Below are 115343 nucleotides of genomic sequence, written 5' to 3'. Positions count from 1 at the left end.
CTGATCGCCGATTTGGTGGCAGGGGTGGCGCCTAACACAGACCTATCCCCTTTTTCGCCTCAGCGGTTCTAAAGCGGTGGCAAAATTACGAAATGGGGGGGCTTCGATGTGGCCTTCTCGCGCACGCGCGCTTTCGATTGGTTCCGCAACGTAAACTTTATTTGACCTGTCCCGTATCAAGGTGGCACCTTTGCGTTGGTGTATTTACGTGGGGTTTTTTTCTAGATTTGGTTTTAACATCACCCCGGAGTGAGCTAGAGAAAAACATATGACTGGATATGTACTTGAAATAACTGATTTTTGGAGGCTTTCCTTCGAAGATAAAATATTTCAGATTAAAGCGCCCAGAGCCCGTGCTTTGATCACCTTTTTGGCTTTGACCACCGGTGGTATGCGCAGCCGCGAGTATCTGGCGCAGCTTTTGTGGCCAGATGTTCCGGCCACAAAAGCGCGGGCGTCTTTGCGTCAGTTGATGCTGGTTTTGAAGCAGGACCTGCAAGATGCAGATCTTCTTCAGCAATCGCGCAATGACATCAGTCTGGATCAAAGCAGGATTTCCACAGACGTTGATGTGCTGATCGGGCGGTTGGAGGGCGGAGAGCACAACGAACATACTTTGGCACAGGTCGGTGCGTTGCCGCATGCGTTGGCAGATATTGAAGACATCAGTGAGGACTTGTCCGTTTGGCTCAGGGCACAGCGGGAGCGCATCGTCGCGCGTGTCGCGACTTGCTTGCAAACGCAGTATTCTGACAGGGCCTTGCCCGCGCGGATGCGCAACAGATTGGCGAAAGCTGCCCAGGAACTGGACCCCTTTGACGAAGACGCAGTGCGCGTTGTTATGGCGTCGCATACTGAACTGAACAATTCCGTCGCGGCCCTACGTGTTTATGGCGATTTTTTCGACATGCTGGATAGGGAACTGGGCGCGGAGCCATCCGTTGAAACGCAGGATCTGGCTGTATCAATAAAACTGGCCAAAGATAAAAACCCTGTCAGCGTGATGCCGGCCGTGTCTGACGAAGTTTCGGTGGCGGTTTTGCCTTTTGATGCGGCGGGAACTGATTTGCCCGAGCATATCATCATCGGTCTCATGGATCATGTGACATGCCAGCTTGCTGGGCTTCGCGCCCCGGCGGTTATTTCCAGCAATTCAACACGCAGGTTTTTGCGCCAGCACCCTGAACCGCGGGAAATCGGGCGTGTGTTGCAGGCCACATATGCTGTGACGGGCGCAATCAGAACGGATGGTGAAAAGGCCGTCATTTCGGTGCAACTTGCAAAGACGTCTGACAATCGGGTGGTCTGGGCCAACCGGCACGTCTGCGCTTTGGATGATCTGTACGACGTGAATATTCCGATTGCGGCTGAAATTGTTCAGGTTGTTTCACCCTCTATCAACTCGGCTGAATTGACGCGCACAGTGGCCACTCCGCTGACTGAACTGGAACCGTATCATTTGTTGCTGCGCGCCAAAGATCTGATTTTTCAACTGTCATGGCCGGAATTTGAACGGGCAGGAGTCCTGTTGAAACATGCCACCACCCAAAGCCCGTATTTTGCGCCCGCCCATGCGCTGATGGCTGAGTGGTTTGCGATTGCGATTTGGCAAGGTTGGTCGCGCACCCCTCAAGACGATCAGGAGGCTCTGGAAGGACATCTGCAAAAGGCCATTTCGCTTTCGCCGGGCGACGGACGGGCACTGGCGCTTTGGGGACACAGCCAGCTTGTGATGCACCGCCGGTACGGCAAGGCAGAACAAGCTTTTGAAACAGCGTTGCAACTTGGGCCGAATGACGCGGAAACGCTGATATGGACCGTGCCGAATTTTGCCTTTCTCGGGCAGCCAGAGCGCGGTGTTGCGATCGGTGAGAAGGCGATGAAGCTGTCTCCTTTGGACCCATTCGTTTTTCGCAACGAACATTTCTTAAGTGTTGCGTGCTACGGGATCGGTGATTTTGAACGGGCGGCGGCTTTGGGGCAGTCATCCTACGAACGTGTGCCCAACTACGCCTCAAATATGCGCACAACCATTGCGGCATTGGTTGCGGTGGGCCGGTTAAATGACGCCCGTTACCTTGCATCCCAACATGCTGAAGTAGAACAGGGTTTCTCGGTCTCCGAATTCTTCAAACGTGCAGCCTTCCGGTCAGAAGACACGCGCAGGCAGTTTTGCGATCGACTGTTAAGCGCAGGTATGCCCCTTGACGCAGCTTTGACGCAAGACTGACGCGGTATGGTTAACGTCGTCGTGGGTTTGGGGAGAACTTCGATGACGATAAAAGGCGCAGGGCACGGCGGCACCCACGGTGGCACGCATGGTGGTACACACGGCGGTACGCATGGCGGAACCCACGGGGGAACGCATGGCGGCACCCACATCGCGATGGGGCCGGGATCTGGCACCGTCATTCCCGCGAACATGCCCTTGCCGTCCAGTGCTGCAAACGCTGAAACCAGCATTGTAAGAGGTCTGTCTTTCGGCGACCAGAATTGCCATCCGGACCTGTGGGTGATTGCCAAATACAACGAAATTTTCGCGGTTTTGTCGCCTGACGATGACAGGTTTGGTGCCGCTTTGACCAGCATCACGCCTGCGTCTGACGAAGACAACTGGTCGAAAATTCTGGACCGCAAAAACGCGCTGCAGGATTACTTTTCAGAGACGGCTGATCAATCGGGTAACTTTGATCACTATTACCACAATGTACTGTCGATCAACACGCGCAGCCACCCCAACACCGCCCGTCTGATTGCGTTGGGCATGTCTGTGGCGGGGGTGATCGGGCTGTATTGGAAGATGAAATTCAACCGCCCGCGCCCTGCACAGATGATGCCCGGACTGTTTCCGCTACTGCCAACACCCGCGCATCCGACGTTTCCAAGCAACCACGCCACGCAAAGCCACACTGTGACGGCCCTTTTGAAACACGCCCTGACGGGGGCCGCCGAAACAGCCTATGCGCGGCGCCTTGATGAACTGGCAAAGCGTGTCAGTGAAAACCGTGAGCGGGCAGGGCTGCATGTGGCGGATGACACGGCTGGCGGTATCGCATTGGCCCAAGTGGTCACGGAACGGCTGCTAGAGGTTGGATTTGTCAAAGACGAATTGATCCCCGGCTGTCGCGCTGAATTGCAGATTTGATGGCGCTGATGGCTGAAGCTGTTTACGGGGCATGTACCCCGCCGGGATGGACCCTAGAGGGGGCGCGTGAAATGCCGCACGCCCAAACAGCTGCCGTGCTACCGCAAAGCCGGATCAACTTGCTGGATGATGTGATGTCCCATGCAGACTGGCCGCTGGGCGATCAGGCTGGTCGCGGCACATGCAATGCCTTTGCAGTTGTCGCCGCGGAAGAACTGTACCGCATGCGCCAATCCAAGACGCAAACTATGCAGCTGTTTTCGCAAGAGCATTTTTATTCTGCCATTCGCCAATGTACTTTCGAAAAAATCGGGATGCAGGTCACCGACGATGTAAAGCGGGCCCAAAACACCCAAGGACTGACATTTCTGGCGCAAGCCAAACAAGCGTTGATTGAATTCGGGCTGTGCCAAGACACATTGATGCCGACGTTTGAAACGGATGATCCGGCGTTCTTTATGCAAGAGATCCCGGACGCAGTGGCCAAGGACGCTGCCAGTCGCCGGTTGGATGCGGATGCCTTGGAACATAACATCATCGACGTGCGCACAGGTGCTGCACCGCCGCAAAATCTGACATGGGTGAAGGCTTTGCGATCAAACATCGTGACGTTGTTTAAAGACAAACTGGCGCATGGCATTCCGGTGGTCGCGTCTTTTGCGATTTTGGACAAAGGCAGTTGGTTCAGTAACACGGCGGAACAATGGGGCAAGGTACGCTATTGCCTGAAGGAAGATTTGCAAGTGTCGGGTCGGCCAGACGGTCAGCCAGATGGGCACACAGTTTGTATCGTGGGATATGAACCGCCGGCTGATGGAGACACCCAAAGCGGAGGCTGGTTCCATTTTCGCAACAGTCATGGCGATGGGTTTGCAAGATACTTTGACGACAATCCTTTTGAACCGGGGGCGTTGGGCAAAGGGTACGGTTACATCTCTGCAAAGGACGTGAACGTCTATTGTTGGGAGTACATATTTCGGAAGTGATCTGGCTTTCCAGAAGGGGTGGGGGTGTTTGTTGTGTTTGGGTCGTTCTTGTTGAATGACAGTGTTTAAAAGTGACTTCCTTCTTAGACTTTCCGAAATGAAGGGCGTCTGGCGGTTATCGTCAGGCGCCCTTCGCATTCGCGGCGGCTGGCGCGTACGTGTGGTGCGTGTGCGATGATCGGGCTGCGCTATAGTTTTCATTTATTCTTTGCCAATTGCACGGTAAAGCACGTCCAGACCTTTGCCCCGTTGTGAAAGAACACTTATGAATATGCTCAAGATCGTCGCAGTGCCCATGCACAAGGAAGGCCGCAAATTCGTGGCGATTTTTGCGATTGTGACCGCCCTTTTGGGGCTTGTCTGGATGCCGTTGTTTTGGCTGGGTGTTGGGGCAACAATTTGGTGTTACTACTTTTTCCGCGACCCGGTCCGCGTGATCCCGCAACAAGAGGGTCTGGTTGTATCCCCCGCAGACGGCGTTGTGTCCTTGATCGAAGACGTGTTGCCAACCCCTGATATGGAGCTTGGCTCAGAGCCGTTGACGCGTGTGTCGGTGTTTATGAATGTGTTCAACTGCCATGTGAACCGTGCGCCGATTGCAGGGAAAGTGGCCGCAATTACCTATCACCACGGCAAATTCCTGAACGCGTCCTTGGACAAGGCCAGTGAACACAACGAACGCAACAGCGTCACCCTTGAGGCCGCTGACGGCACACGCATTGGTGTGGTGCAGATTGCGGGCCTGATCGCGCGACGCATTGTGTGCTTTGTGCAAACGGGGGACACATTGGGGGCAGGTCACCGCTTTGGCTTGATCCGTTTTGGCAGCCGGTTGGACATTTACCTTCCCAAAGGCGTCAATCCGATGGTGTGCGTCGGCCAAACGGCTGTTGCGGGCGAAACTATTTTGGCTGATTTAAAGGATCCCGACATCCAACGCCACGGGACCTACGAATGAACGAGCCCCAGCGCCTCAAGCTGCGCCATATCGTGCCCAGCCTGGTCACGGTCTTTGCGATCTGTGCCGGTCTGACCAGTCTGCGCATGAGCATTGAAGGCAATATTGAATTTGCGTTGTACTTTATCCTTCTGGCGGTCTTTCTGGATGCCGCGGATGGGAAATTGGCGCGTTTTCTGGACACTGCAAGCCCGTTTGGCGCGGAATTGGACACATTGGCCGATTTTTTTAACTTCGGCATCGTGCCCGGTGTCTTGATCTACAACACGCTGTACATTGGCACAGATCACGCCAATCTGGGTTGGCTTGCAACGATGGTTCTGGCGGTGTGTTGCGGGCTGCGTTTGGCGCGATTTAATCTATCCACCAAAGCTGCGGATGTCGCGTTGAAAAAGGACGATCATTTCGTGGGGGTGCCTGCACCTGCCTTGGCGTGTTTGGCGTTGATGCCTGTGTTCATGTATCTTCACGGCTGGGACAAAACGGACTTTCCGTTGTTGCGGGCGGCCTACATCATCGGGGTCGGTATGTTGGCCGTCAGCACGATCCCTACGTTTTCCATCAAACACGCCAGCATCAAACGGGCGCATCTGCCGTTTGCTGTGATAGGGGCCGTTGTATTGGTGGTATGCTTGATGGTGTATCCGTGGCCAACGCTGATCCTGGCAAATTCGCTGTACTTGCTGTCTCTGCCACTGCCATATCTGGTACAGCTGCGCCAAAATAATACGCCATCTGATTGAAAAAGAACGCCCCGTTATCGGGACGCCCTTTGTGTCGTGACATCGGCCTGTCTTACTCAGGGCAGTTGTCGCCAACCCATGCCGAGAAGCTTTTGATTTGCTCTTCAGGGAAGTATGGACCACCCGCGGGCATTTCCGGAAATCCTGATGGAAAATCGCTCATCATTTTCTCTTCCAGAATTTTAACCAAGCCCGACGTTTCGGGTGTCCCGCACGTCACAAGACGCACCCCGAATACCTCTTTGGATTTGAAATCAGTGTAGCTTAGGCCATCCCAGAATTTGCCGTGAGGGGCGCCGTTGATGCCGATCCCGTTGAGTTTCACATAGGAATTGAGCATTTCAAGCACGTCCGCATAGGATTTGATAGCGATGAAATCAATGATGCCGATGTTCGATCCGACCACTTCGGGGGCGGTGAACGGGCTGTTCTTGATAAGGAAGTTGAAATCCGACCCATTCAATTGCGCCACGCCGTGGCAGCCCAAACATCCACCCATGTTCACTTTGCCGGTGTCATGTACCACCGTGTTTTGCATGTCGATCTGGTTTGCAGCTTTGCCGCCTCGAAAGTTTTGCAGCTCTTCGTTGGATTCAATCACGATATTGGACAGAAGATAGGTCGAGATGTCCTCTTGATTGGTGCTGTCTTTGATCGCGCTGTAGTCAACGGGGTGGGCTTGGACGCCAACCAATTGGTAGTTGGCCCAAACGGTCCCTGCCAATCCGGTTTGCGCCACGCTGTTCATGGCCTTGACGGCGTTGGGGATAGGGTTGTCGCGGTCTGAAATAATGACCTTGGCCCCTGCAACGTCGCCTGCACCGCGTCCGTTCTGGGTGATTTCATCAATGTAGCCGATGCCCGATGCGATGTTGTCTTTGTGCTCAAAAGTAGCAAAGACATAGGTAGGGAAGTTGGCCGTTTTGTGGATGATGTGCAATCCGATCAAACCGTAGGTGTCTGTGAACCACTTGTTTACTTTGTCAGCTTTCGTCGCGCCGACAGCCTGATAGCGAATGACCTTGTTGGTGTAATAGGCGCCGCTGGCTGTTTCATCCGCGTTCAGCTTGCGCCATGCGGCCTTGATTTCGATATTGCCTTCGGCGCCTCCCATAACGCCGCACGGCAAGGACACGATGCCAGCAGGCGCTTTGCCACAGGTGCCGCCATATGCCGTCAATGCGTCAGCCGTTTTGGTTGCCGCCACCATCGTGTCGCGCGTTTCTGTGTCATACAGCTTGGTCGACAGCACATAGTTGAAACCGGCCTCGTTCATTTTTGCTTCATAAACGATGCGATTTTCATCGACGAAGCCATCGGGGGCGTTGGGATCGCTGGGGTTGGCGGACACATGGGCAAACATCTCGTCGACATTCAGCTCATTGTCTTCGTCCAGATTGTTCCACAAGGTTGCGTCCATGCCGGGGGCGCCGCCACCAAAGGTCGTGCTGTCCAAGGCAAAGCCTGTGTATTTGTAGGATGGTTTGGCTGTTACATCGGCTTTGCCACCTGATTGCACAGGGGTCTTATCGCCGGGGAACATTTCGACGCGGTGCCAGTAGGTTTCCCAAACCCGCGCATCCGCGGCGTCGCCAATGGACGCCCCGGCCAGCGGCTTGCCGCGATGGTTGGGGTCTGCCGGATAGTTCAACGCGGCAAACTCGCGCCATGCGAAATGTGCAAGATCATAAAGAACCACGTCAGGGTAGGGCGTCTTGCTGGATGTCAGATCAGTCGGCACTTCGGGGCTTGGGACAAATTTACGCGTTTGCAAAGACCACGCCTGACCTGAAAAGTTTCCGCACGGTGTCATAAACGACCCACCGCCTTCGCCTGTGGCAAAGTCATAGCGGTTGCCCTCAAGGCAAGTGTTCGAGGCTTCGGACGCTTTGGTTTGCAAATAGACGAAGTCACCTGTGAAAGGTTTGATCTTCCACAGCTGGGTGTCAGCACCGGTGCAATCCGCCATATAAGCACGCCCGCCTGCGGGGCCGTCAGGAAAATTGCCCTGATCAAGACATTTGTTGTCGGCCTCCAGAAACTGGGTTTTCATTGTGTAGTAGCCGTTTCCGGCGCTTTCAAACGCCCAAAACTGGCCGCTGACCCATTGACAATTGTCCAGAAAGGCAGCCCCCATCAACGTAGATTGCGCGGAAACCCTGTTGCCTTCCAGGCATCTGTTGTTGGGTTCCTGAAAGAGTGTTTGAAGCCGGTAGTAGCCATCAAAAGGCTGCGCGAAAAGCAGCGTCGGGGCACTTAACCCCAACGTCATCAAAGCGCCCAAAAGCGCTGGTTTGGAAAAAGACATTTTGCACCTGTTGCTCATAAAAATGGTTGAATTCGCGACCTAAAAAATATTGGTCACAGTCAGAAAAATGTGGTTCAGTCAAATAGACGCTGTAACCTTAGCACGAATTTTTCGGCGCGTTCAGATTTTTTTCTGCTCTGGTTGATCGGCATTCCGGGGCACGGGCCCGCAGCTTTGACGATGCTTCAGGCTGATATCGCAATTGATCCGTGCCATATCAGTCGGTTCACCGATGACCATTTCCGCCAGATGCTGACCCGCCAGATGGCCGATTTCGCCTGCGGGCAGCCGTACCGTTGTAAGAGACGGATGCATATCTTCAGAGCCGCGAAAATCTCCGATCCCGACGATGGACACATCACGGGGCACCTGTAAGCCCATCGCATGTGCTGCATAAATGCTGGCCACTGCTAGCACGTCGTTGCCACACAAAAGGGCTGTTGGGCGGGGTGTGGTTTTCAGCATCAACGACACGCTGCGTTTGGTCTCTGACAGGCTGTAGGGGCTTTGGATGTGCCAATCGGGGTTCGCTGTGAATCCACCATCCGTTTTTTGCAAAACGGACATCGCCCCCTCAAAGCGGGCGCTGGCGCGGTCATTTCCCGACAAGGGGGGGAACACCAACCCTATGTCGCGATGCCCGTATTCCAACACGCATTGCGCCGCCATTTCCCCGGCCTTCCGGTTGTCTGCGCCAACGCAAGGTAACCGCGATGTGGCATCATAGTTCCAAATCGAAATGGCGGGTGTGTTGTTGCTGTCCAACAGTTGATATGTGGCTTCCGAGTGGTCCTGACCGATCAAGGCGATGCCATCGACACGGTGTTCCAGAAATTTCCGAACCGCTGCATATTCGCGTTCCAGATCGTAATCATGCGGTGCCACGAGAATGGAGAAGCCTTGGGTTTCTACCGATTTTGCAAAGGCTTGCATCAGCTCCGAGAAAATTGCGTGGTCAATGGTGGGTACAATCAAACCGATCGTACCGCTGCGGATCCCGTGCATGGTCTGGGCCGCGCGGTTGCGGATGTAGCCCAGTTTGCGCACCGCATTGTCGATTTTTTTGCGAGTCGCCGGTTTTAGTTTTTCGGGATGGTTGAAGCTACGCGAGACGGTCGAGATGGATACTTTTGCAGCCTTTGCAACTGCAAAAATATCGACTTTTTCATTATTTTTATCAGACATTTAACCCTCAATTCCCACCCAAAAATGAAAACATTTGCAATACTATTTTCATTCTCTACTGTTGAAAAGCTAGAAGTTTCTGCTTGGGAGGGCGGATGGAATTTTTACTACATTTCGGGGAGGTGTTTACGCCATTCAATTTCGGCCTGCTGGTGCTGGGCACCGTGTTCGGGTTGATCTTTGGGGCCACGCCTGGCCTGTCCCCGACGATGACCGTGGCGCTTGCCATTCCGTTCACCTTCAAGCTTGAACCAACCGCTGGGCTGATTTTGCTTGGTGCGCTTTACACATCAACTGTCGCAGGGGGGGCCGTCAGCGCCATCTTGCTGCGTATTCCGGGTGCGCCTGCCAATATCGCCACGACGTTGGACGGCAACGCAATGGCTGCGAAAGGCGAAGGGGCGAAAGCGTTACAGCTGTCGTTTCTGGCGTCACTTGTCGGCGGCTTGTTTGGCGTTTTCCTTTTAATAACACTGACAAAACCTTTGTCTGAATGGGCGCTTATCTTTGGTCCGTCCGAATTGTTCTGGTTGGCGATCTTGGGGGTCACAATCATTGGGTCTTTGGACAGCAAATCACTGGTCAAAGGTTTGTTGTCAGGCTGTATTGGCATGTGGCTGGCCACCATTGGCTTTGACGACATGTTGGGTGCGCAACGCTTTGTGTTTCACCCATCCTTGGGCGGCGGCATCAACATTATCGCGGCCCTTATCGGTCTGTTTGCAATCCCGCAGGTGATTACGATGCTTGCAGGCGGGCGCATTGATACCGCAGCCCAAGTGATACAAGTGCAAAAGCACAAAATCACGGATGCGATGCGCGAATTGGTGAAACGCAGCCGTGCGGCGACAATTGGCACATTTGTGGGTTCTGTGATTGGGCTTATCCCCGGTGTCGGTGGCCAGATTGCGGGTCTTGTCGCCTATGACCAATCCAAGAAATTTTCGTCCGAGAAGGACAAATTCGGAACCGGCCACTCAGAAGGCGTGATCGCCGCAGAGGCTGCGAACAACGCGATGGTTGGCCCGTCTTTGGTGCCACTTCTGACGCTTTCTATCCCGGGATCGCCGACAGCCGCTGTCTTGTTGGGTGGCTTGCTGATCCATGGGATTTTCCCGGGGCCGGATTTGTTTGTGAACCACGCAGACGTCGCTTGGACCTTCATCAATTCAATGCTGATTGGCCAGATTTTGATGTGTGTGCTTGGGCTTTTGGTGGCGGGCGTTGCCGCCAAAGTGGCGCAGGTGCCCAAACACGTTATGGCCGCTATCGTTCTGGCGCTGGCCGTTTACGGCAGCTATTCCGTGCAGACCAGCATGGGCGATGTTTACGTCATGGCGACGCTGGGTGTGATGATGTTCTTTCTGGAACGCTTTGGCTTTTCGGCGGCCCCTTTGGTTTTGGGTCTGATCCTTGGCCCCATCGCTGAGGAAAACTTTGCGACCGGCGCAATGATCGCCAATGCGACAGACGGTTTGGCGCCTTACTTCCTGACCGGTCGATTGAACATCATTTTGATCGCGCTGGTCATTGCCTCAATTGCTTACTCAGGGTGGATGGAACTGCGGTCGCGCCGCTACACCTCCAAAGAGGAGATCATCGGATGAGCGACGTCAGCCTGCCACGTCTTCAACATATCATCGGGTCCGGCGTGGTCGCCGCCGTCGGGGTGTGGGTGACCTACATCAGCTTTACGCAACAACCGTCCGAGGCGTTCCTGTTTCCGCGATTGATTGCGACGGTGTTCGTGATTTTGGCGATTTGGACTTTTGCTAAGGCCTGTCTAGGGTGGACCAAAGTTGGCAGCGGTATATCCATGCCGCAAATCACAAATCTGGTGCCGGGGCTTTTGGTGGCTTTGGTCTACATCTTTTGGGCGGCGAAGGGGCTGGGTTTTTATACAGCCACCGCAGTCGCCTTTTTCGTTTTGCTCAGCCTCTACGATCCGGCACCACATACGGCGCTGAAATCATGGTTGAAACGCATGATCATCACAGCTTGTTTTATGGCGGTGATGTACGGACTCTTCGCGTTGCTTTTGAAAGTTTACACACCGCGAGAGATTTTGTTCTGACCTGCAAGAATAGCAGGCAGAATTAACCTTTAGGGAGGAAGAACTATGAAAAAACTACTAGCAGGTGCAGCGATTGCACTTATGGGTATGTCAGGTGTCGCAGCTGCGGACGGTCATGCCAACTATCCAGAGCGTCCCATCATGATGATGGTCAGCTATGGCGCTGGCGGCGCGACAGATTTCCAAGCACGGATTGTCACAATGACAGCGGGTAACGAAGACGCGCTGGGCATGCCTATTGCGATCCTGAACAAGCCGGGCGCCGGTGGCCGCGTGGGCTGGAACTGGCTTGCAACGCAAGCCGAGGCCGATGGCTATACGCTGGGCGCCTACAACATCCCGCACTTCGTGGCACAGTCCATCAAGGGCGGTGTGCAGTACAGCGCAGACACATTTGAACCGATTGCCAACTGGGGCGCAGACCCAGCCGTTTTGGTTGTTGGCGCAGACAGCGAATTCAACACGTTGCAAGACGTTGTGGATTTCACCAAAGCCAACCCCGGCAAGCTGACGACATCGGGCGCGGGCCTTTTCGTGGGCCACCACATCGCCGCGTTGCAGATGGAAAAAGCAGGCGACATGAAGATGGCCTACATCCCCACCAAAGGTGGCGGTGCTGCGGCGATGAAGGCTGTGATTGCGGGTGACGTGATGGCTGGCATCAACAACTTGTCGGATGCGTTCCGCGCGGCACAAGCAGGCTCTGTCAAAATTCTTGCGGTTGCTGATCTTGAGCGCAACGAATTTCTGCCAGACGTTCCAACGATGATGGAAAGCGGCTTGGACGTAGACAACTCGTCCGTGAACTTCCGCGGTGTGATGGTGCCAAAAGGCACACCACAAGGCATCATCGACAAGCTGGCTGCAACAGTGCCTGCAATGTTCGAAAACAAGCGTGTGGCTGGCAAAATGAAAGCCGGTGGTAGCCCGATGCACATCATGACACGCGACGAAGTGTTGGCCATGTGGGCCGCACGTGAAGAAACCCTCAAAGAGCTGCTTGCAGGTCTTTAAAACTCTACGCATGAGGTGGCGGGGCGGTACACGGCCTGCCACACCCAGAAAAGGAACATGACATGACCGCCCAGGACGATTTGATGCAAGTAGATGCCATTGTGGCACGTGCCCGTGTGGCGCAAGCCAAATATGAAGCATCCGGCAGTCAGGACATCTACGACCGCGCGGCGAAAGCAGCTGCTTGGGCTATAATGGAACCCACGCGCAACAAAACCCTGGCAGAGATGGCTGTGCAGACCACAGGCCTTGGCAATGTTCCCGATAAGATTATCAAAAACCACCGCAAGACGTTGGGGTTGATGCGCGATCTTGAAGTGGCAAAAACCTTCGGCGTGGTCTCAGACGATCCCGCGACAGGCATTACGGAAATTGCGCGCCCCAAAGGCGTTATCGGGGCTGTCGTGCCCTCGACGAACCCGGCGGCAACCCCTGCCAACAACATCATCAATGCGCTGAAATGCGGCAATGCGATTGTGCTGTCTCCTTCGCCCAAAGGGGTCCCAAGCTGCGAAACATTGATCGGATACATCTACGAAGAATTCGATAAATTCGGTCTGGATCATGATCTGGTTCAGATGGTGCCTGCACCGGGGTCAAAGGAAAAAACCCAACGCTTGCTGGAAATCACCGACACCATCGTTGTGACCGGAAGTCAGAACAACGTCAAACGCGCCTATACCTCTGGGACACCGGCGTTGGCGGTCGGCGCAGGCAATGTCACGGTGATCGTGGACGAAACGGCCGATTTGGCAGAGGCTGCGGCAAAGATTACGGCGTCTAAAACCTTCGACAATGCCACGTCCTGTTCATCCGAGAATGCAATTGTTGTCGTTGATGCGATTTTTGAGGCCTTCATGACCGAGCTTGCAAAGTCGGGGGGCATCCATGTGCAGGACGATGCGCCCATTATCGAAAAGCTTTGGCCAAACGGGCACCTGAACCCCGCGATCATGGCGCAAGATGCCGACAAGATGCTGGCCGCATTCGGGATCACGGATGCGCCGGCGCATACCGAATTTCTGGCTGTTGAAACCACTGGTATTGGTAAAGGGCACCCGTTGTCCGGCGAAAAATTAAGCCGCGTGGCTGCTTTGTACCGTGCCACGGATTTTGAGGATGCTGTCACCAAAACAGCCGCTGTTCAGGATCATTTGGGGGCAGGTCATTCCGTGGGACTGCATTCCACACGCGATGACCGTGCCGTGACGTTGGCCCATGCCATCCCCACAAGCCGCGTGATTGTGAACCAAGCACATTGTTTTGCAACTGGGGGGGCGTTCAACAACGGAATGCCGTTTTCATTGTCTATGGGATGCGGGTCTTGGGGGGGCAATTCCATTGACGACAACGTGCATTGGAAACACTTCATGCAAACAACCAAAATCGTGCGCGAAATTCCAGCGCGAGAACCTGCAGTCGAAGACATATTTTCGGACTATTGGGATGCGGTTGGTAAATGATTTTGCGCAAGGATACCCCGCCTGAAGGCACGTTACGTGACTGGCTGGACGCGCGATGCGATAGTGATGACATCGCTTATGTGTTTACCGACGGGGCCAGTCCGCTGACGTGGCGTGATTTGTGCCGGCAAGCGCGTCGCGTGGCTTTGGCGATCACCGCTGCCGGCACCGCAAAAGGGGAAAGCGTTGCAGTGATGCAGCCCAATGGTCGTGAAGGTGTCTTGGCATTCTTTGGGGCTGTGTACGGCGGATTTCGCGCCACCATGATAAATCTTGCCGCGGGTCATGATGCGATTTCCTATGCATTGACCCATTGCGATGCCAAGCTGGCACTTGTCCATAACACGGCTGTGGAATTGTTTGCCGAGACGAAGCCGGACGGGCTTGAAGCTTTGACGGTTGACCGTGCGGACAGCGGGGCGAAATTGCACGATATTGGTCCCCAAGATCATGCGTTGTTGATGTATACCTCTGGAACCACAGGGCGCCCCAAAGGGGTTGTGCACACCCACGCCAGCCTTTTGGCGGGGGGATGGACGACGGCTGTGGCACACGCGTTGACGGCGCAAGACCGTGCTTTGTGTGTGCTGCCGATTTATCACATCAACGGGTTATGCGTCACGATGATCGGGCCACTTGTGTCTGGTGGATCGGTGGCGATGGCGCCGCGGTTTTCGGCTGGGCGCTTCTGGGATCAGGTGCGCGATACCAAGGCCAACTGGTTCTCTGTTGTGCCTACAATCATTTCGCACTTGTTACACGGTGAAAGTGATCCCGACGCGGACACAAAAGGGCGTCTGCGGTTTGGGCGGTCTGCGTCATCTGCGTTGGCACCCGACGTGCAAACTGCCTTTGAGACGCGTTTTGATGTGCCTATTGTCGAGACAATGGGGCTTACCGAAACAGCAGCGCAAATATTGTCCAATCCATTGCCCCCTGGCACACGCAAGATCGGGTCGCCCGGTCTGGCCTATGGGAACGCAGTTGACGTGTTTGCCAGCGATATGACGCCATGCGCCCCCGACGTTGAGGGAGAGATCGTGGTGCGCGGGCCAAATGTGATGTTGGAATACCTCAAAAATCCGGACGCCACCAAAGCCACCTTTGCAGGTCAGTGGCTGCGCACCGGGGATTTGGGCCGTAAAGACGCGGACGGATACCTGTTTGTGACGGGCAGGCTAAAGGAACTGATCATCAAGGGCGGCGAAAACATAGCGCCCCGCGAAATTGACGAAGCGCTTTATGCACATGGCGATGTGATAGAGGCCGCGGCCTTTGCCCGACCCTGCAAGACCTACGGTGAGCGGGTGGAAGCGGCTGTGCGTGTGCGTGACGGGTCAGGGTTGTCCGACGGACAACTGATTGCTTTATGCGTGGAGCGTGTCGGCAAATTCAAAGCACCTGATTACATCCACTTTTTGCCCGAGTTGCCGAAGGGGCCATCGGGGAAAATCCAGCGTCTCAAGTTGCTGGACATGACGGAAGCGACTGGCTGAGGTTCGCTTTTGTCGGTTTGGGGACTTGTTGTACGCGTTGGTCAACGACACAATTTTGGGAACGATCACATTTCCAAGGACAGCCCATGTCGCAAGACCCCTTGTTGCAGCCCTATCAGTTAAAACATCTCACCCTTAAAAACCGGATCATGACCACCAGTCACGAACCGGCATACCCTGAAGACGGCATGCCCAAAGAACGCTACGCCGCCTATCATGCGGAACGCGCAAAGGCGGGTGTGGCTTTGGCGATGACGGCAGGTTCGGCGGCGGTGTCAAAAGACAGCCCACCGGTGTTCAACAACGTGCTGGCCTACAAAGATGAAGTTGTGCCATGGATCAGGCAGTTGACAGATCGATGTCACGAACATGGCTGTGCGGTGATGATCCAACTGACCCATTTGGGCCGCCGCACGACGTGGAACAAAGGCGATTGGTTGCCGTCAATTTCATCGTCAAAGCACCGCGAACCTGCCCATCGCGCGTTTCCCAAGTTGGTCGAAGACTGGGACATCGCCCGCGTCATTTCCGATTTTGCGGACGCTGCGGAACGTATGAAAGCCGGTGGCATGGATGGGATTGAACTGCAGGTCTATGGCCACTTGCTGGACCAGTTTTGGTCGCCGCTGACCAATGATCTGGACGGACCATATGGCGGGCAAACTTTGGAAAGCCGCATGCGGTTTCCGTTGGACGTGCTGGACGCTATCCGTAAACGCGTTGGTGATGATTTTATCATCGGTGCACGCTATACCGCAGACGAGGCACAAGCCGGTGGGATAACCGCCCAAGAAGGGTTGCAAATCTCGAAAATCCTGGCGGACACAGGGCAAATGGATTTCTTGAATGTCATTAAAGGGCGCATTCATACGGACCCGGCCATGACAGATGTTATTCCTGTTCAAGGCATGCCATCCGCGCCGCATCTGGATTTTGCCGGTGCCGTCCGCAAGGAAACCGGAATGCCGACGTTTCATGCCGCGCGTATTCCCGATGTCGCCACAGCGCGCCATGCCATTGATGCAGGCCTGTTGGATATGGTGGGTATGACCCGCGCCCACATGGCGGACCCGCATATTGTGCAAAAAATCACCGAAGGTCGCGAGGACGACATTCGACCTTGCGTGGGCGCGACCTATTGCTTGGACCGGATTTATCAAGCAGGCGAAGCGTTGTGCATTCACAATCCGGCGACAGGGCGCGAGCTGACGATGCCGCATGTGATTGCCAAGGCAGACAAAAGCAAGAAAGTGGTCGTTGTAGGTGCGGGGCCGGGCGGCTTAGAGGCGGCCCGCGTGGCGGCAGAACGCGGTCACGAAGTTGTCGTCTTTGAAGCGCAACCAGAGCCGGGTGGTCAGATCCGACTGACCGCACAAAGCCCGCGCAGACGCGAGATGATCGGCATCATTGACTGGCGCATGGCGCAATGCGCTGCGCGTGACGTTGTGTTTCATTTCAACACATGGGCAGAGGCTGCGGATGTGCAGGCCCAGAACCCGGACCTTGTTGTCGTTGCAACCGGCGGGTTGCCAAATCTCGAACTGTTGGAACAAGGCAAAGAAGCTGCGCATGTGGTGTCCGCTTGGGATATCATTTCGGGCGACGTAAAGCCCGCCGCATCGGTGCTGATCTATGACGAAAGCGGAGACCATTCCGGTCTGCAAGCCGCGGAAATTGCGGCCATGGCTGGATCGCACGTCGAAGTCATGACACCCGACCGCAGCATCGCCCCAGAAGTTATGGCGATGAACCTGGTGCCGTATATGCGCAGTCTACAAGACAAGGATGTGACATTCACTGTCGCGCAACGTTTGCTGCAGGTGGCGCGGGTCGGCAATCGTTTGGATGCGACCATCGGAACGGATTACAGCGACTTAAAAACGGTCAAACACTACGACCAAGTGGTGGTGAATTACGGAACCCTGCCACTGGATGACGTATATTACGATTTGAAACCGCTTAGCGTGAACTTGGGCGAAGTTGATCAAAGTGCTTTGATCGCAGGGCGCCCGCAAGCGGTTTTGCGCAACACTGAAGGGCAATTTCAACTGTTCCGCATCGGTGATGCTGTCAGTGCACGCAACACCCACGCGGCAATTTATGACGCGCTCAGGTTGATGAAAGACCTCTGATTTAAGGGGAAAGCCTGTTTTGCGGAACTCTAGGTTGAGATGGGCGTCGTAAACTGGCCTAAATCCAAAATCCCATTGAAACCTCTAGGTACGACTGCAATGATTGACCCAGCTGCGTTGATTTACACGGCTTACGACTTGGGCGATCATTGTAATGTTTTTTTATATAAATAGATTATGTCTCATGCCTGAGACAGGGGTATTGAATGCGCAGGTTGCGTCGACGGGACCGAAATCGGTGACCTTGAAAGACATCAGGATGGCACGAAAGGGGCGGGCGTTGAACCATGCCCTGGCCCTTTTGGATGCGCTTTCCGAAGACGATGTCCACAACGCCAGCCCCATGGTCATGCGGGCACAAATCCTACGCATGATGATGTCCCTGACAGATGCCAAAGCAGTCCTAAGCAAGCATGTTCAAACCCACAGCGACGATCGGCAGGCGCGGCAGTTGTTGATAGAAACGGCGCGGGTACTGGGTGATTTCGACGACGCAAACGCGCTGTTGGTGGACGACAGCAGCAGCGACATGGCAATCGCCAAGATCAAGCTTACTTTGGCGCAAGGGGATGTTGCCAAAGCGCTGCGGTTGTCGCAATCCGCCTATGCAACATGGCCGCAGGATCGCGGAATTTTGACAGTGCACTGCGATGTGCTGGCGAAAAACCTGCGCCATAAAGAAGCTGCATCGCTTTTGGATGCGGTCCTTCAAAATGAACCTGAAGATCATGTTTTCCTTGTGCAGCGTGCCCAGCTTGCGGTGTCCGTAAATGATCTGAACACGGCCAACACATTGCTGCAACGCAGTTTGCCTACGCTGCAGGCCTTGCAAATTCAATTGAATCTGGATGCATTGTCCGGGCGCCCGAACAGCGCCGCGTATGCGCGGATCAATGCGCGTATGGGGCAACTTTTGTCGGGTGAGGACGATGGCGCATCGTCGTTCCAGACGCATTTGGATCTTGGTGATCTACTATACATCAAAGAGGACTGGCGCGGTGCATTGCGCCAGTTCAAACTGGCTGATGCCAATGCCGGTCAAAATCGTATGCGATCCATGAAGATTGCGCGGTGTTACTACAAACTGTTGGATTTCAGAGCCTGTCGTGCTGCGCTGACCCGTGTTTTGGAACAAGTGCCCAATTCGCTGGACGCTTTGTCGTTACGTGCGACGATCGACACGATCGAAGGGCGAAGCGCTGAAAGCATTTCTACGCTCGAACATTTGTTCGGACTGCAATCCGCCCGAAAAATGGCTTTCGGGGTTAAACTTATGCGCAGCTATATGCGCATCGAAAAGCTGGACCAGGCGCACCGTGTTCAGGCCGAATTGGTTGGGCTGGGCAAAACACAGTTTGAACCGGAACTGGTTGAGACGCTGCTGCAATTCGGCGCTGCCAATGATGCGTTTGAAGTGTGTATGCCATGGGCGCAAAACGCCTTTGAAAGCGGTGTGCATCTGGATCTGTTTCGCACAGTCGAAACCATGACGAAGCGTAGTTTTGGCTGCCCGGAACAGAACGCACACACGTTGCCGGTTCTGCAAAAGGGCGACCCGTCCGATATTCAGTCTATGGCAGCTATCGGCGCACGCCTTGACCAAAAGGCCAGTGGATTGCCGGTACCACTGGCTGTGAACGCGGCATGGGCGGTATCCGATCATACCGACATGGGTTTTCGCACGTGGCAACGTCTTGCGCGTATGGCGACAGCGAACACGCGGCGGGTGTCTCATATTGCGCCGCGGGCGCAGGACATCGCGGAATTTACAGATTTTCCTGATCGATCGGCTTTGGGCGTTCATAGCCAGACCACAGCGCCTTTGATCTTGATGTCCAGTCATGGTGGGCCGTCGGTGTCATGTGCGCTCGACGAGGGCCTCTTGGCGGGGCGTGAATTGGCCTATTTGCGCACCCATGCAGTGGATGATCGCCAAAAGGATAGGCTGATCACTGTTGGATATAACCCGCAAAACGCGGCGAAGGCTTTGGTGCAGGCGCTGGCTGCTGGAAAAACCATCAGCATGGCGGTGGATTCCCCTACGTTGTGGCAAAGCGGCGGGCGCAGCGGCAAGGGGGCTACGGGCACGGTGTTTGACGTTCCTGTCACGATTTCGACCACGCCCTTAAAGCTTGCACATGCGTTTGGTGTTCCGATGATCTGGGTGCAACCGTTGTGGCGTGACGGCCGGATCACATTCGAGATTGAAGAGATGGACGTCCCCCCAAAGGATATGCCGTTTCAGGACGCGGCCAATATCTGGGCGGCTGACTACTTGGCGCGTGTGACGCGGGTTATGTGCAGTGGGCCTGAAAATCAGGATCTGAGTGCGCCGATGTGGCAACATCTTGTGTACAATGGACTGGGTCAAAAGCGTGTCTGACACAACCCGCGACCCATCCTTGGCGGACATGTTGCGCGACCGTTTATTGGACCGCAAAAATCAGACAATCATGACGTTTTTGCACCGCTCGGGAGGCATGCAAGCCACCGAAATAAGTGGGCAGGCGCTGCTTGAGGCTGCGGAACAACAGGCACGGATCTGGCGCAAGTCGTTTGGACCGGGTCGCTATGTTTTGGCCTTGGCGATGCCACATGGCTTGGGGTTTGTAACGGCTGTACTTGCGGGACTTCTTGAGGGCATCATTGTATCCGCGATGCCACCCGCCAAAGCAGGTGATCCGCGTCTGCCGCATATTGTGCGCGATTGCGGAGCACGAGCCGTGATCACTCAGACGAAAAGCGCGGCTGGATTACTGCGCAGCCTTACGGACAATGATGTGGTTCAATGCCCAATCTATAACGCTGACGGGACCCTCTTGGCAGCGTCTGATGTGCCTTCGCTGGATGTTTCCGTGGCGCCCTCTACCGTACTGCTGCAATATACATCCGGCTCGACACACATGCCCAAAGGTGTGGAAATGAGTGGCGCAAACATTATCGCCAATGCGGCCCTTGTGGCGCAAACATGGGGGTTGGGGCGCGATACCGTCGTGGTGAATTGGATGCCACACTACCATGACATGGGGCTTATGGGATGTTTGCTGTACCCGATCCTTTTTGGTGGATCGAGCGTTCAACTCAGCCCGTTTGATGTCATTCGCAAACCGTTGACGTGGCTGCAGGCTGTGCAGGATTTCAAGGGTACGATCACGGGGGGGCCTGCGTTTATCTATGCCGAATGCCTGAAACGGATTGCGCCAGAAGACTGTGCGGCATTGGACCTTTCTTCGTTGAAGCAAGCCTTTTGTGGTGCAGAACCTGTGCCTGCCGATTTGTTGCCCGCCTTTCAAGACCGTTTTGAGGCATATGGATTGCCGAAAGGTGCAAGCTTTGCCTGCTACGGGATGGCGGAAAACGCATTGTTTGTCGCTGGGGCGCAACCTGATCATGATGCGCCGCACGACAACACGTTGGCGCCTTGTCGCCTGACGCCGCAGACCCGCCATTGCATTGGTATCATGTCAGACGACGGGCAGCTTTGTCGTGATGGCGTTGAAGGCGAGATTTGGGTGCATGGGCCAAGCTGCACTGGCGGTTATCTGAATGCGCCGCAGGAAACGGCTGATCGTTTTGTGACCAAAGATGCCAAAACGTGGTTGCGCACCGGAGATCTGGGCGTGATCGAGGGAGATGACCTGTTTGTGACGGGGCGTTTGAAAGACATGCTGATTGTGCACGGACGCAATGTGGCCGCCACCGAAGTTGAGTGGTTGGCAGCGTCCATGGACGGGCGTCTGAACAAACTGGCCGCTGCGGCCTTTGCGCCAGACCCATCTGTTCCCAGCGACGCGGCATTGCTGATCGAAGTGACCGAAAAGGCGCGTGATTTTGACGGCGCAGACACAGTGCGCCGCGCCATCACACGTGCGGTGCGCGGCGCCTTCGGGGTTCAGCTAAAAGACATTCGCTTTTTGCCGCGCGGCACTTTAGAAAAAACCAGCAGCGGCAAAGTTCGACGCAGAATATGTGCCAGAACCTACCAACAAGGCGAAATGCACGCAGGCCTTGGCCCAAAGTCGACACCAGAGACACCATGACCCGAAGCTTGAACAAATTGCCCACGCTGACATTTTCCGACCCGCAGGATGTGGACCGGATTTTACGTGGTAAAGACTTTTCGATTTTTGCGTTGCAGGGATATCTGGAACAGATCGAAGCGGCATCGGGTCATGATTTGTCCGCCGTCCGTCGTTTTGCACAGCATTCGTTGATTTACCAAAATGACGAAACACATCTGCAATCGCGGCGTATGATCGCCTCTGTCTTTTCTGAAAAAGCGCTGGAAGCTTGGGTGCCCATGATGGACGCCGCGATTGCGGTGCGATTGGATGCCTTGGCACAGGTTCAAGATGCAGACCTGATGCGCGATTTTGTGGACCCTCTGTTTTGCGATGTGATTTTGCCAATCATCGGATTTGATCCGCATCCCAAAGGTCAGACCGAAATGCTGAACGCGGTCGCGGACCTGCGCAAGTTCACCGAAAAATTTCTAAGTCTGCGCGAATTGCGACAAATGAATGCCTGGTTGAATGACACAGGGCTTGTTGCACCCAACATGGACGCACCTGCAGATGGCCCTGCCACCTTGTCCAGCCACGTGGCCGCCGCCTTGGGTGATGTGCCGGACAAGAAAAACATGGTGCGTGACACTGGCCTAAGCTTGTTTGTGGCGGCCCATTCGGCGGGTTTGGGGCTTGGGTTTGCAGCATGGGGCCTGTTGATGCATGGGCAAGGGGAATGGCAAGACGCAGGCCAGCAGGACTGGCCAGACCGCAAACTGGAACAGGTGCTGAGTGTCTATTTGTCGACGCGTTTCGTAGGCCGCGTGTCCGATGCCGACGGCGATGTGGGCGGGTGTCCTGTCCATCAGAACCAACACATCAGCCTTGATATGCAGGCCAGCAATCTAGCGTTGCGCAAAGACTGGTTGTCGCAAGACCGCCCGAACGGGGTGCGTAGCCCGACGCAAGCCTTCGGGGCCGGGCGGCACAAATGCCCCGGTGAAGCTTTTGCACGGTTGTTCATCTTGCGGGCTTTGCCAGCACTGAGCCGCCGTTTTCCCGATATGATCTTGCACAAAGACCGCTGCAGTTTTCTGGTGTCGCCAATGTTGCAAGGGCCACGCGCGCTGCCGTGCACCCCCATGCCGCTGTGTGAAAAGCCGGCGGCCAAGCTGTGGAACGTCAAAGACCACACGACCGCTCGCGCCATTATCACGGATGACAAAGGTTTTGCGCCGCCGCAAATGGAAGCCCACTTGCAGGCATTGCACGACAAAAGTGGGCGTGACCTAAGCCCGGTTATTCATATCGCCAAAAACGCGATGTTTTTTATGTCAGGCCCGCGTCACGCTGCGGCCCGCAAATCTGTCATGCAGATTCTTGGCCAAAACCGACTGCGCGTTTGGCATGGGCTTATTGATGATCGCATTCAGATGGCGTTGGACGCTTTGCAAACCTCAAGCGCCCCCGATCTGGTCGAAGACTTTGCAAATCCTGTCTTTCGGGCCATCACCAAGCCGATTTTGGGGTTGCATCCTTCCGATCTGGACCGCTTTGACACACTGGCGCCTGTCTTGCAGGACGTGCTTGAGCCTTTGTTGCCTATGCGCCAGATTTTGCAGCTGCAAGAGGTGTTTGCGGAGACCATGGCGCTGGTCAGCACCGGCCACGCGCGCACCGAGGATGCCCCAACAGGGGCCGTTTCCTTGCAAGACCACCTGCAGCAAAATCCCCCCGAAGGATACGACGATGCAGATATTGCGGCGTTGGTTTTGGTCTTGTACGGGGCCAGTTTCAACCTAAGCCATACTTTGGGCAATGCGCTGCATTGGATCCTGAGCTTGCCGTGGGATCTGCGACAGGATGTGGCGGACCCGGCTTGGACAAACACGCGGATCGAAGAAATCATGTCCACCTGCGGATCACCCAAATTTATCTACCGGCATGCGCGAAACACCCAGCAGGTTGACGGGTTGGCGTTCAATGCAAAGGACACAGCCTGCATCCACTTGAACGCCGTGAACAGGGGCAAAACAACGGGGCATTTGTCTTTTGGTCACGGGCTGCACCATTGTGTTGGTGCGTCTTTGTCGCGCTTGTTGCTCAGGCGGGCAATTCCTGCCGTTTTTGCACGTTTTCCCGACATTCGATTGACGTCTCAAGGGCATCGCTATTTTGATATGTCCCAAACTGTTGCAATGCAGTCCTTAAAGTGCGATTTGTAGGTCCGTATTTATTTAATGATTTTATAGGCTTACAATTCTACTATTGATTGAGAAACCCAATGTCCGATCCTAACCTGACGCATTACTTGCGTGAACAAATAGCCAAACGCATCGATCTTCCGCTTGAAGATGTCCGCGAAGAGTCGGTTTTGATCGACATCGGACTGGAAAGCATAGACGCCGTTTTGTTGTGCGGTGACGTGGAGGACGAATTCGACGTTGAAATTGATCCGTCCATGATTTTCGAACATGATACTTTGGGTGCTTTTGCGACTGCGGTATTGGCGCTGAAAGCGGCCAAATGACCACGTGGTATCTGGGCCTGTCCACCACTGGACATGACCCGGCGTTGGCGCTTGTCGACGAACGCGGAACTTTGGTTTTTGCAGAAGCAACCGAACGCTATATGCAAGACAAGCGCGCTTGGGGTGTGGCTGCAGATCATCCTGCGCATCTGGCGCAAGCCTTAAAGGCTGTCGGTGCGGATCCAAAAAAAGACAAGCTGGTGGTTGCCAGTACATGGCAAACCCAGAAGGTGGATCTGCCACCTGATATGGTCGATCTGATGATGCCAGCAGACCATGCCTTATGGCTATGGCATGTGCACCAAAACGCGCAATCCGCGATGGGGGCTGGCGTGATGCGGCAGGGGTTTGCGAACGGGCAGATGCCGGACATCAAACGCTTTGAGCACCATTTGTGCCACGCTGTTGCCGCCTGCCACCAAACGCCGCATGACGACGCGGTGTGTCTGGTAATTGACGGTGAAGGCGAAGCCGGGGCTGCTGCGGTTTACGACATGACCGATCGACAGATCAAACGCCGGTGGCGGTCTTGGGGGCCCGGGTCATTGGGTGCATTCTATTCCAAATTGACGCTGTTGGCGGGCTTTGATTGGCGCCTGGGCGAAGAATGGAAGCTGATGGGGCTTGCGGCCTTCGGCACGCCGGTTCCCGCTTTGATTGAGGCGTTGTGCGCAACAGTGACTGTGGATCGGGGCAGGTTACGATTTGCGGATACCGACATCGTAAAGCAGGCGCTGGCCATGGCGCAAACATACGGTCGCAGCGCGGACGATCCTATCATGCAGGGTGCCGATCTTGCAGCTTCTGCGCAAGCGGCCTACGCGCGTATTACGGACCAAGTGGTCGAATCTGTGTTGTCTGACAGTCCGGAAAATCTGGTGCTGACGGGGGGGTGTGCGCTCAATTCCTCCTACAACGGGACCATCGCGCGGCGGTTCAATGTCGCCAGCGTCACGGTGCCATCCGCCCCCGGCGACGATGGAAACGCAGTGGGTGCAGCACTGTTGGCCTGGATGGACGACACCAAGCAAAAGCAGATTCCAAAAGGCACAGGCACAGCCTACTTGGGCGCACGTCCAAACCCCGAAGCCATCACGAAAGCACAAGACTATTGCAAAGTGGCCTGCGTCACCGAGTGTGGGGACAGGTCTGTGCCCAAGGTGGCGCAACTGCTAAAAGATGGCAAAATCATCGGCGTCATGCGAGGCCGCGCCGAATTCGGGCCTCGTGCATTGGGAAACCGGTCCATTTTGGCAGACCCAAGTGTCCCGGACATGAAAGACCGCATCAACATGCTTGTGAAGGGCCGCGAAGCGTATCGCCCGTTTGCACCGGTTATTCCAGCCGAAGATGCCAGCCAATGGTTCGACCATGCGCAGCCTGCACCCTATATGTCTTTCACCTTGCCATGGGCTGCGGGGCAGGGCGCGAAGGTGCCAGCCGTGGTGCACGAAGATGGAACAGGCCGGTTGCAGACAGTCACCGAAGCCTGCGCCCCATGGATGCACGCGCTGTGTCGCGCCATGGGGAAAACGGCAGGCGTGCCGGTCGTTTTGAACACCAGCTTCAACATTATGGGCAAACCCATCGTGCACAGTGTTGAAGACGCAGTGGCCATGTTCATGACATCAGGGCTGGATGCACTGCTTTTGGAAGACGTTTTGTTCGAAAAGTAACGCTATTCGTAGCCGGTCATTTCCAGATAGCCACGCCCCGTATGTGATCCTTGCACTGTCACAGGCCCTTCCCAATAAGGCAATGACACGGCCATCCATGACTGCGGGTTCAGGGCCGTTGTGGTGACGTCCACATTGAACCGGGGCACCTGCACGCGCCACGTCGTCGGAACGTCGCGCGCCCCCACATCGGACAGGGCCAAGGGGGATGCGATAAAGTCGTCGGGGCGCAACGCGGTCGCTGTGCCATCCGGCGCAATCCACGTTCCGGATGCAAAAAACGTACCGTCGGTCTGGCGTAATCTGAATCCCATCAGCTTGTTGCCATCCTCAAAGGACAGCGAAAACCAGTCCCAACCGGACTGATCGTCGGCCAAAGGCTGCGACGACCATTCGCGGTCCAACCATGCGGTGCCCGTGACCGAAACAGGCCCGTCTGGCAGGGTAAGCGTGCCGCTCAGGTCATAGAAAGGCTGCGAATAGTAGTAGCTGGCCTGGCCTTTTGCCGATTTTACAGAAAAGCCCCCATCGCCGTGGAAAACCAGCGGCCCTTGGGCGTTTAGTGTCACATCATAGGCGAAATCCGGTCCGGTGGCGTGCATCTGCATCGTGTCAAAGTCGTCTCCCTTAAGATGCCAGTCATCAATCCATGCTTCAAAAGGGGCGGGCGTGACGCCAGCCTGTCCGATGCCGCCCCTTGCAAAGCGTTCAGACACGTAATGGGCGTCCTTTGTGGTGACTGCGGCATGTCCGAAATAGATTTGGGGCGAAGTCCATCCGACGCCGATCTCAGGGGCAAGCGCAGACCGGAACAACGTCCATTGTAGCCCGTATTCCGCGCCATCCGGTCCCGTCATATTGGCCGTAAGATACCACCATTCAATCCGGTAGTCAGGGTGGGGGCCATGATCTTTGGGGAAGTCGAAAACAGGGTTGGGACGGGGCGTTGTGAAGCCATCGGCTTGCGTTCCCAAGCCTCCGAACCCTTGGGCCCATGCCATAGCAGGCAAGCACAACAAAAAGACCAAAGCCTTAACGCTCATTCGCAAAAACCTTCAAAAGATCGGTGGGAGGCGTTCGTGCCAATCGCAAAGCCGGCCAAAGGGCTGCGACGATGGCTGCCAACAAAGCAAAGCCGCATAGTTTCGCGTAGGCTGCGGGAAAAACATACATCGGCAACTTCCATCCAAAGGCCTCGACGTTGACAACAGCCAACAACACCCACGCCAATGCCAATCCCAAAGGGATGGCCGCTGTTGCGGTCAAAACGGCCAGAATGGCCGCGCGTGTCAATTCCAGTTGCCCTAGTTTGCGTCGTGTCAGGCCAAGCGCCCAAGCGGGGGCCAACTGCGGCACGCGCATAGAGGCCAGTGTAAGAAGGCTCATGAAAATCGCGAACCCTGCAACGGCCAATGTCAGTACATTTAACGCACCTGTTACGGTGAATGTACGTTCGAATATAGACAGCGAGAATGCTTTGATCCCCGCTTGATCAATGATGTTTGCCTCTGGCAGTCCAAAGTCGTCAATTAAGGCTTTGCGCACGCTGTTCGGGGTGTCTGTGCGCAGCCCGAACCGGGTGGGGATTTGATTGGGGTGCAGGGCATTGAACAGATCCTCCTGAACGATGGCTTGCCCGATTGGATTGCCGTAGTCGCCGTAAATGCCCACGACGGGCAAACTGCGGCTGCCCCCCAATGGCACATCATCGCCCACCCAAAGACCAGCGCGGCGTGCCAGTTGTTCGTTGATAATGATACCGCGCCCCGTATCGACGCTGTCCCATGCGTCACTACGCGCCTCCAGAAAAGCCCAGTTGTTACGGTGGGTGCTGTCGATGCGGGCGCCGTAGAGATCCGTAGGCAGTCCGGCAAGATCGGTTTGCACGGACAAAACAGGCAAAATGACACGGACTTGCGGCTTTAGAAATGCTTGCAAGGCTTCACTTTGTGCGGGTGTCTGCGCGGTGACATAAAGCTCTGAAGCCAAGCGTTGGTCCAAGAACCCTACAAAGGTCAATCGAAAGCTCGACACCATCGTAGATACGCCCACGTTGGCCGCCATTGCCAACAGCAAGGCCATCAAAGCAAGGCTAAGACCAGGCAATTGTTGGCGGGTGTCGGCCCAAAACCATTCCCAAATCACATGTCTGGCACGGGCCTGCCCAAGGCGCAAAGCCACATCCAAAATCAAGGGTAGGGCCAATGCGGCGCCGATCAACAACGCCCCCAGCATAACGAATCCCAACACCAGACCCTTGCCCCAAAACCCCAAAGCCACCGCCACAGCAAGCAACAGGCCCGAAACCGCCACATGCAATATGCGCCGTGCGGAAGATGCGGTTACCCAGGCCTGTGGACGCGCACTTGCCAGCAGGGGCATGCGTGCAACCTGCATCAAAGAACCGATCGCGGCGACCCCAGTGCCGGCAACCGAAATCAGCAATCCCGAAATCCACCAGCTTGGTCTAAGTTGTAAGGTGCCAGACACGTCCGCGCCGTATAACCCTTTGAGGGTCGCCGCGACATCCGGCAGCAAAGCTGCTGCGATCAGGTATCCCATGACCACGCCCACACCGCCCCCGATCAAGGCCAGCACAATCAGCTCAACCCCCATCAAGACCATAACGCGCCGCAAAGGCATGCCCAAAGCCCGCAATGTCCGCACCATGCTGCGTCTTTGTTCAAACGCCAGCCCGATGGTGCCGTGCACGATGAAAATGCCCACCGCAAAACTAAGCAACCCAAAGGCTGTCAGGTTCAAATGGAAGCTGTCGGTCAAGCGTGCGACGTCTGTGCCAGAATGTGCGGCAATACGGGTTAGGTTGGGAACGACGTCTGCCAGCGGTGGAACCCCCAGTGGTTGTTGGTTCGCAATCACAAGCCGACTTAATTGTCCGGGCAGTGTCAGGATATCTTGGGCCACTGATACATCCGTTATGACCATGCCGCTGGCCACGCCTGCATCCTCGATCACACGCAAGCCGAGGCTTTGAAGCAGGTCAGCAGTGTCCGCGTTTGCAAAAACTGTGGGTTTGGACAAAAAGCCTACCAGATCAACGGGTTGCCCCTCTCCGACGGCGCCAAACCCGTTCGGGGCCGTCAACGGGTCTATCCCAAGGATGCGGATTTGGGTGCCGTCTGCGTCTAGCCGCCCGTCCACAACAGGGCCCACTTGCCAGCCTGCGCGGCGCAGTGCGATGTAATCGGCCTGCGCAATTGAGTCCGATTGTGCCGGCAACAGCTGATCGAATTGCCCTTCGCCTAGGGTTGCAGCAGCCGCGCCGTAGCTGGCGCGGGCCTCGGCGTTGACGGCTTGCACGCCCGACCACAAGGCAGTGGCCAAAGCAAGCCCTGCGACAAGTGTGAACAATTGCAACGGGTTACGCCGCCAATGCGACCAAAGCGCGTGAAAGCCTGCAGCCGTCATGCAAGCTGTCCCTGACGTAAATGCAACCTGCGTCCCATGCGATTGGCCAAGGTAGGCGAGTGGGTCACCATGACCAGTGCCGCACCGGTGTCCGCCACAAGGTTCAACATTTGGGCGAGCACTTGTTCGGCTGTGTCTTCGTCCAAATTGCCAGTGGGCTCATCGGCCAACACCAGCTTTGGACGCACAGCCAAAGCGCGGGCGATAGCGACCCTTTGTTGTTGTCCACCCGACAATTGCTCCGGGTATTTGTTTAACTGTTCGGTCAAGCCCAAAGCATCGGCAAGATGTGCGAGATCTTCGGCGGACGCTTTTCCCGCCAGACGCGCTTGGAATGCGATGTTTGCGGCGACGGTCAGTGACGGGATCAAGTTAAACTGTTGAAAGATAATACCAAACGTATCACGGCGCAAAGCGGCGCGACCCGTGTCATCAAGCCCCGTGATGTCGCGGCCTTCCAGTGAAATTGTGCCACTGTCCACCACATCCAAGCCGCCCAGAATGTGTAAAAGTGTGCTTTTTCCAGACCCGGATTCGCCCGTCAAAGCAAGGGTTTCGCCTGCGTCAACTGACAAGTCTATGCCGCGTAAAACAGGGACGGGGCCGTCGACACTTTGAAAGGATTTTTTGAGCTGGTGCGCCTGAAGAAGCATTTGGGTCTCCCTTGGGATCGGCCTACGGGGCTGGGGTGAAAAAAGCAACTTTGGCGGATAAAGTCGTTGTGGCGATTGGACGCGTAACCAGGTGCCTGAAAATGCGTCCTTGCCGTGCGGCGTTTGGTCCTTTGGGGTGCACGAAAAGCTGTGGAAAATTTGCACACTTGGCGATAATCTAACCGTATGAGCAGCGCAGATCCTTCCCCGAACGCCCAAATTTTTGAGCGGGCCTTAAAGACTGTATTGCGCCCAATGATGCGCATGCTGATCTCAAAAGGGATTGCGGCCCCCGCTTTTTACCGTGTGGTGAAACAAACCTATGTAGAAACAGCTGTTGAACTGCTGGGCCGCGACGCCACAGACAGCCGCATAAGTGTCATGACAGGTGTGCACCGGCGGGATGTGAAAGAATTTCGGGACCCCGACCGGCACGCGGAAGAAAGCCTGCGCCGCAAGGTTTCCATTTTGACGTCAATTGTCGGGCGCTGGTTGTCTGATCCGGTTTATGCCGATGCGCAGGGCGCTCCTGTTGCGATCAAACGCACTGGAGAGGCTCCGAGTTTTGACGCGCTGGTGCAATCTGTCAGCCGGGATGTACGGCCACGTACGATTCTGGATGAGCTGATCCGCCAAGACATTGTGTATCAAACGGATGATCTTATCGCGTTGGATATGGATGTCTTGGTGGGGCCTGCCGACACCGACCAACGCATGCATTTTTTCGCGCACAACTTGGGGGACCATATGGCAGCGGCTGTGGAAAACCTACTGGAAGAGCAACCGAAACTGTTGGAACGTGCGGTGTTTTACAACCACCTGACGGCGTCCTCCGTTGACAAATTGGAAGCCCAAGCACGCAGCCTCAGCCAGGATACGTTGTTGAAAATCAATAGGTTGGCGGCAGATATGCAAAGCACCGACAAGGTGTTGGCCGAAGGCAAACAACGCTTTAGATACGGTGTGTTCTTTTACAAAGAAGACGAAAGCGAAGCCCCGAAAGGAAAAGGTCCCCAATGACCACAAAGCCTGTAACGCGTCGCGCGATGATCGTCGGGGCTTCAGCGTGTTTGCTGTTGCCCCGGACCAGTTTCGGGCAAAATATCGAAGCGCCCGTGGAAGGCGGCATCGGGGGAACCGGCATCGTTGGGGTTCTGACGGAATTTGGCAGTTTGATCGTCAGTGGGAATTATGTGCAGACGGATAAGACAACCCTGTTCACCGACGGGTTTGGTGCGATCCGCGAAGCCGACTTGCGGCTGGGCAACAGTTTGACAGTTGAGGCCCAAGGCGGGCCAGATCACCTTGTCGCCCGCCGCGTTCATGTCACGCATCCCTTGGTGGGACGGGTTGAACAGCTCACGCAGGGTGGCCGGCTTTTGCGTGTCAACGGGGTTGATGTGGTGTTGGCCCGTGGCGTGCCATCTGTGCGCGCGGGGGCGTTTGTCAAAGTGTCTGGCTTGTGGCGTGGGCAATCTGTGGTTGGCAGCGCGGTGGAAATCGTAAAACCGACACAACATTTGGTGTCAGGCGATGTGTCCCGCGCGTCGGGGTTCAATGTCATGCAGGTGGGCGGCGCGAAAGTGCGCGGTGCGGGTATCGGATCCTTGCAGCCGGGTGGATTCGCAACGGCGGTGGGCCAATATGATCCGCTGACCGGGATCTTGAATGTCACCAAAGTGACATCGGGGCGGTTCATTGGTGCCGCTGTTCCATTGGTGCACTTATCGGTGGAAGGGTATCTGGAACCGACGCGTGCGGCGCCGGGTTACCGCATTGCGGGTTTGGGCCACAGCTTCCAACGCAATTTGAAACTGGATGCGTACAAGGACAAACGTATGCTTTTCAACGGCGGATATACTGGAAAATTCGCCGCCCGAAGTGCTGTGATCTTACCCGAACGCAAAGCATCCAGAGCGCGGCTGCTTGGGGCGATGTCACGCGAAGATCGTTAGTCTGGATCGGCTGGGTGTTGGTTGCGCATCTGGTATAGCGATTTGGTGTTCTCTCAAGATGCTTCATACTGACGGTTGCAATTTTGAAAATTGGCAGTATTTGTTAGCGCTAACTTAACCATGAACCTTCATGCGTGATGCAAAATACACAATATTTACGGAGAGCCTGACATGCCAGTGACTGTAGCCATCAATGGATTTGGGCGGATCGGGCGCAATGTATTGCGTGCGATTTGCGAAAGTGGACGCACAGACATCGAAGTTGTCGCCATCAACGACTTGGGGCCTGTCGAAACAAATGCGCATCTGTTCCGTTTCGATACAGTGCATGGACGCTTTAATGGCGATGTCAAAACCACGGATGACACCATTGATGTCGGGCGTGGCCCCATCAAAGTCACCGCAATGCGCAACCCTGCAGACCTGCCATGGGGACATGTGGATGTGGTGTTGGAATGTACGGGTATCTTCAAATCCAAAGAGGCGTGTCAGGCGCATCTTGATAATGGATCGTCGCGGGTTCTGATCTCGGCGCCAGGGAAAGATGCCGATAAAACAATCGTGTATGGTGTGAACCACGGTGATCTGACGGCGGACGATGTGATCGTGTCCAATGCGTCATGCACCACAAACTGCCTTGCCCCCGTGGCCAAGACCTTGAACGATGCCGTGGGTATCACGAAAGGGTTCATGACCACTGTCCACAGCTATACCGGTGACCAACCGACGTTGGACCGGATGCACAGCGATCTATATCGTGCCCGCGCCGCCGCGTTGTCTATGATCCCGACATCAACGGGCGCCGCAAAAGCTGTTGGACTTGTGTTGCCCGAACTGAACGGAAAGCTGGACGGCGTGGCGATCCGTGTCCCAACCCCCAACGTGTCTGTTGTGGACCTTACCTTTGAGGCGCAGCGCAACACATCTGTTGAAGAAATCAATGCAGCCATCATCGCCGCAGCCGATGGGCCATTGAAAAATGTTTTGGGATATACCGACTTGCCTTTGGTGAGTTCGGATTTCAACCACGACCCCCATTCGTCGATCTTTCATCTGGATCAAACCAAAGTGCTGGACGGCAACATGGTGCGCATTTTGAGCTGGTATGACAACGAGTGGGGTTTTTCCAACCGCATGGCCGACACTGCCGTGGCGATGGGCAAGCTGATCTAGGCTCAGGTCCCATTAACTTTAATGGGTCCTGAGCCTAGCGCCGTTTATGTACTATTCGGGGCGCAATTTACGCGCCCCGAATGAACCATTTTATGGGTTTTAATTCTCTTTTCGGTCGTCAACGACGTTCATTCCGGCCAGACCGGAATTGCCCAAATCGACACCCGCAAATGGACCGCCATGGCACATGTGGTTGGGGTCGTGTGGGTCCATGGGTGGTTCATTGGCCAAGATCTCTTCCGCGAATTGTTCTGCGTTGTCTTTCGGACGGTAGCCCAAAAAGCTGGCCTTGGAATTGTCCACGGGCGCACGATCATTGTCTGACACGCCGTAAATGACGGCGAATCCGGTGACAGGGGTTTCGATGCACCGTGTGACCAGCTGGATCAGGTCATCGTAAGACAACCACGACCCCAAAGCGCGGGCATTGTTGACTTGGGCGCAGGACAGGATACGCATGTGAACGCTTTCCAGCCCACGCTTTTCCCAATACATGCGGCCCAAATCTTCGGTAAAGCACTTGGCCAGACCATAGAATGTGTCGGGACGGTGGGCGACTTCGGTGTCGATGAATTCGTTCTTGGGATACATGCCAACGGCATGGATGGAAGACCCGTAAACGACACGGCGCACACCATGCTTTGAGGCCGCTTCCCAGACATTGTAAGACCCTACGAAATTTGGTCCAAGCAATTGCTCGAACGGGCCTTCATCCACAAAAGCGCCCATATGTACAACCATGTCGGCGCCTTCGATCACTTTGTCCATCGCGGCAAAATCCGCAAGATCGGCCTGCATGTAGGTTTCACCGGCATACAGCGTGCCAACATCGTCCTTGATGTCTGTGGACACCAATTCATCGCACAGCTTGGTCAGCGGTTCGCGCAAATATGACCCCAGACGGCCCGCGGCGCCGGTCAATACGATTTTTTTCATGATGTTTCCTTTAGTTGAAGGGCTGCGACTGCCGAAGCCAGTCGCGTCATTGCAGTCGAGAGTACGGCCTCGGAAGCGGCCGTGGAAATACGGAAAAACGGCTCTAGCCCGTAGGCGCTGCCCGGTACGGCAGCAATGCCTGCGGCTTTCAGGAAATAGGCCGTCACATCCGCGTCATTGGCCAGCGTCGTGCCATCGGGTGTGGTGGCACCGATCAGGGCCGCGCAGCCGATCAAGGCGTAAAAGGCGCCTTGCGGCGGGTCCAGCGTCAACCCGTCGATCCTTGCAACGTGGTCCACAACAAGGTTGCGCCGCGCCTCGAAAGCGGCGTTGAAGCGGCGCACCTCGTCTTGCGGGCCATTCAGGGCAGCGGCGGCGGCAGCCTGGGCGATGGCGCAAGCGCCTGAACAAATCTGCGACTGCACCTTGGTCATGGCCGCGATCAAGGGGGCCGTACCAGCCCCGTACCCGATGCGCCATCCTGTCATCGCGTAGGCTTTGGACACGCCGTTCACGGTCAGGGTGCGGTCTTTCAACTGCGCGTTTGCCGCCGCAAAAGACAGGAAGCTGCGCCCGTCAAACAGGATATGTTCGTAGATTTCGTCAGACAGGATCAACACGTCCGGATGATCGTCCAGAACCTGCCCCAAAGCGCGCAGATCGTCGTCAGAATAGACTGCGCCAGCCGGATTGGACGGCAGGTTCAGCATGATCCAACGTGTTTTCGGGGTGATGGCGGCCCGAAGCGCATCGGGTTTCAGGATAAATCCGTCTGTTGCCGGGCAGATCAGCTCAACAGGAGTGCCGCCCAGGATCAATACGATGTCTTTGTACTGGCCAAAGTAGGGGGCGCACAGCAACACCTCGTCCTGCGGTTCCAACGTCGCCATCATCGCATTGAACAGCACCTGTTTTGCGCCGTTCGACACGATCACCTCGTCCAGCCCGTAGGTCAGGGCATTTTCGCGCGCCAGCTTGTCCACAACGGCTTGGCGCAAGACCACCGTTCCATTGGTCGGCGGATAGCGCGTTTCGCCGTTCAGGGCCGCGCGGTGGGCAGCCTCAATGATGTGGGGCGGCGTGTCGAAATCGGGCTCGCCCAGCCCCAGATCGATGACGTCTTCCCCGGCTGCAATGGCAGCTTTCGCCGCTTGGCTGACCCAGGCCGAGGCCGAAGGTTTGACCGGATCCAGACGGGACGCCGCATATTTCATTTCAACTGCCCTTTGACGTTTGCCAGCAATGCATCAGATGCGCGGGCAAGAAGGGTGGTGTCCGTGCCGCACGCCACAAAGGTGAAGCCTTCGTTCAACAGCTGGGCTGCAAAATCCGGATCATTGACCAAAGTCCCGACAGGCATACCCATGTCACGCAATTTTGCGGCCACCGGTCGGATCAAATCCCACACTGCAGCATCCAAAGGCTGGCCCAGTTTGCCGATGTCTGCGGCAATGTCAGCGGGGCCAAAGAAAATGCCATCCACACCATCGACGCTTGCGATGGCTTCGGCCTGTTCGATGGCACTGCGGGTTTCGATTTGCAGCAAAACGGCGGTTTCGCCTTCGACCTTATCCAGATAATCCGTGACGCGCCCGAATTTATTGGCCCGCGTGCCCCCCGAAAATCCGCGTATTCCATGTGGGGGATATCGGGTTGCGGCCACGGCTTTTTCGGCCTCTTCCACGGTCTGGATCATGGGAAACAGCAGACCCGGCACGCCCATGTCCAACAGGCGTTTGACGGCGACAGGATCGTTCCATTCAGGGCGCACAATCGCAGTTGTGCTGCTGGCCGCAAAGGCCTGCAATTGCCCCAGAACGCTGAAATAATCGTTGATCGAATGTTCCATATCGACCAACGCCCAATCAAATCCGGCTGGGGCTGTAACCTCGGCTGCGAAAGGGCTATTGAGACTGGTCCAGATGCCCAATTGCTTTTGTTTGCTGGCTAAGGCGCGCATGAACGGATTCGGGGGCATTTGCATCAGATAACCGCCTTTTCGATCATTGGTGTATTTGTTGTGATCCGCTCATAGCTAAAGGGCGACAAATCAAGGCTGCGATACGCGCCATGCACCAAAAGTTCGGCAATGCCGCGTCCCATGGCGGGGGACTGTTGCAATCCGTGGCCGGAAAACCCGTTCTGGAAGATGAAGTTCTCAATCTCGGGATGACGTCCCAAAACCGCGTTGTGATCCAGCGTGTTGTAGGCGTAGTGACCGGCCCAGGAATGGGTGACCTTCACGGCCTCGAACTGCGGAATACGGGTCGCAAGGATCGGCCATGCGTGGTTTTCCCAAAAGCTGTGGTCCATGTTGAAATCATCGTAGTCCACTGCCGGATCGATATCGGCGTGCCCCCCCGCCTGATAAGTGCCACCGCCGTTTTCGCGGCAATGCACCCCGGACGGGTCAATCGTCAGCGGCAGGTCCTGATCCAGCGGCTGTTCGGCCGAGAAAATCCACGAAAAGCGTTTGCGGGGTTCAACGGGGATATCAATGCCCGCCATCGCCGCCGTGCGTGCGGCGCGTGGGCCGGAGGCGTTGACAACCTGCCCGCAGGAAATCACCTCACCGCCCGCCAAAGTGACGCTTTCCACGCGCGTCCCGCCTGCGTTCTTGGTCATCGCGACCACTTCGTTTTGCACATATTCAACGCCGCGTTCACGGGCCAGTCGTCGCCACCAATCAAACACAGCGGCCCCGTCCCAATAACCTTCGTCCACAGTGTTGATGGAGCCCAACACGATGTCGTCTACATTGTAGAACGGATATTTCGCCTTGATTTCCTCCGGTGTCATCAAAACGGTCGCAGCCCCTGCATCGTGCTGGACCTTGATGTTTTCGCGCAGGGTTTGGGCGAAGCTTTCGGTGTCAGCCAGATACATGTAACCAAAGGACCGGATCGACAGTTCCGGGACGCGGTCGTCTTTCATGTAGTTGCGGATGTTTTTCACAAAATCGGCCGCAAATTGCGAGATGTTGACGTTTAGCGCGTTGGAATACTGCTGGCGCATACAGGAATTGGTGTGCGCCGTTGAGGAAAATTCGTAACTTGGATCTTTTTCTACGACCAGCACGCGTCCCTGAAAGTCTTTTTGTTCGGTCAGGAACCAAGCCGTGGACGATCCCATTATTGCGCCCCCCACGATGATGATGTCATAGCTGCTGTGATTTGGTGTTTGATTGCTCATCAAATTGTTCCTCCCTTGGTCACGGTGTTTTGCACATCCGCGATATCTTCGGCGCTTAAGCCATAGTCCTGTGCGGCAGTTTCGGCAGAGATGTAGCCCAATGCCAAGTCTCTTTTTACGTGATCCTTTGAACGTTTTGCCGGGTCGCCGTAGCCTGCGCCACCGGGGAAGGCCATCATCACGCGCCGCCCGTGGGGCACGAATTGCTTGCCTTTGCCGTTCATCGGGCTGCCGTCATCTTGTGCGATTGTGGTCGCCGCCCCTGCGCCACCGCCCCGTCGTCCCTGTGCGGGGTGGTTCACACGGTCGAACATGGCCTGAATGTCGAATTCATGACCTTCGCGTGCGCCCACTTCCATATATTGCCCCAAGCCGCCGCGTTGCTGACCGGCACCGCCTGAATCAGGGCGCAATTCTTTGCGCCAGATAATGACAGGGCCTGCGTGCTCTGTGGCCTCGATGGGCATGGTCATAACACCCGAAGGAAAGGCCGTTGCATTCAGCCCGTCGTGTTCGGGGCGCGCCCCAGATCCGCCTGAATTGAATGTCAGTACCTCGGACCGGCGGGCATCGTCGGGCGCAGGCGCATCGGTGCGCGGACGCAGCGACACCTGGAAGTTGCACAAACATCCCGCCCCTTCCGCAGGCACAAGACCCGGCACAATTTTGTCGAAAGCATTGTAAACCGTGTCTGGCACAAAGTGCCCCACGATATGGCGCAAGGCCACGGGGGCAGGGTGCACGGCATTCACAATCGTATCAACCGGCGCTTCGATCTCGAAGGGGGCTAGGCTGGCCGCGTTGTTGGGCACTTCTGGCGCAATCGCGACTTTCAACGCGTAGCAGGCGTAGGCTTTGGCATAGACCAGCGGGCAATTGATGCCTTTCTTGTCCAAGCCCGACGACCCGGTGAAATCCGACACGATGCGGTCCTCGTGAACGGTGACTTTGACCTTCAGGGTGATGGGGGCGGCAAACCCGTCCACGGTCATTTCGCCGGTGGCCGAGGTGCGGGGCAGGGCCGCAATGGCTTCAATCGTGGCGCGGCGCGAATTGTCGAGAATGAAGGTGGCCACATCATCCAATGCGTCCAGCCCGAATTCCTCCATCATGTCGATCAGGCGGCGGTGGCCGATTTCGTTGCAGGTGGCCAAAGCATACATGTCCCCGACCAGTTGATCAGGTTCGCGGACATTGCCGCGGACGATACGCAGCAGGGTGGCATCCACGTGACCGCGTTCAGCGAATTTCATGATCGGGATATACAGACCTTCCTCATAGACGCTGGCCGCATCAGCCCCGAACCCGCGCCCGCCGATGTCGACGATGTGGGCGGTGCAAGCAAAAAAGCCCACCAGCGTGCCGTTGTAAAAAGAGGGCGACACCATGGTGATGTCGTGCAAATGGCCTGTGCCCTCCCACGGGTCGTTCGTGATGTAGACGTCGTTTTCAAAAATGTTGTCGCGCCCGATCCGGCGGATGAAATGGGCCACGGCGTCGGCCATCGCATTGACGTGGCCGGGGGTGCCTGTCACGGCCTGCGCCAGCATCTGGCCCTGCACGTCGTAGACGCCTGCTGACAGATCGCCTGCTTCGCGCACTGAAGTGGAGAAGGCCGTGCGCACCAAGGCTTGTGCCTGTTCTTCGACCACCGAAATCAGCCGGTTCCACATGACTTGGTAGGCGACGTTTGAGTGTGATTTTGCCATGGGTTTATCCTTTCACGCGCAAGTCGATGCAGCCATCAGGCTGGCGCAGCGCGATGCGTGATGCGGGCACAATGATCGTGGTTTCGTCTTCTGTGATGGCGGCGGGGCCTTGCGCGGTCTGGCCCGACTGCATCTGGTCGCGCAGCACAACGTCTGCCTGCATGCAGTCGGCCTTTGCCGGATCGAACAGGCGGCGGTGAGCGTCGACAGGCGCGGCTGTGCCCACGTCACTTTGGGCGATGGGGGAAACGGCCTCGGGGCGCGTGGTGGCGTTGACGGACCACACGGTGATTTCGATGTTCATGCCCTCAACGGCGCGGCCAAACAGCTTGACGTAGTCTTCGGTGAAGCGGGCCTTGAAGGTCTCGGCATCGGGCGCCATGGCTTGTGCTTCGGTTAACATGATCGGAATTTCCCAACCTTGCCCTGCGTAGCGCATGTAGACTTTGAATTCGGACAGGATTTCGGCCTGCGCATCACAGTTGCGCACAAATCCCGTGGCTTCGGTTTTCAAATCCCCCAAAAGGGCTGTGATTTTGTCCGGATCAAACGCGTCCAGCGTCATGTAAACCGATCTATTTGCTTCAAAGCTGAAGGGCGCACGCAAAAATCCGATGGCAGACCCAACCCCCGCTCCGGGTGGCACCAACAGGCGCTCGACACCCAGTTTTTCGCACAAGCGGCCCGCATGCAAGGGCGCTGCCCCGCCAAAGGCAATCATGGTGTAATCGCTGAGGTCTTCGCCATTTTCCACGGCGTGTACCCGTGCTGCGTTGGCCATGTTTTCATCTACAACTTCGGCCAAACCGAAAGCTGATGTTGCCGCATCCATATCCAATGCATCGCCCAGATGGGTTGTCAGGGCATTTTTGGAACTGCCTGCATCCAGAACAATTGATCCACCGGCAAAGTTGTCTGCATCAAGCTTGCCCAGAACCAGATCGGCATCCGTTACAGCAGGACGTTTACCGCCGCGCCCGTAACATGCAGGGCCGGGTTCAGAGCCTGCGCTTTCCGGCCCAACACGGATTTGGCGCATCGCATCAACATGCGCCAGACTGCCACCACCTGCACCGATTTCGACCATGTCGATAACAGGAATGGAAATCGGCATGCCGGAGCCTTTTTTGAAGCGGTAGGTGCGGGCGACTTCAAAAACACGCGATGTTTTCGGGGTTTGGTTTTTAATCAGGCAAATCTTGGCTGTTGTGCCGCCCATGTCGAAACTTAATACTTTGTCCAACCCGTAACGCGCAGCGATATGTGCCGCAAAAACCGCACCGCCTGCAGGGCCGGATTCGACCAGACGCACGGGGAATTCGGCGGCGCTTTCGATGGAAATGATCCCGCCGCCGGAATGCATCAAGAAGATGTTGCAGCCCACGCCTTCGTCTTGCAAACGGCCTTCGAGGCGGCCCAGATAGGACTTCATCAAAGGTTTGATATAGGCGTTGGCGACAACGGTGTTGAAGCGTTCGTATTCACGCATTTGCGGTGACACTTCGCTGGACAGGGACACCATCACATCGGGCAGCTTTTCGGCCAACACGTCACGCACCAGTGTCTCGTGGCTGTCGTTCAGGTAGGAATGGATCAGCCCGACCGCGACACTGTCATAGCCTGCCGCCTTGATCTGGTCGACGACAGGTTCAATGTCGGCGCGGGTCAACGGCTTTAGCACAGCGCCAGTCGCATCTACCCGTCCGGGCACAGTGTACCGCATATAGCGGGGCAACAGGGGATCGGGCAGGTTCAGGTTTAGGTCATATTGTTCAAAGCGCGATTCAGTGCGCATTTCGATCACATCGCGGAAGCCTTCGGTGGTGATCAACGCGGTTTTGGCGCCGCGGCGTTCGATCAGGGCATTTGTCGCCAATGTTGTGCCGTGAATGATCTGGTTGATCTGCGACGGGGTGATACCGGCTTTCGCGCAAACCTGATGCATCCCGTCGATGATCGCGTTTTCAGGGGCGGCATAGGTGGTCAGAACTTTGGTCGAAAACGACGCCCCGCCAGTTTCCAGAACCACATCTGTAAAAGTGCCGCCGATGTCGACGCCAAGCCGAGTAGAATGTTGTGCCATCTGATCCGTCCATATGCTGTCATGATCAGAATGAGCTGTTCCTTGCATAGCTGCAAATTTTTATTTCAAATATATATGATAGTAAAAATCTATCATCAAAGCGAAGATCGGTCAGCTTGGTAAGCGACCAGAACATCCTTTGCCATTTCGGCGGCATTGTTCATGAACACCGTCATTTTTTCTGTTTGATACCGTGCTGCAAACCGCAACGCATTTGGCGTCCAGTTGACATCGAGTTGAACAAGGCGGCGCTGGGCGATTTCACGTTCGACCAGAACACGTGGCAACAGGGCAACCCCCATGCCGTCAGCAACCATTTGCACACAGGACGTCATGGAATTGGAGGGCACAATACGCGCCGTTTGCAGCCCCATGCGTGTGGCCTCTTCGGTCAGCTCGATAAAAGGCAACGTGTGGCGTGCATGGGTCAAGATCGAGTATGGCAGCAGGTCCTTGATCGTGCAGGGCCCTTGCAGTTCGGCCGCGACATTCGGGCTTGCCGTCCACGTATATCCGAAGCGCCCCAATTCTATCATGCCGTCAACAGGGGCCGTAAATGGCGCATTCATGATCGCGATGTCCAGCCGGTTGGATGCCAATGCCCTGTCCAGATTGCGCGACAGGTCCACGGTCAATTCCACAAAAACCGAAGGGTAGGTTTCTTTGATGCGGCGCAGATAGCTGTGCAGCCATGTGCACGCGACCAGTTCTGTCACACCCAATCGCAAGCGGTCATGGATCAGGTCGGGGCGTTCGGCCACTTCGACCAGATGTTCGGCTTGTCGCAATGTTGCGCGTGCGGCATGCAGAATGTCGCGCCCTTTGTCGGTGAGGCGCACAGAGCCCGCATCGCGTTCCATCAAGATCACGCCAAGGGTCTTTTCCAGCCCTGCAATGCGGGTCGAGATGTTGGGCTGCGTGGTGTTCAGGTGTTTGGCTGCTTTGCGAAAACTGCCCAAGTCGGCGACCCAGATAAGCGCCTCGAGTTGTTTAAGGGTCAGGATGTGGCCAATCATTCGCGCAACCTGAGGCGGGCCAAGCGGCTTGTCAATCTAGGGTGTTCAGAAAATTCAGTATCGGGCGCGTGAAAGCGTCCGGGTCTTCAATCAGGCCTAAGTGTTTGTATTCGGGTACAATAACGCAGGTTGCGTTTGCGATCTCTTCTGTGATTGCATGGGTCATGGCGGGTGTTGACCCCACATCGTTTTCACACGTCATAACCAAAGTGGGGTGTGTGATCGCTGGATCGGGATCGATTAATTCACGCACGCCATGCGCCAGAACCCAAGAGGTCTGCGCATAGCTTTCGTCATCAACTTGGGTGCGCCAGTCCCGCACCAGAACCGGTCCCGCCCCGTGTTTTTGATGATCAGGCGTGAACCACCGCGCTACGGCTGCATCAAAAGTCGCAAAAGCGCCTTGGTTGCGGGCGGCAATTGCGCGGTCTTCGACGGCTTTTTGTGCTTGCGCACCGCGATTATGGGGAGAATTCATAATGATCAAAGACTGCGCCATCTGCGGGAAGTCCAAAGCGAAGCGTCGGTTGATCATGCCGCCAATGGAAAAGCCGACAATATGGCCAGCGTTTATGTCCAAATGCTGCATAAGACCAGCCAGCTGCCGTGCATAGACAGCAAGACTGGTCGTCTCAGCGCTGGGTGCGCTGCCGCCATGGCCGTATAAATCATAACGCAGCACGCGAAATTCCGCCAAAGCTGTCAGGTGCGTGTCCCATAGTGCGCGCGACAAGCCCAGCCCGTGTATCAAAACGACACAAGGCGCATCCACCGGGCCTGTCAGGTCATAGGCTGTGCCATCAGGGGCACATGCATCAGACACCGGCGGGATTGTCCACGTCGTGGCCCATCTCCTTCAGGTCTTCATAGCGATTGCCGATGCGGTGGTTGGGATGACCACCAATGGATGCCCCAAGGGCCATGATGATTTCATCTTCGGCAGGGGCGTCTTGAACACTGACATGAATGGTCTGGTAATGAGACCTCTTTCCACCGTCATCCTTGTGCATCAAAGGTATCATCAGGGATGTACCCGCCGCACCGCGGGTGTTGGAAAACACCAAATAGGATTGTGCGTTGACAGCTTCGCGGTACTTGTTGCCAAACCACAGCGTGTGGGTCAAAGCCTGGGCGTGTTCCAGTTCACCGCCCATGCCTACAACCGACGCTTTGCCGTAGCCTTCAACGCCATCCCCTGCCACGTCCAATATCATTTTTGTCAACAAAGCACCCACTTCGGGGCCGACGTCCCGAATTTCGGGGCGCAGGTTTTCAACATGACCGCGCCCGAACCACGGGTTCTTGATAATCGCCATGGCAGCAATCAATTTGGTTGGGGTCTCTACGGCTTTCCAACCTTCGATGTAGGTGTCTTGCACATTCAGGATTGTACGGCGAATTTCAGCGGGCATCAGGTAAACTCCGGCATAACTTCGTTGATGAATAGGTCCATGGATCGCTGTTGCACATCCATATCAAGCCCCATCGAGGCGTAATAAATGAAAGCATCCACGCCAAGGGCTTCGTAGGCTTTCAGTTTCTCGATGACTTGCGCGGGCGAGCCGAACATCAGGTTTTCTTCCAGCATCGATGGGTCGACGCGGGCGTTGCCATCCAGATCGGCGAGTGCCACCTGTTCTGGAAAGCCATTCACAACCTCGCCCTTTTTGATCATGACATTGCCGAATCGTCCCAAGGCCGCGCGAATGGCATCTATGGTTGTGGCACGATCGGCGTCGTTGTCGTAGACAGCGGTGTGGCGCATAAGTGCGAAAGTGCCGTTCCAACCCCCTGCTTTTGCAATGCTTTCGTCCAATTGGGCACGGTATTTGACGGCCTCGTCCATGGGCATCGCCAAAGGCCAACACATGATGTTGCAGTCGTTTTCGACCGCGTAATCGAAGGTGATTGGCGAACGTGCGGCAACCCACATCGGCACTTTGTCTTGCAAAGGTTTGGGGCAGGACGTTGCTGCAGGGAATTGCCAGTGCGTGCCATTGTGTGTGACGTCGCCTTGCCACAATTCGCGCACCAGCGGCAACATTTCTTGCATGTATTTGTAGCTGTCGCGTTGATCGAGACCGGGTTTCATACGATCAAATTCGCGTTGATAGGCCCCGGATCCCAGTCCCAGCTCTAACCGCCCGCCGGACAGAACATCGACCATCGCAGCTTCGCCAGCCAGATTGATAGGATGCCAATACGCCGCGTTCGCAACGCCGCAGCCCACACGAATGGTGTCGGTGTGATCCGCCCACCACGTCATCAATTGGAAAGGGTTCGGGGCGATGGTCATTTCGAGCGCATGGTGCTCAGCGGCCCACGCAATTTCAAACCCAGCGGCGTCGGCCTGCTGTACCATTTTAAGCGTGTGGTCACGTACGGCACGAATGTCGGTGGCGTCATCCATACGTTCCAAGTTGATTGCGAGATGGAATTTCATGGGGCTAGCTCATTTTGAAGGGGTTGGCGATTGGGGCGTCGGACAGGTTCATCCAGACGGTTTTTGGGCGGGTGTAGGCGTAAACAGCCTGCATCCCGGCTTCGCGGCCGTAACCGGAATTTTTGACGCCACCAAAGGCCGCAACGGGGCTGATGGCGCGGTATGTGTTGACCCATACGATGCCGGCCTTCACACGTTTTGACATGCGCAAGGCACGCGCACTGTCCTTGGTGAAAATTCCTGCGGCCAACCCGTGTTTGCTGTCGTTGGCCAAGGCCAGAACTTCATCTTCGGTTTTAAAAGTTTGTACGGACAGAACAGGCCCAAAAAGTTCGGTGTCGACGATCGTCATGTCCTGTCTCGGGCAAGAAATAAGGGTGGGTTCATAGTACAACCCTTGCACATCAGCCCGCTTGCCGCCCGTCAACACAGTGCCACCTTCCTGCACGGCCAAAGCGACTTGGGTGTCAATGTGGTCAAGCTGACCTTGGGTGCACAGCGGCCCCATTTCCGTATCTTCAGCTTGCGGGTCGCCAATGCGGATGCCTTGGGCAATGGACACGAGGCGTTCCAAGAACGCTTCCGCGATGTCCTCATGCACATATAGCCTGGAGCCCGCGACGCAGCTTTGCCCCGTAGCTCCGAAAATTCCGGCCACCGATCCATTGACCGCACTGTCCAAATTCGCGTCTTCAAAGACGATAAACGGGGACTTACCGCCCAGTTCCAGCGACACTTCGGCGAAGTTTTCCGCAGCATTGCGCACAATGTGGCGTGCCGCATCGGGCCCCCCTGTGAAGGCGATTTTGGACACCAGCGGATGGGTGGTCAGGGTTTGACCGCAGGGGGCGGCATGGCCGGTCACGATGTTAATGACACCGTCAGGAATACCGGCTTCAGACACCAGTTTTCCAAACTCTAACAATGGCGCAGAGGCGTGTTCGGACGCTTTCAATACGATTGTGTTGCCTGCCGCCAAAGCAGGGCCAATTTTGACGGCACTTAGGAACATCTGGCTGTTCCATGGTATGACAGCGGCCACGACGCCGATAGGTTCGCGGTCAGTGAAAACAAACATGTCGGGCTTGTCGATGGGCAGCGTTTCGCCGTGGATTTTATCGGCAGCGCCTGCATAAAATTGGAAAAATTCAGCTATGTAAGTGGCTTGCCACGCGGTTTCTTTAAACAGCTTTCCTGTATCGACGGTTTCAATGCGTCCGATCGCTTCGGAATTTTCCGACAACAAATCCCCCAATCGGCGCAAACATTTGCCGCGCATCGTCGGTGTCATCTGTCCCCATGGGCCGTCCAGCGCCCTGTCTGCGGCGCGAACAGCGGCGTCGACATCTTGTTCTGTCGCTTCGGGAATCGTTGCCCATTTCTGGCCGGTTGCCGGATTGAAGCTGTCAAAACGGGCGTCATCGGATGCATCGACCCATTGCCCGTCGATTAACATTTGGTAGTGTGCTGTCATGGCATTGCCGCCTTTGTGGGGACTGAGGTTTGGTACTGACCGGCCAAATACGTCAAAGGCATTTCTGATCCCAAAGCGATTTGGGTGACGCGCCCGATGCAGATAAGGTGGGTGCCTTCCAGGACTGCTTGCGTCAGCTGACATTGCAAGGACGTGGCGCCAGCGAGGCCATGGACAGGTCCAAAATCTGGCCCCGTGACGTCCATCCCTTCAAATCGGTCTTGGACAAACGTGTCATGTCGCCCTGCAAATCGGTCTGCGATGTATGATGCATGATCGGGCAAGACGTTTACACAAAACGCACGATTGTCTTGGACTTTTGCCGTAATTGTCGATGCTGCATTGAGGCAAACCAGAACTGTTGGCGGATTGGCCGACACCGAACAAAAGGCTGACACTGTGGCGCCGTAACGACCCGCGTCGCCATCTGTCGTCACAACGCTGACACTGCTTGCAACGGTGCGCATGGCCGCAATGAATTCTTGACTGGATGTAGATTGCATCAAGCGTTTCTCCTGTTGAGGAGAGGATAATGTGAAACTTCGATATATGATATTGAAAGTTATTTGACAGTAAGTTTGAAATATTCGAATTATCTATGTATGAATTTGTCCGAGCTCAGAACTTTCCTGTCTATTGTCGAAACCGGCAGCCTCGTCCGAGCATCGGAGGCGTTGAATGTGACCCAGTCGACTGTGACTGCACGTCTGAAAACCCTTGAGGACACAGTTGGTCAAACCCTAATCAACCGCAGCAAATCGGGTGCAACCTTGACGGCGGCTGGCATGCGCCTTTTGCGGTATGCGGACACGATTTCCGAACTTTGGCGACAGGCACAGCAAGAGGCGTCGCTGCCAGAAGAGCTGTCGGGCGTGTGCAATTTGGCGTGTGAAACGGATTTGTGGCCCGGATTGGGAGAAAGATTTTTTGTCAATTTGCAAAACAGATATCCGGCGACGGCGATTTCAGTCTGGTTGGGCAGCCAGTCTGACGTTGCTGAATGGCTTGGGTCTGGACGGTCAGACATTGCTTTCACTTACCGTGCTGCAATTTCTCCACGCCAAAGTCAGATAGAATTGAAGCCCGATCAGTTAACGTTGGTCGCAACGCACCATGACAGCCTTGGGCGTGGGGATGCAGGTTATGTTTTTGTGGAAGGAGGCCAGGACTTTGGTCGCGATCATGCGTCCGCATTTACAAATGCAGTGAGCCCGCGGTTAAGTTTTGGTACGGCCACCATGGGGCTACAGCATCTATTACGCGCAGGCGGTTCGGCTTATGTACCGCTTCGAATGGTGGCGGATGCTGTGTCAGACGGTTCGATGTTTACTGTACCCTCAGCACCTGTTTTTGAACGAAGGGTTTATCTGACTTCAAATAAATCTGCCGAGAAAAACTGGAACTGGTTTGGTTCTATTAGCCATTTGATTTCAATAGCTTAGATTTCAATAATTCGGATTTTTCGTCGTCAAAGTCTTTTTGAACCTGGTGGCAATAATGATCTAAGTCGCAACGTCGCTGACCTTTTCCAAGTTCTCGATCTAAGGCAATGTGAATAATAGTTCTCTGTACAGTTTTTTTGCGGTCACAGTGCAAGAGAACCTGATGCAGTTTGATCATAGTCGCAATAATCGTATTTTCTGGATCCATAAGTGTATGATTTGGTAATGAACGCTTTTGATGTTCAAGGCGTTGCGCTGGATGAGATGGTGAAACTGCGGGTGCATTCGTGTACTTCTTGGTAAAGACGTGATGTGTCGAAGGGCGCTGGAAAGGTATTAGCCGCTTGGCGGTGAGTACCGTCCTGACATGCCAAGGCCTGTGGACTGCTTTTCTTCACACAACATCTTGTGTGTGTTTCTACTGGAAATGGTTGTAGCTGCTAACCACAATGGCTACGTGTTCGAATTATTTACAGCCTGAGCAGTCGAAACTCTGGAAGCGGTCCTAGCAGTTTTACCACAGGTGCGCCGAGATGGGTTCTCGTGCAATGAGCACGTAAAATATGGATATTTGCAGGGTATTTTGGCGCCAGCGTAAAACCGTCTGGATGATCCAAAAACGGTCTTTGAACATTTTGGCAGCCTAAGTGTAATCTGACCAAAATTACGTCGTTTGGATAGGCAAGTTACTTGGTCGTCCGTGCGCAACCCGATGTTACAACGGGTTCTTGCGCGGGGGTTAACCCGCTTTCCGATTGTTCTGATTGTGATTTGGGGCTTCAATTTGAAAGCGTGCTGTCGATTTTTTCAAGTCACGAGACTGGCTTGCCAATTCCAAGGTGGAAGCCGTAACTTCTTCCAAAGAGGCCGCTTGCTTTTGAGTGTTTTGTTCTATTGCAATCGCCGCGGTGGAAATTTCATCAATTCCCTTGGATTGCTCCGATACAGCGGCCGTAACGACTTCGACACGATCAGAGATCGCAACGACTCGTGCTGCAATGTGTTCAAGCAGATTTCGCGCACTTCCTACTTTGGAAACGCCATCTGTTACGGCGATGTCGCTTGCTGAAATGACACCCTCGATTTCAGTAGCTGCTTCGCTGGCGCGTTGTGCCAAAGCTCTTACTTCGGATGCAACAACGGAAAAACCTCGTCCTGCCTCGCCTGCTCTTGCGGCTTCGACACCGGCGTTCAACGCAAGAAGGTTAATTTGAAAGGCGATTTCATTGATGACAGCAACCACACGGGTGATTTCCCGCGATCCTTCTGCGATGCGGTCCATCGAAGATACCGCTTCTGCAGCGATCTTTTCGCTTGAGGCTGCAGTTTTCCGGGCTTCTGTTGCATCTGCGCTTGCTTCATGGACGTTGTCTCGTACCTGTCGGACGGATGATGACAAGTGTTCAAGTGCGGACGATGTTTCTTCAACGGATGCAGCATTGTCTTCGGCGCGTTGGGATAGCGCTTGTGCTGTTTCTTGCATTTCGGAAGAAGAAATTGCCAGTGTCTCTCCTGTGTCGGCAATATCGACGATCAGTGAGGTCAAAGCATCTATCATGTCATTCACATTTCGCTGCAAATCAGCGAAAGCACCATCAAATCGGCCTGTCATTCGTTGGGAAAAATCACCTTGAGCGACACGCTCCAGCAACCGGCCTGTTTCTGTTAAGCCACTGTCCACGGCCTGCATCAAGGCATTGATGTCGTTTGACAGCGCAACCAGTGTTTGATCGTCAAACTGCGCTTCGATGCGTTTGGAAAAATTGCCGGCAATGGCTTCGGTGACAACTTGGCCGATGGATTGCCCTAAAATTTCCACCATTTCCTGACGTTCTGCTGCTGCGGATTTGTCGGCTTCAATTTTTTCAGAAGCCAAAAGCGCTTCTCTTTGAGCGGCAGATTCACGTTCAGTGTTGAGTTGTTCCATCTTCGTGTTCGCACGGGTTTGCTCTGCGTTTAATGCGTCAATCTTGAGTGCATTCTGTCGAAAAACTTCAGTTGCTCTGGCAAGGCTGCCTATCTCATCGCCGCGTGTTGTCTCAGGCACATTGGTTTGCAAATTCCCAGCTGCTACGTCTTTTACAGAATTTGTTAGATTTTTGATCGGCACTGAAATGCTGCGCGAAAACATGATTGCGGCCATCAATACTGTTAAAAAAATTGCGAGTGAAAACAGCAAGATTTTGAATACCAAAGGCCCAACTCCGGCAAAAAGCTCTTTTGTGTCTTGCTGCACGATCGCGACCATTTTGGTGCCGAGAAATTCGATTGGGTTAAAATAACCCATCACGCCCTGGCTGTTAAATCCGGTATCGGAAAAACCACCACCTTGACCCGTCAGCCCGCGTGTAATGATTTCACCGTTGTGCGCCAGTTCGAGAATGTCGGTTTCGTTTGTTTGAATTGAGCTAGAACGCAAAAGGTGATCATCTCCAATCAGGAACCCATCCGCAGTCGCGCCAAGGCCTTGCAGATCGCCTGCAGCCTGATTCAAAGCCGCAACTGGCATTTGATACGCTAATACACCGACGAGAATACCGTTTTGGTCAACAACAGGGCGCGACATGAATGCGGCAGCAACAGAGTGTGAGGGCCCGTATCTGGAGAAGTCTACATACACGGTTTCCTGGTCTGGTGTCCGCTCCAACGCTTTGGAGAAGGCTGTGGCCAACCCGGTATCCTTCCACATGCCGTCGACAAAGTTGGTCGCAAAATCGGTTTCTTTAAACACGCTGTAGACTAGGTTTCCTTTCACATCGAAAAGGAACACATCATAATAGCCCATTTCATTCTGCAGATTGTCCAGAACGGGATGGTAAATGCTGTGCATAAACCCGTAGCTTGATTGAGTGTCGGCTTTCACCAACAGATCTTTTTGACCGGTCGGATTCTCATTTTCGTGGATATAAACACGTGTCAGAGTTTCATATGCATCTTCCCCGAGACTTTCGAAACCGTCGGTAAAGGCAACAAGCGCTTGGGCGATAAGCGGGGTGGCCGATTGAAGTCTGATGTCACGTTCAATTGAGCCAAACAGGTCATTCACCCGGTCGGCCTGCATCATTGCAATTGATTCCAGCTTTTCTTCCACAGAATTGGCAATGATACCGCGCGCTGCAGTGACACTAACGATCGTCAGTGCGATGACCGTGATTGCTACCGAACATGCGATCGCAATGGGCAATTTCACGCCAATAGCGATGTTACGGATAGGGTTTTTCATAATAACCTCAATCGTCTCAAAGATCACTGAATCCATAGAACGATCGCGGATCTGCTACAGCATCAGATGGTGTTGTATCTGTCTAGTTCGATTCGGTTACGATTTGTTGAAACCCCATGGCAAAGCGACCAAGTCAAAAGCGGGCATTCGTAATTTGCATTGAAAATCAACTGCCAATGGATCGTTTGGCGCAGGGATATATAGGCGCACTGATCACCCAGCACAAAACGCAAAAGGCGCACAGAGAACCGTGCGCCTTTGAATTCTTGGTTGGCGCCGACGTAAAGTCGGCTGCCGGATCAGCTTACGCCAATGCGATGTTTGTCGCGCTTTCGCGGTTGTCGCGGCCAGCTTCGATGTCGAATGTGACTTTTTGGTTGTCTGCCAAGCCTGTGAGGCCTGCGCGCTCAACAGCAGAGATGTGTACAAACACGTCTTTGCCACCTTCGTCAGGTGCGATAAAGCCGAAGCCTTTAGTAGAGTTGAACCATTTCACGGTGCCATTAGCCATCGTGTTTCTCCTTAAAATACTGCCCGCGGAATGCGGCAGGTCGGCGTGGTCAGTGCAAGATCGCAAGACTGAGCCTTTAGGAGCAGAATAAACGATAGTGGTAACGTAGCACCCGCTGGTTAGGGCCATAAGCTGCAGAAAGCAAGACAAATACGCATCAAAGCGCCGACTGCAGTGCGGCATCTTGTCGTGAACTCGACGCCCCCCAAAAAGCAAAGTTCTATCAATGCTAGAATTGATTGACGTATGTCAAAATATGATTGACGTATATCATTTCTAGCAGTAGCAAATGCCGCACCACAGTAACTGCGATGGAGGTGGCATGAAGAACCCGACGTTAAGTGACGTGGCGCACTCCGCGGGTGTCAGCTATGCAACTGCTGATCGCGTTATTAATAAGCGCGGGAATGTCGCGGAAAAATCCACTCGCAAGGTCCGTGATGCGATGGTTGCTTTGGGTTATGTGCGCAATGTTGCCGCCGCCAACCTGTCGCGCAAGCGGATTTACCGGCTTGCTTTCCTGCTTCCGAACGGACCGAATGCGTTCTACGATCGTATCCGCAGTCATCTGCATGGGCTGTCGGCCCATCTTGCAAAGGATCAGATCAGCGCAACGGCTATCGGTGTCGATGCCTTTGCCGTTGGCGGTCTGAAATCTTGTTTGAGCGCGATTGCTGATCAGGGTTTCGATGGCGTTGCTGTCGTCGGGCTGCAAAGCACTGAACTGGAAGCCCCGATAGAGCGCTTGGTGGAGCAGGGCGTTCACATCATTGGCTTGGTGTCTGACCTGCCCAAGCATCTGCGCTCGGCCTATATTGGCATCGATAATGTCGCCGCGGGGCGCACGGCCGCCCGTCTTGTCGGAGTGTCGCATGGCGGGCAATCGGGGCGTATCCACATCCTAGCCGGATCAACAGAGGCCCATGACCACGCTGATCGTCTGGCAGGCTTTTACGAGGTAATACGACGGGATTTCCCAAATCTTGCTGTGAATGATCCTGTGATGACCTGCGATGACCCAACTGTCGTGAAAGCCGAAGTAGAACAGGTGGTCGACGGGTCGTGCGGTATCACGGCGCTTTACAACATCGGTGCCGGCAACGGTGGCCTGATAGACGCAATGGCGCAGCTTAACGAAGCCCACCGCCCGTTTTGTGTGACGCATGAATTGATGCCGGACACATGCCACGCCTTGCAACACGGCCATATCGATCTGGTGATTGATCAGGGACCAGATGTGGAAGTGAACAGGGCACTTAGCGTTTTAAAGGCATTGATCGACGGGCGTTCGCCGCTTCCGGCTCCTGATTTGGTTCCCACTATATATGTCCGCGATAACCTTCCTGCGGACCCCACTTTGGCAATGATGAAAGACACTTCCCATGACTGAATTTTTCAAAGGTATAACGCCGCTGCGCTATGACCCCAGCAGCACCGATCTGGCCTTTAGGCACTATAACCCAGACGAGATCGTGATGGGCAAACGGATGGAGGAGCATTTGCGTTTCGCCGTGGCCTATTGGCATTCGTTTGCGTGGCCGGGCGGTGATCCGTTTGGCGGAGAAACATTCGAGCGCCCCTGGTTTGGGAATACCATGGATTTGGCGCGTATGAAGGCGGATGTGGCCTTTGAAATGTTTGATCTGCTCAATGTGCCGTTCTTTTGTTGGCATGATGCCGATATCCGTCCCGAAGGGGATAGCTTTGCCGAAAGTCTGCGCAACTTTGAGGAAATCATTGATTACCTTGGCGCAAAAATGGACGGGGCAAAAACGAAATTGCTGTGGGGGACCGCCAACATGTTCAGCCATCGCCGGTTTATGTCTGGAGCGGCCACGAACCCTGATCCTGATGTCTTTGCGTGGTCTGCTGCCACGGTCAAGGCGTGTATGGACGCAACGCATAAGCTGGATGGCCAGAACTATGTGTTGTGGGGGGGGCGTGAAGGGTATGAAACGCTTCTGAACACGGACATGAAGCGCGAACGCCAGAACGCCGGGCGTTTTTTGCAGATGGCTGTCGAATACAAACACAAGATCGGTTTCAAGGGCGCCATCCTTGTTGAGCCAAAGCCGCAAGAGCCATCAAAGCACCAGTATGATTATGATGTGGCGACCGTATATGGCTTCTTGAAAGACTACGGGCTGGAAGACGAAGTGCAAATGAACATCGAGCAAGGGCACGCAATTCTTGCCGGACACTCGTTTGAACACGAATTGGCGCTTGCCAGCAGTCTGGGCATTTTTGGGTCAATCGACATGAACCGGAATGACTATCAATCGGGGTGGGATACGGATCAGTTCCCCAACAACACACCCGAAGTGGCTTTGGCTTACTATGAGGTCATCAAAGCGGGTGGCTTCACAACGGGGGGCACAAACTTTGACGCAAAGCTGCGCCGTCAATCTTTGGATGCGCAAGATCTGATTGCAGCGCATGCCGGTGCAATGGACATTTGTGCGCGTGGTTTCAAAGCGGCAGTGGCCATGACGGAAGACGGCACCTTGGAAGCCATGCGGCAAGATCGCTATGCGGGTTGGGACACATCCGACGCCAAAGCTATGCTGGCCAGCGACTTTTCAAGTATCGCAGAGCGGGTCGCGTCAACGGGCATCGATCCTGCCCCGCGGTCCGGCAAGCAAGAAATTTTGGAAAACATCGTCAACCGTTTCGTTTGATCGGTTTTTTGCCTTATCAAACAATCACAAAAGGCGGGCAGTCCTGTCCGCCTTTTGCGTATTTTGGATAAGATGTAGACGTCGTCTAGGCGGCCGTCATCGAAACAGGCCACTGATAAATGCACAACGATGCCCCGTTTTTGCGGGATATTTGATGCATTTGTACGCCATTTTGATAGATTTGTATTAGAGTGGACCGGGTTAATCTATCACTCTTGTAGGACAGACAAAAAACGATTCTGTCATTTCTGGGAGGAAATCTATGAAATCTCTTCGTAACACTGCGCTTGGCTTGACGCTTGGTATCGCTGGTGCATCTTTTGCGTTGGCCGATGGCCACGCCAAGGAACTTACGATTGCGATCGTGAACAACGGTCACATGATCAACATGCAAAAAGTGGCTGAAGCCTACACCGAAGAAACGGGCGTAAAGCTGAACTGGGTGTCGCTGGAAGAAGGCGTTCTGCGCGAGCAGGTCACATCCGACACAGCAACCGGTGGCGGCCAGTACGACATCATCAACATCGGTATGCAAGAAGCACCGATCTGGGGTGCGGCAGGCTGGATCGAGCCACTGAACTTCGGCGCAGACTATGACGTTGACGACATGCTGCCAGCGATGCGCAACGGCTTGTCCCACGAAGGCACATTGTATGCCGCACCATTTTATGGTGAATCTTCCATGGTCATGTACCGCAAGGACCTGACAGATGCTGCAGGCGTGAACATCGCCGACAACGACAGCTGGGACAACGTGAAAGCGGCAGCCGCTGCAATCCACGACCCGGACAATGGCGTTTACGGGGCCTGCTTGCGCGGCAAGCCGGGCTGGGGCGACAACATGGCGTTCATCACGACCGTTGTGAACTCCTTTGGCGGTGCATGGTTCGACGCAGATTTCAAACCAACGCTTGATTCCGACGAATGGAAAGCGGCGATCAACTTCTACGTTGATCTGCTGGGCAACTACGGCCCTCCCGGATCCGAAGGCAACTCCTTCAACGAGATCTTGGCTTTGTACAACGAAGGCAAATGCGGCATGTGGATCGACGCCACAATCGCGGCATCTTTCCTGACAGTTGACGGCGTTGCATACGCTCAGTCACCGAACGCTGGTAACCCAGTGGGCGCGAACTGGTTGTGGGCATGGGCGATGGCGGTTCCAGCCGGTTCCCCGAATGCTGCTGAATCCCAAGCGTTCATCGAATGGGCCACGTCCAAAGATTATATCAAAGCCGTGGGCAACCACCCTGACTTTGGATGGGGCAAAGTGCCAACAGGCACACGCGCATCCACATATGCGATCCCTGAATTCCAAGCCGCAGCACCTTTCGCTGCTGCTGAAATGGCAGCCATTGAATCTGCGGCCCCAGAAGCCACAGACATCAAGCCATACGTAGGTGTTCAGTTTGCCGCGATCCCCGAGTTCCCGGAAGTCGGGTCTGCGGTTGCGCAAGAAATGGCAGCTGCGTTGTCAGGTGCGAAATCCGTCGATGAAGCCTTGGAAGCTGCACAAGCAGCTGCTGACGCAATCATGTCGGAAGCGGGTTACTACTAACTCTCTTTAAAACGTGCAGAGGTCCGGCCAAAGTGTCGCCGGACCTCTCGCCCCATACTGTTTTTCAGGTGCGCCAGCGATAATCTGCGTTCTTGAAAAGCTGTATCATGCCATCACCCACCGCATCTTTGTCCAGCAAAGGCTTTGAAACCGTTATGTCCGACAGAACGATTCCCCGTTTGCTTCAAACACCCGCCGTCATCTTGTTGTTGATCTGGATGTTGGTCCCACTCAGCATGACGCTGTATTTTTCATTCATTCGATATGTCTTGAACAGTTTGCGCCGCCCCGAATGGACAAAACCTGCCCTGAGCAACTGGCGTGGCTTTGGCAATTATGAATATGTGCTCAACGCTAAAGATTTTTGGTTCGCGATCCAGAATTCGGTTTTTATCGTAACCAGTATTCTGATCATCACCGTGGTTCTGGGGCTGGCTATTGCGGTTTTGATCAACCGTAATTTCCCCGGGCGCGGCATTGTGCGCGTGCTGCTGATTTCGCCGTTTTTCGTGATGCCGGCAGTGAATGCCGTTTTGTGGATCAACATGATCCTTGATCCGGTGCTTGGCTTGCAGGGGATTGCCGTTGGTGGTTTGAACAATCTGGTTGACGGTCTACGTGATGTTCCGGTGCTTGGGGCGTTCTTTTCGCTTTGGCCCGAGATCGAACCGATTTCATTCCGGGCGACGCAAACGTCGGCTTATGCCGTTATCATGATGGTGGCATGGCAATGGACGCCTTTTGCGATCCTGATTTTCATGACGTCACTGCAATCCGAGGACGAGTCGCAAAAAGAGGCCGCAACACTGGACGGTGCGGGGGCATGGTCGCAATTCATCAACCTGACAGTGCCACATCTGGCGCGCCCCATCGCGATTGTTGTGATGATCCAGTCGATCTTCCACTTGTCGCTTTATGCCGAAATTGAAATTGTCAGTCGCGGCAACGGGAACAAAAACCTTCCGTACCTGATCGGCGAATTTTCATCCAACAACATCGGTGCCGCAAGCGCCACGGGCATCTTCGCCGTCATCCTTGCCAATATCATCGCCATCTTCTTGCTGCGCATGGTTGGCAAAAGCTTGATGGATTAAGGGATAAGAACATGGCAGCTGTTACAGAACGATCCAAATTCGGCAACTTTGCATGGCCTGTGCTGGCATGGGGTGTCGCGCTGATTTTCTTCTTTCCCATCTTCTGGTTGGTGTTCACCAGCTTCAAAACGGATGCGGATGCAGTGAAGCCGGAACACCTGTTTTTCTTCACGCCAACGTTGGAAAACTACACCAATATGACGGAAAACTATGACTATTGGCGCTTTGCGATCAATTCCGTCATCACCTCGACATTTGCCACATTGTTCGCCTTGGTCGTCGGCGTGCCGTCAGCTTATGCGATGGCGTTCAATCCCAGCCGTCACACCAAAGACATCCTGATGTGGATGCTGTCCACCAAGATGCTGCCTGCCGCTGCTGTGCTGTATCCAATGACGTTTCTGACCAAGAATTTCCTTGGGATTTTCGACACCCATTTTCTGGTGATCCTGGTCTTGTGCCTGATCAACTTGCCCATCGCGATCTGGATGTTGTTCACCTACTTCAAGGAGATCCCTAAAGAGATCATCGAGGCGTCCAAGATGGACGGTGTGACCACCTGGGGCGAAATCAAAGACATCTTGATTCCGTTGGCCTGGGGGGGCGTGGCCTCGACGGCGCTTTTGACGTTTATCTTCTGCTGGAACGAAGCCTATTGGACGGTGCGCCTGACCACCATTGACGCGGCCACCCTGTCCAAGCTGATTGAAGGGAACCGCGCACCCGAGGGGCTGTTCTTTGGTCGATTGGCTGCTGTGTCCACAGCCGCCGTTGGTCCGATTGTTGTGCTGGGTTGGTTCTGCCAGAAACAGTTGGTGCAGGGTCTGACCTTCGGGGCCGTCAAGTGAGAGAGTGCGATGTCCATTATCAAACCTGAAATCGAAATGGTGGACCGCAGCACCCGGTCCATTCGCTATCTGCAACATGGGTGGCCTACGGATTTATGCCGCTGGCATGCCCATGAAGAATACGAATTGCACCTGATCGTTGAAACGCGCGGCAAAGCCTTTGTTGGGGATTACATTGGTGATTTCAAAGCCGGTGACTTGTTCATGACAGGGCCGAATTTGCCACACAACTGGATCACGGATCATGTCTGGACCGAGCCTGTGCAAACCCGCGACATGCTTGTGCAATTCAGCCACGAAAGCGTTGAAAAACTGGCCGAGGGCTTTCCCGAGTTTTCTCAGGTTCTGAGACTTTTGCATCTGGCGCAGTCGGGTATTCAGTTTGAAGGATTTAACCCGACTTTTGCGCGCGGGCATATGGAAGCCATTCGCGACAGCAAAGGCGCAGAGCGTATTTTGGCCTTCATCCGCTTTCTTGTGCGTCTGAACGAACACGCAGAGAAAAAGACACTGTCCGTGACGCGTATTGTGCAACCTGAAGGCGGCAGCAAACAAGCACGTATCGCCGACGTCGTGGACTTTGCGACCAAGAACTTCCACGAGACGTTTTCGGTGACGCAAGCTGCCAGTATGGCAGGTATGACCGAAGCCACTTTCAGCCGGAATTTTCAGGCGGCCACGGGCCACAGTTTTGTCGATTTTTTGAACCGTATCCGCATCGGGCAGGCCTGCGGGATGCTCTATGCCTCTGACGACCAGATCATTTCCATCGCCCAGAATGCCGGTTTCAAAAACCTTGCAAACTTCAATCGTCACTTCCTGAAAGTAAAGGGAATGACGCCGTCTGAATACCGTGACACAGCCCGCAAAGATCTTATGCCACAACCCAAGGTGACGTCATGAACAGCGCAACGCTTGCCCCGATTTATGCCACCAAATACGACCGTTCTACCTGTGACGTCGGCATCGTGCATCTTGGCTTCGGTGCGTTCCACCGTGCCCATCAAGCGGTTTATCTGGACGATTACATGGAAGCATCGGGCGATATGCGTTGGGGGATCGCTGCGGTGAATTTGCGCGCCTCTGAAACCGATCAGTTGCGTTTGGCGCAGACGGATTTCGTGGACCACGACGGCTACTTCCTTAAATCCATCTCGGCGGACGGTGACGAAGAAGTCCGACGCGTACGCAGCCACGTGCATTTCGCAGACTGGAGCACAGGCCGGACGGAAGCGGAGGCATTGTTGTCCCGCCCTTCCGTGCATTTGGTCACGATTACTGTCACCGAAAGCGGATATTACACCGATCCCAAGGGGGATTTGAACCTGGCTGACCCCACAATTGAGGCCGAGATCAAGGGTGACGCCGCACAGTCAGTCTACGGATATCTAAGGGCTGCGCTGTCGCAGCGTATGAAGGCAACCTCTGCCCCTTTGACCATCGCATGCTGTGACAATATTCGTCAGAACGGCAAAATGCTGGAACGCAACCTGATCGCCTATCTGCGCGCTTGCACTGAACAGGCTTTGGCGGATTGGGTGACTGCGCATGTGACGTTCCCGTGTTCTATGGTGGACCGGATCACGCCGCGCAGCCCCGTAACCTTGGGCGCGGAACTGTCCGCTTTGGTTGGCAAAGATGTGGTATCGCCGGTCATGGCCGAAGACTTTATCCAATGGGTTTTGCAAGATACCGCCACCGCACCCATGCCCGATCTGGGCTGTGTGGGGGTGACGGTCACGCCTGATGTGGACCCTTTTGAAGAAACCAAAATTCGTGTCTTGAACGGCGGGCACACGGCGCTGACCTACATGGCAGCTCTGGAAGGGGTGGACACATTCGATGCGGCGATGCGCGTGCCGCATTTGAAGGCCCATTTCCAGAACTTCGAGACCCAAGAGGTGCTGCCGGCCCTGACACTGGCGCTGCCCTTTTCCAAAGACGATTACCTTGCAAAAATCGCCCGCCGCTTTGGCAATCAGGCTATTGGTGACACCGTGGCCCGCATTTGCGCTGATGGCATGGCAAAGTTCCCGATTTTCATACGCCCCACCATAGAGGGATGCTTTGCCGCGGGGACCACGCCCAAGTTTGCCATTCGAAGTATTGCAAGCTGGTATGTTTTCGCACGCCACGTGGCCGCCGGTAAAATTCCGTTCGAGTATGTTGAGCCAAGCTGGGTGCAGTTGGAAGCATTGCTTGGCTCGGACGACTTTTTAACCAGCACGCAGCTTTGGGGCGACGTGCCGCGCAAATATCCGCAGTTCATCACGACACTGCGCGAGGAAATTTCTGAAATGGAGGCAACATGGCCGGTCTGACATTACGCGATGTAAAAAAAAGCTACGGCGCCACGCAAGTGATGCACGGCGTCGATCTGGACATAAAAGACGGTGAGTTTGTGGTGTTTGTCGGCCCCTCGGGCTGTGGGAAATCTACCTTGCTGCGCATGATCGCGGGTCTTGAGGAAATCTCTGGCGGGTCTGTGGCCATCGGCGACACGGAAGTGAATGACGTGGCGGCCTCAAAGCGCGGTGTGGCGATGGTGTTCCAGACCTACGCACTTTACCCGCATATGACCGTGTACAAGAACATGGCGTTCGGGCTGAAGCAGGCCAAAACGGCCCCTGCGGAAATTGACCGACGCGTCAAAGCCGCCGCCGAGATTTTGCAGATCACCGATTACCTTGAACGCAGTCCGCGCAACCTGTCGGGGGGGCAACGTCAAAGGGTCGCCATTGGCCGCGCGATTGTGCGTGACCCAGAGGTCTTTTTGTTTGACGAACCCCTGTCCAATCTGGATGCAGCCCTGCGCGTGCAAACCCGGCTGGAAATTGCACGCCTGCATGAGCGCCTGAAGACAACGATGATCTATGTCACCCACGATCAGGTCGAAGCCATGACATTGGCCGACAAAATTGTTGTGCTGCGGGATGGTCGTATCGAACAGGTGGGCAGCCCCATTGATCTTTATGAACGGCCTGCGAATGCCTTTGTGGCGCAGTTTATCGGCAGCCCGAAAATGAACTTCTTTGGGACAGGCGATTTGACGTCTGGTGCGGGTGCCGTATTGGGCAACGATCTTTCACCCAACGTGCAAGTGGGCCTGCGCCCCGAAAATCTGACCCCGGCAGACGGTGCCGATGCTGTCGTGGAGGGCACGTTGGAGCTGGTTGAAAATCTGGGCGAATATGCCTTGGTTCATTTGCGCACCGCGACCGGTGTCGAGTTTATCGCCAAAACCGAAAAACCGCCGCAGGCAGACAAAGGCGCTATGCTGGGATTTGCGATCAAACCTGAGTTGGCCCACTTCTTTGACAAAGCCACTGATTTACGTTTGACGTGACACGCAAAGATCACGCGAGAACCGCAGATAAACAAGAGGCACGAAAATGATATTGTGTTGCGGTGAGGCGTTGATCGACATGGTGCCTGTGCAATCGGAAAGTGGGCAAGCGTTTTTGCCTTTGCCGGGTGGGGCCATTTTCAATACGGCCATCGCACTTGGTCGGCTGGATGTGCCAACGCAGTTCTTTTCAGGCGTGTCGCAAGATTTGTTTGGCGCCCAGCTTGCCGGTGCGTTGGAGGGGGCGGGCGTCGGCACAGATACGTTGGTGCGCAGCGATTGCCCAACCACTTTGGCTTTTGTGGCGTTGCAAGATGGGCAAGCGCACTACACATTTTATGATGAAAATTCGGCCGGGCGTATGTTGGGGGCGGATGATGCACCTGATATTGGTCCGGACATCTCGGCGTTGTATTTTGGCGGCATAAGCCTTTGCGCGGACCCTGCCGCATCGGTGTATGCTGATTTGGCTTTGCGTGCTGCAGGCCATGCCATTGTCATGATTGATCCCAACATTCGGCCCGGCTTTATTCAGGACGAACCGGCTTACCGGCAACGTTTGAACGACATGATGGCGGTGGCGGACATCGTTAAAGTGTCTGATGAAGATTTGGACTGGATCATTGAAGGTGATGCGGATCATGCCACGAAAGCGCAGCACCTGCAGGCTTTGGGTGCGGGCGTTGTCATTGTGACAAAGGGAGGTGATGGTGCGTGCGCGTATTTGCGTGGGGGGAACTGTGTGTCTGTATCGGTGCCCAGCGTGGTTGTTGTGGACACTGTCGGGGCTGGCGATACGTTCAACGCGGGTTTTCTGGCGCATCTTCACGACTGCGGAGTTCTGGATAAAACGGCTTTGAAAACCATTGCTGCCGCGACAGTTGAACATGCATTGGGCTTTGCTGCCAAAGTTGCGGCGGTCACTGTAACGCGGCAAGGGGCAAACCCGCCTTACCGGTCAGAGATTTCGTAAAAGACATAGGTGCCCGCAGCTGCCAGACGGTCTGAGCTTGCGCATTATCGTCATGCCTACGTGACCTATGTTGTCGTGTCGCATCCGAATTGCACTGGTTGGCCATCCAAAAAGATGGTTTTATAAAGTCCTAATCGAATAGTTCTGCGATTCCGGTTGTTTGTGCCCCTTAGCACACCATATCTCGCGTTAGAATGAACTAGAAATAGCATTATTGGGCCCGGTCTTGTCACTTTTCTTTATCGTCGCATTGCCCTTTCTGGGCGCACTTGTTCCGGGTTTGATGAACCGCGCCGGCCGCGCTGCCTGTGCTGGTGTCACATTTACGGTCACGTTAACGGCATTCATCGGTTTGCTGACGAACCTGCCGCAGGTGCTGCGCGGAGACGTCGTGATGGCGCGGGTCGACTGGATGCCGCAGCTTGGGTTGAACATGACCTTGATGCTGGACGGGCTTGGATTTTTCTTTGCGCTGCTCATCCTTGGCATCGGGCTTTTGATTATCGCTTATGCGCGGCATTACCTAAGCCGCGATGACAATATGGGCCAGTTTTTCACCTATCTGCTGCTGTTTCAGGGCGCGATGGTGGGGATTGTCCTAAGCGATAACATACTGCTTTTGTTGGTGTTCTGGGAGCTGACATCGCTGTCTTCTTTCTTGTTGATCGGATATTGGAAACATTTGCCCGAGGGCCGTCAGGGCGCGCGTATGGCGTTGACCGTGACGGGAATGGGCGGTCTTGCCATGATCGGTGGTATGCTGATCCTTGGACAAATCGCGGGCAGCTACGATTTAAGCGTGATCTTGCAAAACCGCGAACTTATCCAAGCAGATCCGATGTATTTGCCAGCGCTCATTTTGATCCTCCTGGGGTGCTTCACCAAATCGGCACAGTTCCCGTTCCACTTCTGGTTGCCGCATGCCATGGCTGCGCCCACGCCAGTGTCTGCTTATTTGCACTCGGCCACGATGGTGAAAGCAGGTATCTTTTTGATGGCGCGCATGTGGCCAGTGCTGTCGGGCACGCCTGAATGGTTTGTGATTGTCACAACAGCGGGTCTGATCACGATGGTTCTGGGCGCGGTAATTGCCTTGTTCAAACATGACCTGAAGGCGTTGTTGGCGTTCTCAACCGTCAGCCACCTTGGGCTTATCACGATGCTTTTGGGAACAGGTACAGCCTTTGGGGCGATGGCGGCTGTTTTTCACATCCTGAACCACGCGACCTTCAAAGCGGCGTTGTTCATGTCGGCAGGCATTGTGGACCACGAAACACACACACGCGACATTCGTCGCTTGGGTGGACTGGGCAAGCTGATGCCGGTGACGTTTGCCATCGTGACGCTTGCGGCTTTGTCGATGGCGGGTATTCCGTTCCTGAACGGCTTTTTGTCCAAAGAAATGATGCTTGAGGAAGCCAACCACACGGTGTTGTTCAACACGCCTTGGTTGGTGCCTGCGGTTGCGACATTTGGGTCTCTCTTTTCCGCCGCCTACTGTTTCCGTTTGATCGGACACACGTTTTTGGGACCGGTGCGCGACGATTACCCGTCAAACCCGCATGACCCGAATACGGGCCTGTGGATGCCGCCAGCCATTCTGGTGGTGCTTGTGGTGGCGATTGGTGTGGCGCCTTTCCTGGCGGAACCATTTGTCAAAACAGTCACGGCGTCTTTGTTGGGCGATGCTGCAGATGTGCCAAAGAACTACTTCAAGATTTGGCATGGTCTGGTGCCGGCGCTTTACATGTCGATTATTGCCGTTGTTGGCGGTCTGGTGCTGATGGTTGTCTACAACCCCCTGCAAAAGCTGTGGGATGTGGCGCCGCGCCCTGAAGCGAAAACAATTTTTGAAGCTCTGGTTGAAGCCGTAGCACGGAGTGCGAAAACGGTCATCCATTCTTCACACAACGGCGCGTTTACCCGTTATGCCACGATCGCAACGGTTGCTATCGTTTTGGCCGGATACTACGCATGGACAACAGGTACAGTAGGGCCCGCGACACGCGACATTCAGGCAGCCGGGCCAGTTCCGTTGGCAGGTTGGGCGATGTTGGTTGCAGCCACTGTGGGGTTGGTCTTGCTGCACCGCAACCGCTTTTTGGCGCTGATCCTGATCGGAATTGTGGGGCTGATGGTGTCGGTGGGCTTCGTCTATCTCAGTGCCCCTGACCTTGCGATGACGCAGTTTACTGTCGAAGTTGTCACGATCATTCTGCTGTTGTTGGCGCTGAATTTCTTGCCCAACAAAACGCCAGTGGAAAGTACGGTTTTGCGCCGGTTGCGCGATGGTGGCGTGGCTGTTTTGGGGGGGCTTGCCACGTTTGCGTTGGCCTATCACTACATGCTGCGCGATCCGGTGGCTGCATCTATTTCCGAATTTCACCTTGCCAATTCCTATAAAGGGGGCGGTGGCACCAATGTGGTCAACGTGATCCTTGTCGATTTCCGTGGCTTTGACACATACGGCGAAATCATCGTTTTGGGCATCGCGGCGCTGCTGATCTATGCGCTGACGGAAACGTTGCTCAGCGGGCCTGTGCGTGCGCGGCTGTTGAACCGTGTGCCAGACCAGCCGCGCGCGGGCGATATGCATCCTATGATGATGGTGGTGCTGACACGTGTGATCATGCCTGTGGTGCTGATGGTCGGGTTTTACATCTTCTTGCGCGGACACAATGAACCGGGCGGCGGCTTTATCGCCGGCTTGATTGTGTCGATTGGTGTGGTGATGCAGTACATGGCCAGCGGCTTTAACTGGGCAACAGCGCGATTGAAGTACCCCTATCACGGGGTAATCGGCGCAGGCGTTCTGGTGGCGGGATTCACTGGCATCGGATCGTGGTTTGTGGCCAAGCCTTTCTTGACATCCGATTTCACCTACGTGCGCATCCCGCCTTTCTATAAGTTTGAACTGGCCACGGCGGCTTTGTTCGATGTGGGTGTCTTTCTGGCAGTGGTCGGGGCCGTGATGTTGTCACTTGAGAGTTTCTCGAGGTTGGCCCGCCGCGCAGGTGCGCAAGACAGCGAGCATCCGATGGATATTGACCCGTCGCGCGATGATTCAGACGATGCACACAATGCACCAACTGCACCCGTGAAGGAGGGCAACTGATATGGAGCTTCTTGTTGCCTCTGCCATTGGCGTTATGACGACTGCAGGAATTTATCTGGTGCTGCGGTTGCGCACCTTCCCTGTCATTTTGGGTATCTCGCTTTTGACCTATGCAGTGAATGTGTTTCTCTTTTCCTCAGGACGTCTGACCATCGGTGCCCCCCCTGTCTTGCAAGACGGTGCGGCACTTTACGCAGACCCGTTGCCGCAAGCTTTGGTACTGACAGCGATTGTGATCTCCTTTGGCATGACGGCGGTTGTGGTGATGATCGGGTTGGGGGCGTTTTTGGGGTCTGACGATGATCACATAGATGACCAGCCGGAACCCGACGCATCACAGCCTGCGGACGCGGAGGGTCGGCCATGACACATTGGATCATCGCCCCCATCGTCTTGCCTGCACTGCTTGCGCCTTTCATCGTTTTGGCGGCGCGCTATCACATCGTTATTCAACGGGTGTTTTCTGTGGTGGGCGTTGCAGCCCTGATCGCTCTGTCGGCCGGACTGGCGTGGCAAGTGTCTGACGGGTCGGTCATTTCCTACCGCTTGGGGGATTGGGCGGCACCGTTCGGGATTGTTGTCGTGGGTGACAGATTGTCGACCATGATGGTTTTGCTGACGTCTGTTTTGGCGCTGTTTGTGCTGCTTTATGCCATCGGGTCCGGTTGGGACGATCGTGGCAGGCACTTCCATGCATTGTTCCAATTCCAGTTGATGGGCATTATCGGTGCCTTTCTTACGGGCGATTTGTTCAACTTGTTCGTCTTCTTTGAGGTGCTGCTGATCGCATCTTACGGGTTGATGATCCACGCGGGCGGCAACGCAAGGCTCCGTGCAGGGGTGCAATATGTGCTGTTCAACCTGATTGGATCGACGTTGTTTCTGTTCGCGCTGGGTGCGATCTATGCTGAAACAGGCACTCTGAACATGGCGGATTTGGCACAGCGCGTTCAGCTTGTTGATGCCTCAGAAACCGTGGGCATCCGTGTGGCCGCAGTGCTGTTGATTTTGGTCTTCGCGATCAAAGCTGCGCTAGTGCCGCTGCATTTTTGGTTGCCATCAAGCTATGCAGAAGCACCTGCACCTGTGGCGGCCCTGTTCGCGATCATGACCAAAGTGGGGGCCTATGCGATCATCCGCGTCTACACGATGATCTTCCCGCCGGACCTTGAGGTCACGGCAGGCTTGCACGCTGATTGGCTTTTGCCTGCGGCACTTGTGTCTTTGGCCATCGGCATGACAGGCGTGTTGGCCGCGCGCAAACTGGACCGATTGGTTGCATTCAGCGTTGTGGGGTCCATGGGCATGGTGATGGTGGCGATTTCGCTGTTCACACCGGATGCTATCGGGGCCGCGCTGTATTACATGGTGCATTCGACACTTGCGGGCGCTGCATTGTTCCTGATTTCCGATCTTGTGCGCACGGGCCGTGGCAATGTCGATCTGACGACGCAGCCCCCAATGGCGGGCAACGCTTTGACAGCCGCCATGTTCTTTGTGGGCGCCATTGCGATGGCGGGCCTGCCACCATTGTCCGGCTTTCTGGGCAAGCTGTTGGTTTTGGATGCGTCCTACAACAGCGACGGTATGGTGTGGATTTGGGTCGTTGTGCTGTCATCCAGCCTGATCAGCATCCTCGGGTTTGCCCGCGCAGGCAGTGTCGTCTTCTGGAAAGCGCATAGTGTGGCATCTGAAGACCCGAACCCGGAGGCCGCCAAACCCGCAGCGCTGTCTTACGTGGCTGTTGGCGGCATTTTTGCGATGCTCGTATTACATACGATCTTCGCGGGGCAGGTGCACGGATATACAACGCGCATTGCCACTCAGCTGTTTGCCCCGGATGCCTATGTGTCGACCGTACTTGATACGCCTGGCAAACTTAGCACCCCCAAGAAGGAGCACTGATATGGCTCGTGCTTTTCGTTGGCTTCTGCCCCATCCGTTTCTGACGCTGGTACTGGCTGTCGTGTGGACGTTGCTGCAAAACGAGGTCAGTGCAGGGATGGTCGTGTTCGGGATCATTCTGGGCATCATAATCCCGCGGATGACGTCCATCTGGTGGCCCGATACGCCAAGCGGTTTTCGTTTGGGCAAGATGACCACCTACAGTGTCATGGTGATCTGGGACATCATTGTCGCCAACATTGAAGTGGCATGGATTGTGTTGTCCGTTCCCAACGCCAAGCTGAAACCGGCGTGGATTGTGGTGCCATTAGAGCTAAAACAACCCGAAGCGATCACTGTGCTGGCCGGCACAATCACTTTGACACCGGGCACGGTGTCGGCGGATTTGTCCAATGAAGGGCACAGCTTGTTGGTGCATGTGCTGCACACAGATGATCCGGATGCGGTGCGCGACGACATCAAAACGCGATATGAAAAGCGTCTGTTGGAGATATTTGTATGACCTCTGCTGCGGAATTTTTGGACATTGCCCTGCTGATCACTTTTGTGGCGCTGGTTTTGGGGCAAGTGTTTTCTATGGTGCGTTTGTTGATTGGCCCCACATCGGGGGATCGTATTCTGGCGCTGGATACAATGGTGATCAACGCCCTTGGTCTAGTCATTGTCTTGGGAATGTATCAAGGGGTGAAAGTCTACTTTGAGGTGGCGCTTCTGATCGCTATGCTGGGGTTTGTTTCGACAGTTGCATTGGCGCGCTTTGTTTTGCGGGGGGACATCATCGAATGACTTTCGAAATTATTGCGACATACGCTGCTGCTGTTTCTTTGTTGATCGGGTCCGGTTTTGTCACCGTGGGGGTGATCGGGTTGCTGAAATTCAACGAACCCATGACGCGCCTGCACGCGCCCACAAAGGTGGGGACCATCGGGATCGGCATGTTGTTGCTGGCGTCTATGCTGGTCAATGCCTCAGCCGGAAGCGCGTCGATCCACGAGCTTCTGATCATGGCATTCTTGTTTGTGACTGCTCCGGTATCTGCGCATTTCATTGCCAAAGTCAGCATACATCGGCGCGATTGTGATACGCCGCCACCGCCAAAGGCGGATGAAACGTGGTCGACGCTGGCGTCACCGGATCACGACATGATGGAAGCTTTGGCAGAAGGTCACGACACGCCGTCTGCCGCGAAGTCATAATCCAAAACCTGGAAAATCCCGTCGTTTGGCTGACATAACATGCCGCCGCTATGCCTTGATCCCTTTGGTTGCAGACTGCGGGTAAAGGTCAATCAAAGCCGCACGAAAAGCCGTTGCCAGCGCGTCGCCTTGACCGCTGTCCTTGATTTGAACGGGGTCCGCAAAGCGGGATCGCAAAGGGGCTATGTCGAAAAACACGTCGGGCCGGTCAAGTTTCAGCTGCATGTCGTAGCTTTCACGCCAAGACAGCGGGTCGTTTCGCGTTTGGAATGTCCACAGCCGCGCCCCATTGGCCGCTGTGGTTTCTTGCGTAGATACGCAAACGCGCGAAATCTCGTCAGGGCTGATGTCGAACTTTTCAAACAAGGGTTCGCCCATCGCGATCCGCCACGTCAAGCCTGGCAAAAGATCCAATTTCCCCGGTCCCAAAGCAGACATATCTTCACTGGCGTCATACAGGTACTCGCCCGTGCGTGCGTGGTAGACGGGGAAATGCACAGGTAATTTGAACCGGTTCACGTATTCGGAATCTGCCTGCCCGTGTGACGGGCTTTGCGCGTGAGATGTGTACCCGCAATAGCTGTAGGTGAAGGCGTCAGCATCTGGAATGGCTTGCCCCCATGCGGCGTCCATCGCCTTGACTTGCGCGTCAAAGTCACGCGCACTGGGCCGCAGCAACATCCACGATCCAAAGCCCGCGGCAGGTGCGCGATAATCCAGCGTGTACTTCTTCATCTTCAAAGACAAAGATGAAGGGTCCTGTCGGGTCCAGTTCAGCCACGCCGCATCATCAAACTCCTTGAACGCTTCCATCTCACGCGGGTTTTCCGAAACGCCGTATTTTGTGACCGTAAAATCTTTGGGCAAGGTCGCACAAAAGGCGGCAACCTGTGTTGCATCGTTCAATGCGCCGTTTTCGGATTGCATATACAACGTCATCTTTGGCGTCGCCATTATTGATCTCCTAGCCCCAGATACGGCACTCTGATTACGCGCAATTCGCCCCGGTCAACTTTGCCTTGCATGGTGCCCGTCAGCGACGTGGAGGGGCCGATGTAAATTTCATGTTGCCGGTTGTTGTCTTTGGCATAATTGGACTGGGCCTGTAGTTGACGGGTGTTGGCCAGAATACGCACATCCTTGACGTCTACAACCTTTCCGTCCGGCATTGCATCGGGATAGGTGTGTACGCGGTTTCCGGCGTCATCGCGGCTGGTGACGCGCCTTCGGTTTTTCGTCAGGCCAAATTCGTCCAATGTACGCGCTTCATTCCTGTTGCCGCGTGCAAACCTGTCCAGCACAAATTGAGGCAAACGGGCCCGTGTTCTTGGCGGGCGCTCTGTACCCACGCGCGCCATGGGCCGTGGTTGCGCGTTTGATGCCCCGACCGAAGTCTGCGGCCGTGTGGATGGCCGGTTTAACGGGCCACGCACCCGCCCATTCAGCACACTGCCGTTGATCGGTCCGTTTTGCGCCAGAATAATGTTTTCGCCGTGATCCGCTTCGGAGGGCGGCATTTCATCTTCGAATTCCCACAGCAAGAGGGTGGTCATCGGCACAGGTGGTTCTGTGGTTTCCAGATTGGCACGTTGTACGATGTTTGGGACTGTGGACATGCCTGCCAGCGTCAGGCCCATGCCTTCGGTCAGCTGCTTGATCAACACCCGCAATGTGGACCCGGACCGGTCGATAATCTCAAACCCTGCGGGGGCATTTGCTGTTGGGCTGAGAGTTTGAGTGTACCGTAAAAAGCCGTCAGGCCCGACAAACAGATAGGTCGCAGCACCGGATTCTGCGTGATAAGATAGCTTTTCGCGCAAAAACTGGCGCAAGTTCATCGTGTAATGCGTGTCAGAGAACCATTCATCGTGGTCCAGATGCTCAAGATCTTGTTCCAATTCGGCGTATTGCCAAGCATCCGGATCAACGCCTTGCAGAAAGGCCAGGGCGTTCCATTCATCCTGATCGCGGCACGGCACTGTGATCCCGTCCGACGGGATTCCGACATCGGTTTGAAGTGCGCCGATGATGGCATAAAGTTCGTCACGGTTGCCCAAATCCGTGGCTGTGCGGGCGCGTGTGCGCAGACGGGCGGCATAGGCGTCATCGGATTCGTCCAACTGACGCTCAAACGGCAATTCTGACACATGTACGCGCGGACACCGCCCTGTCGGGCAATCTATTTCCTCATACCGCCCGCCTCCTAAGGATCGGAAACGGCGTGGTTCGGGTTCTGCAGCCGGGGCAGGGGCTGTCGATGAAAAGTCCAGCTCGTCGTCTTCTGGGATACTCATGTCAGTGCTCCCGCTTCAAGTTTGCTGCGCAAGGCCAGAACTTTTTTCGATGGGGTGTTGAGGTGCGGTTTCTTGAGAATGTCCAGCACGTCCGCTCGGCCCCAAAACCCGGCACCCTTGTCCATAGTGATCGCAATATAGTCGCGGATGTCACGATCCAGCGTCAGTCCCGCGTCATGCGCTTGTCCAATGATACGATCAATTTCTGCGTGCCACAGGTGTCGTGACGAAAATTTTGCGCGGATGTGTGGCCACAGTTCCGTTGATTGTTCCGCTACATCCGTCACAAACCGGTACCGCACGCCACCTTTCAGCAAGACCAGATCATCTTGCGTCAAAACGAACGGGGGCAACGGATCATTCACGGCTTCATCAAAATGCTCGGATGCGGTGATCTGTGTACATGCGGTGCCGCCGGAATGTTCAATGACCATGGACAGCTTTTCTTGCGTGCCGGTGATTTCGAAAAACCGGTGACTGCGATCCGCCCATCGCCTTATCCCGCTGAAATACGGCAGCGCCACACGCGGATCCCAGAAACGGAACAGGGACCATCCGTCACTGTCTGACTGGCGCACACGCGTAAAGCGCCGCAAGTGCCGCCAAACTGCATGCATTGGGGCAGGGGTGATCAAAATGATGCCTGTCCCTTTGCCCCAATGCTCAGAAAAGAATTGCTGACAAAAATTGGTACCATCGGAGTTTTTCGCATCCGGAGTGATGTCCACCAGATAGGGCGCGCTTTCTTTCCACTTGTCTTCGGCCTCACCGGTAAACAGGCACCGCACGTCTGCATCGGTCACGTCCAGATCAAACAAGCCGACCAAATTGGTGCGCAGAGTTGCATCCACACAAAGATAGATGCGCATATCTGGCGCATCTTTTGTGGGAAAAACGATGGACCCCAGAAGGGGAGATATCCAGTCGCCGCCCGGTTCGACGACGGGTAAATCGTGGTGCGTAACGTTTAGAAAGTCCTTCGGCGCAGTATTTTGACGCGGCTCTGTACCAGTCCGAAAAGACGGTACATTTGTCCAAGGATCGATTGGTTCACCGCTCATTGTTACCCACACTACCTTACCGCAAACTCCCCCATAAGGTGCAGTGAAATCACCAAAAACCTCAAGGGAAAAATGTTTGAATAGCGTGGGTTAAGCGGAATTGTGCCTTGTTTGCATTGCGCCGAGTTTTGTTTGGGCGCTTGCGCGCACCGCCGCTTAGGCGGGACTGTCTGACCAACCACCCCGCGCAAGCATGCGTAGACGGGGTTTGTGACGGGCGCGGTAAACGATCCCGGCCCACCAGGCAAAAAAGAACGTAAGTGCTCCGGCGTCTATTTCGACGCTGTCGATCAGCCGACTGCCTGTTGGGGTGTCGATCACACTTAAATGATGCCTCCAGCTTTTGATGCCGGCGCCTTTTTCGTCTGATTGGAATGTCATGGCGGTGTGATCGCAGGTCTCTACGGTCATTGAATAATCTTGCCATGGCATGATGCCAAACAATGACACACGCACGTCCAGCGTTTGACCTTCGCTTATTGTTCCAGAAGGTAGCCCATCAAACACGATCAGTTTCCCCATCGCCTCTTTATAGGAATCTATGTCTGTTGCGATGTCCCATACCGGACGCGCGGGTGCCGGATAATCATGTGTCAAAGTCACTGTGCGGGGCATGATCTAAGTCTCCACTTGGGTTGTTAAAATACGGGTGAAATCGGCAGCACAGGCTTCGGGATCGTCGACATCTACCGTTGACAATGCGTGCCCTACATAGGCCCACATCATCATTTGGGCACGGCTTTGCGCGATAGCGGGTGGCAGGCCAATGGTTTGTAGCAAGGCCTGAGCATATGACTGCCGGATCCCGTCCACGTCGGCCAACGTCTGAAACACCAGCGGATCGACGCCAGCCCAGATGCGTATGCCACGTTCAAGTGGGCGCGACATGGTAAAGACCCGCACCATCAGCGCTTTGATCTGGTCTTTGGCATCAGGCAGTTGGCTAAGTTGCGCAATGACTTGTTCATTGATCTGGACCCGCCATGCAGCGATCAATGCGGCATGGAAGCTTTTGATGTCATCAAAATGCCAGTAAAAGCTGCCTCTTGAGACACCAAGCGCCTTCACCATGCGGTCAGCTTTTAGTCCAGTGTGGCCTTCGCTGCGCAGGACATCAAATCCGTGTATCAGCCAATCTTGTTTGCTTAGCCGTTGTGCCATTTCGCCCATCAAGTAACATACAGTTATGTATGGTTTAGGGCGTGTGGAAACCAAACACAACTGTATGGTTGCAATTTACCCGCAAACAATTCTGGTGGAGGTTGTGATGCTGTGGCTACTCGGCCAAATGGCAGGCCACACGGGTCGCGTTTATGGTGCGCATTTTTGGGCGTTCTGCTTTACACACATCAGTCGCCAACGGACAGCGTGGGTGAAAGGCACACCCGGTTGGCGGATTGATCGGATCGGGAATTTCGCCTTCAGGCAAAGTGGCTTCCCGGCCGAACCCATCCATCCGAGGGGCCGCTTCCAGCAGCATTTTAGTGTAGGGGTGTTTGGTATTGGCAAACAGGTCTTCCGGGCTTGCCTCCTCGACCAAGCGCCCCAGATACAACACGCCGATGCGGTCCGCCATATGTTGCACAACCGTCAAATCGTGGCTGATCAGCACATATGTCAGCCCGAAGTTGTCTTTAAGATCGCTCATCAGGTTTAGAACCTGCGCTTGCACCGACACGTCCAAAGCCGATGTCGGTTCGTCGCAAACGATCAGCTTGGGTTCTGAAGACAATGCACGTGCGATACAAATCCGTTGGCGTTGCCCGCCGGAAAACTCATGGGGGAACTTGCCTGCGTCCAGTGCAGAAAGCCCGACCTGTTCCAACAGCTTTTCGGCCAATCCGGTCGCGTCGCCACCGCGCGCAACAACAGGTTCTACAATAATGTCACGTACCCGCCAGCGTGGGTTGAGCGAGGCGAAAGGATCCTGAAAAATCATCTGGATGTCAGAGCGGATGGCATCCACTTTATCCGCATCTTGTTCGGTGGCCAGATTGACCCCGTTGATCTCGACCTCGCCAGATGTGGGTGTCAGCAACCCAACCAACATGCGCCCGATTGTGGATTTGCCTGATCCGCTTTCACCAACCAAAGCATAGGTGCTGCGTGGTGCCACTTCGAAATCAACTTCTGACACGGCGGTCAGCAGTGCCTTTGGACGACGTTCCAAAACGCGATTCAACCAGGGCTTTGACACGTCGAAAACGCGGCTTAGGGATGTGACGGAAATAAGTGACATTACGATACCTTTTCCGCAGTCATCGGGAACCAGCACGCGGCGGCCCCGTCCGCGATCTGCGGGCTTGGGGCCTTGCGGCATTTGTCTTGCGCATAGGCGCATCTTGGATTGAAAGGACATCCTTCGGGCACTTTATTCAGTCGTGGCATGGCACCTTCGATCTGATGCAGACGCGCTTTGCCTTGGGACGCCAAAGGCGTAGAGGCCATCAATCCGAATGTATAGGGGTGGCGGGGTGCGTTCAGCACATCGCGCACATCGCCCAACTCGGCCAGGCGACCTGCGTACATTACCGCCACGCGGTCAGCCGCCTCTGCGATCACGCCCATATCATGTGTGATCAACATCACAGCCGTGCCGCGTTCACGGCAAAGCCGCTTCAACAGCGCAATGATCTGCGCCTGCACCGATACGTCCAGTGCCGTTGTCGGTTCATCCGCGATAATCAATGAAGGTTCCGCACAAAGCGCCAAAGCGATCACAACGCGTTGCCGCATCCCGCCACTGAATTCATGTGGATAGCTGTCGATGCGTTCCGCGGCCCCCGGAATGCCGACTTCCTCCAGAGCGGCAATCGCACGGGTTCGGGCATCGCTGCGGGTGATGTCGAGATGGGTCAACATGGTTTCGGTCAACTGGTCGCCGATGCTGAGCAGCGGATTTAGGGACGTCAGCGGGTCCTGAAACACCATGCCGATTTGCTTGCCGCGCAATCGGCGCATGTCTTCGCCTTTCAGCGTGTCGATGCGTGTGCCGTTTAACCAGATTTCGCCTGCTGCAATATGGGCTGGTGGTGTCAGCAGGCCGATGACGGCGTTGCCTGCCATGGATTTTCCAGCACCGCTTTCCCCCACAACGCCCAGAATTTCGCCTGCGCGAATGTCGTAGCTGACACCATCCACGGGTTTGACCGTTCCCGAACGGCTGGGGATTTCCACGGATAGACCACGAATAGAAAGAACAGCATCAGACATCAACGCAACCTCGGGTTCAGCGCATCGCGCAGCCAGTCGCCCAGCAAATTGACGCTAAGGGCAAGGGTCAAAAGGGTGACGGCAGGGAACAGCAAAATCCACCATTCTCCGGAAAACAGGAAGCCTTGCCCGATGCGGATCAAGGTGCCCAAAGACGGTTGTGTCGCGGGGGCGCCGACCCCCAGAAAGCTCAAAGTTGCCTCGGCGATGATGGCCAAGGCCAATGATATCGTGGCAATCACCAACACTGGCGACAACACGTTGGGCAGAATATGCCGCAGCATGATGGCATATGGCGTGCGCCCGATCAGGCGGGCCGCTTCCACGTATTCCTTGCGTTTTTCCACCATAGTAGCCCCGCGCACGACCCGTGCAAATTGCACCCAATCACTTAGGCCGATGGCAAGGATAAGCACCCAGATAGCCATTTGGTCACGGTATTCAACAGGGGTGATCCCCTTTGCGACCCCAAAGATAAGCATGGCCACCAAAATGGAGGGAAACGTCAATTGCACGTCTGCGGTGCGCATGATGATCGTTTCGGTCCAACCGCCAACATACCCTGAAATCAACCCCAAGGTGATGCCCAGGACCATCGCAAGCAGCACGGCGGCGACGCCCACAAACAACGACACACGCATACCGTACAGGATGGTGGAAAATACATCGCGGCCCTGATCGTCGGTGCCCAACAGGAAGCTTTCGCCAGTGAAGGCATTTGGCGCCATCGGACCGGTAAAACCGTTCATCAGGTTCAAAGACGCTGGATCAAAAGGGTTTGTCGGCGCGATCAACGGTGCAAAAACAGCTGCAAGCACAAGGGTCGCAAACACGACCGTGGATACCACCGCAACGGGCGACTTGCGAAACATATAGAAGACGTCGCTGTCGAGAAACACGCGCAACCGCGATTGTTCTGAAGCTTTTACCGGTAATTCAGCCATCAGTGCCCTCCCGCGCGATCGACACGCAAACGCGGATCAATGAAGAAATATAAAATGTCCACGATCAGGTTGATGCCCACGAACATCACCGAAATCAGCATCAGATATGCCGCCATCACAGGAATATCGACAAACTGCACGGCGTTGATAAACAACAGTCCGACACCGGGCCACTGGAACACGGTCTCTGTGATGATGGCAAAGGCAATAATTGCCCCCACTTGCAAACCGATGACCGTAATGACCGGCACCATCGTGTTTTTCAAAGCATGGCGGAAGTTGATCACGCGGTCGCGCAGGCCGCGGGCACGCGCAAAGCGAATATAATCTTGGCGCAGCACTTCCAGCATTTCAGATCGCACCAGCCGCATGATCAGGGTCATCTGATACAGCCCAAGTGTGATCGAAGGCAAAACAAGGGCTTTTAACCCAGTAGCCGTTAGCAATCCAGTTGACCAATTGCCGATTTGCACCGTTTCGCCACGCCCGAAACTGGGCAGCCACCCAAGTTCGACCGAAAATATGTAAATCAGCAAAATGCCGATCAGAAAGGTTGGCAAGGACACCCCGATAAGCGATGCAGACATGATGGCATTGGCCAGAACCCCATTGCGCCTGATCGCTGTAAACACGCCAAAGGCGATCCCAAAGGCAATGGCCAGAATGCCGGACACCGCCGCCAATTCCAGTGTTGCGGGTGCGCGTTCCAGCAAGATCTCGGCCACCGGACGCCCCTGACGGTAACTAACACCGAAATTGCCCTGTGCCGCTTCGGTCAGAAATTTGTAGTATTGCACCGGAAACGCCTGATCGAGGCCCAACTGTTCACGCAGCCGTTCAATGTCTGCCGTCGTGCGTTCTTGCCCCAGCATATTGTCGATAGGATCACCGACAAAGCGAAACATCGAAAATGCTGTCAGTCCGACAATCAGCAGCACAAGAATAGATTGCAGAACGCGCCGGATAATAAAGGCAAGCATGGTGGCAATTTCCCCGATGGGTGGCAGGCAGCGTGACAAGGTGGGTCGGGGCGTTTGCCCCTCTTAAGCAGTGCTAGTTAACAGTGACCCAGCGCAAGATAAAGAAGTTGTCCGGGCGTTGCACCAATTCAATATTGGACCGCGTCCCCCAGACCAAAGGCTGCACATAAAGTGGAACGTAGGCCGTTTCATCCTGCAGGGTTTGGGCAACTTCATCCAGCATCGCCTGGCGTTTTGTCTCGTCGATTTCGGATTGTATCATCGGCAGCAATGCGTCGACACGATCGTTGGAATATCCGCCAAAATTCCAGCTGCCCAATTTCTTTTCTTCATTGGGCGTGGCGGCCAGAAAGCGCACGGGGTGTTCGGCATCAAAGGTGCCGGGTGACCACCCCAGCAGATACATGTCGTAGTTGTCTGCCCGCAATTCAGGCCAATAGTTTTGCACCGGCATCGCGTCCAAAGTCGCGCGCATACCGACCTGCGCCAACATTGCAGTTATGGCCTGACACACGGCTTCATCGTTCAGATAACGGTTGTTGGGGCATTTCAGCCCAAACGAAAACCCGTCCGCGTAACCTGCTTCGGCCAACAAGGCGCGTGCAGCATCCTGATCAAAGGCCGCGTTGCCGCCCAGCACATCTGAATACCCACGCATTGCAGGGCTGACCAATTGGTTCACAGCTTGGGCATTTCCGCGCATCGTGGTCTGCAAGATCGCGGGCACATTCACGGCATGGGCCACCGCGCGGCGCACGCGGGCGTCGGCAAACGGGTTTGCGTCCGTGGTCTCGGACGAATATTTTAGCGCCTCGGCCTTATGAGGAAAGCCAAGCATGATAACGCGGGCTTCGATGCCCTGAATGACATTGACGTTCGGGTCATTTTGCAATCGCGCCACGTCTTGGACAGGTACAGGATTGATGAAATCGACGTCGCCCGACAACAGGGCCGCCAAAGCGGTGGCGGGGTTCTGGATTGGCGTCAGCTCTGCGCGTGTGATGTTGTGTGTGGCATCGCCCCACCAATTGTCATGGGGCTCAAGTACAGTGCGAAGGCCCGGTTCACGGTTTGTGATGGCAAATGCGCCGGTGCCATTGGCATTCAGCGTGGCATGGTTGCCTGCTTCTTTGTCGGGGCGGCCAGCATCATTGGACTGCGCCCAATCGCTGTCCATGATCATCCAGTTGGCGATGCTGTCGGGGAAAATCGGGTTTGGAGAGGTGGTCATGATGTCCACCGTGTAATCGTCTACAACGACCACGCCGGACACAGGTGCAAACCAACTTCTGGTGTCGGCGGCTTCGCTTGAAGCGCGTTCATAGGAAAACAAAACGTCCTGCGCGGTAAATGCGGCACCGTTCTGAAAGGTCACGCCCTGACGAAGCTTGAAGCGCCACCCTTCGCCGGCCCCGATGGCTTCCCAGCTTGTGGCAAGTGCCGGTTCGATGGCCATGTCCTGCCCGCGGCGCACAAGACCTTCATAGACGTTGTTTAAAAAACCAAGGACCGGCGCAGAGTTAACAGCATGGGGGTCCAGAGTTTGAGGGTCTGTTGTGACAGCCCATTTGAAGTCTTCGGCAAAGGCTGCAGGGGCCAAAACGGCGAAAAGAGCGGCGTAGCTAAAATTGCGTAACATGGGTTTTCCTGAACTGGACCAAAATGGACTGGCGTTGAAAAATTGAAACAGGCGGCGCATCAATTGCGATGATGCGCCGCCCGGATGGTTTACTTCATGGTGAAGTATTTAACCTTTGGCTGATCTTCGGGATCAACTTCGATGCCCACTTTTTCCGACATGCCCCAGTTCAGAACCTGGTGGTGGATCGGGATGTAAAGCTGTTCATCTTGCACAACACGCCAGATTTTGGCGATGTCTGCATTCCGCGCAGCCAGATCGGTGTTGGACGCAAGTGATTTGATCATGGCGTCGACGTCATCGTTGTCAAAACCGGTGCCGTTCCATGTTCCGATTTCAGCTTCACGACCATGCACAAGGAAGTTGAAGATGTATTCGGAATCATACGTCGGCACGCCCCAGCCCAGCATATAGAAGTCTGTTTTGCTGTCCGTGATCAACGGAAAGTGTTGTGCCTTTGGTTTGGCATCAAGGTTCACTTTGACGCCGATCTGGCCCAGCATGCCAACCGCAGCCTGACAGATGCCTTCGTCGTTGACGTAACGGTCATTGGGGCAATCAAGGCGGATCGAAAATCCGTCTGCATAGCCTGCCTCTGCCATCAGCGCTTTGGCTCCTTCGATGTCGGTAGAGGATTCCGCATCCATTTCAGCGGTCCAACCGTTGACGAAGGGTGGGGCCACCATGCCGGCAGGCGCACTTTGGCCACGCATCACAACCTGACGGATGGCGTCGCGATTGATCGCCATGGACATGGCTTTGCGCACACGCACATCAGCCAAGGGGTTGGCGCCGTCTACACTGTCGCTTTCGATGTCGTCCGCGCCCTGGTTCATGCCAAAGAAAATGACACGGTTTTGTGGCGCTTGCTTGACGACCAAACCGTCTACGGCGTTCACGCGCTCAAGGTCCTGCACAGGCATGTCTTGCAGAAAATCAATTTCGCCAGACAACATTGCAGCCACACGGGTCGCGGCGTTCTGGATGGGGGTATAGACGATTTCCGTCACTTCCATTGGGAACTGGTCGCGGCCCCAATAGGCTTCGTTGCGTGTCATGACGGTTTTCACGTCAGGTTCCCGGCTGGTCAGCGTGTAAGGGCCGGTGCCGTTCACGTTTGTCGTGGCAAAGGTGATTTCGCCGCCTTCAAAGTCCTGCACGTCAACTGTGTTGTTCGCTTCGGTCCAGCCTTTGTCCATCATATAGAGGTTGGTCAGGTTCGACGGCAGGATCGGGTTTGGCCCGTCTGTGACGATTTCAACGGTATAGTCGCCCGTCGCGCGAACTTCTGTGATGGAGCCGATCAATTCCTTCATGTCGGAATTGGGCTGTTTGGCGCGCTCAAAGCTGAACACTACATCTTCGGACGTAAAGTCCGCGCCATCGTGGAACTTCACGCCTTGGCGCAAATTGAACACCCATACATTTGGATCATCTGCTTTAGGGGCCCAGTCAGTGGCCAGCGCAGGTTCAAACGCGCCTGTCACGTCGCGGATGATCAATGGCTCGTACATCTGGTGGCGGATCGTATGTGTCGGACCTTCATTCTGGGAATGAGGATCAAGCGTCAATGCATCGCCGGATCGGGCCCAACGCAGCGTTTCGGCGCTGACCGGTGCCGCCGTCGAAATCAGCAAAGCGCCGATCATGGTTGTAATTGTCGTTTTCATGGAAAATCCCCGTGCTGTTATTTATGCCCTAAGCTTGGCCTGTTTTTCGCCAATGGCAAGGCCCTCTTTGGATAAGGGTCGCGGAACGTCGGGTTATCGAACAGCCGCAGCAAGCACACGCTGGGGTAGTCGCATTGCCAAAAGACGCGGTTTGGGCCTTTGCAGGCCATCATGAAACACAGTTTTACAATGTCGATCCAAACGGGAGAAACCGACCAAAACCAAAGTGCAAAAGTTCTATGCGCTTCGCACGGGTCGGTCACTGTATTTGAAGAAAGGTTGGCTGGGATAGTAGGAACCCTAGCCACTGCTTGAAATCCATGACTTTTTCTCAACGAACAACAAAACAGGGGCAGTTTGGGGGGGTGTCGAGGGGGGGCGTGCCCGAGACCGATGGTGGGGCGGACGGCGGGAAAGCAGAAGTTCGCTGCAGGTGCATCCTGAACGGTATGTGGACGGCAACGCTCAGGTAGCTTCTGGTGGCTATCGAAAATTCCAACTACCGCCTCCGAAAACTCAAAACAGGGGCAGTTTTCGGAGATATGGTTTCAAGAAATCGTTCTAAGACGCCTGCTAGACCGTAATGGTTGTACGCGAACTGTAACCAAGCATCTTCCCCAAAACCCTCGCTTGCAGGAGCTTTTACCTATCGCGGGAATAGGGTTGCCGTGAAATTGTGACGGTGAAGGTGCTCAAAACTGTGTTTTTGCCACCATTCCTAAATTCACGTCCACTCGCTGAAAATGTTTAATTCGGCTTCAACACCTTTTGACGCCACTACGCTTATACTATACACCCATAGGTAGTTTTTAACTAGCTATCACTCCTGCATTCTCATACTAGCACACCGAGATTTTGGCGATCTAAATACGCATTTGAACTAGGGGGTGCATTCGTGTTTTCGAAGTGGGCTTGGGTAGCGGCTTTGTGTATATGCACGCTGCCAAACAATGTGATGTCGGATTCTAACGCCCCCACATCAGACCCTGCGTACATCCCGTACAGCAGACTTCCGGAGGATTTTTGCGACCATCTATTTGACCTGAAAGAGAATGTGTGGGGCAGCAAGGCGCCGGTGAACCAATTCCTACGGATGGAGATGGAAGGCAAGACGCTGCCGATCAAGCTGCCGCGCAACTATCTGGAAGAGGGATGGGATTTCAACGAAGGCTATACTGTGCCAAGCCACGGATTTCGCGTGGACATGGACAACTTTGCGCCGATTCACAGCAGAGACTTGCGTGCGTTTTGGGATAAGCGGGGGCAACGTCATTTGAGTATTGTGGTCGCTGATACGACAGATTTACCCCAAATACTACAATCCTTAACCCGCAACCGATTTCCAAAACCTGAACTGCATGGCGGGCTAACCCGAAACTACATTGCAAATTTGGATCTTGTCCGAACTGAACCAGCACGTCCTGTCGTGATGCACTCGATAATGTACTCAGGCTATGACGCGTCAAACACAGTGACGGACGTGTTCCGGTGTAGCAGAGAGGGTTATGGGGTCAATCAAACATGCTCTCACTATTTTCGAGCGCATGCCGTTGACGTGAACACACGCTTTAACGGTTCGCACCTATCCGAATGGAAAACAATCAAAGCCAATGTCACCCAATTCCTTGGGTGCATGTTAATCAGTGAAGGGAAGTTTAAATGAGCCTATCCAGCACCCAATTATCTATTTTGGCGTCACATGCGGAAGTCGGTGATCACGTTGCGTATTATGAAACCCTCAAAAGCTTCGGGGAAAATTATGCTGAACTTGCCCTTCAAGTTGTTCTGAACTCCGGAGTAGCAGTGGACCTGTCGCGTTTTAGTGCCGCACCAAGTGCTCGTTTAGGCCACTTTCCTTTCGAAAGCGACGGGGCATTTCCAGCCGAGAGTTGAGTGACGGCGTCGCGGATTGTAGAATCCGTTTATGTATTTTACTGCACGGCAATTGATACGAAGTATCAATAAGAGTGGAAGATCGCCATCTCGGCCTGTCGCCGCGTTTCCCATGATCGCCGCCAGATCAGCTCGTTGTCTGCGACTGGCTGGACGGGTGCGGAAGGCCCTTAGACCGCGCGGACTGACATTCATGATCCTGCACAGGCGTTCCGTATGGAAAGACCCACGGTGTTCCTCGATAAACCGGAACCTCATGGCTTTTGGCCCGCGAAGAACTGTGTTGCTTTTTTTAAGATTTCCCTCTCCTCCTTGAGAATGCGTTTCTCGCGTCGAAACCGATCATTCTCTTGGGCGAGGCTCAAATCTTTCTTCGACACCACATTCGTGTCTCGGTGAGCTGTGAACCGTATATTCAGTGTCGACATCCCGACACCAAGATCATCAGCCGCCTGTTTACGCGTAAGCCCGCTGGTCAATGCGATCCGCACAGCATCTTGCCGGAATGCGTCCGTCCGCTTCAGTCTCATTTCGGGATCATGCTTCATATAACCCTGACGGGCGGGGCATAGTTCGTCTCCTTTGCTGCAGTAAATGCTATCAAAGGAGCGGCATCAAACCGAGACAGGTCCAGAGGTTGCTTTCTTATCATTACGACGCTGCGCTGGTTAAGGTCACCGAGTTGTTAGCGGAGACCCAAACGGATGAGAACGGCTGCATGGTCACCGTAACGGCGGAACCTAGAAAGGTGCGTTTCATGAGTGGTCAAGATCGCGCTTATCGTTTTGCGTGTTGTATCCAAAACCAGCTCGCTACCAACCGTCATCAGGTTGTCCGACACCTTTGTCATAATCGGCGCTGCATGAACCCGTGACATCTGACCATTGGGGATCGGCGAGACAACCTGAATGATGATCGGGAACGACGTACTAACGGGGTAGACTGGCACACTCTCTAAGCCCGTGGCTATGTCCTCGACCTCTCCCAAAAGCAGGGAGGGGTTACCCGCTACACCCGCAATAACTGGAGCAGAAAACTAGGGCATGACCCACGCTGACGGGTTGTCCGGGTGTTGGTTTACTCTGTCAGAGAAGGTTGGCTGGGATGGTAGGAACCCTAGCCACTGCTTGAAATCCATGACCTTTTCTCAACGAACAGCAAAACTGGGGCGGTTAGTGGGGCAGTTTGGGGGGTGTTGTTGAGGGGGGCGGCCCGAGACCGATGGTGGGGCGGAGGGGCGGGAAGCCGACATTCGCTGCAAGTGCAAGTTGAGAGTGCGTTCAAATCTTAACCGCCATTCACAGTGGCACTGTCGGATAATAAATTAGGAGCAGCCTAAGCGTGAGCACTGGCATTAACGATTTGTTGATGGAACGCTCAGGTAGCTTCTGGTGGCTAGTTTCAAGAAACCGCTCAAAGACGCCTACTAGGTTGGTATGGCTATACGCGAACTGTAACCAAGCATCTTTCTAAAAACCCTCGTTTTATGGGGGCCTAGTGAAAGTGCTTTGGGATAGTTAATTTTTCCCTTTTTGGTTGTGGGTGTGGGCGTGATCGGCTAGTAGGGCTAATGAAAAGTTGGGGATTTATACATGGCATATGTGGCGATAGCTTTATCAACAAGTTTGTTATTTTCCTACTTTTCGCTGGGAGGGGGGGCGTCATCAATTGTTTCAATTGGCTTGGTCTTCCTTGTAACGAATATCATCGTCTTATTGGAGCTAAATGACTTTAGTCTGAGCGAAAAATTGCGAGATAAAGAGTATGGAGCGTTCCGAGTAATTCTGCTGCTGAGCGCAATTATTATTGCTATTGGCATGGTTGGTGATTCCAGTCTCGAATATTTTGTCAAATTGGGTATGACTTTTGCGCTTCATCTCGCTCTTTTTGATTTAACTGGATTCATATCCAAGCAAATGTGGAAGGTTAGAAAGTGAATTTGTCAGATGTATTGGGTATTGAACCCGGCCTAAGCGGTGATGTCGCCAGTGATATACAAGGTAATCTTTCAGTTATTGGTGGCGGTTTGGTTGTGTTGGGGGTTATTGGAACTGTAGCAACAGGAGGCTTGCTTGGAGTCGTTATTGGAACAATATCGGTTGCAGGTGGTGCATTAGCCTATCTGGCGTCGGAACACTTAGAGAACGCTGAAGAATTAGACGAAGCCTTTGGTCATTTAGGTGTTATACAAGATGCTATAAACTCTGAAAATTTCGCGGATCGGCTAGATGAGGAATCGGTAAAAGATGCGCTTGCAGATTTAATGAGCAGTGATGTTCTTTCACCTGCCCAAAAACAACAGCTTCATAGCATTGTCGAAAATGCAAAGAACGGGATAATTCAGGGCGGTAGTGGTAGCTCTGAGGTTACGGGTTCCGAGAGCGGGGACGACCTCTCTACTCCGGGGTATACGGCATATCATTATGCTGATGAACACGGTCAGCCTGGGGCTGTCGCATACAATGGTCCCTACACGGGCTGGGACTTTCATACCATAGTCGTCGCTGAGGACGGCTCCGTCACCGTTACGAGCTCGGGCGTCATATCTAGCCCGCTAGGCACTTACGATCCGAACGGCGAAGAGCATACCGGCGGGACAACTCATGGGAATCAAGACCACGATAATATCGGTGGTGGTCAAATGCCTGTCATTATTGACCTTGATGGAGATGGAATTGAACTCACTGTAAATGGTTTGGTGAATTTTGATTGGGACGAAGACGGGTTTTATGAACAAACTGCGTGGGCATCTGCAGATGATGGTTTCTTGGTCATTGATCTCGACGAAAACGGCGAGATAGGTGAAGGTGATAACGACATAACCCAAGCCCGTGAGCTGGCCTTTGCTCTTTGGGGCAGCGGTGAAATGACCGATTTGCAGGCCTTAGCAGAAGCTACGGATGAAGACGGGAACTTGATTTTTGATACCAATGGCGATGGCATCTTAAACGACCAAGATGCTGTTTGGTCGTCCATGAACATCTGGCAGGACCTCAATCAGGACGGCGTGGTTGATGATGGTGAACTGAAACATCTTTCAGAGTGGGGTATTACTCAAATCAATCTGACTTACGCTGATGAAAGTGGGTATGATGAAACTGATGACGACATCACGGTGTTCGGCAATACGTTGCATGGTTTGGCGACGTTCATTCATGACGGAACTGTTATCATCGACTACGATGACGAAGATGTTCAGGCGGATGGGACCATTGTTGGTGAAGCTGGGGATGTCACTTTGGCTTACAATACCCAAGGCTGGCGACGCGTTGAAACAACATATGGCTACCGGATTGAATTCGAAAACGGCGAGCAATATTTATATGGTGAGGCTGTGGAAATGTATGGCGGCCTTGATAGTGGTGCGAACAACATTGATCTGACGACCTTAAATCTGAACGGCGCAGTAGGTGATGAATTTAACAACATTCTCGACGCTTCTGGCCACCTTACCAACGTCGGAATTTCTGGTGCTGAGGGCAATGATAGCATTGTTGGCGGGTTACGGGCTGACATGCTTTCAGGCGGCGAAGGCTCCGACACACTAAAAGGCAATCAGGGCGACGATGTCATATTCTTTGACGCTAATGATGCCGTCGTTTTAGGTGGCGATGGATTTGATACGGGAATTGTCGCGACAGATGATGCGGTAACCTTTGATCTGGTTGCGAACGGCTTCGCACAAGTTTTTGGTGGCGCTGGCGATGATGACATAACTGCATCTGGTTCAATGGAGAACATTGCAATCCATGGTGAAGATGGCGACGACAGCGTCACTGGTGGCCTATCCAACGATGTCTTGTCTGGTGGCAACGGCGACGATACAGTTTTGGGCGGCCTTGGTGATGACTTCGTTTCAGGCAATGCGGGTAATGATCTGCTGAATGCGTCGAACGGCGATGACTTTCTCACGGCAGGTATTGGCGATGATACCGCAAACGGTGGTAATGGCGATGATGTCATGTTCTTGGGAGAGGGTGACGACTCCGGCACTGGTGGAAGTGGTGACGACTTTATCGACGGCGGTGAAGGCAGCGACACACTCGATGGAACAAGCGGAGACGACACGCTGGACGGTGGAGAGGGTGACGATCATCTGTACTTCTGGCGCGGTGACAGCCATCTAATTGGCGGCGAAGGGAATGATACCTTCTATCTTCAAGACCACAGCAACGGGAGCTGGGGCTGGTCGATTGTTGAAGGCGGAACTGGTTTCGACGTGCTCAAACTCAATGTAAATTCTGTCGATTCAATTACACACAAAGTCGGAAACCAATGGCAACTCGTCAATTATTTGACGGGAGGCAGCAGGGTCGTAATCGATTTGCTCGATGTGGAAGAAATCCATTTCGCGAACGGTGATATTCAAGTTTTGAGCACGGATGAAGAACTGGACACCAGCGATGATTATGTTCGGTTGAGCCATGACTGGTCGATGGGTGACGGAGAGCAAGTCACAGAAGCCGATGGCGAGCATCATATCTCTGGAGCCAATACCTATTGGATTTCTCCCGTTTTGTCTGGTTGGGCCGGAAATGATCTCCTGCTTGGCAATGACAATGCTGGAAATATCAATGGTGGCACTGGGAGCGATACCCTCGCTGGGCTTGGCGGCGATGACTCAATCGTTGGCGGCTCCGGCAGTGACGCCCTGTATGGAGGCGCTGGAACCGATACCTTGCGTGGCGGAAGTGGTTCTGACCTCCTCAGCGGCAACGAAGGCAATGACAGTCTTATTGGGAACACTGGATCAGATACTTTGATCGGCGGTGATGGCGATGACACGCTAACGGGTGGTGACGGGTCTGACATTCTTGGTGGTGGTGAAGGTGCAGATAGCATCTTTGGCAACTCAGGTTCCGATCTTCTCTTCGGTGAAGCTGGTGATGATTGGCTCAACGGTGGGTTATCTGCGGACACGCTTCATGGCGGTGCAGGTGCTGATACGCTGATCGGCGATTATGGCAATGACCTGCTGTCCGGTGGCGAAGGTGATGATGATCTTGATGGTGGCACAGGTAAAGACCTTCTTTATGGTAACGAAGGCTTGGATACACTTGACGGTGGCAGCGGTGAGGATGCCCTCTTTGGCGGTGACGGCGTGGATGATCTACAAGGTGGCGAAGGTGCCGACTACCTTGAAGGTGGTGCGGGCGCAGACATACTAGACGGTGGCGAAAGTGTACTGGACATAGCGGGTTATCGTGACTCGGACGCAGGCGTGTTCATCGACTTGGTTGAGGGAACGGCCACAGGAGGCCACGCCGAGGGGGATACGTTTGTTGGAATCGAAGGGCTGCTTGGATCACTCCACAATGACAACTTGAAAGGCGATGACCTCGCCAACCAGATTTACGGTGTGGATGGCAACGACACACTCTGGGGCTGGAATGGACGCGACACAGTGACGGGCGGAGATGGCAATGACCGTCTCTATGGCAATCTCGATTCCGACACGCTTTACGGCGGGGCGGGAAACGACGTGTTGACCGCAGGATATGGTGGTGAAGGCCAACAGTATTTGGATGGCGGCACTGGTAGTGATCGCTATCAGATTCACTCTCTGGGTTTGAATCATTTCGTGTTTGAAGAAGAGGAAACCACATCAAACAACCATGACATAGTTGAATTCCAAAACCTCAACTGGGACGAAGTGACGGTCTCAGAAGAGAACGGCTTGCTTGTTATCTCGTGGACAAAACATGACGGTGGGTCAGTCAAGTTCAACGATCTTGGTGTACATATCGAATCCTTCCAGTTTGCGGACGGCGTAGAGGTATCGGGTTTTGCTGGCAGCAGTGGCGCTGACAACCTGCTTGGACGGACTGAGAATGTGGTGTTTGATGGCGCATTAGGTGATGACACACTAACCGGCGGTTCCGGTGATGATTTCTTAAAAGGTGGTGCTGGAACAGACAATCTGCGCGGCAATAATGGCAATGACACACTCTGGGGCGGCTCAGGGAACGACACATTGCGAGGCAACTTGGGAACTGACACTTTGATTGGTGGTGCAGGCGATGATGACGTCAACGGTGGTTATGGCGACGATCTAGTCCAAGGTTTTGACGGCAACGACACACTTAACGGAGGCAGTGACAACGGAGATGACACGCTGACTGGAGGTGAAGGCAACGATGTATTCTTGTTCAACGCCAACTATGCAATCGGCAATGACATCATCACAGACTTTGTTTCTGGTGAGGATCAGATCGAGTTTATTGGCCTGACCTTTGCCGACCTAACGATCACAGATGTCGCAGTAGGGATTTCTATCCACACCTCTCAAGGAAGTGTTCTGCTAGAAGGCAATGGATTGCCAAGCCTGACACAGGATGACTTTGTGTTTACATGATTTGTGAGAAAATAGGTTGGTGGGTTATTGAGCTCGCCAACCTATTTTTTCATTAGAAATATTACATAATTAGGCCTATGTGTTGTCGAGTAGACCCAAAAGCGGTCCTTGGCGCAAATACTGCGAAATGGCGCTTTGTCCGCAGACCGTGAGTTCGCTTATGTCGGGATTTTGCAGTCGCTGCGAATGGCCGGTTCGACGGGCCGCACCGCGGCATCCCGACTCGCAAGCGAACGGCAGCAATGGGCCGTCCATGATCTGCAAATTGGTGTCTTGGTTGGGAATGCTGCGACGTCTCCGATGGCGGCAGAGAGCCCACTTTGACAAATGCTGCATGGTATACGAACGTCTGCTATCCGCATTACTTCAACTGCTGATTATTGTGGTTTGCAATTTCGTTGGTGTGGAACGTTCCTGTCCATATGTCCCTCAACCCGAGACCATATTCCTCACCAAAAAGCGAATGAAGATCTTGCCTAGCCCTTTCTGCGTTACCGCTTACGGAGATACTTTTTGCAATAGTCTTTACCTTATTCATTCCTTTATACAATTCCACGACCACATTTCGAGCGCCCCCTCCGGTACCCGCAGCGCTTGAATCATCTACATCTCGATAACGAATAGTTATCTGATCCGGCCTTACTTTTTTTACCTTTTGTCATTCTTTGAACCTCACAAACGAATTTCTTTAATTCACCAATTTGGGTGCTGGTCACCAATGCATGATGTGTCAAATTTATTCATTCGGCAAGCGCAGGATGTCGTTTGGTCGGGCGCAAGCAGTCAACGGTGAGGCTGACTCGCAAGTGGCATCAAAGCGGACGCCGAATGATGCTGGCCCAAAGTTCACTTCGTCCGCGATCTGTATGTTCGTGTCCGCCTGGGTTTCGCAGACGCAGCGAGTGACCGCTAAGCTGGCAGCGACCGCAGCATCTTGATCCGTTGGCCAACGGCAGCAAAGGGCCGAAAGTGCCCAATCTCCAATAGCAATAGAGCCATCTGTGCCATACCGTACGGCCAGCCCTAACGCCCAGTCCACCTCAATAGTCGTATCCGAACAACTGCACTTCTTCCGCGTCGATGACTGGCGTTAGCTTGGCTACGAGTTCCTTATCTATAAACAGCTCAGAGCGCAGCAATGGCACATAGGCATCAGGTAACCAGCCCGACTGCCATAACTGAAATTGAGGGTCCTCTAGGGCCCGGCACAGCGGCTCTGACATCGACAACTGAACACCCATCGGCACCGCAAACCGCTGCATCCAGACGTGGAGATGTCCGCAATTCGCAACCTTCTCAAACTTCTTCAGTATGGCCCAGATAGCTGGCTGCCTTTCATCAGGCTGCATATGATCCAGCAAGCTACTCAACACGGCCGCGTAAATTGGGTAGGTCCGAGGGTTATGAAGCGCAATGTCAGTTGCAACCGCAATAATCGGCTTAATTGGGTCTTTCAATTCCTCCAGCTTGCCCAACCGCCGCTGAAACTTTGAAAGCGTGACAGCCACGCTACCAGAGTTCGGATATTCCCCAGCCAGCTCATGGATCAGAAGCATATGCTTTACCAAGCTACGCTTTTGTTTTTCTTTACCAATCCAAAACAGCTTATCGGCCTTGATTGAAGACTGGATGATCCGGTCCGAAACAGCGGTCTTGTCGGCGCTGAGCTTCATGCCAAGATCACGCAGGACTTCCGCTAAAAGCTTGGTAATCCGCTCGCTATCTGCTGGGTTATTGCTAAAAATGCGATAGTCGTCACGGTATCTCAGGATCTTATAGTCCTCGATTTTCTCTTTCTCGATTGCGGCAGTCAGCTCTTGGTCTGCATATCCCAGCACCATTTCAGCGATAAAGTTGGTTAGGTTCGAGCCTTGAGGAATGCCATTCGTCTGGCCGTGCCGAGAGGCCGCAATGAGTTGATCTAAGATGTTGCCAAGAAGCGTCTTATCCGTCTTTCCTGCCTTGGACTTCGCGTGTGCCTTTCCGTGCAGTGCCCAACTGATGGTGTGGGTGTAAATGGACCCGTAGCAATCTGCGATATCGGTATGGATGACGTGGCTGTAGTCGAGGCTTAACTCCAATGAGCGTTGTTCCATTTCTAGCCACCATGACAACACCTGAGCCGCTTTATCTTTCTGCTTTGATTGAGAAACCACTGGATGGCTCACACACTCAATTCTAGGGTTAGCCGCGCAGTTCTCAAAGTGGTCTTTCACCAAGTCCCATTGCTCTTGTTTCGTCAACGCATTGACGATGGCAACGTAGACAACGGGATGGATCATCTCTTGGGGACGCCACGCGTATTTGCCGTCCTTGCTATGAAAGATGATGTGGTTAAGACCCTCAAGGTCGCGCGGTGGTATTTTCCAAACCCCTGAAAGCGGCGAGCCTGCCAGCTTCTTTTCGATCCCTTTGAGCATTGGCGAAAAATCAAAATAGGCAGGTAAATCAAAGTCGAAATAGCTTTCTGATTTCAACAGGACGGCCTTTGCAGCAGCTGCTCCAAGGTCGACGATTTTTACCGGGTCCGCCCCTGACTTCTCGTTACTCATCACTTGCTCCGCCTCTTCGATCTCAAACTCAGACATATTTAGGAACTCAAGCGGCGAAAATAAACTGAGATCCTCTCTGTATCTAAATAAAGAAACATTTACAGGAGTTTAGTTATGAAGACGCTTTGCATTCTCGGCAATTTTGCCGGGGGCTTTCTCATGTCACCACCGCCTCGTTCGGCAATCTCGGCCCTGCTTTGGTTGGGTACACGTTCGCATCCAGTAGTCACATTACTGGTCACGACGGCCTTCTTGGTCGCATGGAGGAAAGATAATGGATGACCTTAAGGAAGGCGACGTTGTCGTTGTTCAGGCCTTTGATGATCTGCCGGAACATTTGTTTGAGGTCCATGAAGTCCATGAAGACTGTGTGACTGGGTGCGCAATCACTGGTCCACTCGTTGGGGTCTACGGTGAACCCGAGTTCGAACTGATCCTCAGGATCACCTACCGCGCAGTCACCCCCAATCCAATTCAAAGAAGACAGGAGACGACCGATGTCTGCTCAGATTAAATACGCCTACCTAAAGGGCCATACTTGGCTATATCGCAGGAACTATCCCAAGGAGATCGCGATGGTCTTGGGGCAACAAGCCATGAAGCAGTCGCTCAAGACACGTGATACCAATACCGCTCGCGTACGGGCTGCAGAGATCAATGCACGATATGAAACTCTGGTTGCTAAAGTTCGTGATACTGCAGAGGCGGCACTCTCAGCTCCAGAGTTGGGCAAGAACGGCACTGCATGGGAAGCCACTCCGAATTGCGCTCTTGAGCACCTACGGGCTTCTTTGAGCCTCTCTGGGGCTAAAACGATCTTCCCGGTAGAGCTGCGCGTTACCAAAAAGCTGATCACCGCTGCGAGCCGCGAGTATCTGAACGCTAGAAGCAATGAACTTCGGCCCAGTGGCTTCAGATCGGTTCGGTACTCAGTTGACCTTTTCTCCTCTAAATATGGGAAGCGGTCGCTGTGCAGTCTGACGCGCAGGGATGGGCGTGAGTTTCTTTCACTCATTGCTCAGATATCGCCCCATGTCGGGAAATCAGAGGCTGCTCGTGGTTTGGGCTTGGAAAAGCTGGTTGCTCTTTCCGCACATGGTTCGGTGTTTACGACAGTGCGCACCCAGAAGCGGATTTGGTCTCAGGTAAATCACTTCTTGGACAGCATGGTCTACAATGGTCATTTGGAGGCCAACCCGTTCAAGTCTGTTCGATTCGACCAAAAGATAAAGCCTCAACCATATGCCGTAATAACCGATGAGGAAGTGAAAAAACTACTGCACGCCAAGGACAACAAATTGCACGCCATTATGCTGACTTGTCTGCTGACTGGAATGCGTGCTGGTGAAGCAGTTGGTTTAACAAGAAAGGACTTGGTACCTAAGGGCAATCTTGGCATCTTTGCACATGTTCGACCAAACGAATTGCGCCTTCTAAAAACGGACGCTGCAGAGCGCTTCGTTCCGGTTCATCCAAAATTAGAAGTTCTATTTGACCAGTTACCAGCAACGGGGCCGCTGTTTCCTGACCTTAAAGTCAATGATGTAACCAAGGGGTTTGCAAAGATCAGAAAGGAGCTGCGCATACAACGACCCGGTTTAGTTTTTCACTCAACCCGAAAGTGGTTCATCACGCAGTGCGAGCGAACAGGCGTGCCTGAACATTTCACTGCATCTTTGGTGGGACATAAGTCTGCCCGATCAGAGAATGGTATAACCTACGGCATTTATTCAGCGGGCATAAGTGATGAGCAAAAAAGGGGGATAATCGACCAAATCAGGCTTCCGGTTCTGATATGAACATTCCCAACATTGAAGACTTCGAAGAACGGGCCGCTATCGCTGAATACGATGGCGGTCTTTCTCGTCGTGCCGCTGAGAACCTTGCAGCTCAGTCGCAGGGGTTTGCTAGCGCACGCAAGTACTGGCAGTGGCTAGCTGAGTACGCTCATCGGGAAAAGCTACCTTAAACAGATCCTCGGCTGGCGCGAGCTAGCCGGGGTTCACTTACCTTTTTTTATCCGGCTGGTGTAGGTGTCTACGATAGGTTTATTTTTCTTCCCTAAGCAACTGCCACGGAGCAATTTCAAGAGGTTCTGCAAGTTTTTCTAGAACCACGATGGTAGGATTCCGAACACCCCGTTCAACTCCGCTAACATAGGTCCGATGCAGACCGCATTCGAAAGCTAAAGCTTCTTGCGAAAGCCCTGCCTGCTCTCTAAAGCGTCTAAGATTTCGCCCGACCAGCGTCTGAATTGGCATGGCCAGTGAGTGGCTCACTTGAACACTTAAAATCTACAGACTATGAGTCTCAATTAGGGAAAAGCAGCGCTTTCGGGAAAGCCGCTTCGAAACTACGCAGAGCAAAGACCAGAGTTTCTGAATATGCTCGGGTGCAGTGAAAGCAAGAAAGGTTAACTGATGGAAAAGGATTTCAGATCACTCACTTTGTTCGGCGTTGTAGGATCCTTGGGAATACTATGGTATCGTGTTTACGACCCCCATCCCGAGTTGTGGGTGCAGGCGTTAGGCGTAGGCATTTGGGTTGTTACAGCTATATGTTTAGTGATTTCGATTACCTTCAAGGTTATCCGCAAGGCACCAGAACTATCTCAAAATGTGGATACGGCAAAGGTCACGAAATCAGTTTTGGAAGCTACGGACAACGTTGCAGAAATCGGGGTTGGAGCCTTCAGGTCGGCTATCCAGAAACTAACACCTCTCTTCCTCGGACTGTTTGCGTTTGAAGGGAAAGCATCGCGTTTGAAGTACTTGATTAGCCAAGTTGGATCAGTTTTTTCAATTCTCTTCTTCACTTTGGGCTTTGGGCTAGATCCCAACCTCTTCTGGAAAGTGATCCTTATGATTGCGATATTGGCGTCGCTGGTCTGTCTGCTTTCGTTCGGAGTGAGACGTACCCGTGATATTGGAGTTAGCCACTGGTGGTATCTTCTGATCCTAGTCCCTCCGGTGAACCTAGCCGTGCAGGTCGCGTTGTTGATTGTTCCCAGCGATGAATTGGTTGGCAAGGGTCTCTAGAACTGCCCTCCGCCCCACCATCGGTCTCGGGCCGCCCCCCTCAACAACACCCCCCAAACTGCCCCACTAACCGCCCCAGTTTTGCTGTTCGTTGAGAAAAGGTCATGGATTTCAAGCAGTGGCTAGGGTTCCTACCATCCCAGCCAATCCTTCTCTTACAGAGCAAACCAACACCCGGACAACCCGTCAGCGTGGGTTATGCCCCAGTTTTCTGCCCCAGTTCTTGCAGCTATTGCGGGTGTAGCGGGTAACCCCTCCCTGCTTTTGGGAGAGGTTGAGGACATAGCCACGGGCTTAGAGAGTGTGCCAGTCTACCCCGTTAGCACGTCGTTCCCGATCATCATTCAGGTTATCTCGCCGATCCCCAATGGTCAGATGTCTCGGGTTCATGCAGCGCCGATTATGACAAAGGTGTCGGACAACCTGATGGCGGTTGACTTGATGCAAGAACCATGATTATTTAGTGGCCCGCGAAAAGCACTATCGAGAAAAAACACAACGATACTTAGCTTCGCGAATTGAAGGCATCGGACAATACTCTGGCAAGATACTTGCCGGAACCGTTTTTGATACCTTTAGAAACTCAATATATTCTGCAGCTCAGACTTAGCCTGTCGTAGAGAACGGGTTTTTTATCGATCTGCACGCTCGCAGCGAAATCCCCACATTCACCGGTGTTTCACCGGATATCACAGAGACTAGGAAAACCATGAACGATACAATGCCCGCTCCACGCAGAAATCCAGCCCGTCCTAGAGCAACCATCAATGACCAAGCCCAGCTGTCTCCTCCTGAGTTGTCAGCTGCAATTCCAATAGACGAGCAAGAAACTAATAATGAAACAAACATCAAGCGTATAGCGACCTTTATAGCCACCCGCTTTGTGCGCCGCGAAGGGAAATTCTATGTAATTAAAGCCCCCAGTGGACCGATTTCAGCGACTGATCTTAAACGCGTTGCGTTTCATCAGGTTTCTGAAGCGTTCCCAAATTTGAAGCTAAGTGACGAACTATGGGCCGCGATTTGTAAGCGTGCCATAAACGACACCCATACCGACAAAGACCAATCAGTTGCTGTTTGGAATGGCAAACAAGCTTGTCTACCCGCCGAAACCAGTAGTCTATACTGGGAAGATGCCATGGCCTCATTGAACACTTGGATGCCCCCTGAGTATCGAAAACTAGGCATTGAGGACTCGGAAGACACCCTGTTTGACGAATTGCTTGATCGGATATTCCCACACCCTGAGGATAGGTTCCGCTTCAAGGATTGGTTGTCTTGGAATCTTCAAAACGAGGCAGATAAGCCTGCTTGGTCTGTGCTTCTATATTCTCAATCCAAGGGAACAGGGAAAAGCACACTGGGCCGCTTGCTAGGTTTGCTTTTTGGAGAAGACAACTCAATGCCTTTAAATGGCGTCACTAAACTCACTGGTCGGTTCAATAAGACCGTTCTGGTTAAGAAATTTATCGCTTGCGAAGAAGTGAAGCTTAAAGCTGGTACCGATGCCGGAAATAGTATCAAAGCGCTGATTTCAGAAAAGGAAATTGCTGTCGAAGGCAAGGGGACCAATACCGAGAGCATCCAAAATGTGTGTGTGTTTCTGATGACCACCAATCACTACCCGCACTGGATAGAGCCTGATGATCGCCGTTTCTACGTCATTGACGTCAATCATTCGGGTCATGCGTCAGGGCCTGATCATGAAGAATTCGGGGACTTTATGAAGGTTTTCTATGATTACATGAAGGAGCCTGCAAACATTGCTAGACTGCGGAATGCACTGCTGGCACATCGGCAGGCCAATAGCTTCAACCCGCGTGCACTCAATGTTTCAGAAATCGACACCCCGATTATGCAAAGCATTTCCCAAGCATCTGGGCAGGTTCTGCAACAAGCACTTGAGGAGTTGATCGCTAGCAGCCAGAAGTTTGCTATCCCGCAGCGAAATTTAATGAAGCTTTTTTCTGAGCGATTGAAAGCCAACCCAAACCGCATAGTCCATATGATGAACGAACTCGGGTGGCGTTCTAGCAGGTGCAAGTGGGGCGGCGTAGACTATGGCAGGGTTATTTGGGTGCATCCTGATTACCAAGTCGCCAATGGTCGCGTCCTTGGCCCTGACAGTTACGACGAAGCGGTTGATGCTGTTGAAGATGAGGTAGAATTGATATGATTGCTCCTCGTTTAACCAGAGTCAGAGACCTGTCACAGGTGTGGTATGAGAGATTGCTTTCTTATCATTACGACGCTGCGCTAGTTAAGGTCACCGAGTTGTTGGCGGAGACCCAAACGGATGAGAACGGCTGCATGGTCACCGTAACGGCGGAACCTAGAAAGGTGCGTTTCATGAGTGGTCAAGATCGCGCTTATCGTTTTGTTTATTGTATCCAAAACCAGCTCGCTACCAACCGCCATCAGGTTGTCCGACACCTTTGTCATAATCGGCGCTGCATGAACCCGAGACATCTGACCATTGGGGATCGGCGAGATAACCTGAATGATGATCGGGAACGACGTGCTAACGGGGTAGACTGGCACACTCTCTAAGCCCGTGGCTATGTCCTCAACCTCTCCCAAAAGCAGGGAGGGGTTACCCGCTACACCCGCAATAGCTGCAAGAACTGGGGCAGAAAACTGGGGCATAACCCACGCTGACGGGTTGTCCGGGTGTTGGTTTACTCTGTAAGAGAAGGATTGGCTGGGATGGTAGGATTCGAACCTACAGTCTACTGTACCAAAAACAGGTGCCTTACCATTTGGCCACATCCCAACGTGCCGCGTTAGATAGTAGGGTAATGCAGGGGGCGCAAGACCCGTTTTGCGAAAATAGTTGGTTTTTATTATTCCTCGGGCGCGGTGCGGTTCAGCAAGTCATCATCTGCCAGAACAGCCCGTTCCTGATCAATGATTTCGCTCAGTTCCTGGTCGGCTTGAGCCGTGACTTGCTGCATGTCCGTCGGGGTCGGAGCGACATGTGCATCAGAGGAGGATTCGGGTGCTGCCTGAGGCGACATGATGCGGAATGTGGGCTCAGGCATCGCGATATCTGCCCCGTCAAAAGCCGCCATAGTCAGGCGAATTGCTTCGCCTCGCGCACCTGCGAAGCTGGTCTTGTGTTGGTCAATCCATGCCGCAAAGCGCAACGTAATCGTGCTGTCTCCGACTGTCTCGATCCATGTGGCCGCCGCGGGTGTTTCCAAAACAAAAGGCAAATCGTTCAACGTGTGCAACCCAAGGCTTTGGGCCTGCGCCAAATCCGTGTTGGGGGCAACACCAAGATCGAACACAAAGCGGCGTTCGTCGTTGCGTGAATAGTTGACGATGCGGCTTTTGAAGACGGTGGAATTGGGAATGCGAATGTGGTTGCCATCAAAACTGAGCAAAATGGTTGCACGGCTGGTCAGGCGGATGACTTTGCCGACGTCTCCGTCGATTTCGATGGTGTCATTGGGGCGGAACGGTTGACGGATGGACAGCATAATTGAGGCGATGAAGTTCTCGACCGTATCTTTGACCGCAAAACCGATAGCCAGACCAACAATCCCAGCAGCGCCCAAAATTGTGCCCAAAAGGGCGGTGGCCCCCAGAATGTCCAATGCAATCACCAGACCCGCAATAAAAAACGCAAGTCGCACAACCTGACGGTAAATATCAGCGATAAAGGCGTTGGGGGCGATCCGGTCCCAGGGATAACGCATCCGGGCCAGCAAAATACCCAAGGCGACCACCAAAGCCATGGCCGTCAAAGCAACAATTGCCAAAGGCAAGAAGGCCACGATTTGGTACATCCGCGCTTTAAAGCGTTCAACCGCAGGGTTCAGGCGTTCGACAACGTCTGTGGTTTCGGTGACTTCGTTTTCGATGGCCACAACGCCTTCAACCCTGCCGACCAAATCGTTGAGGCGCATTGCAGATGGCGCGTCAACGGTCGTGCCGCGCAGGGTCACGATGCCAGAAGACACTGTGACGGTGACATTGGTGTAGCCTTCCAGCTCAGACAGAATGTCCCGAATACGCACGGCAATGGCTGCGTCCTGCGTTGCGCTGTCTTCCACTGCGATGGTGCCCGAAGGCTGGTCCGCCGTTTGCGCATAACCACCGACAGGGGCAAGGAAGATGAAAAAGGCCACGAAAGCGACAGCAGTTAAGAAGGGCACACACGATAGAAATCTGAACACGGGTCTCACCTTTACTTTTGCACATCCACCAGCACAGCACCCTGACGGTCACCGCTTTCCACAATTGCATGGGCTTTGGCGCAGTCTGACAGCGGGTGTACGCTGTCTATCGGGCAATCCAACGCACCGGCGCGCAGGGCGCCATGCAATCGGGTGATCGCCAGACTGCGGGGCTGGGGAGACAGAATGTAAACCAACGCCATGTCGATGGTTATGTTTTTGAACATCATCTCCATGAAAGGGATAGTGGGGGCCATGGATTTGGCTGACCCGTAGGCCGCGATAACCCCGTCGGGGGCAATCACATCGGTGTTCACTTGTGCGTTGATGCCAAATTCAGGCTCAATGATCTGGTCGATCAAAGTGCCATTGTTTGCCGCGATGATCTGTTCTGCGACGGTGTCTTGTGTGAAGTCGATCACCGCATCGGCGCCTGCCGCACGGCACATCTCGTGGTCGCTTTCGCGGGCGGTTGCAATCACTCGCGCACCGCCCCAACGGGCCAGTTGCAAGGCCAGATAACCAACAGTGCCGGCGCCACCCTGAACCAACACCGTCTTGCCATGCAACTCACCGTTGCCAAAGACGGTATGGGCCGCCGTCAGCCCCGGGATGCCAAGACACGCGCCCACTTGCATAGACACGCCGTCCGGCAAAAGCACCGCTTGGGCATGTGGCACCACGATATGCGTGGCAGCCGTCCCGAAAGGGCGCTGCCATTGTGCGTTCCAGATCCAAACGGCTTTGCCAATGATGTCACGTGGTACGCCAGTGCCAACGGCCACAACCGTCCCCGCGCCATCGCTGTGTGGCGTGATTTTTGGAAAGGCCGGCTTTGTCACACCGGGACGCCCACCTGCACGAACCTTGACGTCTGAGGGGTTCACACCGGAATAAGCCAATTCCACCAATACTTCGCCGATGCCCGGTTGGGGCGTGTCCGCGTCCTCCAGTGCCAGCACCTGTGATGCTGGCCCAAAGGCTTCGTAGAATATGCGCTTCAAAAGACATCCCCAATTCTTTTGTGCCGCGACGTTCACCTGTGGTGACAGCGCGGTGTGTTGCTAAGCTATGATCATACTTTAGGCAGAGGACGGATGAATGGACAAGTTGCGCACACCAGATAATCGCTTTAACGATCTTCCCGGTTTCGATTTTCCACCAAATTACCTTGATGTGACGGACCCTGATGGTGGCGCGTTGCGTGTGCACTATCTGGATGAGGGGCCTGAAGATGCAGCACCTGTGTTGGTCATGCATGGTGAGCCGTCTTGGTGTTACCTGTATCGTCACATGATTCCCGTGCTGACTGGGGCGGGACACCGTGTTTTGGCCCCGGATCTGATCGGATTTGGACGATCCGACAAATTGGCGCATCGCGCCGACTATACGTACCAGCGGCATGTGGACTGGATGTTGGACTGGTTGGATCAGACACAGGCGCACAACATCACGCTTGTTTGTCAGGATTGGGGTGGTTTGATTGGATTGCGTTTGCTTGCGGCGCGCCCGGACCGATTTGCACGGCTTGTTGTGGCCAACACTGCATTACCAACAGGTGATCAACCGATGAGCCCCGCCTTCGAAAGCTGGAAAGAATATTCGCAGACTGTACCGGATTTTGACGCAGGCCGCATCGTAAGCGGTGGCACGACGTCAAAATTAACGGATGCCGAAATCGCGGCATATAACGCGCCGTTTCCCGATGACAGCTACAAAGAAGGAGCGCGGCAGTTTCCGGTGCTTGTCCCGTCAACACCAGACGATCCGGCGGCACAAGCCAACCGTGATGCTTGGGCCGTGTTGCGGGGCCTTGATATTCCGGTGCTGACAGCTTTCGGGGCGGATGACAAAATCATGGCGGGCGTCGATCAGGTGTTTCAAAAGCTGATGCCGGGTGCTGTTGGACAAGATCACTGCATTTTGCAAAACGCAGGTCATTTCTTGCAAGAAGACGTGGGGCCGGAGCTGGGCGCTTTGACAAATGCCTTTATCGCAAAAACGGCAGGGTAGGCAGGATCAGTCGCGAATTTCCTGGGCCCCGACACCCCAAAGACGGGCTTTGGGGGCCCATCCTTTGAACCCGCCTGCATTCAAACGGCACCATTCGACGTCACATTCGCCCAGGCGGGCGACAACGCCGGCCTCAAGGGCTGCGGTGACAGGCGCAGTGGGGTCCGGGCGTGTTCGCAATGTCATCATGTCTTGTTCGATGATGACTGTGCGGGTGCCTGACAGAAGGGAATAGTGAACCCACCCGCCTTGACCATCACGGTCTTGGACGCGGCGCCAATGGCCGTGCTCTGCGGTGATGCGCAAAGGCATATCGCGACGGGTGAACACCCAGTCGATGCGGTGTGTCAGGGACGGGCCACGGCGCACGTTGCCTTCCGCAGCTTTCATCGAGACATAGCGCGGCAACGGCAAATTCGTAACGCTGCCCTTTTCGGTGGCATCGCCTGCGGCCTGCGCTTGCGGGACAAACATCACCATGGTCGCGCAGAAAAGCGCCCCCAGCATCATGGATCGAACCAACTGTTTCATTTTCTTAAGGCCTGTACTGCCACTACCCATTTGTTGTCCGGGTTCTTGTGCCTTGGATCAACATGGGCCACCATGCCACAAACAAGTTGCATGCGCAAAGCGTAGGGGAGGCAAAATGCCAAAGGAACGTCTAAGTGTGTTCGTGACGCGACGGTTGCCTGAACCGGTGGAACGGCGATTGGGGGAACTTTTTGATGTGACGCTGCGCGAAGACGACGTGGCACTTTCCCGCGAAGCCTTGGTTGCGGCGGTGAAAACTGCCGATGTTCTGGTGCCAACCATCACAGATACCATTGACGCGGGATTGATCGGGCAAGCAGGACCACAGTTAAAGTTGATTGCCAACTACGGGGCAGGGGTGGACAACATTGATGTGGAAACGGCGCGCAGTCGCGGCATTCTTGTCACCAACACACCCGGAGTTTTGACAGAAGACACAGCTGATATGACGATGGGGTTGATCCTTGCGATCAGCCGCCGGTTGCCCGAGGGTCTGGCGACCATGCAACAGGGCCAGTGGACCGGATGGTCACCGACTGCATTGCTGGGTGGGCGTATTGGCGGGCGGCGCATTGGTATTCTTGGGATGGGGCGCATCGGCCGCGCTGTTGCCCAGCGTGCCGCAGCTTTCGGGATGCAGGTACATTACCACAACCGCAAACGCCTGCGTGCAGAGACCGAAGACGAATACCAAGCGACCTATTGGGAAAGTCTGGACCAGATGGTGTCGCGTGTTGATGTGCTGTCCATCAACTGTCCACATACGCCCAGCACCTTTCATCTACTCAATGCGCGCCGCCTGAAATTGATGAAACCCAATGCGGTGATTGTGAACACCTCGCGGGGCGAAGTCATCGATGAAAATGCTCTTACGCGGATGTTGCGGGCCGGTGAGCTGGGGGGCGCGGGCCTTGATGTCTATGAAAACGGCACGGACGTGAACCCGCGATTGCGCGAATTGCCCAATGTGGTTTTGCTGCCGCATATGGGGTCAGCGACAGTCGAAAGCCGTCTGGAGATGGGTGAAAAGGTCATCATCAACATCAAAACATTTGATGACGGTCACCGCCCGCCGGATCAGGTGGTTCCCGCTATGCTATAATTTTCCACTTTGCTTTCGGAATGATGTGGCTAAAGTTCACCCCACATCATTTCAAACATTGCGGAGGATATTATGCGGACGACAGCAGTTACTTTGGCGCTGGTCTTGAGCGCAAGCGCGAGTTTGGCACAACAAACGGCTGACGCCGTGCAGCCCGAAGGGGCGACAGACGGCCGATTTACCTCCATTGATCCTACGGTTGCAGCGGCGCTTGAAGCCAAGGCGCTGGGCAAGCCGGTTCAAGCGCAAAACTGGATGGTGGCAGCGGCAAACCCGCATGCTGTAAAAGCGGGCGCGGATGTATTGCGGGTAGGGGGCACCGCCGCTGATGCGTTGGTGGCTGTGCAAACCGTACTGGGTCTGGTTGAACCGCAATCTTCCGGCATCGGGGGCGGTGCGTTTTTGGTGTATTTCGATGCCGCCACCGGTGAATTGATGACGCTGGACGGTCGTGAAACGGCGCCTTTGGCTGCAACGCCCAGACTGTTCCAAAACGACGATGGCGAACCCATGGGCTTTTTTGATGCTGTGGTGGGGGGGCTGTCTGTGGGCACCCCCGGCACGCCGGCGTTGTTGCAAGAGGCGCATGACCGCTGGGGCAAATCACAATGGAGTGGCTTGTTCGAACCTGCGATTGCATTGGCCACAAACGGTTTTTCGGTCTCACCACGTCTTGCGGCCTTGGTTGAAAGCGATGCGGAACGGCTTTCCGTGCATTCCGAAACCAAAGCGTATTTTTTGCCGGATGGTGTGGTGCTGCAATCTGGGGATACGTTGAAGAATGCGCCCTACGCGGCGACGTTGCAGGCGATGGCACAGAACGGCGCCAATGCAATTTATGGCGGTGATATTGCCGCTGATATTGTGGATGCCGTTCAGGGCGCAGCATCCCCGGGTGTCCTAAGTACTATCGATTTGGCCATCTACCAGACCAAAGCACGTCCAGCCGTTTGCGCGACATACCGTGGACTGGATGTGTGCGGTATGGGCCCGCCGTCTTCTGGCGCACTGACCGTGGGGCAAATTCTTGGGATGTTGGACAGCTATGATTTAAGCGCGGGGCCTGATGACGCGGATGTGCGCCGCCTTATGGGCGATGCTTCGCGCTTGGCATTTGCGGACCGCGGACGCTATATGGCGGACAGCGATTATGTGCCGGTCCCGACAAAGGGGTTGGTGGATCCCGCCTATCTGGCCGAGCGGGCCGGATTGTTGGCCGGTGACACAGCGCTCAAGGACGTGTCTGCCGGAACGCCTGCATTTGACCATGCGCTCAACTGGGCAGATGATGAGGCGATTGAGCTGCCCTCGACGTCGCATATTTCGATTGTGGACAGCTACGGTAGCGTGGCCTCTATGACGACGACCATCGAAAATGCCTTTGGCAGCCGTGTGATGACCAACGGGTTTTTGCTGAACAACGAATTGACGGACTTTTCCTTCCGCAGTCACCGCGACGGCGTGCCGATTGCAAACCGGATTGAACCTGGCAAGCGGCCAAGATCCTCGATGGCCCCAACGATTGTGATGCAAAATGACAAGCCGGTACTGGCAATTGGCAGCCCGGGCGGCAGCCGGATCATCGGGTATGTGGCCGAAAGCATCATTGCTTATGTCGATTGGGGGATGGATGTGCAGCAAGCTGTGTCAGTGCCCCATGCGGTAAATCGTTTTGGCAAATACGACGTTGAAGACGGAACAGATGCGACAGCGCTGGAAGGACCGCTGACGGCCATGGGCTTCGATGTGGGCGCGCGAGGCCTGAATTCGGGCTTGCATGCCATTGCGATTGGCGAGACGTTGCAAGGCGGCGCAGACCCCCGACGGGAAGGTATCGCGCTGGGAGAATAAAGGGAGACCACAATGGCGAAAGTCACCGAACTGAAACGCAACGAAGACGGGATTGCCACGGTTTTGGGGGTTCTCAAGCAGCAGTTCGGCGACCGGTTTCAAACCGGTGACGCTATTTGTGAACAACACGGGCACACCACCACGTGGCTGAAAAACCAATCCCCTGACGGTGTGGTCTTCGCGTCCTCAAGGGACGAGGTGCAAGCCATCGTGGATATTTGCGCCACGCACAAAGTGCCGGTGATCCCGTATGGCACGGGCACTTCGCTTGAAGGGCATGTGAACGCCCCGGCGGGCGGTATTTCGGTGGATGTCACACAGATGGACCAGATTTTGGCAGTACATTCTGACGATCTGTCATGTGTCGTGCAGCCAGGTGTCACGCGTGAGCAGCTTAACACCCACCTGCGCGATCAGGGCTTGTTCTTTCCCATTGATCCGGGCGCAAACGCGTCTTTGGGCGGCATGAGTGCGACCAACGCCAGCGGCACCAACGCGGTGCGGTATGGCACGATGAAAGACAATGTTCTGGCGCTCGAAGCGGTGATGGCCAATGGGGACGTGATCCGCACAGCGCAGCGTGCCAAAAAGTCATCAGCAGGCTATGATCTGACGCGGCTTATGGTCGGGTCCGAAGGTACCTTGGGTCTTATCACCGAAATCACATTGAAATTGCAGGGTATCCCCGAGGCGATCAGTTCGGCGCGGTGTACCTTTCCCACGGTGGATGCAGCGTGCCAGACTGTGATGCAGGTTATTCAATTCGGGATTCCCGTGGCCCGCATCGAGTTACTGGATGCTATTCAGGTGAAGGCGTGCAATGCGTATTCCAAATTGGATTTGCCCGAAGAGCCGCTATTGCTGCTTGAGTTCCATGGTTCCGAGGCCAGCGTGCTGGAACAGGCCGAGATGTTTGGCGAAATTGCGCAAGAACATGGCGGCGGGGGCTATACGTCCACGACATCCACGGAAGAACGAAACAAGCTTTGGCAGGCACGCCACGATGCTTATTGGGCGACATTGCAATTGCGCCCCGGTGCGGCGGGGATTTCTACCGATGTCTGTGTCCCGATTTCGCGTTTGGCTGACTGTGTGAACGCCGCGCGGGCGCGTCTGGACGAAGAGGGTTTTGTATCCCCTATTGTCGGCCACGTGGGGGACGGCAATTTTCACTGTCTGCTTTTGATAGATGAACAAAACGCCGATGAAATGGCCCGTGCGGGCGCCTTTGTCAGTTGGTTGAACGAATTGGCAATTTCGATGGATGGAACCTGCACAGGCGAACACGGGATAGGGCAAGGCAAAATGCCATATCTGGCAAAAGAGCTTGGGCAATCTACCGTTGATGTCATGGGGGCCATCAAAACGGCGTTGGACCCGCATGGCATCATGAATCCCGGCAAAGTGATTGCTGTTTGATCGTAGGTGCATTGCAGGCAAAGGTCGGTTTTTTGCCATGACTTGTCGGCTGTTTGGCACGGATTTTCTGCGTGCACCGTAAAAGGGTGCCAAGTTTACGCGGAGGGAATCGCAGATGAAAACGCAAGTGAAAGCATTGGTTGTAGGCGGTGGTGCGGTTGGCACCTCAATTGCGTACCATCTGGCCAAGGCGGGCTGGGATGATGTGATGCTACTGGAGCGTGACGAATTGACGTCAGGTTCAACATGGCACGCGGCAGGCCTGTTGCCTTTGTTCAACATGTCATTTGCGACCACCCATATCCACAAATATTCCGTCGATTTCTACAAGGCGCTGGAAGCCGAAACAGGGTTGAATGCGGGCTTTGCTGTTGTTGGCAACCTGCGCATGGCACAAACCGATGAACGCATGGACGAATACATGCTATATGCGTCCACGGCAGAAACCTGCGATGTGCCGTATGAATTCATGACGCCAGAGCAAATCAAGGCGAAGTGGCCGCTGATCCGTACCGAGGATTTGAAAGGCGCGATTTACCACGAAACCGACGGCTACATTAACCCGGCCGACGTGACCCAAGCCATGGCCAAAGGGGCACGCCAGCGTGGTGTGATGATTGAACGCAAATGGCAGGCCGATGCCTTCCACTGGAACGGCACCCATTGGGAAGTCACCGCAACGAAAATGGTTGAACAGGGCGGCAATCTTGTGCCGTCTGACGAGCAGATCGTGATCACCGCGGAACATGTTGTAACTGCATCAGGCAACCATGCGCAGCGCACTGCCAAGATGTTGGGTATCAAGATGCCTGCGATCCCGGTTGAGCACCAATTTATCGTTATGGATCAAGATCCTGCCTTGGTCGATTACCGTGCCCAAGGCAATCCGGAACACCCTGTTATCCGTGACGCCGACGCGCAATCCTATGTCCGCGAAGAACGCGGCGGATGGATTTTGGGCGTTTATGAAAAGAACGCGCCGGCCGTGTTCGAACATGGTGTGCCAGACAGCTTCCGCGCGGACCTGTTCCCACTTGATCTGGAGCGGATCGAAGAACAATACATGGCGATGATCCACCGGATTCCGTCTTGTGAAGAAAGCGGTCTGAAAGACGATTTCAACGGTCCGATCTGTTATACGCCTGACGGTAACCCGCTTGTGGGTCCGGCGCCGGGCATGCGCAACATGTGGTTGGCTGAAGGCTTTAGCTTTGGCATCACCGCGGCGGGTGGCACAGGCTATTACCTTGCGCAAATGATGGTCGATGGAGAGGCTGAAATCGACATGGCGTCACTGGACCCCAAGCGCTACGGCGACTGGATGACGACGGAATTTGCCGCGCGCAAAAACGAAGAATGCTACGATCACGTCTACATTGTGCATCACCCTGATGAAGAGCGTCCGGCGTGTCGCCCGTTGCGCACAGCCCCTGTGTTTGATCGCCAAAAAGCGCTCGGTGCGCAGTTCGGGTTTGTGAACGGATGGGAACGCCCCAACTACTACGGTCCTTTGGATGCGCCTGACAATTTTGATCACGACGGTCGTTCGTTCCGCCGGGGTGCATGGTGGAACCATGCCGTGGAAGAGGCCAAAGCGATCCGCGAAGGTGTTGGCCTGATCGATGCGACTGCCTTTACCAAACATGTCGTAAAAGGCCCCGGTGCGACGGCATTTTTGGATTGGTTCACCTGCAACAAACTGCCATCCGTCGGGCGCATCAACTTGACCTATGCGCTGACGTCTCATGGTACAACCCGCACGGAATACACCATCGTACGCATTGCGCAGGATGAATATTATCTTGTGTCTGCAGGGGCTTGGACCGCCTATGACAGCGACTATTTGCGCAAAGCTATCGAAGACAAAGCGCCCGAGTTCGGGTATATCGAATGTCACGATGTCACAACGCAGTGGGGTGTTTTTGCCATTGCAGGACCAAAGTCGCGTGACGTTTTGAATGCGCTTGTGAAAGACGGTGACCCGTCCACGGTACTGTCCAACAAACGCTTCCCGTGGCTGACGATGCGCAACATCGAATTGGGTATGTGTCCGGTCCGCGCCATCCGCGTGGCCTACACTGGTGAGCTTGGTTGGGAATTGCACCATCCAATTGAAATGCAAAACTACCTTTGGGATCAGATACTGGCCGCTGGCGAACCTCATGGTCTTAAACTGGTTGGTGCGCGGGCGCAAAACTGGTTGCGTCAGGAAAAATCCTATCGTGCCTTTGGCAACGAATTGGGCCGCGACGCGACGCCAATGGAAGCCGATTTGCCGCGTTTCATTGACCTGAACAAAGAGTTTTACGGCAAGGATGCGCTTGTGAAAACTGGCGTGCGCAGCAAATGCGTCACCGTTTTGATCGATGGTCCAAGCGACGCAGATCCATGGGGGCGCGAAGCGCTGTATCATGGCGATATCCGCGTGGGGCGTCTGACCTCTGGCGGCTATTCTGTGGCGTTCAACAAGCAGATCGGCATGGGATACGTGCCAGCGGACATCGCAGTGCCGGGCACCAAGCTTCAGATCAAAATGCAAGACCAGCTATGGGATTGCGAGATCACAGAAGACAGCCCCTATGATCCCAAAAACGCGGTTATTCGCGTCGACGGCTGATTATTGCACTGAGCGGCGTGCACGCCATGCCGCCCAGTCATCTGCACTGCCATTAAAGGCGTTGATATCAACAGCGCCGGGCGTGCCTGGCAACGTGCCTGTAGCTGTGTATTGCCAAAAACGCCAAGGCTGGCCCGGAAAGGCTTCGCGCGGGGTTTTGGCCGTCGTCCTCAGCCAGAATTCTTCGCGTTTAATCGCACTTAGCCCGTTTTCTTTATAAAATCGCGGCGTCGTGTAGATGATGGGGCGCTGTCCGTAATGGGCTTCGACGATGTCCATCCAAACCTTCATTTCGGCACGTACAGTCGCCCCGTCGGGGCGCCGCTTGCAGGTTGGTGAGAACGGGTTCCATTCCATGTCCAAGACAGGCGGTAGGCTGCCTTTGGTGCGCGGCACGTTTTGAATGAAAAAGCGGGCCTGCGTCGCGGGATCGGTGCAGAAATAGTAAAAATGATAAGCGCCACGCGCCACGCCTGCACGTCCGGCGCCGCGCCAGTGGTCACGGAACTTTATGTCTTTCAAATCACCGCCTTCGGTGGCTTTCAGGAACACAAATTCGATCCCAACCGCCTTTGCTCGTGCCCAATCAACAGACGTTTGGAACCGTGCTGCATCCATCCCCCGCACAGCAAAACTGGTTGGCTGCTTGCCTGAAAACCGCACCGGATCACTGTCACCGATAATCATCGGACCAACGCTTGTGCCACTTGGTGCGCCGCAAGCTGCAACAAGAGCAAGAACAGCAGTGATGGCAAACTTTTTGAACATGAGAATTTTAACCTTTTAAAACCGGTGAGGAGAGAGAGCCGCGACCAATTCTGCGTCGACGTCAGATACACGGCCCAGCATGACATCAGCTAGAAATTGGCTCGCGCCAGGAGCCGTCTGAAACCCGTAGCCGCCTTGTCCGGCACACCAAACAAAACTGGGGTTCCCCGCATCGCGCCCCAACACCAATGTCCGGTCAGGTGCGAATGTGCGTAGCCCGGCCCATGTGGTTTCAACGCGTGTGACTTCTTCTGTGACATGTTGCTGATAGCGGTCAATTCCCATCGCGATCACCATGTCATCGGCAAAGGCATCATGGGGCGTGGCCGCGTCTTCATCTGCGGGTGAAATCAATAGCTTACCTGCATCCGGTTTGGCGTACCACGTTTCACCAACACCAAAGAAAATGGGCCACTTCGAAATGTCATGTCCCCCCGGTGCAGGGACACGCGCGAAGGATCTGCGATAAGGTGTCAGCCCGATTGGAGAGATGCCCGACAGTTTTGCAATCTCGTCGGCCCATGCGCCGGCGGCGTTCACCAGCGTCGGCGCCTGTAAAACCCGGTCGCTTGTGTGTACGGTCCAAACCCCATCCGCAAAGTCGGATCGTGTTACCGCAGCGCCGGTAACCACTTCACCACCGTTGCTGCGTGTTTGCTTGGCAAAATCCTGAATGAGGCGATCTGTATCAATATCGTAGGCGCCGGAATGATAAGCGGCACGGGTGATGGACGGCTTCAGGATTGGCACAATCTGCAGTGCGTCTTCAACAGATATTTCGGTCGTGTTCAAATCATTCAGGTCTTTTTCAAAAGCGCGGTCTTCCCCACTTTGCGCAACCAACAGAAACCCGCGATCGCTTAGATACCCACCATCATGAAAATAGCGTTCGCCCATACGGCTCAGAGCGTTGACCGAAGGGGCCCCGTAGTTTGGTTCATACAGGGCGGCGGATCGGCCAGATGCGTGATACCCAAGCGCGTTTTCCGTTTCCAGAACTGTGACATGTGCATGGTCTGACAGGCGGGCCGCAAGAGAAATGCCTGCAATGCCGCCGCCAATGATAATAATGTCTGTCATGCTTCCTCAAGCCGGTCTGTGGCAGGGGCAGGTGTGGGTGTCAGGGCCGAAATCTCTGCGTAAAGATCGGGGCTTAGCCTTGTGGTCATTGCATCAAGCGAAGGGGTCAACTGATCCACTGAACGTGCCGATACAATCGGTTTCGGTTGGCTTGCATGCGCAGCTGCCCATGCCACGGCAAGGGTGGCCGGTGCCACACCTTCACGTGCAGCGAGCTGGGCAAAGGCCACAGCTGCATCGTGCATCCAAGGCTGGCCATATCTTGCAGCGTACCTGTCATCTTCGGTCAACCGGCCTGTCCCGCCTTGAGCATATTTTCCCGTCAGTAGGCCACCGCCCAATGGGGAATAGGGCACGATTTCAATGGTTTGGTCGATACACATCGGCATGATTTCTACCTCGGCCTGGCGTTTGACAAGGGAATACATGGGTTGAATGACATCAATACCCATATCAAACGCTCCGCAAACGGTCTGAGCTTTCATCACTTGCCATGCCGCAAAATTGGACACACCGATGTATCTTATGGCTTTGGCCTGCTTCAGTTCAGCCAAGGCGTCAAAAGTTTCGGCCAGATCTGTGCCGTCATCAAAGCGGTGCAAATACAAAAGATCGACCATATCAAGCTGTAAACGCTGACGTGAAATGTCGAAGTGTTTAAGGATATTTGCCTTTGTCGATCCTCCAACATAGGCCGCTTTTGTTGCGATGACCAAACGGTCCCGATGCGGTTTGATCATGTCACCCAAAAAGGTTTCGGATGCCCCGTCGGTGTAGACATAGGCCGTGTCAAAATGCGTGATTCCGGCCGCCAAAGCCGCTTCAAACATAGCATGTGACGCGGCTTTGTCGGCTTTCCCGCCGAATTGCATGGTTCCGAAGGTCAGCTTTGACGCTGCTGTTCCGTCAGAGGCGATCAAAGCAGTCATGCGGCACCGCGCTCTAACGCTTTTTGATAGGCAGGACGGGCGTGGATGCGTTCAACAAAGGCTTTCAGCCTTGGGAAGTCATCACCGCGCCCCTGCATGAGTGCGATTTCAGCAGGGAAGCTCAGCATGATGTCGACCGCAGACAAATCATCAAGGACATAATGTCCGCCATTGCGCAGCATGTCGTTCATGTACCCGTAATGCGCGTCCAGCTGTTCCTGAATGCGTGGATGTAATGGCGCACCGGCATCACCCAGACGGCCGACATACAAATTCAGCAAAATCGGGGTCATCGCCGAGCCTTCAGCAAAATGCATCAATTCCAAGTGTTGGACATAGGCATCGGTGCCCGCCTTCGGGATCATATGCGGCGCATGCGTGGTGCATAGCATTTCAACGATGGCCCCGCTTTCTGTGATCAGGCGTCCGTCCATTTCGATCATTGGCGACTTGCCCAAGGGATGCAGCGCCGTCAATTCCGGTGGCGCCAGATTTGTGGTGGCATCGCGTGCGTAGTGTTTGACGTCATAGGTGACGCCAAGTTCCTCCAACAACCAAAGGATACGGTGAGAGCGGGACTTGTTCAGGTGGTGCAATGTTATCATGCCGGAACACTGCCACGTCTTTGCGCCCTTGAACAGCGCCGACGTTGCGACTTTGGATAGGGTTTTTTTGAGAATCGTGATGATCAAAGGGCAGAATTTGGCCCAGAGATGCAAGGTGCTAGAAAACGCTTCATTTGTAACAGATTTGTTATAAAGTGATGGCGTGTAATTTGTTTTTGAGGTCGGATGATACACTACGGACCAAGTGCGAAAGTCATTGCGGAAGGACTTTTGGATCGCAGTGGTAGTGCCCTTGTTTCGGGTGATTTCGATGCGTTTCTGCCTTGCTTTGCCCTTCCTCATGAACTTGCGACGTTTGAAGGCAGCCGCAAGCTGGAAACGCCTGCTGATGTGGAAGCTGCGTTCATCGGGGTCCGCGACCATTATGAGAAAACGGGTGTTTCAGAAATGATCCGCACCTGTGTTGCCGCAGAGTTTGTAACCCCTGAGCATATTCAATCTACGCATGTCACCCATCTTTTGCACAAAGACCACATGATTCAGCCCCCCTTTCCAGTCTTTTCGGATTTGGTTGTCATCGATGGTAAATGGCGGATTTTGCGCAGCAATTATGCGGTTACAGACGCGCCCGCCCATGTCGCGGCACTCACTGGAAACATATTAGAACAGTCGTAGATCAAAGGATCTGCGCGTGGCCGATTGCAATTTGCATGTGTTCCGGACGCCGGAAAACTCAGTACAGTTTCATGTCCAAAATCACGATCTCCGAATACAGGTGATCGACCAATGCGGGATCAACGCGCCCGGGCGTGCAAAATCTGGCAACGGGAATGTCTTCAACGAAATCGGGCTGCGCATCGGGCGTTGAAAACCGCGTATCAATTGACAAAATGGTACTATCGTCAGGTAAAATACTGGCCGCAATGGCAGAACCATGTCGCGACAGCAGGTCTTTTCGGTCTGCAAACATCACCTCGTGCGTGATACGGTCATCCGTTTTTTGTTTGATCGACAGCACCAATGTGCACAGCCCGTCCGGCGTTTCGATGGTCAGGCTTGTCAGGTTCAAATCGGCATGTTCCGTCACGATTTTGCGTGTGTCCGGCGAAATCGGCGCCTGGCTTGGATCTGAGAACACCGTCAATTTGTGGGGCGCGTCCGGACGCGCAGCCCAAACCATACGGGTGTCATCCAACACATCCATGCCAGAACTGAGGGCCACGGGAATAGCAGCGCGTGCACTGGACAGGTTCGTCACGGTATTGTCTGTATCTTCAATGGCTTTGGCCATCATGCCACGTCCCAATCCCTGCCCGCGATATTCCTTATCAAGGTACCACGACGTGAGGTTGTGAATTGTTGGTCCACCTGGTCTTGGTCCGACAATCTGCCCGATGGCACCGACAATGCGTCCCTTGTCTTTGGCGACAATCGCATAAGGGGCTGCCGCATCGGCCCAACGGTTTGCCAACAGGGCGTCCCACCCCGCGCGTCCCCATCGCACTTTGTGAAACACACGGTCCATGTAGGCGGCTACATCACCGCGTTCTTGCGGGGTGGCCCAAACCAAATCTACCATCGTGGTGCCCTCATGTCAGAAAGGACGCCAAACTGCGCCATTTTGTGCGGTTGTTGTGGGTCAAACGCTCCATGAAGGCTTCCATGAAGTCCCAAGTGGCGGCATCCGTCTGCAGGTGGTGTGTTAAAAATCCCGTCACTTCGTCTTTGTCGGCGGTGCCTGTGCGCCGTGCCGCGAGGTGTTCAACCACATGGTTCAGCGTTTTCTCGGTGCCGCGAAACACAGCCCCCGTTTTCCAGCGTATCGGGTCAACATGACAGTTGAACTGCAGCAAACCCGAAGCGGGGTGTCTTGTGATGCGCTGTTCGCCCGCGGATAGGATCTGGAAGCCAAGGTCAGGCAGTGCTGCCACAGTGTCGGGACCAATACGGTTCCACGGCGGCGTGAACACTGGCAGCAAATTGGGCAAAGCCGCATCTTGCAGCATCGCCCAGCCCCGGCGCAGATCTTCGATTTGCAATGCCACATCCCGACTTACCCCGACTTCGGAGGCACGCAACCCTTTGGGTTGATGGTTTATATGCGCAAACCCGTGCTGCAACACGTAGGTTTGCGCCGCGCGTTCCAACCGAGGCGCAAGATCGGGGTTGAGGCTTTGGGGGATCACCGCCAAATGCATAGGCGCGCCAAAGGTCTCGGCCATGTCAAGCAGTCGGTCCAATGTGTCTGTGTGGGCGACAGTGTCATCGTCACGCCACCAAAAATCGGGCATTTCACCGCCTGCATGCCACAATGCCAGTTCTGTTTCGAGATCGGACCAAGTGGCCATTGCGCACTCCACTTTTGATGCTGAAATCACTTAAGCTTTTGAAAGCGTCGCAACAAGGTGGTGCGCCGAAATACCGTTAGCCCGCGTAGTTGGCACAACGCCCTTCCGCGCCGGGTGCCTTCAACCAGCCGCCGCCTTTCACAACCCAATCAGGACCGGAAATGGTCACGTAGTCCCATGTCCTATTCGGCAGGTGCCCGAAACTGACGTTGTCGCCGGGCAGGATGGTCGCGATAATCGGCGCGTCATCATACGCGGCGGACCGCAAAGGTTCAGGCGTATGAAGCCAGCCCAGACAGGCGCTTTCAAAATCGTCAACGATGGGCAAAGTGGCCAGCTGCCTGCGCACCCAAGCATCGTCAAGGTCAAGATAAGGGGATTTGGTGTCGACACTGCATTGGTTTTGTTTTTCCAAGGCCCGCATGCGCGAGACAAAAACCTGATCGTTGGCGGATAGGGTTACAGTCTTGCCAGTGCAGCCCGCGTTGTCGAACAGCTCTTGGCCCAGAACGGAGCCGAAACAATAGCCTGCACGGTCCATCACAAGGTTGCGGGAAAACCATGCGTCGTTGCAGATGTCACCTGCAAAGGCGGGTAGGGGGGCGATGAGGGCGAGGGAAAGTAGGATGTAACGCATGGCCCGACATTGCGAAGTCAGGCCATGCGCGTCAAGTCTTAGGTATCAGCCCAACACGTTGTTGAGCACAAAGAAGATCACAGCCGACAACAGGGCGGCCGCAGGTACCGTGATTAACCATGCGGCGATGATGGTCATGAAATGTGACCGGCGTACCAGCTTGCGACGGCGCCGTTCCTCGGGGCCATAGTTTGCGCGATCCGGTATTTGCTGACGTGCTTTGCGGATACGGCGTTCGGCGTCCCATTCGCGGTAGAAGCCCACGCCAAAGACGCCGCCAACTGCAATGTGGGTCGAGCTGACAGGTAGGCCCAACCAGCTGGCCACGATCACGGTGATGGCGGCGGACAATGCCACACAATAGGCGCGCATCGGGTTCAGCTTGGTAATTTGCCCACCCACCATGCGGATCAGTTTGGGGCCAAACAGGAACAAGCCGAATGAAATACCAAACGCCCCGATCACCATAACCCAAAACGGTATGGATACAGCTTGTGTGAAATCACCCGACTGCGATGCCTGCACGATTGCGGCCAGAGGCCCCACGGCGTTCGCCACATCATTGGCACCATGCGCAAAGCTCAGCAAAGCCGCGGATACAACCAAAGGAATACCAAACAGAACTTTCAGGGACTTGTTGCGGTTCTCGAGACCTTCGGATTGCTTTTTGATCAGCGGGATCATGACCAACCAGACCCCGACACCGATTGCGGCCCCAATCATCAATGAGGTTTGCAAGTCGATCTTCATGATCTTCTTAAGACCTTTGAGGGCCAGATACGATGCAAACGCGCCCGCCATGATGCCCACCAAAACAGGCACCCATTTGCGTGCAGCGGCGATTTTGTCATCTTGGTAGATGATGCGTGATTTGATCACAAACAAGAAGAACGCGGCCACTGCACCGCCCAAAACAGGCGAGATGACCCAGCTGGCTGCGATTTTGCTCATGGTGGGCCAGCTTACTGCAGCAAAGCCAGCCGCCGCGATACCCGCCCCCATAACACCGCCCACAACGGAATGCGTTGTGGACACCGGCGCGCCCACAAACGTGGCAAGGTTGACCCAAAGGGCGGCCGACAACAAAGCCGCCAGCATAGCCCAGATAAAGGTGGTTGCGGTGCCCATGCTTTCGGGGGCGATGATACCCTTGGCGATGGTGGACACGACGTCTCCACCGGCAATCAGCGCACCTGCGCTTTCAAAGACGATGGCAATGGCAATGGCGCCGCCCATGGTTAACGCGTTTGCGCCCACCGCAGGCCCCATGTTGTTGGCCACGTCGTTGGCACCGATGTTCAGCGCCATATAGGCTCCAAAACAGGCCGCAACGATCACAATCATCGAATTGCTGGTTTGGCCAAAAAACAAAGCGGCGCCCAAGCCTGCCAACACGATGAACACCAACGCAATGCCAGGACCCACCAAAGGACGGGACACATAGGCTGTTGCCAGTTCCAGATTGGAATAACGTGCCAGATCACGGTCCAGCGTTTCAAGGTGGCGTTGATCGCCAGTATCATTGGTCATTGGATTCCCCCCAAGTTTTCCGTCTGTAGCCACGGGGGGGCAACGAAAGCAACACTTGTGCTTACTTTGTTAAAGAATTGCTTAGAACTGACGCAAAATAGTTTTTAAAGCGGTCTCGTTCACCATCTCGGCGGCCTGCGCCGCAGGAACCCATTTGCGTGTGCGCTCAAGCGCTTCGGGAAAGTCATCGGATAGCGTTTTTACAGGCAAGTCATAAACAAGCGTGCGCACCGGCACAGACAGGCCGCTGGCTTTGCGTTTGGCGTAGGTATAGCTGCCGATAGGCTGTGGATTGACGATGCTTTGCGTGACGCCGGCCTCTTCCCATGCTTCTTGCAAAGCGGATTCTGCACCGTTCTTGCCGCGCATCGGCCACCCCTTGGGGATAATCCAACGTCCTGTGTCGCGACTGGTCACCAACAGGACTTCACGCACACCAGCCCGTTCGCGATGGCACAGCGCCGCG

At 54.5% G+C, this 115343-nt stretch carries 96 protein-coding genes, 1 tRNA gene and 2 pseudogenes (2 of these 99 running past the window's edge); 52 read left to right on the top strand and 47 right to left on the bottom strand.

Translation table 11 applies throughout. From position 1 onward, the window contains the following. From ASD8599_RS15500 to ASD8599_RS15475, 6 genes are all read left to right on the top strand, one after another. Window positions 1-72 carry the 3' end of an NAD(P)/FAD-dependent oxidoreductase gene (locus ASD8599_RS15500; protein ID WP_108829371.1) on the top strand. The gene continues 1167 nt to the left of window position 1, outside the view, so 72 of the gene's 1239 nt are visible here — the last part of the coding sequence; its start codon lies beyond the left edge, outside the window; the stop codon is at window positions 70-72. A gap of 286 nt (window positions 73-358) precedes the next feature. Beyond that, complete coding sequence (locus ASD8599_RS15495) at window positions 359-2230, top strand: BTAD domain-containing putative transcriptional regulator (RefSeq protein WP_181364515.1); 1872 nt, start codon at window positions 359-361, stop codon at window positions 2228-2230. A 42-nt stretch (window positions 2231-2272) separates the two neighbouring features. After that, window positions 2273-3145, top strand: a complete 873-nt coding sequence (locus ASD8599_RS15490) for a phosphatase PAP2 family protein (RefSeq protein WP_108829369.1) — start codon at window positions 2273-2275, stop codon at window positions 3143-3145. A gap of 8 nt (window positions 3146-3153) precedes the next feature. After that, window positions 3154-4131 (top strand): C1 family peptidase, encoded by a 978-nt coding sequence (locus tag ASD8599_RS15485; protein WP_146188223.1) that lies wholly within the window; start codon window positions 3154-3156, stop codon window positions 4129-4131. 265 nt (window positions 4132-4396) lie between these two features. Further along, window positions 4397-5089, top strand: a complete 693-nt coding sequence (locus tag ASD8599_RS15480; protein ID WP_108829367.1) for a phosphatidylserine decarboxylase — start codon at window positions 4397-4399, stop codon at window positions 5087-5089. Then, entirely contained in the window at window positions 5086-5832 is a 747-nt protein-coding gene (locus ASD8599_RS15475; RefSeq protein ID WP_108829366.1) for a CDP-alcohol phosphatidyltransferase family protein, read from the top strand. Before ASD8599_RS15480 ends, ASD8599_RS15475 begins: the two co-directional genes overlap by 4 nt. A 52-nt stretch (window positions 5833-5884) precedes the next feature. Here ASD8599_RS15475 and ASD8599_RS15470 read toward each other — a convergent pair whose 3' ends face one another. Both ASD8599_RS15470 and ASD8599_RS15465 read right to left on the bottom strand, forming a co-directional pair. Continuing rightward, window positions 5885-8140 carry an RICIN domain-containing protein gene (locus ASD8599_RS15470; RefSeq protein WP_181364514.1) on the bottom strand — a complete coding sequence of 752 codons (2256 nt, stop codon included), beginning with the start codon at window positions 8138-8140 and terminating at the stop codon, window positions 5885-5887. Window positions 8141-8260: 120 nt separating this feature from the next. Then, window positions 8261-9325 carry a LacI family DNA-binding transcriptional regulator gene (locus ASD8599_RS15465; RefSeq protein WP_108829364.1) on the bottom strand — a complete coding sequence of 355 codons (1065 nt, stop codon included), beginning with the start codon at window positions 9323-9325 and terminating at the stop codon, window positions 8261-8263. A gap of 95 nt (window positions 9326-9420) precedes the next feature. On the opposite strand from ASD8599_RS15465, the gene ASD8599_RS15460 reads away from it, so the two are divergent. The 11 genes from ASD8599_RS15460 to ASD8599_RS15410 all read left to right on the top strand — a co-directional run bounded on the left by ASD8599_RS15460 (window position 9421) and on the right by ASD8599_RS15410 (window position 25714). Further along, a complete protein-coding gene (locus tag ASD8599_RS15460; protein ID WP_108829363.1) occupies window positions 9421-10932 on the top strand; it encodes a tripartite tricarboxylate transporter permease in 1512 nt (503 codons plus the stop codon). Then, a complete protein-coding gene (locus ASD8599_RS15455) occupies window positions 10929-11399 on the top strand; it encodes a tripartite tricarboxylate transporter TctB family protein (RefSeq protein ID WP_108829362.1) in 471 nt (156 codons plus the stop codon). The genes ASD8599_RS15460 and ASD8599_RS15455 overlap by 4 nt, the downstream gene beginning before the upstream one ends. A gap of 45 nt (window positions 11400-11444) precedes the next feature. Continuing rightward, window positions 11445-12413: a tripartite tricarboxylate transporter substrate binding protein gene (locus ASD8599_RS15450; protein WP_108829361.1), complete on the top strand. Its 969-nt coding sequence runs from the start codon at window positions 11445-11447 to the stop codon at window positions 12411-12413. A 62-nt stretch (window positions 12414-12475) separates the two neighbouring features. After that, window positions 12476-13876, top strand: a complete 1401-nt coding sequence (gene sauS / locus ASD8599_RS15445) for an acylating sulfoacetaldehyde dehydrogenase (protein WP_108829360.1) — start codon at window positions 12476-12478, stop codon at window positions 13874-13876. Further along, entirely contained in the window at window positions 13873-15372 is a 1500-nt protein-coding gene (locus tag ASD8599_RS15440; RefSeq protein ID WP_108829359.1) for an AMP-binding protein, read from the top strand. The genes sauS and ASD8599_RS15440 overlap by 4 nt, the downstream gene beginning before the upstream one ends. Before the next feature lie 86 nt (window positions 15373-15458). Then, the gene (locus ASD8599_RS15435) at window positions 15459-17504 is read left to right on the top strand and encodes an NADH:flavin oxidoreductase (protein ID WP_108829358.1); all 2046 of its coding nucleotides are present in this window, start codon (window positions 15459-15461) and stop codon (window positions 17502-17504) included. Window positions 17505-17688: 184 nt separating this feature from the next. Next, a complete protein-coding gene (locus ASD8599_RS15430) occupies window positions 17689-19887 on the top strand; it encodes a hypothetical protein (RefSeq protein ID WP_108829357.1) in 2199 nt (732 codons plus the stop codon). Beyond that, window positions 19880-21544: an AMP-binding protein gene (locus tag ASD8599_RS15425; RefSeq protein WP_181364513.1), complete on the top strand. Its 1665-nt coding sequence runs from the start codon at window positions 19880-19882 to the stop codon at window positions 21542-21544. The genes ASD8599_RS15430 and ASD8599_RS15425 overlap by 8 nt, the downstream gene beginning before the upstream one ends. Further along, complete coding sequence (locus ASD8599_RS15420) at window positions 21541-23733, top strand: cytochrome P450 (protein WP_108829355.1); 2193 nt, start codon at window positions 21541-21543, stop codon at window positions 23731-23733. The genes ASD8599_RS15425 and ASD8599_RS15420 overlap by 4 nt, the downstream gene beginning before the upstream one ends. 59 nt (window positions 23734-23792) lie before the next feature. Then, window positions 23793-24038, top strand: coding sequence for an acyl carrier protein (locus tag ASD8599_RS15415; protein ID WP_108829354.1), 246 nt, complete (start codon window positions 23793-23795; stop codon window positions 24036-24038). Further along, a complete protein-coding gene (locus ASD8599_RS15410) occupies window positions 24035-25714 on the top strand; it encodes a carbamoyltransferase family protein (RefSeq protein ID WP_108829353.1) in 1680 nt (559 codons plus the stop codon). Before ASD8599_RS15415 ends, ASD8599_RS15410 begins: the two co-directional genes overlap by 4 nt. A 2-nt stretch (window positions 25715-25716) precedes the next feature. Here ASD8599_RS15410 and ASD8599_RS15405 read toward each other — a convergent pair whose 3' ends face one another. Genes ASD8599_RS15405 through ASD8599_RS15395 form a run of 3 tightly spaced genes read right to left on the bottom strand, consistent with a single transcriptional unit; the run spans window position 25717 to window position 29796 of the window. Further along, entirely contained in the window at window positions 25717-26757 is a 1041-nt protein-coding gene (locus ASD8599_RS15405; RefSeq protein ID WP_108829352.1) for a lipocalin-like domain-containing protein, read from the bottom strand. Next, the gene (locus ASD8599_RS15400) at window positions 26747-29143 is read right to left on the bottom strand and encodes an ABC transporter permease (RefSeq protein WP_108829351.1); all 2397 of its coding nucleotides are present in this window, start codon (window positions 29141-29143) and stop codon (window positions 26747-26749) included. The genes ASD8599_RS15405 and ASD8599_RS15400 overlap by 11 nt, the downstream gene beginning before the upstream one ends. After that, window positions 29140-29796: an ABC transporter ATP-binding protein gene (locus ASD8599_RS15395; RefSeq protein WP_108829350.1), complete on the bottom strand. Its 657-nt coding sequence runs from the start codon at window positions 29794-29796 to the stop codon at window positions 29140-29142. The genes ASD8599_RS15400 and ASD8599_RS15395 overlap by 4 nt, the downstream gene beginning before the upstream one ends. 186 nt (window positions 29797-29982) lie before the next feature. Between ASD8599_RS15395 and ASD8599_RS15390 the strand changes: the two genes are divergently transcribed. The 3 genes from ASD8599_RS15390 (at window position 29983) to gap (ending at window position 32924) form a co-directional block, all read left to right on the top strand. Next, a complete protein-coding gene (locus ASD8599_RS15390) occupies window positions 29983-30816 on the top strand; it encodes a DUF6502 family protein (protein WP_281261559.1) in 834 nt (277 codons plus the stop codon). After that, entirely contained in the window at window positions 30813-31751 is a 939-nt protein-coding gene (locus ASD8599_RS15385) for a DUF5666 domain-containing protein (RefSeq protein ID WP_108829348.1), read from the top strand. Before ASD8599_RS15390 ends, ASD8599_RS15385 begins: the two co-directional genes overlap by 4 nt. 171 nt (window positions 31752-31922) lie before the next feature. Further along, window positions 31923-32924, top strand: a complete 1002-nt coding sequence (gap, locus tag ASD8599_RS15380) for a type I glyceraldehyde-3-phosphate dehydrogenase (RefSeq protein WP_108829347.1) — start codon at window positions 31923-31925, stop codon at window positions 32922-32924. A 99-nt stretch (window positions 32925-33023) separates the two neighbouring features. Here the strand turns inward: gap and ASD8599_RS15375 are convergent, their stop codons facing one another. The 12 genes from ASD8599_RS15375 to ASD8599_RS15320 form a co-directional block, all read right to left on the bottom strand. Then, window positions 33024-33860 carry an NAD-dependent epimerase/dehydratase family protein gene (locus ASD8599_RS15375; protein ID WP_181364512.1) on the bottom strand — a complete coding sequence of 279 codons (837 nt, stop codon included), beginning with the start codon at window positions 33858-33860 and terminating at the stop codon, window positions 33024-33026. Beyond that, window positions 33857-35074 carry an aminotransferase class I/II-fold pyridoxal phosphate-dependent enzyme gene (locus ASD8599_RS15370; RefSeq protein WP_108829345.1) on the bottom strand — a complete coding sequence of 406 codons (1218 nt, stop codon included), beginning with the start codon at window positions 35072-35074 and terminating at the stop codon, window positions 33857-33859. Before ASD8599_RS15370 ends, ASD8599_RS15375 begins: the two co-directional genes overlap by 4 nt. Next, window positions 35071-35844 (bottom strand): HpcH/HpaI aldolase family protein, encoded by a 774-nt coding sequence (locus tag ASD8599_RS15365; protein ID WP_108829344.1) that lies wholly within the window; start codon window positions 35842-35844, stop codon window positions 35071-35073. Before ASD8599_RS15365 ends, ASD8599_RS15370 begins: the two co-directional genes overlap by 4 nt. Next, on the bottom strand, window positions 35844-37052 hold the full coding sequence (locus ASD8599_RS15360; RefSeq protein ID WP_108829343.1) for an NAD(P)/FAD-dependent oxidoreductase: 1209 nt from the start codon (window positions 37050-37052) through the stop codon (window positions 35844-35846). The genes ASD8599_RS15365 and ASD8599_RS15360 overlap by 1 nt, the downstream gene beginning before the upstream one ends. After that, window positions 37052-38761 carry a hydantoinase B/oxoprolinase family protein gene (locus ASD8599_RS15355; protein ID WP_108829342.1) on the bottom strand — a complete coding sequence of 570 codons (1710 nt, stop codon included), beginning with the start codon at window positions 38759-38761 and terminating at the stop codon, window positions 37052-37054. The genes ASD8599_RS15360 and ASD8599_RS15355 overlap by 1 nt, the downstream gene beginning before the upstream one ends. A 4-nt stretch (window positions 38762-38765) precedes the next feature. Continuing rightward, window positions 38766-40844 (bottom strand): hydantoinase/oxoprolinase family protein, encoded by a 2079-nt coding sequence (locus ASD8599_RS15350; RefSeq protein WP_108829341.1) that lies wholly within the window; start codon window positions 40842-40844, stop codon window positions 38766-38768. 95 nt (window positions 40845-40939) lie between these two features. Then, window positions 40940-41860 carry a LysR family transcriptional regulator gene (locus tag ASD8599_RS15345; protein ID WP_108829340.1) on the bottom strand — a complete coding sequence of 307 codons (921 nt, stop codon included), beginning with the start codon at window positions 41858-41860 and terminating at the stop codon, window positions 40940-40942. A 31-nt stretch (window positions 41861-41891) separates the two neighbouring features. After that, entirely contained in the window at window positions 41892-42683 is a 792-nt protein-coding gene (locus ASD8599_RS15340) for an alpha/beta fold hydrolase (RefSeq protein ID WP_181364511.1), read from the bottom strand. Further along, a complete protein-coding gene (locus ASD8599_RS15335) occupies window positions 42676-43272 on the bottom strand; it encodes an amino acid synthesis family protein (RefSeq protein WP_108829338.1) in 597 nt (198 codons plus the stop codon). The genes ASD8599_RS15340 and ASD8599_RS15335 overlap by 8 nt, the downstream gene beginning before the upstream one ends. After that, entirely contained in the window at window positions 43272-44303 is a 1032-nt protein-coding gene (locus tag ASD8599_RS15330) for an LLM class flavin-dependent oxidoreductase (RefSeq protein WP_108829337.1), read from the bottom strand. The genes ASD8599_RS15335 and ASD8599_RS15330 overlap by 1 nt, the downstream gene beginning before the upstream one ends. A 4-nt stretch (window positions 44304-44307) precedes the next feature. Beyond that, window positions 44308-45777, bottom strand: coding sequence for an aldehyde dehydrogenase (locus ASD8599_RS15325; RefSeq protein WP_181364510.1), 1470 nt, complete (start codon window positions 45775-45777; stop codon window positions 44308-44310). Beyond that, complete coding sequence (locus tag ASD8599_RS15320; RefSeq protein ID WP_108829336.1) at window positions 45774-46280, bottom strand: flavin reductase family protein; 507 nt, start codon at window positions 46278-46280, stop codon at window positions 45774-45776. The genes ASD8599_RS15325 and ASD8599_RS15320 overlap by 4 nt, the downstream gene beginning before the upstream one ends. A gap of 99 nt (window positions 46281-46379) precedes the next feature. On the opposite strand from ASD8599_RS15320, the gene ASD8599_RS15315 reads away from it, so the two are divergent. Then, entirely contained in the window at window positions 46380-47219 is an 840-nt protein-coding gene (locus ASD8599_RS15315) for a LysR family transcriptional regulator (RefSeq protein ID WP_108829335.1), read from the top strand. A 739-nt stretch (window positions 47220-47958) separates the two neighbouring features. Here ASD8599_RS15315 and ASD8599_RS15310 read toward each other — a convergent pair. Together ASD8599_RS15310 and ASD8599_RS15305 are read right to left on the bottom strand one after the other, a co-directional pair. Next, the gene (locus ASD8599_RS15310) at window positions 47959-50442 is read right to left on the bottom strand and encodes a methyl-accepting chemotaxis protein (RefSeq protein WP_181364508.1); all 2484 of its coding nucleotides are present in this window, start codon (window positions 50440-50442) and stop codon (window positions 47959-47961) included. Between the two features lie 304 nt (window positions 50443-50746). After that, a complete protein-coding gene (locus tag ASD8599_RS15305) occupies window positions 50747-50953 on the bottom strand; it encodes a cold-shock protein (protein WP_108829333.1) in 207 nt (68 codons plus the stop codon). Between the two features lie 322 nt (window positions 50954-51275). Between ASD8599_RS15305 and ASD8599_RS15300 the strand changes: the two genes are divergently transcribed. From ASD8599_RS15300 to mnhG, 15 genes are all read left to right on the top strand, one after another. Then, complete coding sequence (locus ASD8599_RS15300; RefSeq protein ID WP_181364507.1) at window positions 51276-52343, top strand: LacI family DNA-binding transcriptional regulator; 1068 nt, start codon at window positions 51276-51278, stop codon at window positions 52341-52343. Continuing rightward, on the top strand, window positions 52336-53631 hold the full coding sequence (xylA, locus tag ASD8599_RS15295) for a xylose isomerase (RefSeq protein ID WP_108829331.1): 1296 nt from the start codon (window positions 52336-52338) through the stop codon (window positions 53629-53631). The genes ASD8599_RS15300 and xylA overlap by 8 nt, the downstream gene beginning before the upstream one ends. Window positions 53632-53893: 262 nt before the next feature. Then, complete coding sequence (locus ASD8599_RS15290) at window positions 53894-55189, top strand: ABC transporter substrate-binding protein (RefSeq protein ID WP_108829330.1); 1296 nt, start codon at window positions 53894-53896, stop codon at window positions 55187-55189. Between the two features lie 155 nt (window positions 55190-55344). Further along, window positions 55345-56283 (top strand): carbohydrate ABC transporter permease, encoded by a 939-nt coding sequence (locus ASD8599_RS15285; RefSeq protein WP_108830221.1) that lies wholly within the window; start codon window positions 55345-55347, stop codon window positions 56281-56283. Window positions 56284-56294: 11 nt separating this feature from the next. Further along, complete coding sequence (locus ASD8599_RS15280) at window positions 56295-57131, top strand: carbohydrate ABC transporter permease (RefSeq protein ID WP_108829329.1); 837 nt, start codon at window positions 56295-56297, stop codon at window positions 57129-57131. 9 nt (window positions 57132-57140) lie between these two features. After that, a complete protein-coding gene (locus tag ASD8599_RS15275) occupies window positions 57141-58034 on the top strand; it encodes a helix-turn-helix domain-containing protein (protein ID WP_108829328.1) in 894 nt (297 codons plus the stop codon). Further along, window positions 58031-59452, top strand: coding sequence for a mannitol dehydrogenase family protein (locus tag ASD8599_RS15270; protein ID WP_108829327.1), 1422 nt, complete (start codon window positions 58031-58033; stop codon window positions 59450-59452). Before ASD8599_RS15275 ends, ASD8599_RS15270 begins: the two co-directional genes overlap by 4 nt. Beyond that, window positions 59440-60477, top strand: a complete 1038-nt coding sequence (locus ASD8599_RS15265; protein ID WP_108829326.1) for an ABC transporter ATP-binding protein — start codon at window positions 59440-59442, stop codon at window positions 60475-60477. Before ASD8599_RS15270 ends, ASD8599_RS15265 begins: the two co-directional genes overlap by 13 nt. A 46-nt stretch (window positions 60478-60523) precedes the next feature. Then, window positions 60524-61450, top strand: a complete 927-nt coding sequence (locus ASD8599_RS15260) for a carbohydrate kinase family protein (protein ID WP_108829325.1) — start codon at window positions 60524-60526, stop codon at window positions 61448-61450. Between the two features lie 226 nt (window positions 61451-61676). Further along, window positions 61677-64565 carry a monovalent cation/H+ antiporter subunit A gene (locus ASD8599_RS15255; protein ID WP_108830220.1) on the top strand — a complete coding sequence of 963 codons (2889 nt, stop codon included), beginning with the start codon at window positions 61677-61679 and terminating at the stop codon, window positions 64563-64565. A 1-nt stretch (window position 64566) separates the two neighbouring features. Continuing rightward, window positions 64567-64932, top strand: coding sequence for a Na+/H+ antiporter subunit C (locus tag ASD8599_RS15250; RefSeq protein ID WP_108829324.1), 366 nt, complete (start codon window positions 64567-64569; stop codon window positions 64930-64932). Next, entirely contained in the window at window positions 64929-66470 is a 1542-nt protein-coding gene (locus ASD8599_RS15245; protein ID WP_108829323.1) for a monovalent cation/H+ antiporter subunit D, read from the top strand. The genes ASD8599_RS15250 and ASD8599_RS15245 overlap by 4 nt, the downstream gene beginning before the upstream one ends. Before the next feature lies 1 nt (window position 66471). After that, window positions 66472-66972 carry a Na+/H+ antiporter subunit E gene (locus ASD8599_RS15240; protein ID WP_108829322.1) on the top strand — a complete coding sequence of 167 codons (501 nt, stop codon included), beginning with the start codon at window positions 66472-66474 and terminating at the stop codon, window positions 66970-66972. Beyond that, complete coding sequence (locus ASD8599_RS15235) at window positions 66969-67256, top strand: K+/H+ antiporter subunit F (protein WP_108829321.1); 288 nt, start codon at window positions 66969-66971, stop codon at window positions 67254-67256. The genes ASD8599_RS15240 and ASD8599_RS15235 overlap by 4 nt, the downstream gene beginning before the upstream one ends. Then, window positions 67253-67666 (top strand): monovalent cation/H(+) antiporter subunit G, encoded by a 414-nt coding sequence (mnhG, locus tag ASD8599_RS15230; protein ID WP_108829320.1) that lies wholly within the window; start codon window positions 67253-67255, stop codon window positions 67664-67666. The genes ASD8599_RS15235 and mnhG overlap by 4 nt, the downstream gene beginning before the upstream one ends. A 48-nt stretch (window positions 67667-67714) precedes the next feature. Here the strand turns inward: mnhG and ASD8599_RS15225 are convergent, their stop codons facing one another. The 11 genes from ASD8599_RS15225 to ASD8599_RS15175 form a co-directional block, all read right to left on the bottom strand. Next, window positions 67715-68620, bottom strand: coding sequence for a hypothetical protein (locus ASD8599_RS15225; RefSeq protein ID WP_108829319.1), 906 nt, complete (start codon window positions 68618-68620; stop codon window positions 67715-67717). Next, on the bottom strand, window positions 68620-69960 hold the full coding sequence (locus tag ASD8599_RS15220; RefSeq protein ID WP_108829318.1) for a putative toxin: 1341 nt from the start codon (window positions 69958-69960) through the stop codon (window positions 68620-68622). Before ASD8599_RS15220 ends, ASD8599_RS15225 begins: the two co-directional genes overlap by 1 nt. Further along, window positions 69957-71021 (bottom strand): DUF4123 domain-containing protein, encoded by a 1065-nt coding sequence (locus ASD8599_RS15215; RefSeq protein ID WP_108829317.1) that lies wholly within the window; start codon window positions 71019-71021, stop codon window positions 69957-69959. Before ASD8599_RS15215 ends, ASD8599_RS15220 begins: the two co-directional genes overlap by 4 nt. 156 nt (window positions 71022-71177) lie before the next feature. Further along, window positions 71178-71636, bottom strand: coding sequence for an SRPBCC family protein (locus ASD8599_RS15210; protein ID WP_108829316.1), 459 nt, complete (start codon window positions 71634-71636; stop codon window positions 71178-71180). A 3-nt stretch (window positions 71637-71639) separates the two neighbouring features. Next, entirely contained in the window at window positions 71640-72182 is a 543-nt protein-coding gene (locus ASD8599_RS15205) for a TetR/AcrR family transcriptional regulator (RefSeq protein WP_108829315.1), read from the bottom strand. A 115-nt stretch (window positions 72183-72297) separates the two neighbouring features. Then, the gene (locus ASD8599_RS15200) at window positions 72298-73260 is read right to left on the bottom strand and encodes an ABC transporter ATP-binding protein (protein WP_108829314.1); all 963 of its coding nucleotides are present in this window, start codon (window positions 73258-73260) and stop codon (window positions 72298-72300) included. Further along, complete coding sequence (locus ASD8599_RS15195; protein WP_108829313.1) at window positions 73260-74234, bottom strand: ABC transporter ATP-binding protein; 975 nt, start codon at window positions 74232-74234, stop codon at window positions 73260-73262. Before ASD8599_RS15195 ends, ASD8599_RS15200 begins: the two co-directional genes overlap by 1 nt. Continuing rightward, entirely contained in the window at window positions 74234-75178 is a 945-nt protein-coding gene (locus ASD8599_RS15190) for an ABC transporter permease (RefSeq protein WP_108829312.1), read from the bottom strand. Before ASD8599_RS15190 ends, ASD8599_RS15195 begins: the two co-directional genes overlap by 1 nt. Beyond that, window positions 75178-76158 (bottom strand): ABC transporter permease, encoded by a 981-nt coding sequence (locus tag ASD8599_RS15185; RefSeq protein ID WP_108829311.1) that lies wholly within the window; start codon window positions 76156-76158, stop codon window positions 75178-75180. The genes ASD8599_RS15190 and ASD8599_RS15185 overlap by 1 nt, the downstream gene beginning before the upstream one ends. 73 nt (window positions 76159-76231) lie before the next feature. Continuing rightward, window positions 76232-77797, bottom strand: a complete 1566-nt coding sequence (locus ASD8599_RS15180) for an ABC transporter substrate-binding protein (RefSeq protein WP_108829310.1) — start codon at window positions 77795-77797, stop codon at window positions 76232-76234. Between the two features lie 89 nt (window positions 77798-77886). After that, entirely contained in the window at window positions 77887-79467 is a 1581-nt protein-coding gene (locus tag ASD8599_RS15175) for an ABC transporter substrate-binding protein (RefSeq protein WP_108829309.1), read from the bottom strand. Between the two features lie 895 nt (window positions 79468-80362). Between ASD8599_RS15175 and ASD8599_RS15170 the strand changes: the two genes are divergently transcribed. Both ASD8599_RS15170 and ASD8599_RS20315 read left to right on the top strand, forming a co-directional pair. Next, window positions 80363-81130: a hypothetical protein gene (locus tag ASD8599_RS15170; RefSeq protein ID WP_181364506.1), complete on the top strand. Its 768-nt coding sequence runs from the start codon at window positions 80363-80365 to the stop codon at window positions 81128-81130. Beyond that, entirely contained in the window at window positions 81127-81360 is a 234-nt protein-coding gene (locus ASD8599_RS20315) for a hypothetical protein (RefSeq protein ID WP_181364562.1), read from the top strand. The genes ASD8599_RS15170 and ASD8599_RS20315 overlap by 4 nt, the downstream gene beginning before the upstream one ends. Here ASD8599_RS20315 and ASD8599_RS20565 read toward each other — a convergent pair. Then, window positions 81310-81494: pseudogene (locus ASD8599_RS20565) on the bottom strand (hypothetical protein); the annotation flags it as partial. The gene ASD8599_RS20315 and the pseudogene ASD8599_RS20565 overlap by 51 nt on opposite strands. Further along, window positions 81475-81890 (bottom strand): annotated as a pseudogene (locus ASD8599_RS15165) (transposase); the annotation flags it as partial. The pseudogenes ASD8599_RS20565 and ASD8599_RS15165, both read right to left, overlap by 20 nt. A 1062-nt stretch (window positions 81891-82952) precedes the next feature. On the opposite strand from ASD8599_RS15165, the gene ASD8599_RS15160 reads away from it, so the two are divergent. Both ASD8599_RS15160 and ASD8599_RS15155 read left to right on the top strand, forming a co-directional pair. Next, window positions 82953-83297, top strand: coding sequence for a hypothetical protein (locus ASD8599_RS15160; protein ID WP_108829307.1), 345 nt, complete (start codon window positions 82953-82955; stop codon window positions 83295-83297). Further along, a complete protein-coding gene (locus ASD8599_RS15155) occupies window positions 83294-87715 on the top strand; it encodes a calcium-binding protein (protein WP_108829306.1) in 4422 nt (1473 codons plus the stop codon). Before ASD8599_RS15160 ends, ASD8599_RS15155 begins: the two co-directional genes overlap by 4 nt. 1040 nt (window positions 87716-88755) lie before the next feature. Here ASD8599_RS15155 and ASD8599_RS15150 read toward each other — a convergent pair. Continuing rightward, the gene (locus ASD8599_RS15150) at window positions 88756-90303 is read right to left on the bottom strand and encodes an RNA-directed DNA polymerase (RefSeq protein ID WP_108829305.1); all 1548 of its coding nucleotides are present in this window, start codon (window positions 90301-90303) and stop codon (window positions 88756-88758) included. Window positions 90304-90541: 238 nt separating this feature from the next. On the opposite strand from ASD8599_RS15150, the gene ASD8599_RS15145 reads away from it, so the two are divergent. Both ASD8599_RS15145 and ASD8599_RS15140 read left to right on the top strand, forming a co-directional pair. Beyond that, window positions 90542-90781, top strand: a complete 240-nt coding sequence (locus ASD8599_RS15145; RefSeq protein WP_108829304.1) for a hypothetical protein — start codon at window positions 90542-90544, stop codon at window positions 90779-90781. After that, a complete protein-coding gene (locus ASD8599_RS15140; RefSeq protein ID WP_108829303.1) occupies window positions 90765-92066 on the top strand; it encodes a DUF6538 domain-containing protein in 1302 nt (433 codons plus the stop codon). The genes ASD8599_RS15145 and ASD8599_RS15140 overlap by 17 nt, the downstream gene beginning before the upstream one ends. Before the next feature lie 249 nt (window positions 92067-92315). On the opposite strand, the gene ASD8599_RS15135 is transcribed toward ASD8599_RS15140, so the two are convergent. Continuing rightward, window positions 92316-92528, bottom strand: coding sequence for a helix-turn-helix domain-containing protein (locus tag ASD8599_RS15135; RefSeq protein ID WP_108829302.1), 213 nt, complete (start codon window positions 92526-92528; stop codon window positions 92316-92318). A gap of 159 nt (window positions 92529-92687) precedes the next feature. On the opposite strand from ASD8599_RS15135, the gene ASD8599_RS15130 reads away from it, so the two are divergent. The 4 genes from ASD8599_RS15130 to ASD8599_RS20560 all read left to right on the top strand — a co-directional run bounded on the left by ASD8599_RS15130 (window position 92688) and on the right by ASD8599_RS20560 (window position 95855). Further along, complete coding sequence (locus tag ASD8599_RS15130; protein ID WP_108829301.1) at window positions 92688-93305, top strand: DUF805 domain-containing protein; 618 nt, start codon at window positions 92688-92690, stop codon at window positions 93303-93305. Between the two features lie 198 nt (window positions 93306-93503). After that, window positions 93504-93761 carry a hypothetical protein gene (locus tag ASD8599_RS20445; RefSeq protein ID WP_245926067.1) on the top strand — a complete coding sequence of 86 codons (258 nt, stop codon included), beginning with the start codon at window positions 93504-93506 and terminating at the stop codon, window positions 93759-93761. Between the two features lie 253 nt (window positions 93762-94014). Further along, a complete protein-coding gene (locus ASD8599_RS15120; RefSeq protein ID WP_108829299.1) occupies window positions 94015-95481 on the top strand; it encodes a primase-helicase family protein in 1467 nt (488 codons plus the stop codon). Next, entirely contained in the window at window positions 95478-95855 is a 378-nt protein-coding gene (locus tag ASD8599_RS20560) for an HNH endonuclease family protein (RefSeq protein WP_108829298.1), read from the top strand. Before ASD8599_RS15120 ends, ASD8599_RS20560 begins: the two co-directional genes overlap by 4 nt. A 148-nt stretch (window positions 95856-96003) precedes the next feature. Here the strand turns inward: ASD8599_RS20560 and ASD8599_RS15110 are convergent. The 3 genes from ASD8599_RS15110 to ASD8599_RS15100 form a co-directional block, all read right to left on the bottom strand. Next, a tRNA-Gln gene (locus tag ASD8599_RS15110) sits at window positions 96004-96078 on the bottom strand. Window positions 96079-96148: 70 nt separating this feature from the next. Further along, window positions 96149-97486, bottom strand: coding sequence for a mechanosensitive ion channel family protein (locus ASD8599_RS15105; protein ID WP_422664753.1), 1338 nt, complete (start codon window positions 97484-97486; stop codon window positions 96149-96151). An 11-nt stretch (window positions 97487-97497) separates the two neighbouring features. Beyond that, window positions 97498-98490, bottom strand: coding sequence for an NADPH:quinone reductase (locus tag ASD8599_RS15100; protein ID WP_108829297.1), 993 nt, complete (start codon window positions 98488-98490; stop codon window positions 97498-97500). A gap of 97 nt (window positions 98491-98587) precedes the next feature. On the opposite strand from ASD8599_RS15100, the gene ASD8599_RS15095 reads away from it, so the two are divergent. Further along, window positions 98588-99499: a haloalkane dehalogenase gene (locus tag ASD8599_RS15095; RefSeq protein WP_108829296.1), complete on the top strand. Its 912-nt coding sequence runs from the start codon at window positions 98588-98590 to the stop codon at window positions 99497-99499. A gap of 6 nt (window positions 99500-99505) precedes the next feature. On the opposite strand, the gene ASD8599_RS15090 is transcribed toward ASD8599_RS15095, so the two are convergent. Beyond that, on the bottom strand, window positions 99506-99979 hold the full coding sequence (locus ASD8599_RS15090; RefSeq protein WP_245926158.1) for an SH3 domain-containing protein: 474 nt from the start codon (window positions 99977-99979) through the stop codon (window positions 99506-99508). A gap of 166 nt (window positions 99980-100145) precedes the next feature. Here ASD8599_RS15090 and ASD8599_RS15085 point away from each other — a divergent pair, with 166 nt between their 5' ends. The 4 genes from ASD8599_RS15085 to ASD8599_RS15070 all read left to right on the top strand — a co-directional run bounded on the left by ASD8599_RS15085 (window position 100146) and on the right by ASD8599_RS15070 (window position 107019). After that, window positions 100146-101132 carry a 2-hydroxyacid dehydrogenase gene (locus tag ASD8599_RS15085; protein WP_108829294.1) on the top strand — a complete coding sequence of 329 codons (987 nt, stop codon included), beginning with the start codon at window positions 100146-100148 and terminating at the stop codon, window positions 101130-101132. A 72-nt stretch (window positions 101133-101204) separates the two neighbouring features. After that, window positions 101205-102983 carry a gamma-glutamyltransferase gene (gene ggt / locus ASD8599_RS15080; protein ID WP_108829293.1) on the top strand — a complete coding sequence of 593 codons (1779 nt, stop codon included), beginning with the start codon at window positions 101205-101207 and terminating at the stop codon, window positions 102981-102983. 12 nt (window positions 102984-102995) lie between these two features. After that, window positions 102996-104402, top strand: coding sequence for an FAD-binding oxidoreductase (locus ASD8599_RS15075; RefSeq protein WP_108829292.1), 1407 nt, complete (start codon window positions 102996-102998; stop codon window positions 104400-104402). A 115-nt stretch (window positions 104403-104517) separates the two neighbouring features. Further along, window positions 104518-107019, top strand: a complete 2502-nt coding sequence (locus ASD8599_RS15070; protein WP_108829291.1) for a GcvT family protein — start codon at window positions 104518-104520, stop codon at window positions 107017-107019. Here ASD8599_RS15070 and ASD8599_RS15065 read toward each other — a convergent pair whose 3' ends face one another. Genes ASD8599_RS15065 through ASD8599_RS15050 form a run of 4 tightly spaced genes read right to left on the bottom strand, consistent with a single transcriptional unit; the run spans window position 107020 to window position 110401 of the window. Beyond that, window positions 107020-107787, bottom strand: a complete 768-nt coding sequence (locus tag ASD8599_RS15065; protein WP_108829290.1) for a glycoside hydrolase family 25 protein — start codon at window positions 107785-107787, stop codon at window positions 107020-107022. 15 nt (window positions 107788-107802) lie between these two features. Next, window positions 107803-108867: an NAD(P)/FAD-dependent oxidoreductase gene (locus tag ASD8599_RS15060; protein WP_108829289.1), complete on the bottom strand. Its 1065-nt coding sequence runs from the start codon at window positions 108865-108867 to the stop codon at window positions 107803-107805. Beyond that, window positions 108864-109796 carry an aldo/keto reductase gene (locus ASD8599_RS15055; protein ID WP_108829288.1) on the bottom strand — a complete coding sequence of 311 codons (933 nt, stop codon included), beginning with the start codon at window positions 109794-109796 and terminating at the stop codon, window positions 108864-108866. Before ASD8599_RS15055 ends, ASD8599_RS15060 begins: the two co-directional genes overlap by 4 nt. Next, window positions 109793-110401 carry a glutathione S-transferase family protein gene (locus ASD8599_RS15050; protein ID WP_108830218.1) on the bottom strand — a complete coding sequence of 203 codons (609 nt, stop codon included), beginning with the start codon at window positions 110399-110401 and terminating at the stop codon, window positions 109793-109795. The genes ASD8599_RS15055 and ASD8599_RS15050 overlap by 4 nt, the downstream gene beginning before the upstream one ends. Before the next feature lie 186 nt (window positions 110402-110587). Between ASD8599_RS15050 and ASD8599_RS15045 the strand changes: the two genes are divergently transcribed. After that, window positions 110588-111037: a hypothetical protein gene (locus ASD8599_RS15045; protein ID WP_108829287.1), complete on the top strand. Its 450-nt coding sequence runs from the start codon at window positions 110588-110590 to the stop codon at window positions 111035-111037. Window positions 111038-111095: 58 nt separating this feature from the next. Here ASD8599_RS15045 and ASD8599_RS15040 read toward each other — a convergent pair whose 3' ends face one another. The 5 genes from ASD8599_RS15040 to ASD8599_RS15020 all read right to left on the bottom strand — a co-directional run. Then, on the bottom strand, window positions 111096-111941 hold the full coding sequence (locus ASD8599_RS15040; RefSeq protein ID WP_108829286.1) for a GNAT family N-acetyltransferase: 846 nt from the start codon (window positions 111939-111941) through the stop codon (window positions 111096-111098). Window positions 111942-111951: 10 nt separating this feature from the next. Then, window positions 111952-112710 carry a polysaccharide deacetylase family protein gene (locus tag ASD8599_RS15035; protein ID WP_108829285.1) on the bottom strand — a complete coding sequence of 253 codons (759 nt, stop codon included), beginning with the start codon at window positions 112708-112710 and terminating at the stop codon, window positions 111952-111954. 76 nt (window positions 112711-112786) lie between these two features. Continuing rightward, a complete protein-coding gene (locus tag ASD8599_RS15030; protein ID WP_108829284.1) occupies window positions 112787-113347 on the bottom strand; it encodes a DUF4453 domain-containing protein in 561 nt (186 codons plus the stop codon). A 45-nt stretch (window positions 113348-113392) separates the two neighbouring features. Then, complete coding sequence (locus tag ASD8599_RS15025; RefSeq protein ID WP_108829283.1) at window positions 113393-114877, bottom strand: inorganic phosphate transporter; 1485 nt, start codon at window positions 114875-114877, stop codon at window positions 113393-113395. Window positions 114878-114958: 81 nt separating this feature from the next. Then, a protein-coding gene (locus ASD8599_RS15020) for an NUDIX hydrolase (protein WP_108829282.1) crosses the window boundary here: on the bottom strand, window positions 114959-115343 show its 3' portion. The gene runs 29 nt beyond the window's last position; the window shows 385 of its 414 coding nt (coding positions 30-414); its start codon lies off the right edge, out of view — the gene reads right to left on this strand; the stop codon is at window positions 114959-114961.

Origin of the sequence: Ascidiaceihabitans donghaensis (assembly GCF_900302465.1) — a bacterium.
In the GTDB taxonomy this organism is placed as follows: domain Bacteria; phylum Pseudomonadota; class Alphaproteobacteria; order Rhodobacterales; family Rhodobacteraceae; genus Ascidiaceihabitans; species Ascidiaceihabitans donghaensis.
This window is presented reverse-complemented; position numbering and strand designations above follow the sequence as displayed.

Excerpts from the sequence above, each read along its gene's own strand:
- ASD8599_RS15030 (WP_108829284.1), bottom strand. The coding sequence starts at position 113,347 with ATGCGTTACATCCTACTTTCCCTCGCCCTCATCGCCCCCCTACCCGCC.
- ASD8599_RS15190 (WP_108829312.1), bottom strand. The coding sequence starts at position 75,178 with ATGGCTGAATTACCGGTAAAAGCTTCAGAACAATCGCGGTTGCGCGTG.
- ASD8599_RS15490 (WP_108829369.1), top strand. The coding sequence starts at position 2,273 with ATGACGATAAAAGGCGCAGGGCACGGCGGCACCCACGGTGGCACGCAT.
- ASD8599_RS15130 (WP_108829301.1), top strand. The coding sequence starts at position 92,688 with ATGGAAAAGGATTTCAGATCACTCACTTTGTTCGGCGTTGTAGGATCC.
- ASD8599_RS15040 (WP_108829286.1), bottom strand. The coding sequence starts at position 111,941 with ATGGTAGATTTGGTTTGGGCCACCCCGCAAGAACGCGGTGATGTAGCC.
- ASD8599_RS15260 (WP_108829325.1), top strand. The coding sequence starts at position 60,524 with ATGATATTGTGTTGCGGTGAGGCGTTGATCGACATGGTGCCTGTGCAA.
- ASD8599_RS15350 (WP_108829341.1), bottom strand. The coding sequence starts at position 40,844 with ATGGCACAACATTCTACTCGGCTTGGCGTCGACATCGGCGGCACTTTT.
- ASD8599_RS20560 (WP_108829298.1), top strand. The coding sequence starts at position 95,478 with ATGATTGCTCCTCGTTTAACCAGAGTCAGAGACCTGTCACAGGTGTGG.
- ASD8599_RS15055 (WP_108829288.1), bottom strand. The coding sequence starts at position 109,796 with ATGACTGCTTTGATCGCCTCTGACGGAACAGCAGCGTCAAAGCTGACC.
- ASD8599_RS15265 (WP_108829326.1), top strand. The coding sequence starts at position 59,440 with ATGGCCGGTCTGACATTACGCGATGTAAAAAAAAGCTACGGCGCCACG.
- ASD8599_RS15455 (WP_108829362.1), top strand. The coding sequence starts at position 10,929 with ATGAGCGACGTCAGCCTGCCACGTCTTCAACATATCATCGGGTCCGGC.
- ASD8599_RS15215 (WP_108829317.1), bottom strand. The coding sequence starts at position 71,021 with ATGAGCGGTGAACCAATCGATCCTTGGACAAATGTACCGTCTTTTCGG.
- ASD8599_RS15465 (WP_108829364.1), bottom strand. The coding sequence starts at position 9,325 with ATGTCTGATAAAAATAATGAAAAAGTCGATATTTTTGCAGTTGCAAAG.
- ASD8599_RS15360 (WP_108829343.1), bottom strand. The coding sequence starts at position 37,052 with ATGAGCAATCAAACACCAAATCACAGCAGCTATGACATCATCATCGTG.
- ASD8599_RS15280 (WP_108829329.1), top strand. The coding sequence starts at position 56,295 with ATGGCAGCTGTTACAGAACGATCCAAATTCGGCAACTTTGCATGGCCT.
- ASD8599_RS15415 (WP_108829354.1), top strand. The coding sequence starts at position 23,793 with ATGTCCGATCCTAACCTGACGCATTACTTGCGTGAACAAATAGCCAAA.
- ASD8599_RS15405 (WP_108829352.1), bottom strand. The coding sequence starts at position 26,757 with ATGAGCGTTAAGGCTTTGGTCTTTTTGTTGTGCTTGCCTGCTATGGCA.
- ASD8599_RS15370 (WP_108829345.1), bottom strand. The coding sequence starts at position 35,074 with ATGAAATATGCGGCGTCCCGTCTGGATCCGGTCAAACCTTCGGCCTCG.
- ASD8599_RS15250 (WP_108829324.1), top strand. The coding sequence starts at position 64,567 with ATGGAGCTTCTTGTTGCCTCTGCCATTGGCGTTATGACGACTGCAGGA.
- ASD8599_RS15065 (WP_108829290.1), bottom strand. The coding sequence starts at position 107,787 with ATGTTCAAAAAGTTTGCCATCACTGCTGTTCTTGCTCTTGTTGCAGCT.
- ASD8599_RS15145 (WP_108829304.1), top strand. The coding sequence starts at position 90,542 with ATGGATGACCTTAAGGAAGGCGACGTTGTCGTTGTTCAGGCCTTTGAT.
- ASD8599_RS15060 (WP_108829289.1), bottom strand. The coding sequence starts at position 108,867 with ATGACAGACATTATTATCATTGGCGGCGGCATTGCAGGCATTTCTCTT.
- ASD8599_RS15315 (WP_108829335.1), top strand. The coding sequence starts at position 46,380 with ATGAATTTGTCCGAGCTCAGAACTTTCCTGTCTATTGTCGAAACCGGC.
- ASD8599_RS15220 (WP_108829318.1), bottom strand. The coding sequence starts at position 69,960 with ATGAGTATCCCAGAAGACGACGAGCTGGACTTTTCATCGACAGCCCCT.
- ASD8599_RS15345 (WP_108829340.1), bottom strand. The coding sequence starts at position 41,860 with ATGATTGGCCACATCCTGACCCTTAAACAACTCGAGGCGCTTATCTGG.
- ASD8599_RS15430 (WP_108829357.1), top strand. The coding sequence starts at position 17,689 with ATGCCTGAGACAGGGGTATTGAATGCGCAGGTTGCGTCGACGGGACCG.
- xylA (WP_108829331.1), top strand. The coding sequence starts at position 52,336 with ATGACTGAATTTTTCAAAGGTATAACGCCGCTGCGCTATGACCCCAGC.
- ASD8599_RS15410 (WP_108829353.1), top strand. The coding sequence starts at position 24,035 with ATGACCACGTGGTATCTGGGCCTGTCCACCACTGGACATGACCCGGCG.
- ASD8599_RS15300 (WP_181364507.1), top strand. The coding sequence starts at position 51,276 with ATGAAGAACCCGACGTTAAGTGACGTGGCGCACTCCGCGGGTGTCAGC.
- ASD8599_RS15480 (WP_108829367.1), top strand. The coding sequence starts at position 4,397 with ATGAATATGCTCAAGATCGTCGCAGTGCCCATGCACAAGGAAGGCCGC.
- ASD8599_RS20445 (WP_245926067.1), top strand. The coding sequence starts at position 93,504 with ATGCCCCAGTTTTCTGCCCCAGTTCTTGCAGCTATTGCGGGTGTAGCG.
- ASD8599_RS15245 (WP_108829323.1), top strand. The coding sequence starts at position 64,929 with ATGACACATTGGATCATCGCCCCCATCGTCTTGCCTGCACTGCTTGCG.
- ASD8599_RS15275 (WP_108829328.1), top strand. The coding sequence starts at position 57,141 with ATGTCCATTATCAAACCTGAAATCGAAATGGTGGACCGCAGCACCCGG.
- ASD8599_RS15270 (WP_108829327.1), top strand. The coding sequence starts at position 58,031 with ATGAACAGCGCAACGCTTGCCCCGATTTATGCCACCAAATACGACCGT.
- ASD8599_RS15320 (WP_108829336.1), bottom strand. The coding sequence starts at position 46,280 with ATGCAATCTACATCCAGTCAAGAATTCATTGCGGCCATGCGCACCGTT.
- ASD8599_RS15210 (WP_108829316.1), bottom strand. The coding sequence starts at position 71,636 with ATGCCCCGCACAGTGACTTTGACACATGATTATCCGGCACCCGCGCGT.
- ASD8599_RS15095 (WP_108829296.1), top strand. The coding sequence starts at position 98,588 with ATGGACAAGTTGCGCACACCAGATAATCGCTTTAACGATCTTCCCGGT.
- ASD8599_RS15435 (WP_108829358.1), top strand. The coding sequence starts at position 15,459 with ATGTCGCAAGACCCCTTGTTGCAGCCCTATCAGTTAAAACATCTCACC.
- ASD8599_RS15180 (WP_108829310.1), bottom strand. The coding sequence starts at position 77,797 with ATGTTACGCAATTTTAGCTACGCCGCTCTTTTCGCCGTTTTGGCCCCT.
- ASD8599_RS15305 (WP_108829333.1), bottom strand. The coding sequence starts at position 50,953 with ATGGCTAATGGCACCGTGAAATGGTTCAACTCTACTAAAGGCTTCGGC.
- ASD8599_RS15090 (WP_245926158.1), bottom strand. The coding sequence starts at position 99,979 with ATGGTGATGTTTGTCCCGCAAGCGCAGGCCGCAGGCGATGCCACCGAA.
- ASD8599_RS15240 (WP_108829322.1), top strand. The coding sequence starts at position 66,472 with ATGGCTCGTGCTTTTCGTTGGCTTCTGCCCCATCCGTTTCTGACGCTG.
- ASD8599_RS15325 (WP_181364510.1), bottom strand. The coding sequence starts at position 45,777 with ATGACAGCACACTACCAAATGTTAATCGACGGGCAATGGGTCGATGCA.
- ASD8599_RS15470 (WP_181364514.1), bottom strand. The coding sequence starts at position 8,140 with ATGTCTTTTTCCAAACCAGCGCTTTTGGGCGCTTTGATGACGTTGGGG.
- ASD8599_RS15200 (WP_108829314.1), bottom strand. The coding sequence starts at position 73,260 with ATGTCACTTATTTCCGTCACATCCCTAAGCCGCGTTTTCGACGTGTCA.
- ASD8599_RS15035 (WP_108829285.1), bottom strand. The coding sequence starts at position 112,710 with ATGGCCACTTGGTCCGATCTCGAAACAGAACTGGCATTGTGGCATGCA.
- gap (WP_108829347.1), top strand. The coding sequence starts at position 31,923 with ATGCCAGTGACTGTAGCCATCAATGGATTTGGGCGGATCGGGCGCAAT.
- ASD8599_RS15385 (WP_108829348.1), top strand. The coding sequence starts at position 30,813 with ATGACCACAAAGCCTGTAACGCGTCGCGCGATGATCGTCGGGGCTTCA.
- ASD8599_RS15400 (WP_108829351.1), bottom strand. The coding sequence starts at position 29,143 with ATGACGGCTGCAGGCTTTCACGCGCTTTGGTCGCATTGGCGGCGTAAC.
- ASD8599_RS15355 (WP_108829342.1), bottom strand. The coding sequence starts at position 38,761 with ATGGCAAAATCACACTCAAACGTCGCCTACCAAGTCATGTGGAACCGG.
- ASD8599_RS15205 (WP_108829315.1), bottom strand. The coding sequence starts at position 72,182 with ATGGCACAACGGCTAAGCAAACAAGATTGGCTGATACACGGATTTGAT.
- ASD8599_RS15420 (WP_108829355.1), top strand. The coding sequence starts at position 21,541 with ATGACCCGAAGCTTGAACAAATTGCCCACGCTGACATTTTCCGACCCG.
- ASD8599_RS15450 (WP_108829361.1), top strand. The coding sequence starts at position 11,445 with ATGAAAAAACTACTAGCAGGTGCAGCGATTGCACTTATGGGTATGTCA.
- ASD8599_RS15390 (WP_281261559.1), top strand. The coding sequence starts at position 29,983 with ATGAGCAGCGCAGATCCTTCCCCGAACGCCCAAATTTTTGAGCGGGCC.
- ASD8599_RS15195 (WP_108829313.1), bottom strand. The coding sequence starts at position 74,234 with ATGTCTGATGCTGTTCTTTCTATTCGTGGTCTATCCGTGGAAATCCCC.
- ASD8599_RS15485 (WP_146188223.1), top strand. The coding sequence starts at position 3,154 with ATGGCTGAAGCTGTTTACGGGGCATGTACCCCGCCGGGATGGACCCTA.
- ASD8599_RS15475 (WP_108829366.1), top strand. The coding sequence starts at position 5,086 with ATGAACGAGCCCCAGCGCCTCAAGCTGCGCCATATCGTGCCCAGCCTG.
- ASD8599_RS15440 (WP_108829359.1), top strand. The coding sequence starts at position 13,873 with ATGATTTTGCGCAAGGATACCCCGCCTGAAGGCACGTTACGTGACTGG.
- ASD8599_RS15150 (WP_108829305.1), bottom strand. The coding sequence starts at position 90,303 with ATGTCTGAGTTTGAGATCGAAGAGGCGGAGCAAGTGATGAGTAACGAG.
- ASD8599_RS15365 (WP_108829344.1), bottom strand. The coding sequence starts at position 35,844 with ATGCAAATGCCCCCGAATCCGTTCATGCGCGCCTTAGCCAGCAAACAA.
- ASD8599_RS15335 (WP_108829338.1), bottom strand. The coding sequence starts at position 43,272 with ATGCCCGCTGAAATTCGCCGTACAATCCTGAATGTGCAAGACACCTAC.
- ASD8599_RS15140 (WP_108829303.1), top strand. The coding sequence starts at position 90,765 with ATGTCTGCTCAGATTAAATACGCCTACCTAAAGGGCCATACTTGGCTA.
- ASD8599_RS15285 (WP_108830221.1), top strand. The coding sequence starts at position 55,345 with ATGTCCGACAGAACGATTCCCCGTTTGCTTCAAACACCCGCCGTCATC.
- ASD8599_RS15085 (WP_108829294.1), top strand. The coding sequence starts at position 100,146 with ATGCCAAAGGAACGTCTAAGTGTGTTCGTGACGCGACGGTTGCCTGAA.
- mnhG (WP_108829320.1), top strand. The coding sequence starts at position 67,253 with ATGACTTTCGAAATTATTGCGACATACGCTGCTGCTGTTTCTTTGTTG.
- ASD8599_RS15375 (WP_181364512.1), bottom strand. The coding sequence starts at position 33,860 with ATGAAAAAAATCGTATTGACCGGCGCCGCGGGCCGTCTGGGGTCATAT.
- ASD8599_RS15460 (WP_108829363.1), top strand. The coding sequence starts at position 9,421 with ATGGAATTTTTACTACATTTCGGGGAGGTGTTTACGCCATTCAATTTC.
- ASD8599_RS15290 (WP_108829330.1), top strand. The coding sequence starts at position 53,894 with ATGAAATCTCTTCGTAACACTGCGCTTGGCTTGACGCTTGGTATCGCT.
- ASD8599_RS15235 (WP_108829321.1), top strand. The coding sequence starts at position 66,969 with ATGACCTCTGCTGCGGAATTTTTGGACATTGCCCTGCTGATCACTTTT.
- ASD8599_RS15185 (WP_108829311.1), bottom strand. The coding sequence starts at position 76,158 with ATGCTTGCCTTTATTATCCGGCGCGTTCTGCAATCTATTCTTGTGCTG.
- ASD8599_RS15310 (WP_181364508.1), bottom strand. The coding sequence starts at position 50,442 with ATGAAAAACCCTATCCGTAACATCGCTATTGGCGTGAAATTGCCCATT.
- ASD8599_RS15175 (WP_108829309.1), bottom strand. The coding sequence starts at position 79,467 with ATGAAAACGACAATTACAACCATGATCGGCGCTTTGCTGATTTCGACG.
- ASD8599_RS20315 (WP_181364562.1), top strand. The coding sequence starts at position 81,127 with ATGAGCCTATCCAGCACCCAATTATCTATTTTGGCGTCACATGCGGAA.
- ggt (WP_108829293.1), top strand. The coding sequence starts at position 101,205 with ATGCGGACGACAGCAGTTACTTTGGCGCTGGTCTTGAGCGCAAGCGCG.
- ASD8599_RS15160 (WP_108829307.1), top strand. The coding sequence starts at position 82,953 with ATGGCATATGTGGCGATAGCTTTATCAACAAGTTTGTTATTTTCCTAC.
- ASD8599_RS15070 (WP_108829291.1), top strand. The coding sequence starts at position 104,518 with ATGAAAACGCAAGTGAAAGCATTGGTTGTAGGCGGTGGTGCGGTTGGC.
- ASD8599_RS15075 (WP_108829292.1), top strand. The coding sequence starts at position 102,996 with ATGGCGAAAGTCACCGAACTGAAACGCAACGAAGACGGGATTGCCACG.
- ASD8599_RS15120 (WP_108829299.1), top strand. The coding sequence starts at position 94,015 with ATGAACGATACAATGCCCGCTCCACGCAGAAATCCAGCCCGTCCTAGA.
- ASD8599_RS15225 (WP_108829319.1), bottom strand. The coding sequence starts at position 68,620 with ATGGCGACGCCAAAGATGACGTTGTATATGCAATCCGAAAACGGCGCA.
- ASD8599_RS15050 (WP_108830218.1), bottom strand. The coding sequence starts at position 110,401 with ATGATAACATTGCACCACCTGAACAAGTCCCGCTCTCACCGTATCCTT.
- ASD8599_RS15025 (WP_108829283.1), bottom strand. The coding sequence starts at position 114,877 with ATGACCAATGATACTGGCGATCAACGCCACCTTGAAACGCTGGACCGT.
- ASD8599_RS15045 (WP_108829287.1), top strand. The coding sequence starts at position 110,588 with ATGATACACTACGGACCAAGTGCGAAAGTCATTGCGGAAGGACTTTTG.
- ASD8599_RS15135 (WP_108829302.1), bottom strand. The coding sequence starts at position 92,528 with ATGCCAATTCAGACGCTGGTCGGGCGAAATCTTAGACGCTTTAGAGAG.
- ASD8599_RS15395 (WP_108829350.1), bottom strand. The coding sequence starts at position 29,796 with ATGCTTCTTCAGGCGCACCAGCTCAAAAAATCCTTTCAAAGTGTCGAC.
- sauS (WP_108829360.1), top strand. The coding sequence starts at position 12,476 with ATGACCGCCCAGGACGATTTGATGCAAGTAGATGCCATTGTGGCACGT.
- ASD8599_RS15330 (WP_108829337.1), bottom strand. The coding sequence starts at position 44,303 with ATGAAATTCCATCTCGCAATCAACTTGGAACGTATGGATGACGCCACC.